This window comes from Anaerococcus rubeinfantis (assembly GCF_001487145.1).
Classification (GTDB): domain Bacteria; phylum Bacillota; class Clostridia; order Tissierellales; family Peptoniphilaceae; genus Anaerococcus; species Anaerococcus rubeinfantis.
Genome location: NZ_LN913016.1, coordinates 1,512,354 through 1,627,696, shown reverse-complemented (window position 1 = coordinate 1,627,696; position 115,343 = coordinate 1,512,354). Strand labels below are relative to the sequence as shown.

General features: G+C 28.8%; 98 protein-coding genes, 3 pseudogenes and 1 riboswitch (1 of these 102 only partly in view). Of the genes and pseudogenes, 87 read left to right on the top strand and 14 right to left on the bottom strand.

Annotated features, from left to right (window positions below; genetic code table 11):
- Both BN3265_RS08645 and BN3265_RS08640 read left to right on the top strand, forming a co-directional pair.
- Positions 1-910, top strand: partial view of an MSCRAMM family protein gene (locus BN3265_RS08645; protein ID WP_058991170.1) — the 3' portion only. It extends 344 nt beyond the left edge of the window; 910 of the gene's 1,254 nt are visible here — the last part of the coding sequence; the start codon falls outside the window, past its left edge; the stop codon is at positions 908-910.
- A 154-nt stretch (positions 911-1,064) separates the two neighbouring features.
- Positions 1,065-1,955, top strand: a complete 891-nt coding sequence (locus BN3265_RS08640) for a hypothetical protein (protein WP_058991169.1) — start codon at positions 1,065-1,067, stop codon at positions 1,953-1,955.
- A gap of 111 nt (positions 1,956-2,066) precedes the next feature.
- Here BN3265_RS08640 and BN3265_RS08635 read toward each other — a convergent pair whose 3' ends face one another.
- Positions 2,067-2,447, bottom strand: a complete 381-nt coding sequence (locus BN3265_RS08635) for a type II toxin-antitoxin system PemK/MazF family toxin (RefSeq protein ID WP_058991168.1) — start codon at positions 2,445-2,447, stop codon at positions 2,067-2,069.
- A gap of 103 nt (positions 2,448-2,550) precedes the next feature.
- Between BN3265_RS08635 and BN3265_RS09505 the strand changes: the two genes are divergently transcribed.
- The 8 genes and pseudogenes from BN3265_RS09505 (at position 2,551) to BN3265_RS08610 (ending at position 7,693) form a co-directional block, all read left to right on the top strand.
- On the top strand, positions 2,551-2,706 hold the full coding sequence (locus tag BN3265_RS09505; RefSeq protein ID WP_148363014.1) for an AAA family ATPase: 156 nt from the start codon (positions 2,551-2,553) through the stop codon (positions 2,704-2,706).
- Between the two features lie 90 nt (positions 2,707-2,796).
- Positions 2,797-3,072 (top strand): annotated as a pseudogene (locus BN3265_RS08630) (transposase); the annotation flags it as partial.
- 2 nt (positions 3,073-3,074) lie between these two features.
- A pseudogene (locus tag BN3265_RS09700) lies at positions 3,075-3,210 on the top strand (transposase); the annotation flags it as partial.
- A 202-nt stretch (positions 3,211-3,412) separates the two neighbouring features.
- On the top strand, positions 3,413-4,054 hold the full coding sequence (locus BN3265_RS08625) for a hypothetical protein (RefSeq protein ID WP_058991166.1): 642 nt from the start codon (positions 3,413-3,415) through the stop codon (positions 4,052-4,054).
- Positions 4,055-4,473: 419 nt separating this feature from the next.
- The gene (locus BN3265_RS08620) at positions 4,474-5,304 is read left to right on the top strand and encodes a hypothetical protein (RefSeq protein WP_148363013.1); all 831 of its coding nucleotides are present in this window, start codon (positions 4,474-4,476) and stop codon (positions 5,302-5,304) included.
- Positions 5,305-5,381: 77 nt separating this feature from the next.
- On the top strand, positions 5,382-5,540 hold the full coding sequence (locus BN3265_RS09495) for a hypothetical protein (RefSeq protein ID WP_157667249.1): 159 nt from the start codon (positions 5,382-5,384) through the stop codon (positions 5,538-5,540).
- Between the two features lie 234 nt (positions 5,541-5,774).
- Entirely contained in the window at positions 5,775-7,058 is a 1,284-nt protein-coding gene (locus BN3265_RS08615) for an AAA family ATPase (protein ID WP_058991164.1), read from the top strand.
- Entirely contained in the window at positions 7,055-7,693 is a 639-nt protein-coding gene (locus BN3265_RS08610; protein WP_058991163.1) for a hypothetical protein, read from the top strand. The genes BN3265_RS08615 and BN3265_RS08610 overlap by 4 nt, the downstream gene beginning before the upstream one ends.
- 95 nt (positions 7,694-7,788) lie before the next feature.
- Here BN3265_RS08610 and BN3265_RS08605 read toward each other — a convergent pair whose 3' ends face one another.
- Complete coding sequence (locus BN3265_RS08605; protein ID WP_058991162.1) at positions 7,789-8,505, bottom strand: TraX family protein; 717 nt, start codon at positions 8,503-8,505, stop codon at positions 7,789-7,791.
- Positions 8,506-8,848: 343 nt separating this feature from the next.
- Between BN3265_RS08605 and BN3265_RS08600 the strand changes: the two genes are divergently transcribed.
- Positions 8,849-9,139, top strand: a complete 291-nt coding sequence (locus tag BN3265_RS08600) for a GIY-YIG nuclease family protein (RefSeq protein ID WP_058991161.1) — start codon at positions 8,849-8,851, stop codon at positions 9,137-9,139.
- A 603-nt stretch (positions 9,140-9,742) separates the two neighbouring features.
- On the opposite strand, the gene BN3265_RS08595 is transcribed toward BN3265_RS08600, so the two are convergent.
- Complete coding sequence (locus BN3265_RS08595; RefSeq protein ID WP_058991160.1) at positions 9,743-11,704, bottom strand: sodium-translocating pyrophosphatase; 1,962 nt, start codon at positions 11,702-11,704, stop codon at positions 9,743-9,745.
- Positions 11,705-12,631: 927 nt separating this feature from the next.
- Positions 12,632-13,291, bottom strand: a complete 660-nt coding sequence (locus BN3265_RS08590; RefSeq protein ID WP_058991159.1) for a DUF6198 family protein — start codon at positions 13,289-13,291, stop codon at positions 12,632-12,634.
- Between the two features lie 1,954 nt (positions 13,292-15,245).
- Here BN3265_RS08590 and BN3265_RS08585 point away from each other — a divergent pair.
- Entirely contained in the window at positions 15,246-15,593 is a 348-nt protein-coding gene (locus BN3265_RS08585) for a DUF3784 domain-containing protein (RefSeq protein WP_058991158.1), read from the top strand.
- A 265-nt stretch (positions 15,594-15,858) separates the two neighbouring features.
- Here the strand turns inward: BN3265_RS08585 and BN3265_RS08580 are convergent, their stop codons facing one another.
- The gene (locus BN3265_RS08580) at positions 15,859-17,097 is read right to left on the bottom strand and encodes an aminopeptidase (RefSeq protein ID WP_058991157.1); all 1,239 of its coding nucleotides are present in this window, start codon (positions 17,095-17,097) and stop codon (positions 15,859-15,861) included.
- Positions 17,098-17,166: 69 nt separating this feature from the next.
- Here BN3265_RS08580 and pepF point away from each other — a divergent pair, with 69 nt between their 5' ends.
- Positions 17,167-18,966 (top strand): oligoendopeptidase F, encoded by a 1,800-nt coding sequence (pepF, locus tag BN3265_RS08575; RefSeq protein WP_058991156.1) that lies wholly within the window; start codon positions 17,167-17,169, stop codon positions 18,964-18,966.
- A gap of 514 nt (positions 18,967-19,480) precedes the next feature.
- On the top strand, positions 19,481-20,158 hold the full coding sequence (locus BN3265_RS08570) for a CPBP family intramembrane glutamic endopeptidase (RefSeq protein ID WP_058991155.1): 678 nt from the start codon (positions 19,481-19,483) through the stop codon (positions 20,156-20,158).
- A gap of 57 nt (positions 20,159-20,215) precedes the next feature.
- Here the strand turns inward: BN3265_RS08570 and BN3265_RS08565 are convergent, their stop codons facing one another.
- On the bottom strand, positions 20,216-22,198 hold the full coding sequence (locus BN3265_RS08565) for a hypothetical protein (RefSeq protein ID WP_058991154.1): 1,983 nt from the start codon (positions 22,196-22,198) through the stop codon (positions 20,216-20,218).
- Between the two features lie 315 nt (positions 22,199-22,513).
- Here BN3265_RS08565 and BN3265_RS08560 point away from each other — a divergent pair, with 315 nt between their 5' ends.
- From BN3265_RS08560 to hemL, 18 genes are all read left to right on the top strand, one after another.
- The gene (locus BN3265_RS08560) at positions 22,514-23,179 is read left to right on the top strand and encodes a winged helix-turn-helix domain-containing protein (protein WP_058991153.1); all 666 of its coding nucleotides are present in this window, start codon (positions 22,514-22,516) and stop codon (positions 23,177-23,179) included.
- A gap of 58 nt (positions 23,180-23,237) precedes the next feature.
- Positions 23,238-23,352: riboswitch (FMN riboswitch) on the top strand.
- Positions 23,353-23,644: 292 nt separating this feature from the next.
- Complete coding sequence (locus tag BN3265_RS08555; RefSeq protein ID WP_058991152.1) at positions 23,645-24,241, top strand: ECF transporter S component; 597 nt, start codon at positions 23,645-23,647, stop codon at positions 24,239-24,241.
- A gap of 1,071 nt (positions 24,242-25,312) precedes the next feature.
- The gene (gene tsaE, locus BN3265_RS08550; RefSeq protein ID WP_058991151.1) at positions 25,313-25,738 is read left to right on the top strand and encodes a tRNA (adenosine(37)-N6)-threonylcarbamoyltransferase complex ATPase subunit type 1 TsaE; all 426 of its coding nucleotides are present in this window, start codon (positions 25,313-25,315) and stop codon (positions 25,736-25,738) included.
- Positions 25,739-25,746: 8 nt separating this feature from the next.
- The gene (gene tsaB / locus BN3265_RS08545; RefSeq protein ID WP_058991150.1) at positions 25,747-26,415 is read left to right on the top strand and encodes a tRNA (adenosine(37)-N6)-threonylcarbamoyltransferase complex dimerization subunit type 1 TsaB; all 669 of its coding nucleotides are present in this window, start codon (positions 25,747-25,749) and stop codon (positions 26,413-26,415) included.
- Complete coding sequence (gene rimI / locus BN3265_RS09695; protein WP_058991149.1) at positions 26,408-26,845, top strand: ribosomal protein S18-alanine N-acetyltransferase; 438 nt, start codon at positions 26,408-26,410, stop codon at positions 26,843-26,845. Before tsaB ends, rimI begins: the two co-directional genes overlap by 8 nt.
- Positions 26,846-27,856 (top strand): tRNA (adenosine(37)-N6)-threonylcarbamoyltransferase complex transferase subunit TsaD, encoded by a 1,011-nt coding sequence (tsaD, locus tag BN3265_RS08535; RefSeq protein WP_058991148.1) that lies wholly within the window; start codon positions 26,846-26,848, stop codon positions 27,854-27,856.
- 17 nt (positions 27,857-27,873) lie between these two features.
- Entirely contained in the window at positions 27,874-28,221 is a 348-nt protein-coding gene (locus tag BN3265_RS08530; RefSeq protein ID WP_058991147.1) for a hypothetical protein, read from the top strand.
- Entirely contained in the window at positions 28,205-29,599 is a 1,395-nt protein-coding gene (locus tag BN3265_RS08525) for a S41 family peptidase (protein ID WP_058991146.1), read from the top strand. Before BN3265_RS08530 ends, BN3265_RS08525 begins: the two co-directional genes overlap by 17 nt.
- A gap of 1 nt (position 29,600) precedes the next feature.
- Positions 29,601-30,452, top strand: a complete 852-nt coding sequence (locus tag BN3265_RS08520; protein ID WP_058991145.1) for an ROK family protein — start codon at positions 29,601-29,603, stop codon at positions 30,450-30,452.
- Positions 30,453-30,501: 49 nt separating this feature from the next.
- On the top strand, positions 30,502-31,257 hold the full coding sequence (locus tag BN3265_RS08515; protein WP_058991144.1) for a MurR/RpiR family transcriptional regulator: 756 nt from the start codon (positions 30,502-30,504) through the stop codon (positions 31,255-31,257).
- Positions 31,258-31,422: 165 nt separating this feature from the next.
- Positions 31,423-32,991, top strand: coding sequence for an alpha-glucoside-specific PTS transporter subunit IIBC (locus tag BN3265_RS08510; protein ID WP_058991143.1), 1,569 nt, complete (start codon positions 31,423-31,425; stop codon positions 32,989-32,991).
- Positions 32,992-32,995: 4 nt separating this feature from the next.
- On the top strand, positions 32,996-34,324 hold the full coding sequence (locus tag BN3265_RS08505) for a 6-phospho-alpha-glucosidase (RefSeq protein ID WP_058991142.1): 1,329 nt from the start codon (positions 32,996-32,998) through the stop codon (positions 34,322-34,324).
- A gap of 68 nt (positions 34,325-34,392) precedes the next feature.
- Entirely contained in the window at positions 34,393-35,544 is a 1,152-nt protein-coding gene (locus BN3265_RS08500) for an MFS transporter (protein ID WP_058991141.1), read from the top strand.
- Between the two features lie 301 nt (positions 35,545-35,845).
- A complete protein-coding gene (gene hemA, locus BN3265_RS08495; RefSeq protein ID WP_058991140.1) occupies positions 35,846-37,072 on the top strand; it encodes a glutamyl-tRNA reductase in 1,227 nt (408 codons plus the stop codon).
- Positions 37,069-37,662 (top strand): precorrin-2 dehydrogenase/sirohydrochlorin ferrochelatase family protein, encoded by a 594-nt coding sequence (locus tag BN3265_RS08490; RefSeq protein WP_058991139.1) that lies wholly within the window; start codon positions 37,069-37,071, stop codon positions 37,660-37,662. Before hemA ends, BN3265_RS08490 begins: the two co-directional genes overlap by 4 nt.
- The gene (gene hemC / locus BN3265_RS08485) at positions 37,662-40,001 is read left to right on the top strand and encodes a hydroxymethylbilane synthase (RefSeq protein ID WP_058991138.1); all 2,340 of its coding nucleotides are present in this window, start codon (positions 37,662-37,664) and stop codon (positions 39,999-40,001) included. The genes BN3265_RS08490 and hemC overlap by 1 nt, the downstream gene beginning before the upstream one ends.
- Positions 39,988-40,947: a porphobilinogen synthase gene (gene hemB, locus BN3265_RS08480; RefSeq protein ID WP_245191107.1), complete on the top strand. Its 960-nt coding sequence runs from the start codon at positions 39,988-39,990 to the stop codon at positions 40,945-40,947. Before hemC ends, hemB begins: the two co-directional genes overlap by 14 nt.
- Positions 40,947-42,227, top strand: a complete 1,281-nt coding sequence (gene hemL, locus BN3265_RS08475) for a glutamate-1-semialdehyde 2,1-aminomutase (RefSeq protein ID WP_058991137.1) — start codon at positions 40,947-40,949, stop codon at positions 42,225-42,227. Before hemB ends, hemL begins: the two co-directional genes overlap by 1 nt.
- 937 nt (positions 42,228-43,164) lie before the next feature.
- Here the strand turns inward: hemL and BN3265_RS08470 are convergent.
- Positions 43,165-44,484, bottom strand: coding sequence for a C1 family peptidase (locus BN3265_RS08470; protein WP_058991136.1), 1,320 nt, complete (start codon positions 44,482-44,484; stop codon positions 43,165-43,167).
- 215 nt (positions 44,485-44,699) lie between these two features.
- On the opposite strand from BN3265_RS08470, the gene BN3265_RS08465 reads away from it, so the two are divergent.
- The 12 genes and pseudogenes from BN3265_RS08465 to BN3265_RS08415 all read left to right on the top strand — a co-directional run bounded on the left by BN3265_RS08465 (position 44,700) and on the right by BN3265_RS08415 (position 57,931).
- The gene (locus BN3265_RS08465) at positions 44,700-46,130 is read left to right on the top strand and encodes an LCP family protein (RefSeq protein ID WP_058991135.1); all 1,431 of its coding nucleotides are present in this window, start codon (positions 44,700-44,702) and stop codon (positions 46,128-46,130) included.
- A gap of 125 nt (positions 46,131-46,255) precedes the next feature.
- Positions 46,256-47,707: a sugar transferase gene (locus BN3265_RS08460; RefSeq protein ID WP_058991134.1), complete on the top strand. Its 1,452-nt coding sequence runs from the start codon at positions 46,256-46,258 to the stop codon at positions 47,705-47,707.
- A 106-nt stretch (positions 47,708-47,813) separates the two neighbouring features.
- On the top strand, positions 47,814-48,599 hold the full coding sequence (locus tag BN3265_RS08455) for a WecB/TagA/CpsF family glycosyltransferase (protein WP_209436025.1): 786 nt from the start codon (positions 47,814-47,816) through the stop codon (positions 48,597-48,599).
- Complete coding sequence (locus tag BN3265_RS08450; protein WP_058991133.1) at positions 48,596-49,654, top strand: glycosyltransferase; 1,059 nt, start codon at positions 48,596-48,598, stop codon at positions 49,652-49,654. Before BN3265_RS08455 ends, BN3265_RS08450 begins: the two co-directional genes overlap by 4 nt.
- Complete coding sequence (gene wecB / locus BN3265_RS08445) at positions 49,654-50,754, top strand: non-hydrolyzing UDP-N-acetylglucosamine 2-epimerase (protein WP_058991132.1); 1,101 nt, start codon at positions 49,654-49,656, stop codon at positions 50,752-50,754. Before BN3265_RS08450 ends, wecB begins: the two co-directional genes overlap by 1 nt.
- Positions 50,755-50,874: 120 nt before the next feature.
- Positions 50,875-51,063, top strand: a pseudogene (locus BN3265_RS09800) (glycosyltransferase family 2 protein); the annotation flags it as partial.
- Positions 51,064-51,311: 248 nt separating this feature from the next.
- On the top strand, positions 51,312-51,605 hold the full coding sequence (locus BN3265_RS08440) for a hypothetical protein (protein ID WP_058991131.1): 294 nt from the start codon (positions 51,312-51,314) through the stop codon (positions 51,603-51,605).
- Between the two features lie 261 nt (positions 51,606-51,866).
- The gene (locus BN3265_RS08435; protein WP_058991130.1) at positions 51,867-52,964 is read left to right on the top strand and encodes a glycosyltransferase; all 1,098 of its coding nucleotides are present in this window, start codon (positions 51,867-51,869) and stop codon (positions 52,962-52,964) included.
- Between the two features lie 11 nt (positions 52,965-52,975).
- Positions 52,976-54,193 carry a hypothetical protein gene (locus tag BN3265_RS08430; RefSeq protein WP_058991129.1) on the top strand — a complete coding sequence of 406 codons (1,218 nt, stop codon included), beginning with the start codon at positions 52,976-52,978 and terminating at the stop codon, positions 54,191-54,193.
- Positions 54,194-54,278: 85 nt separating this feature from the next.
- Entirely contained in the window at positions 54,279-55,190 is a 912-nt protein-coding gene (locus BN3265_RS08425) for an ATP-grasp fold amidoligase family protein (RefSeq protein WP_058991128.1), read from the top strand.
- 20 nt (positions 55,191-55,210) lie between these two features.
- Positions 55,211-56,290: an NAD/NADP octopine/nopaline dehydrogenase family protein gene (locus tag BN3265_RS08420; RefSeq protein WP_058991127.1), complete on the top strand. Its 1,080-nt coding sequence runs from the start codon at positions 55,211-55,213 to the stop codon at positions 56,288-56,290.
- 150 nt (positions 56,291-56,440) lie between these two features.
- A complete protein-coding gene (locus tag BN3265_RS08415; RefSeq protein ID WP_058991126.1) occupies positions 56,441-57,931 on the top strand; it encodes an MATE family efflux transporter in 1,491 nt (496 codons plus the stop codon).
- 67 nt (positions 57,932-57,998) lie between these two features.
- On the opposite strand, the gene BN3265_RS08410 is transcribed toward BN3265_RS08415, so the two are convergent.
- Entirely contained in the window at positions 57,999-59,084 is a 1,086-nt protein-coding gene (locus tag BN3265_RS08410; protein WP_058991125.1) for an NAD-dependent epimerase/dehydratase family protein, read from the bottom strand.
- Positions 59,085-59,093: 9 nt separating this feature from the next.
- The gene (locus BN3265_RS08405) at positions 59,094-60,566 is read right to left on the bottom strand and encodes a nucleotide sugar dehydrogenase (RefSeq protein WP_058991124.1); all 1,473 of its coding nucleotides are present in this window, start codon (positions 60,564-60,566) and stop codon (positions 59,094-59,096) included.
- Between the two features lie 284 nt (positions 60,567-60,850).
- Here BN3265_RS08405 and BN3265_RS08400 point away from each other — a divergent pair, with 284 nt between their 5' ends.
- The 17 genes from BN3265_RS08400 to BN3265_RS08320 all read left to right on the top strand — a co-directional run bounded on the left by BN3265_RS08400 (position 60,851) and on the right by BN3265_RS08320 (position 79,770).
- Complete coding sequence (locus BN3265_RS08400; protein WP_058991123.1) at positions 60,851-61,543, top strand: YveK family protein; 693 nt, start codon at positions 60,851-60,853, stop codon at positions 61,541-61,543.
- Between the two features lies 1 nt (position 61,544).
- Positions 61,545-62,201, top strand: a complete 657-nt coding sequence (locus BN3265_RS08395) for a CpsD/CapB family tyrosine-protein kinase (protein WP_058991122.1) — start codon at positions 61,545-61,547, stop codon at positions 62,199-62,201.
- Positions 62,201-62,989, top strand: a complete 789-nt coding sequence (locus BN3265_RS09570) for a tyrosine-protein phosphatase (RefSeq protein WP_058991121.1) — start codon at positions 62,201-62,203, stop codon at positions 62,987-62,989. Before BN3265_RS08395 ends, BN3265_RS09570 begins: the two co-directional genes overlap by 1 nt.
- On the top strand, positions 62,986-63,405 hold the full coding sequence (locus BN3265_RS08385) for an SH3 domain-containing protein (RefSeq protein WP_058991120.1): 420 nt from the start codon (positions 62,986-62,988) through the stop codon (positions 63,403-63,405). The genes BN3265_RS09570 and BN3265_RS08385 overlap by 4 nt, the downstream gene beginning before the upstream one ends.
- A gap of 410 nt (positions 63,406-63,815) precedes the next feature.
- Positions 63,816-65,129: an LCP family protein gene (locus tag BN3265_RS08380; protein ID WP_245191106.1), complete on the top strand. Its 1,314-nt coding sequence runs from the start codon at positions 63,816-63,818 to the stop codon at positions 65,127-65,129.
- A 204-nt stretch (positions 65,130-65,333) separates the two neighbouring features.
- Entirely contained in the window at positions 65,334-67,295 is a 1,962-nt protein-coding gene (locus BN3265_RS08375; protein ID WP_058991118.1) for a polysaccharide biosynthesis protein, read from the top strand.
- Positions 67,296-67,306: 11 nt separating this feature from the next.
- Positions 67,307-68,509, top strand: coding sequence for a DegT/DnrJ/EryC1/StrS family aminotransferase (locus tag BN3265_RS08370; RefSeq protein WP_058991314.1), 1,203 nt, complete (start codon positions 67,307-67,309; stop codon positions 68,507-68,509).
- A gap of 15 nt (positions 68,510-68,524) precedes the next feature.
- Positions 68,525-69,724: an ATP-grasp domain-containing protein gene (locus BN3265_RS08365; RefSeq protein ID WP_058991117.1), complete on the top strand. Its 1,200-nt coding sequence runs from the start codon at positions 68,525-68,527 to the stop codon at positions 69,722-69,724.
- A gap of 8 nt (positions 69,725-69,732) precedes the next feature.
- On the top strand, positions 69,733-70,326 hold the full coding sequence (locus BN3265_RS08360) for a sugar transferase (RefSeq protein ID WP_082664122.1): 594 nt from the start codon (positions 69,733-69,735) through the stop codon (positions 70,324-70,326).
- A 19-nt stretch (positions 70,327-70,345) separates the two neighbouring features.
- Positions 70,346-71,620 carry an ATP-grasp domain-containing protein gene (locus BN3265_RS08355; protein ID WP_058991116.1) on the top strand — a complete coding sequence of 425 codons (1,275 nt, stop codon included), beginning with the start codon at positions 70,346-70,348 and terminating at the stop codon, positions 71,618-71,620.
- A 21-nt stretch (positions 71,621-71,641) separates the two neighbouring features.
- On the top strand, positions 71,642-72,631 hold the full coding sequence (locus BN3265_RS08350; RefSeq protein ID WP_058991115.1) for an ornithine cyclodeaminase family protein: 990 nt from the start codon (positions 71,642-71,644) through the stop codon (positions 72,629-72,631).
- A 14-nt stretch (positions 72,632-72,645) separates the two neighbouring features.
- Positions 72,646-73,677 (top strand): sugar-transfer associated ATP-grasp domain-containing protein, encoded by a 1,032-nt coding sequence (locus BN3265_RS08345; protein WP_058991114.1) that lies wholly within the window; start codon positions 72,646-72,648, stop codon positions 73,675-73,677.
- 10 nt (positions 73,678-73,687) lie between these two features.
- A complete protein-coding gene (locus tag BN3265_RS08340) occupies positions 73,688-74,854 on the top strand; it encodes a CapA family protein (RefSeq protein ID WP_058991113.1) in 1,167 nt (388 codons plus the stop codon).
- A complete protein-coding gene (locus BN3265_RS08335; protein WP_058991112.1) occupies positions 74,854-75,921 on the top strand; it encodes a glycosyltransferase in 1,068 nt (355 codons plus the stop codon). Before BN3265_RS08340 ends, BN3265_RS08335 begins: the two co-directional genes overlap by 1 nt.
- 51 nt (positions 75,922-75,972) lie before the next feature.
- Complete coding sequence (locus tag BN3265_RS08330; protein WP_209436024.1) at positions 75,973-77,220, top strand: O-antigen ligase family protein; 1,248 nt, start codon at positions 75,973-75,975, stop codon at positions 77,218-77,220.
- On the top strand, positions 77,210-78,721 hold the full coding sequence (locus tag BN3265_RS08325) for a polysaccharide biosynthesis C-terminal domain-containing protein (protein ID WP_058991111.1): 1,512 nt from the start codon (positions 77,210-77,212) through the stop codon (positions 78,719-78,721). Before BN3265_RS08330 ends, BN3265_RS08325 begins: the two co-directional genes overlap by 11 nt.
- 32 nt (positions 78,722-78,753) lie before the next feature.
- Positions 78,754-79,770, top strand: coding sequence for an ATP-grasp fold amidoligase family protein (locus BN3265_RS08320; RefSeq protein WP_058991110.1), 1,017 nt, complete (start codon positions 78,754-78,756; stop codon positions 79,768-79,770).
- Between the two features lie 52 nt (positions 79,771-79,822).
- Here BN3265_RS08320 and BN3265_RS08315 read toward each other — a convergent pair whose 3' ends face one another.
- Positions 79,823-81,301, bottom strand: a complete 1,479-nt coding sequence (locus BN3265_RS08315) for a nucleotide sugar dehydrogenase (RefSeq protein WP_058991109.1) — start codon at positions 81,299-81,301, stop codon at positions 79,823-79,825.
- Positions 81,302-81,569: 268 nt separating this feature from the next.
- Here BN3265_RS08315 and BN3265_RS08310 point away from each other — a divergent pair, with 268 nt between their 5' ends.
- The 12 genes from BN3265_RS08310 to BN3265_RS08255 all read left to right on the top strand — a co-directional run bounded on the left by BN3265_RS08310 (position 81,570) and on the right by BN3265_RS08255 (position 92,839).
- Positions 81,570-82,208, top strand: coding sequence for a YveK family protein (locus tag BN3265_RS08310; protein ID WP_058991108.1), 639 nt, complete (start codon positions 81,570-81,572; stop codon positions 82,206-82,208).
- A 1-nt stretch (position 82,209) separates the two neighbouring features.
- Positions 82,210-82,872: a CpsD/CapB family tyrosine-protein kinase gene (locus BN3265_RS08305; RefSeq protein ID WP_058991107.1), complete on the top strand. Its 663-nt coding sequence runs from the start codon at positions 82,210-82,212 to the stop codon at positions 82,870-82,872.
- Positions 82,873-82,901: 29 nt separating this feature from the next.
- Complete coding sequence (locus BN3265_RS08300) at positions 82,902-83,345, top strand: SH3 domain-containing protein (RefSeq protein WP_058991106.1); 444 nt, start codon at positions 82,902-82,904, stop codon at positions 83,343-83,345.
- 240 nt (positions 83,346-83,585) lie between these two features.
- On the top strand, positions 83,586-84,740 hold the full coding sequence (locus BN3265_RS08295) for an iron-containing alcohol dehydrogenase (RefSeq protein ID WP_058991105.1): 1,155 nt from the start codon (positions 83,586-83,588) through the stop codon (positions 84,738-84,740).
- Positions 84,741-85,818: 1,078 nt separating this feature from the next.
- The gene (locus tag BN3265_RS08290) at positions 85,819-86,022 is read left to right on the top strand and encodes a helix-turn-helix transcriptional regulator (protein ID WP_058991104.1); all 204 of its coding nucleotides are present in this window, start codon (positions 85,819-85,821) and stop codon (positions 86,020-86,022) included.
- A 9-nt stretch (positions 86,023-86,031) separates the two neighbouring features.
- Positions 86,032-86,448 carry a hypothetical protein gene (locus BN3265_RS08285; RefSeq protein WP_058991103.1) on the top strand — a complete coding sequence of 139 codons (417 nt, stop codon included), beginning with the start codon at positions 86,032-86,034 and terminating at the stop codon, positions 86,446-86,448.
- A 258-nt stretch (positions 86,449-86,706) separates the two neighbouring features.
- Complete coding sequence (gene tyrS, locus BN3265_RS08280; RefSeq protein WP_058991102.1) at positions 86,707-87,972, top strand: tyrosine--tRNA ligase; 1,266 nt, start codon at positions 86,707-86,709, stop codon at positions 87,970-87,972.
- A gap of 476 nt (positions 87,973-88,448) precedes the next feature.
- Positions 88,449-90,386 carry a methionine--tRNA ligase gene (gene metG, locus BN3265_RS08275; protein ID WP_058991101.1) on the top strand — a complete coding sequence of 646 codons (1,938 nt, stop codon included), beginning with the start codon at positions 88,449-88,451 and terminating at the stop codon, positions 90,384-90,386.
- Complete coding sequence (locus BN3265_RS08270; protein ID WP_058991100.1) at positions 90,386-91,150, top strand: TatD family hydrolase; 765 nt, start codon at positions 90,386-90,388, stop codon at positions 91,148-91,150. The genes metG and BN3265_RS08270 overlap by 1 nt, the downstream gene beginning before the upstream one ends.
- A 5-nt stretch (positions 91,151-91,155) precedes the next feature.
- Positions 91,156-91,686, top strand: a complete 531-nt coding sequence (gene rnmV, locus BN3265_RS08265; RefSeq protein ID WP_058991099.1) for a ribonuclease M5 — start codon at positions 91,156-91,158, stop codon at positions 91,684-91,686.
- Entirely contained in the window at positions 91,683-92,531 is an 849-nt protein-coding gene (gene rsmA / locus BN3265_RS08260) for a 16S rRNA (adenine(1518)-N(6)/adenine(1519)-N(6))-dimethyltransferase RsmA (RefSeq protein ID WP_058991098.1), read from the top strand. Before rnmV ends, rsmA begins: the two co-directional genes overlap by 4 nt.
- A 77-nt stretch (positions 92,532-92,608) precedes the next feature.
- The gene (locus BN3265_RS08255; RefSeq protein ID WP_049690234.1) at positions 92,609-92,839 is read left to right on the top strand and encodes a glutaredoxin family protein; all 231 of its coding nucleotides are present in this window, start codon (positions 92,609-92,611) and stop codon (positions 92,837-92,839) included.
- Between the two features lie 886 nt (positions 92,840-93,725).
- Here BN3265_RS08255 and BN3265_RS08250 read toward each other — a convergent pair.
- Complete coding sequence (locus BN3265_RS08250) at positions 93,726-95,231, bottom strand: PTS transporter subunit EIIC (RefSeq protein WP_058991097.1); 1,506 nt, start codon at positions 95,229-95,231, stop codon at positions 93,726-93,728.
- A gap of 364 nt (positions 95,232-95,595) precedes the next feature.
- On the opposite strand from BN3265_RS08250, the gene ilvA reads away from it, so the two are divergent.
- From ilvA to BN3265_RS08220, 6 genes are all read left to right on the top strand, one after another.
- Entirely contained in the window at positions 95,596-96,780 is a 1,185-nt protein-coding gene (ilvA, locus tag BN3265_RS08245) for a threonine ammonia-lyase (protein WP_058991096.1), read from the top strand.
- Complete coding sequence (locus BN3265_RS08240) at positions 96,781-98,211, top strand: UDP-N-acetylmuramoyl-L-alanyl-D-glutamate--2,6-diaminopimelate ligase (protein WP_058991095.1); 1,431 nt, start codon at positions 96,781-96,783, stop codon at positions 98,209-98,211.
- On the top strand, positions 98,208-99,410 hold the full coding sequence (locus BN3265_RS08235) for an aminoacetone oxidase family FAD-binding enzyme (protein ID WP_058991094.1): 1,203 nt from the start codon (positions 98,208-98,210) through the stop codon (positions 99,408-99,410). The genes BN3265_RS08240 and BN3265_RS08235 overlap by 4 nt, the downstream gene beginning before the upstream one ends.
- Positions 99,403-100,695: an NAD(P)H-dependent oxidoreductase gene (locus BN3265_RS08230; RefSeq protein WP_058991093.1), complete on the top strand. Its 1,293-nt coding sequence runs from the start codon at positions 99,403-99,405 to the stop codon at positions 100,693-100,695. Before BN3265_RS08235 ends, BN3265_RS08230 begins: the two co-directional genes overlap by 8 nt.
- Before the next feature lie 465 nt (positions 100,696-101,160).
- The gene (locus BN3265_RS08225; protein ID WP_058991092.1) at positions 101,161-102,237 is read left to right on the top strand and encodes an NAD(P)-dependent alcohol dehydrogenase; all 1,077 of its coding nucleotides are present in this window, start codon (positions 101,161-101,163) and stop codon (positions 102,235-102,237) included.
- On the top strand, positions 102,238-103,119 hold the full coding sequence (locus BN3265_RS08220) for a GTP-binding protein (RefSeq protein WP_058991091.1): 882 nt from the start codon (positions 102,238-102,240) through the stop codon (positions 103,117-103,119).
- A gap of 162 nt (positions 103,120-103,281) precedes the next feature.
- Here the strand turns inward: BN3265_RS08220 and BN3265_RS08215 are convergent, their stop codons facing one another.
- The gene (locus BN3265_RS08215; RefSeq protein ID WP_082664121.1) at positions 103,282-103,722 is read right to left on the bottom strand and encodes a GNAT family N-acetyltransferase; all 441 of its coding nucleotides are present in this window, start codon (positions 103,720-103,722) and stop codon (positions 103,282-103,284) included.
- A gap of 362 nt (positions 103,723-104,084) precedes the next feature.
- Between BN3265_RS08215 and BN3265_RS08210 the strand changes: the two genes are divergently transcribed.
- The 5 genes from BN3265_RS08210 to BN3265_RS08190 all read left to right on the top strand — a co-directional run bounded on the left by BN3265_RS08210 (position 104,085) and on the right by BN3265_RS08190 (position 110,095).
- Positions 104,085-104,753 carry a response regulator transcription factor gene (locus BN3265_RS08210; RefSeq protein WP_058991089.1) on the top strand — a complete coding sequence of 223 codons (669 nt, stop codon included), beginning with the start codon at positions 104,085-104,087 and terminating at the stop codon, positions 104,751-104,753.
- A gap of 239 nt (positions 104,754-104,992) precedes the next feature.
- Complete coding sequence (locus BN3265_RS08205; RefSeq protein WP_245191105.1) at positions 104,993-105,694, top strand: sensor histidine kinase; 702 nt, start codon at positions 104,993-104,995, stop codon at positions 105,692-105,694.
- A gap of 414 nt (positions 105,695-106,108) precedes the next feature.
- On the top strand, positions 106,109-106,882 hold the full coding sequence (locus BN3265_RS08200; protein WP_058991087.1) for an ABC transporter ATP-binding protein: 774 nt from the start codon (positions 106,109-106,111) through the stop codon (positions 106,880-106,882).
- Positions 106,869-108,872 (top strand): ABC transporter permease, encoded by a 2,004-nt coding sequence (locus BN3265_RS08195; protein WP_058991086.1) that lies wholly within the window; start codon positions 106,869-106,871, stop codon positions 108,870-108,872. The genes BN3265_RS08200 and BN3265_RS08195 overlap by 14 nt, the downstream gene beginning before the upstream one ends.
- 2 nt (positions 108,873-108,874) lie before the next feature.
- Positions 108,875-110,095: an erythromycin esterase family protein gene (locus tag BN3265_RS08190; RefSeq protein ID WP_058991085.1), complete on the top strand. Its 1,221-nt coding sequence runs from the start codon at positions 108,875-108,877 to the stop codon at positions 110,093-110,095.
- A gap of 52 nt (positions 110,096-110,147) precedes the next feature.
- Here the strand turns inward: BN3265_RS08190 and BN3265_RS08185 are convergent, their stop codons facing one another.
- Complete coding sequence (locus BN3265_RS08185; protein ID WP_058991084.1) at positions 110,148-111,167, bottom strand: DmpA family aminopeptidase; 1,020 nt, start codon at positions 111,165-111,167, stop codon at positions 110,148-110,150.
- A complete protein-coding gene (locus BN3265_RS08180; RefSeq protein ID WP_058991083.1) occupies positions 111,157-111,975 on the bottom strand; it encodes a MurR/RpiR family transcriptional regulator in 819 nt (272 codons plus the stop codon). Before BN3265_RS08180 ends, BN3265_RS08185 begins: the two co-directional genes overlap by 11 nt.
- Positions 111,976-112,159: 184 nt before the next feature.
- Between BN3265_RS08180 and nhaC the strand changes: the two genes are divergently transcribed.
- From nhaC to BN3265_RS08165, 3 genes are all read left to right on the top strand, one after another.
- Complete coding sequence (nhaC, locus tag BN3265_RS08175; RefSeq protein WP_058991082.1) at positions 112,160-113,608, top strand: Na+/H+ antiporter NhaC; 1,449 nt, start codon at positions 112,160-112,162, stop codon at positions 113,606-113,608.
- Positions 113,609-113,610: 2 nt separating this feature from the next.
- Positions 113,611-114,612 (top strand): asparaginase, encoded by a 1,002-nt coding sequence (locus BN3265_RS08170; RefSeq protein ID WP_245191104.1) that lies wholly within the window; start codon positions 113,611-113,613, stop codon positions 114,610-114,612.
- A gap of 83 nt (positions 114,613-114,695) precedes the next feature.
- A complete protein-coding gene (locus BN3265_RS08165; protein ID WP_058991081.1) occupies positions 114,696-115,289 on the top strand; it encodes a helix-turn-helix domain-containing protein in 594 nt (197 codons plus the stop codon).
- Positions 115,290-115,343 lie beyond the last annotated feature (54 nt).

Below are 115,343 nucleotides of genomic sequence, written 5' to 3'. Positions count from 1 at the left end.
TGAAGGCCTAGAAAAAGGGGCGTATTTGTTAAGATACAGATCAAATGATCAATCAAAACTATACATCCCTTTCCTAGCAATAATTGATGAAAATACAGAAAACCCTCTTACAATTTATCCCAAAAAAGCCCCAGATGAATTGACCCTAACCAAAAGGGACAAAAATTCTAATGAAGTTTTAAAAAACGTAGGCTTTGAAGTGGTAAATGAAAAAGGTGAAATTCTTACTTTTGAAAAAATAAAAGATGATAAGGGAGAAGAAAAATTAACCTACAAAAAAGACGGGAAAATCAAAGAAATTTTGACTGACGAAAAGGGACAAATTAAAATCTATGGTCTTGAAGAAAAGGTAAAGTTCAAAGAAACTAAACCTTTAAAAGGATACGAGTCACAAGTTGGAAAAGAAAGTGAACTAGCTCAAACTGGAAGCATAGAAATGCTAAATGAAAAAGATAATCCAGAAAATCACTTCTCTTTCCAAAAAATAGACGGAACCAACAACAATCCTCTAGAAAAAGCAGTCTTCAAAGTTCAAGAAAAAACCAAAGACGGCTACAAAGACATGGAAGAAAACGGCAAAGTCTACACATTGACAAGTGCAAAAAACGGAGAATTTAAAACAAAAAATCTCCCATACGGTGACTACAGACTAATAGAAACCAAAGCCCCACAAGGCTACGTCCCAGAATTAGAATCAATAAATTTCACTATTTCAGAAAATTCCCACACCAAAAAAATAAAAGTAAAAAACTACAAACCAACAATTCCAGGCCCAAAAGAAGGCGGAAGTAGACCAAGCAAAAGATTAGAAGCCATGGTAAAAACAGGCGACGTAACAATCTACCTAATCCTACTACTAGGCCTAATAATGATTGGATGTGGTGTGAAATTTGTAAGGGCTAAAGAATAAAATAAAATAAGAAAAAACAAACTACCTTGCTTTGCAGGGTAGTTTTTTTGAATTAAATATTTTAATTAATAGTTTGAATATATAAGTAATGATGTATAATATTGTTAAGTAAAAAGTTTATATTTTTTTAAAATATTATATATTGGAGAGAAAAATGGATGGATTAGAAAATTTTATAAAAATTTTAAACTTTATTTTCCTCATTGGTGGTGGAGCTGTTTCTGCTTATAAAAAAGTAAGATCAACGAAAACTGCTAAGTTCTATGGAATAAGTGAGAAGTATTTTACTAAAATTATTTTAAATAATAAAGAAGATTTTTATTATATTATATTTGGAATTATTATAAATATTATTTTAAATATATTTATTAATATTAAAATTTATAAATCAACAGAAGATTCTTGTATTAGATTTGTTTTATATGTACTTTTTATATTAATTAACATTTTATTCATTTGTATAACAGCTAAAAATTTAAAATATAACATTGCTTTAGTTATTTTACTAATAGAATGTATTACTATAACTATTTGGTTAGTCTTAAATAGAAAAATAATAAATTTTGATATAGTTATGTACGTATTTACAATATTATTTTTAACTTATTATATTATTTTATTTTTCTGTCCAAAATTTTATTATGCAGAATATATTTTAGATTATGAAATTATAACGAAAAAAAATAATTGCAGTGAGAGGTTAGTAATCATTCAAGGTGATAGTAAAAAATATATTGCTTGTAGATTTTTAATTAAAGAAATAAATACTACTGACAAAAATACAAAAAATAAGTGTATTAAAAAGTTAAAGAAGAAATTTAAAAATAATTTTATCAAAAAGTTAAAGGAGAAATCTAAAAATATATTTATAAAGAAGCAAAAGAAGAAATCTAAAAATAATGAAAATTTCAAAGAAGATATATTAATCATTGAAAAAAGTAAATTTGTTTTTATTGATCCTAAAGATTATTACTTTGAAAATATACATTTTGATAATGTTGTAGTTCTAGAAAGAAAGGATTTTGAAAAAGAATACTACAGTTGAAAAAAAGAAAATCTAAGCAATATGAAAGAGCTTTATATATTGAAGATGGAGAGCCTAAACAGATAAAATAAGAAAAGACGAACTCAAAATAAAAGTTCGTCTTTTCTTATATTACAAAATATCATCAAAATATTTCTTAACCTTATTCTCTATCTCTTTATACAAATCAGGATATGTTTCTTTAAAATTATCGCATACTTTTGATATTAAAGCTTTTTCGTTAATAGTTTGAACTTTATTTGTTCTTATATAGGATATTTCCTTATTTAAGTTTAAATTAGGGTAGGTATTTTTATTTATTTCTATATCATAGTACAAATTTAGCCTGTTTCTATTTGTAACGCTTGATACTGGAAGGGCTGTAAGATCTATTGGATAGGTTGAATTTTCTTCTTTTATAATTAAAAATGGTCGTTTTTTGGTTTTTGTTCTATTTTCCCTGACGTCATAGTATCTAAACCTAACTGTAAAAAAACAACCGACCTTATTCATCACAATCCTCAAATTGATTTTAAAGAAATAGCTTCTATTGTATTTTTGTAATTATTAGAATTTGTAATGATAATTTATGATATAATAATCCAAAGGAGTTATTATGAAGTTATATTTGGAGAATATTGGAAAATTATCAAATACTAATATCGATATTGATGGCATTACAGTTATAGCTGGAAAAAATTGTACTGGTAAGTCTACTATTGGAAAAGTTTTGTACAGTGTTTTTTCTAGTTTTTACGCTTATAAAGGATAGAGTCCGTATAATTGTGTAAAAAGAAAAGGTCATTTGAAACTTAAACTAGTACAATGTTTTCAGCAACAAAAACCAAACTAGGAGTAACAAATGACCCAATTACACTTTACAATTAATCAAGAAGAAATACAAAATTTAATTAATGAATCTGTAGATAATAAAATTGCCAAGTCAATCTTAACAAAAGTTTTTAATGAACTTATGGAAAAAAAGAGAGATGAATATTTAAATAACAAAGCCTATCAAAGGGATTCTAATAGGACTAGCTATCGTAATGGATACTAAGAACGTGATTAGACAACTAAAATAGGAACGTTAACTCTTAGGGGACCTAGAAAAAGAGATGCTAAATTCTCAATAGAAGTAGCAGACTTAGATCAACTAATTGCTTAGATAGACTAAACGAAGAAGTTAGAAGACGTGAAAAAGTAATCAATATTTCCTAATGAAGATCCAGCTTTGCATTTGATAGGAGCGATCCTCATTGATATCAATGAGGATTGGATCACATCTTCTAAAATATATATTAGAATGAAATAGTAAATATTGTACTAGTTTAATTTACACAATATTATGGACTTGGCTTAAAATCTAGATATGATAAAATATAACTAATTTGAATGTGAATAAATAAGTGATTTAGAATTCGAATTAATATACTTTTATGTAAATATCTAATTTGAAAATATTTTTAGGAGGAGATTATATGAAGGATTGGATATGTAAAAATTTAGATACTGTTTTCAATAGGCTACTTACTATTATTCTTGGGATTTTAACTATTATAGTTGGAATAAATGCTAATAATATTTCAAATAACTCGAATTTGATTGCATCTAATGCTAATAAAATAATGGAAAGTAGTAATATAAATTATGAAGTATCGTTTGATGGGCAAAAAAATTATTTGCTTAATAAATTAAGTGAATTAGGAGAGTTATTACTAGATGCTTCAAGTATTGATGATTTAGACGTACAAACTGAATATGTTCAGAAGTATGTTAACGGAGTGATGGATGAAGATTTCAGAAAAAGAATAATAGCAGTAGGAAATAATGAAACAATAGTTGCACATAATAAGATTAAATATTATACCGAAGACAGATCTTACAAGGTTGACCCTGATTTTATTTTAAGAAAAAAGGAGAATGGGGTATTAAATTTTTTAGTGTTGCATTTTAATTTAGTTAATAGTGTTAAAAATAGTTATCAGGGTGTTGATGTTGTTAATACGAACAGTAGGGATGAAGTTAGGGAAATATTTAATTTTTATTTGTCGGAAAAAGTTAGAAATGATGAAGATAATATGGATACCTTAGAGTATTCGCTCAAAAGATTCGAAATATAAATTTTATTTTGTAGTTTTTATTCTTTGAATTTCATTCAGGATGTTTGTAAATACGAAAATATAATATGATTTATTTTGTTGAGTTTTGTATGGCATGTAATTGTTAATGCCTGAATAGTTTATAGTTATTATCGAAATGAGGTCAACATATAATTGAATTTGATAGTGTAAAAGATTTCTATTTTTAATAATGTTTAAACATTGACATACAAAATATTTTAGCGAATTCAATACAGAGGTTACAGAACATGAAAAAAATTTTTAGAATTATCGTGGATAAACTTTATTATATAAGTCTTATTATACTAATACTAACATTAGTTCCGATAGGAGTTATTTTATATAAAATATTTCTTGAGTTGGGTCATGTCGAGTGTTTGAAATATTTACTTATTTTCTTTATTTCTTGGATAAGTTTAATGTACTGTTTTAATTCGACATCAAGAAAACCTATTGATTATTGGAGTATTTTTGATATTTTAGTTTTCGGTCTTTGTTTTCTATCTGTAATTTTATCAGTTCAATTATTACCCGACATATCAGGCGTTCATTTATGGTTAATTATTCTAAGCGTCTTATTACTTTTGTTAATCGCATCTTTAGTGATTAATTTGTTTATATATAATAAATTCCTATTTATAGTTTTTTGTGCTAGTTTAATTTATGGAATCATAAATGATGATATGTACAATGTGCTCTTAGCCCTTATTACTTATATTATGGGTAGTCTAGATATTGATGATATTAAAAAGCATTTTAAGCTAGATATTTTTAATGAGGAAAAGTTCATTAAAGATAAGTATTTAACTATGTTGGCAATATCAAGCACAGCCCTTGCCAATGTTATTGGTGAACCTATATTAAAGTTTATTTTTAAAAATATTAACTTGTGTTTTTATGGCTATCACTTCAATGAGATTATTTATAGGGGTGGATTTAGGGTTATTTTTTCAAGCATTACCTTTATGGTATTGCTGTCCATATATAAAATGAATATAAATAAAATAGTAAAAAGATATACTGATTCTGACAACAGCGGTGATATTGAAGAGAATTTATCTGAAAATGAAGATTTAGATAAACACAATGATAAACTTGATCAAATGCCTGAAAGAAAAGACTTAAATATAAAAGATGATTTCGTGAAAAAGGATCGTAAGAAGACAACTGTATTTATTATAGCTTTTGCCATGGTTTTAGGAATTGTAGGGAAGCTATTTTCTGAGAGAGAGAAGAAAGAAAATGACTAGAAAAATATTTAATTACAGAGATTGGGACATAGAAACTGAGGCCATTACGGGATTAAGTGATTAAAAAGGTGCTTATTTTGTCATCTTTAATAATAACAGAAAACATGCATAAGAGTGTGATAGTTGAAAAATTACCAGGAGAAATATTTATATCAGATTTTAGTAGAGAAATTTTTGAGAAAGAAATAGATAGAAAATTGAGAGGAAGTTTAGATAGTAAAGAAAAGCTATTTTAAAAACTATACAATGTAAAAAGTCTATTGGGATTTAGTAAAAAAAGTATAAAGGTTAAAAATAATTTTAATAGAAGAGATATTTAAAGAATTAATCAAAAAAATATTTTGAAAACCATAACCAATTAGGAGAAGAATTCACTAAAATAAATGTGATTTTTAATTGAATTGATATTATGTTCCTCTCAAATTGTGAGTTTCATCAGCTAAATAGTATAATCATATTGAGGTGTAATTATGAAATTATATATGGAGAATATAGGTAAGCTTGCTAATACTGAAATTGATATTGATGGTATTACAGTTATAGCTGGAAAAAATGGTACTGGTAAGTCTACTATTGGAAAAGCTTTGTATAGTGTTTTTTCTAGTTTTTACGCTTATAAAGACAATATTAATCAATTAAGAAATTATTTATTATTAAAAGAGCTAAGAAAACAATTAAGTTTATATTTTTTTAGAAGTATTAATGAGGAAAAATTAGATTCATTTCTTATGGATTTATATAAAAATAGGTATATTTATAAAGATGATAAGGATAAACTGAAAATAGATATTTTAAATTTTATGAATCAAATGAATCTAGAATTGGAAAAACATGGTTTTGCTGATAGTTCGGTGGATAATTATGATATAAATATAGATATAATTGATAATATTATGGATACTTTATTTATTGATGATGAAACTATGCTTAATTATATTGTAAGTCAAACTTTTAATAATGAATTTAATAATCAAGTAAAAAATTTATCCAATCTTGATAATATTGGCAGGGTTAATCTTAGAATCAAAGATAAGAATTTAAATATTACTTTTGCTAAAAATGGCAAACTAAAGATAAAAAATCCAATTTTAATTTCTAAAAAAGTTGTTTATATAGATGACCCTTATATAATTGATAAAATAGACAACTATAGATTTCATGATATTAGTCCAATAGAGTTTCTTGACCATAGAGATGATTTATTTGATTTAATAAAGGAAGAAAAGAGCCCAGAAAGTATTTTGATTGATGAAAGTTTATCTAAAATTAGTAAACATATATCCAAGGCTAGTAATATAGACGTTTATAATAACCATGGTAGATACTATTATATATCTTCCAACAAAGAAGAAAAAATTGATATTAAAAATGCTTCTACTGGTCTTAAAACTTTTATTATTATAAAGATGCTATTAGAAAATGGGTCTTTGCAAAAAAATGGAACTATAGTTTTAGATGAGCCAGAAACACATTTGCACCCAGATTGGCAAATTATCTTTGCTGAGTTAATTGTTTTATTAAATAAATATTTGGGTATGCATATTCTTATTAATAGCCACAGTCCTTATTTTGTTAGGGCTATTGAGGTTTATTCTTCAAAACATGAGGTCGCTGATAAGTGTAAATATTATTTAGCTTATGATAATGAGAAATCTGGATTAGCAGAAGTTAAAGATGTAAGCGATTCGGTTAATGAAATTTATTCTACCTTATCTTCTGCTTTTGATATTCTTGAACAAGAGAGTTTATTATGAGAAAATATTTAAAAGATCTTGTTTATGATTTTTTTGGTGATGAATTTTGTCAAAATATTGATGTTTCAAGTGTATTTAGTGACTTTTCTCATACTTCTTATGATGATAATGATGGAGAAATTTTTATAGATTCTAATGATAAATGTATAGACTTTGATAAAGTAAAGGAATATTATTTCAAAAAACATAATACTAAACATCAGAAGATTCATGAAAGAAAAAATCATGGAGAGAAGTATATTTACATGAGAGAATATTCGTCTAATGATGCTGTTAAAATTTTTAATGATATGGATTATTTTATTGAGTTTAAAAATCAAAATAAACCTAAAATAAATAAAATATATAGTAAGATAAAGGATTCTTTATTAATTTATATGGATATATTTGATGAAAATTTATCTTATACTAGAGAAAATGTAGGGTATATTTTAGTTTATAATCCTAAAAAAGATATAAATGACAAAAGTGGTCTTGGTCAATATGAGGAATATGATAAACTTCAGAATAAGATTAAATCTTTAGCTAAAAGAAAAGTTGATAAATTTGGCTTGAAATCCAATTTAGAAGAATTTTATTTTAAAGATGTTATTGTTTTATCTAAAAATGAATTTGAAAGAAAAATTAACTTATAAAAAATTTAATAGAATGTAATAAAGTAGCCCCAAAATCAATATTATTAATTATGGGGCTATTAATATAGTAAATTTTAATATATTTGATTATTAATCTACAAGCCAAACAAAAACCTACAAATCCCAAGTATCAATAAATGCACTGGATAGAACAAATAATTGAACCATTTATTTTGCTTTCCTTTTTCTCCATTATAAAAATTAATGACAGCAAATCCTAGTATTGAGTAGAATTCTTTAATTATCACGAGGTATGACAATAAACTTCCAACAAGTCTTTTATCGTAAAAAAGGTAGAGGATAAAAATTATTATTATGGAATAATAATCGTAGTCGAAGGATAAAAGTGTTGCTATTCCTGCATTTATTGCAACTATTAATATGGAAAGAGCAAGCCATGCGTATTTGTTTTTGATTTTTTCTTTTAATTTGTCGACAATTATAAGGGTCAAAAGTCCAAGGGCGAGGGCCCACATTATATTTTGCGACCTGTTATTTATAAAAACTTTTGATTGGAACATATCGTAGGGAATTTCTGAAATTATGGCGAAAATCAACAGATTTCGCAGATATTTTCCCCTTGATTTTGTTTTATAAAAGCCTTCTACAATCATAAAGGCAAAAATTGGAAAGGCGATTCGTCCGATTATATCAAAAATAGTTGATATGGTCACGAGTGGCTCTTGGTAATTTAAAAGCGGGGTTATGATTGCTTTATTAAAATGATCAATAAACATTGAAATAAAGGCAATATATTTTAATTCTGCTCCGTTTATTTGAAATTTTTTTTGTATTTGTTTAAATTTTTTCATGTTTTCCCTTTCGCTTTGGTATTTTAATAAAACTATTCTTTCTGTCTTATTTATAATAATACTTATTCTTTTATATCAAAGATATGGAAAATATGCAATATAATATTTTCATATTTAGAAATATTAAAAGTACGAAGGAAAAAGTAAATTATTATATAAAAATAATAAAGAGATCTCTCGACTACGCTCGAGATGGGTTTAGACTTCGTTTAGGTTTATATGAGCTATAATCTTTAATATATAAATTGAATATTTTAATATGAAAGAAAAGTAAAAGATAAGATTTAAAGTTAATGTATATGGGTAATTCTAAATTAAGAATCATGCAAAAATGGAGAAAGTTATGGCTGATTATTATGTATATATACTTGCAAATAAAAGCAACTCTACTATTTATATAGGCTATACTTATAATCTTGAAAAAAGATTATACGAACACAGAAATCATGTCGTAGAAGGCTTTACTGACAAATATAATTGTACAAAATTGGTATATTATGAATGTCTAGACGATAAATATGAGGCCTTATCAAGGGAAGAACAACTAAAAAGGTGGTCTAGGGAAAAGAAAAATAGATTAATAAATTCAATAAATCCAAAGTGGAGGGACTTATCTTTGGATTGGTATAGGTAAGTTGATTTTAATTTAGAAGAAAATTCAAGGAAAGAGCGAATTATAAGATGAATTTAATAAAGAGATCTCTTGATTCGCTTTGCTCACTCGAGATGGTAGGTCATAAAACCCATCTCGACCGACTGTAAGGAGTGGAGAGATCTCATGGATCAAATAAATCTAGAAATAAAGTATGCATATCAAAAAAGCCATAGAGAATCCAAGGTAAAAATGGAATTATCATCACTATACAATCCAGAGATCTCTCGGCAAGCTCGAGATGGGCTATACTTCGTTTTATTAATTTAAGTTTAAGCAAATAATTCATTATAAAAATTAATATAAGAATATAAAGTAGAATAAAAACTTTATTAATAAATTAAACAGAAAATCAATAAAATATAAGAGTAAAACAGTTACTTTAGTAATTAACAAAATCCAATAATAACCCATCTCGAGCGAAGTCGAGAGATCTCATGGGTTAAGTGAATTTAAAGATAATTAAGCAATAAAAAACATGAAGTCCAAGAAAAAAATTACAATCTAATATAATGAAATTTTTTTAAACTATAGTAAATAAAAAACAGCAAAAGTATTTCTACTTTGCTGTTTTTGTATTTTTTATTAGATAAATAATCCTGCACATACAACAGATACTACTGTTATAAGTTTTACTAGGATATTAAGTGATGGGCCGGATGTATCTTTGAATGGATCTCCTACTGTATCACCTACTACTGCAGCGTGGTGGGCTGGTGAATTCTTTCCACCTTCAGATCCTGATTCTATAAATTTCTTAGCATTATCCCAAGCTCCTCCTGCGTTTGACATGAAGATTGCCATTAATACGCCTGTAACTAGGGCTCCTGCTAATAGTCCTCCTAGGGTTTCTGGTCCAAATACTTTTCCTATAAATAATGGTACTACTATTGCTAGTGCTCCTGGTACTACCATTTCTTTTAGGGAAGCTTTTGTTGAGATATCTACACATGATGCGTAGTCTGGATCGTCTGTTCCTTCTAGGATTCCTGGTTTTTCTTTGAATTGTCTTCTTACTTCGTTGATCATTTCTGTTGCAGCTTTTCCAACTGAATTCATTGTTAAAGCTGAGAATAAAAATGGTAACATTCCTCCTACGAACATTCCTGCTACTACTTTTGAATCTAGTAGTGATAGGTTGTCAAGGTTTAGTGTGTCTGTGTAAGTTACAAATAGTGAAAGTGCTGTTAGAGCTGCAGATCCTATTGCAAATCCTTTACCGATTGCTGCTGTTGTGTTTCCTACTGAATCAAGGCTATCTGTGATTTCACGAACTGATTCGTCTAGTCCACTCATTTCTGCAATTCCACCGGCATTGTCTGAAATTGGTCCATAAGCGTCAACTGTTACTGTTGTTGCTGTGATTGATAACATTCCTACTGCTGCAAGGGCAATTCCGTACATTTGCATTGTGTGGAATGAAACCAAAATTCCAATAGCTATAAGAATGATTGGTCCAACTGTTGAAAGCATTCCGCTTGATAATCCTGCGATTATGTTTGTAGCTGCTCCTGTTTGACTTTCTTCAGCTATTCTTTTTACTTGCTTGTAATTTTCAGATGTAAATACTTCTGATAAAAATCCTATTGCAATTCCTACAAGTATTCCCACAACTATACAGATTGCTGCTTTCAAATTTCCAAAAAATATTGGTGAAAGGATAAATGATGCTACAAGAACAATTGCTCCTGATAGATAAATTGTCATCATTAGTGCTGATTGTGGTGATTTTTGTTTTTTTCTTAAGAACAAGAAAGCTGCAAGGATTGATGCGATTATACCAATTGATGAAAGTACAAGTGGGAATCTTATTCCTGCATCTCCAAAGATTGAAAAACCAAGAACCATTGATGAAAGGATTGCTCCTGAATATGATTCGAAAAGGTCAGCTCCCATTCCTGCAACGTCTCCTACGTTATCTCCAACGTTATCGGCGATAACTGCGGGGTTTCTTGGGTCATCTTCTGGGATTCCTTTTTCAACTTTTCCTACAAGGTCAGCTCCAACGTCTGCTGCTTTTGTGTAGATTCCTCCACCAACTCTTGCGAAAAGTGCAACTGAACTTGCTCCAAATGAATATCCCATAAGGATAGCTGGGTCTCTAAAGATTAAATAAACAATTCCAACTCCCAAAAGTCCAAATCCTGTTACTGCAAATCCCATTACGGATCCACCAGCAAAGGCAACTTTAAGGGCAGATGGAAGTCCACTTTCCATAGCTTCGTTTGTACATCTAGCATTTGAGGCTGTAGAAATTCTCATACCTACATAACCTGCTGCCATTGATAATAAGGAACCAAGGATATAACAAATCATGGTATTAATGTTAATAAAAATTGCTATAAGAATTGAAACAATAATTACAAAGATAATAACATATTTATACTCACGAGATATAAATGCCATAGCTCCTTCTTTAATATTTCCTGATATAGTTCTCATTCTATCGTTTCCTTCGCTAACTGGAAGTATATTTGTTTTAATTTGCAAAGCCATAAAACAAATTGCGATAATTGCTACTATTACAGGTAGTAAATCAGATAACATATATTCCTCCTATTTTTAATTTTTACTCTTACTATTATATAACATAATATAGATATAAACAATTGTTTTTGATAGAATCTTGGAAAAAAATGAGAAAATTAGAGGAATTATTGGAAAAAATTATTAAATTTTATAAAAATATGGGATTTAGTTGTTTTTTTAAAAATTTAATTAAAAGTTTACCCATCTCGAGTAGATAAATATGCCTTGATTTGGCATATTTATCCCTAAAACTAGTGAGAGAGCATGGAAGAATTTACGTAGTAATTGAGTTTTCATAAGCACGGAAAAATTTGCGAAGCAAATGGGGTTTAGTGTTGAGAGATCTCATGGATTAAATGTAGTTATAGGAAATGTAAATATTTAAAGAAATAGTCTGAGATAATCCAAGGGAAAATCAAATTGCACGCCGAATATAATGTAAGAGATCTCTAGACAAGCTCGAGATAGGTTGTACTTCGTTTGAGTTATTTATATTTAGTAAGTAACTCATTATAAAAGTTAATATTAGAATATAAAGTTTACTATGAACTTTAGAAATAAAATAATGATAACAATCACCCATCTCGAGCAGATAATTATGCCTTGATTTGGCATAATTATCCCTAAAACTAGTGCGAGAGCACGGAAAAATTTGCGAAGCAAATGGGGTTTAGTGTCGAGAGATCTCTTGGATTAAGTGAATATTAAAATATAATATGTACAAGAAATAAAAATACTTTTATTTAATAAATTTAAAGAAATTCGATAATTGACATTTTAAAGTCTAAGAATTAAAATATTATTAGGAATTGAAAACAAATGTTTTGCGAGTAGTGCATTTATGCGCTACTCGATTTTTTTATCTTTATTTAAATTTTACATAAATATGAAAAACAAAAAAGGATATTTCAAAATACTTGATACTTTGAAATATCCTTTTTAAATTTAAGATTTTACTTGACTTAAATTTCCTTGGCATACTTGCCAAGCTGGCATTTCCATTTTTAATTCAAATTGTCCAATCAAAAATGATGAGATAATTGTTGTCAAAAATGAATATATTAAGTGTCCAAATGGGATATAAATTAAGGATAGGCCTAGGACGATGTAATCTGTAAACAAGTAGGCTCTTGATATTGGCCATTTTGTTTTTTTGGAAATTGTCATTGCCAAGGCGTCGTCGCCTCCTGCACATCCTCCGGCTGTAACTGCTATTCCACAGCCACATCCTATAAATATTCCACCAAATATTGCTGCCATTAATGGCATATCATAAAGGCTTGGAATTACTGGTCCAATAAAGTCAAAAATCCAATAAAATACTGCAAACATTATTGTTGCTACAATGGATTTTTTTAAAAATATTCTTCCGAGCATTGAAAATCCTAAAAGATAGCATAAGCCATCCAAAATTGGTGTGGTGTAGGCAAGATTCATATTTAAGGCTTTTTTCAAAAATAAGCCAAGTCCCAAAACTCCACCCTCTGTTATTTGCGCTTGTTCATGGATATTTATTACTCCAAATGACATAATTGCACAACCAAGGGAAATAATCAAAAATTCTTTTTTCGTAACTTCTAAACTTCTCAGAAATTTTCTGAGCATAAATTTTCACTCCTAATCTGGCGATTAGCAAAACAAAAAAGACTGCTGTCTTAGTTAACAACTAATCGCGCAATCTTCGGCTGGTGTTGATGCTTTTTTTGTTTAGATTATTTTTTCTTGTAAAAACTCTGAGCTTATAGAAGAATTTAAGGCCAAATAAATCCCACATCAGGCACTTATAAGGCGGGTTCAACTCCCACGAATCAGATAAAAACTACCGATAAAAAATCGGCAACCACCGTTTTACAACAGTTCTTCGAATATTATAATACCTGCTTTTTTTGATTTGTAAAGTTTTAAGGTTTTTTTAGAGTTTAAACTGGAATAAGTCCAAAACCATATCCAGAGAAGAAGTTATTTGAGATTTCTGAATTAATTATGGATTTAATTTATTTTCCATTATTATTACTATGTTTAAAATTAATATTAGCCTTAAATAATCCATGAGATCTCTCCACACTAAAACTCATTTTCTTCGCAAATTCCTCCGTGCTTTGCACTAGTTTTAGGGATAAATATGCCAAATCAAGGCATATTTATCGGCTCGAGATGGATAAATATGGTATTTATTTAAATGCTGAAGTTTATATTTTAGATTAAAATATGGTTTATGAAAATTTTTGATTTAATTAAGAAATTCAAATCAAGTATACAAACAAAGTCATATAACCCATCTCGAGCTTCGTCGAGAGATCTCTTTATTAATTTTGGATTTTAATTTATTTTTAACCTGTGAAATTTCAATCTAATAGCTTATGATTTTTAAAATGATATAATAAATATGTTATCGTACCCAAACTGGTAACAGTGAGGGGGTGAAGTCATGAATGTTCTCGAATCTATAATAATATCTGTTGCAGCTAACATATTAGCTCATTATGTTATCAAATGGCTAGATAGATATTCAAAATACGATAATTAGCCTAAAAAAGACAGGAGCCGTCACTCCTGTCTTTTTGTGTGCCATGGTATAATTCTCGAATCCATGCTCAATATTATTATATAAGTTTTTATTTTATTTTCAATCTAATAGTTTATGATTTTTAAAATGATATAATAAATATGTTATCGTACCCAAACTGGTAACAGTTGGGAGGTGAGGTTATGGAAAAACTCGGTACCATTTTAATATCTGTTGCAGGTAATGTAATAGCTCATTATATTATCAAGTGGCTAGACAGATATTGTAAACACGATAATTAGCACAAAGAAAGACAGGAGTGGCTGCTCCTGTCTTTTTGTTTGGTCATGGATATAACTCGGTACCATGCTCAATATTATTATATAAGATTTTATTTTAATTTCAATTTAATAGTTTGAGATTTTTTAAAATGATATAATAAATATGTTATCGTACCCAAACTGGTAACAGTTGGGAGGTGAGGTTATGGAAAAACTCGGTACCATTTTAATATCTGTCGCAGGTAATGTAATAGCTCATTATATTATCAAGTGGCTAGACAGATATTATAAACACGGTAATTAGCACAAAAAAGACAGGAGTGGCTGCTCCTGTCTTTTTGTTTGGTCATGGATATAACTCGGTACCATGCTCAATATTATTATATAAGATTTTATTTTAATTTCAATATGGTCCTATTTTATAATTTTTGAAATTCTAGGTTTCATATAATTTTTTGCATACATTACAAATGAGATCTCTCGACAAGCTCGAGATGGGTAAATATGGTATTTATTTAAAGGCTAAAGTTTGTATTTTAGATTGAAATATTTGCTTAATGAATGTGTTAAGTTTAATAAAATAAAATTAAATTATACTAATAGACAATGAGCCGTTTCATATATTGATGAGAAAATATTCGATATATCAAAAAAATGATAGTATATGAAAATATTTAAAGACTTAAAACCTGATGGGTATAATGATTATAAGATGATATTTTCTATTTTAAATTGAGATAAAATTTTAATTTTTGGAGGAGGGTATTTACATATGAATTTAGCAGATCCTAAAGATATTGCTGTTAAAATATTTTTATTGATTCCAATTATTTTATGCTTATTTTCTTCATATATGATAGATAAGACTAATGGAAATATTATAGCAGGATTTAATACTATGGAAGAAGGTAAGAAAGAAGAGCTAATAAGAAAAGGATATCTATCAAAAGTCAAAAAAATGACTTTTATAATGAGCATACCTTTAGTTATTGCCTTTTTGTCTAGTTTTTTTGTTAAGAATGTTAATCTTTATAATGATATTCTTATGGGAGCATGGGGGTTATTTGGAATAATTACGATTTTAGGAATTGTAGTTGTTAATTATTCTATAAGAAAATAATGCCTAGAATTTTTGAAATATTTTGTGTAAAAAACCTCCTGATTTAGTAGATAAAAACTAATCAGGAGGAATTTTTACAACCTATATTTTAAAAATAGATTATTATTTTTTACTTATTTATAAAATTTTAATATAAAATTCAAAAGGAAGCGAAACCCATCTCGAGCCTGTCGAGAGATCTCTGGATTAATTTTAGAATATAATTTACTTTTATTTTGCCTAATAATCTAAAAATCTATTTATATTAAATCACTTATAAAATATTCTATGCCCAATTTCCATCAACAAATACGTCAAATTCTTCTCCGTCTTTGTAGGCTTTTATTGTCAAATCTTTTGCTCCTACCATAAAATCTTCGTGGATTAGGGAATCATTTAAGCCGATTTTGTGAAGGTCTTTGTCTTCTACTTCTGTTCCGCCTTTTACTGTTGTTGGGTAGGCTTTTCCAAGGGCGAAGTGGCAGGAGGCGTTTTCGTCAAATAGGGTGTTAAAAAATAAAATATTTGATTTTGATATTGGAGATTCGTATGGAACTAGGGCAATTTCTCCCAAATATTTTGCATTTTCGTCTGATTCTAACATTTCTTTTAAGGTATCGTAGCCTTCTTCTGCCTTAAAATCTACAACTTTTCCATTTTCAAAGGTGAATTCAAAATTATTTATTATAACCCCATTGTAAACGAGTGGTTTTACAGCAACGAGTCTTCCATCAACTCCGTCAAATTGTGGTGAAGTGAAAACTTCTTCTGTTGGAATATTTGGCAAAAATAAATCGCCTTTTTCATTTTTTGATGAAGCTGACATCCAAATGTGATTTTTTGGTAATTTTACACTTAAATCTGTTCCGTTTTTTGAAGTATAATGAACCTCATCAAATTGGTGAGAATTTAAAAATTCTGCCTTTTCATTTAATAAGTTTATATGGTCATTCCAATTTTTTTTGGTTTTTTCCCAATCTTCATCAACACGGCTCACGTCAAAAATTACTTCCCATAATTTGTCCACTGCTTTTTCTTCATCAAGGTCTGGGAAAATTTTCTTTGCCCATTTTTTTGTTGGATAGGCAATCACAAGCCATGAAACCATATCATTCATAGTATATTTTACAAAATCTTTTAATTTCAAAGAATTTTCTCTAACAGCTTCTGCTATCTTTTTTTGGTCCAAATCTTTTAATAAATCTGGGTCATCGCCGATTATTGAAATCCTATTTGACCTGTGTTTTTCAAGTTGGTAAATATTTTTTTCTATAATATAATCAGGAACTTCGTTTAAAGTTTCTTGGGTCTCATAGGTATATTTTAATTTTGTGATTTCTTCATCTTTCCAATTAATACTTACAAGTCTTGCTCCTTTTTCGTAGGCATATTTCGCAATAAGCCTTGCAAGGTTTGGATCTTCCAAGGAAGAATTAATTAAAACGTCTTCATTTTTTTGCACATTCACACCAAATTCAACTGCAAGTTTGGCATAATTTTCTAATTTATTTTTGTTTACTGTCATATTTCCCTCCGTTTTTTTCATTATACTATATTCCAGTGGTATAATAAAATTTAGAAATGGAGGGAAAAAATGCTAAAAAGAAATGAAGTTGATATAAAAGAAACATGGAAATTGGAAGATTTATTTGAAAATGATGAGAAATTTTATGAAGAACTTGATAGAACAATCAAAAAAAGTGAAAATTTCAAAAAAACTTACAAGGAAATAGACTCTTCTGAAAAATTATATAAGGGATTAAAAGATTTGTCTGAAATTTACGGTGCCATGCACAGGTTAGGATCTTTTGCAGGAATTTCTACAGAAGTTGACGCCAACGATCCACATCCACAAAAAAGATATGCAAATTTTGGGGCAAAGGCAAGTGGAATTTATGCAAATTTAGCTTTTTTTGATGGGCTTTTGACAAAAATTGATGAAAAAATTATAAATGAAGTGAGAGAAAATCACAAAGATTATGATTATTTTCTAAAAAGGGCCTTGGACAAAAAAGATCATATTTTGGATGAGGCGGCTGAAGAAGTTATTTCAAAATTATCTCCAACTTTTGATGCACCTTACGGAGAATATGCTTCTTTGCGTTATGGGGATATAAAAGTTGATGATATTAAAATTGATGGGAAAAATATTCCATTAAATCACAATACTTTTGAAGAATATTACGAAACTGATAAAAATACAGAAATTAGAAGGGAAGCTTTCAAAAATTATCATAAAGCACTTTCTCGCTATGAATCAGGAAACGGGGCAATTTATAATACACACATAAATAATGAAAAAATCCTTGCAAATTTAAGAGGATATGATTCAGTAATCGATATGCTTTTGGATTATCAAGATATTCCAAGAGAAATTTATGATAATCATATTGATACAATAATTGAAAAACTTCCAAAACACATGAGAAAATATGCAAATATTTTGAAAAAAGTTTACAAACTTGACGAGATGACCTATGCAGATTTAAAACTTTCAATTGATTCTGGTTTTTCAAAAGAAATTGAAATCGAAGAGGCAAGAGATTATATAGTAGATGGCCTAAAAGTTTTGGGAGATGATTATGTAGAAATGCTCAAAAAAGCCTTCAGCGATAGGTGGATTGATTATGCGCAAAACGAGGGGAAAAGAACCGGAGCATTTTGTGATACACCTTACGGCTGCCATTCTTATATAATGACAACCTACAACAAGGACATGAGCCAAGTAATGACTCTTGCTCACGAGCTGGGACACGCTGGACATTTTGAAAACACAAACAAAAATCAAGATGCACTAAACACAGACGTTTCAATGTATTTTGTAGAAAGTCCATCAACAGCAAATGAAATAACCATGGAAAGATATTTACTAAAAAATGCCAAGGACGATAGGGAAAAATTGTGGGTTTTGGATACAATGATTTCAAAAACCTACTACCACAATTTCGTAACCCATTTTCTAGAAGCAGCTTTCCAAAGAGAAGTTTACCAAAGAATTGACAAGGGAGAAAGCCTAACAGCAGGAGATTTCAAAGAAATTTTTGGTGAAAAATTAAAAGAATTTTGGGGTGAAGATGTGAAATTGGTTGAAGGATCCGATTTGACATGGATGCGCCAACCACATTATTACATGGGACTTTATCCATACACCTATTCAGCAGGACTTACAATAGGAACAAAAGTTTCAGATAAAATAATAAACGGAAACGAAGAAGACATAAAAAATTGGAGAGAAGTTTTAAACCTAGGCTCAACCCTAAGCCCAATGGATCTTTCTAAAAAAGCTGGAGTAGATATGACAAATACAAAAGCCTTAGAAGAAACCATTGAATTTATTGGAGAAATAATTGACCAAATAGATGAACTTTGCGAGAAGCTTGGTCTTTATAAATAAAAATAGAATAGATAATTTCCGAAAAGCAAAATTAAACTTTAGCAATTTAGAAAAGAAAATAAATACCCATCTCGACCTACCGTAGGGAATGGAGAGATCTCATGAGTTAAACAAATCTGGAGAATATAAAATAATTTCTAGTAAACTTCAATGGCGAAGTAAATTACTAGCAAAAATAAATTAAGAGATCTCTCGACTGCGCTCGAGATGGGTTAATTTTTTGATACACTTATATACTTCGAAATATTTTAAAAAATTCTACAAGAAACAATTATAAAAGCCATTATATTTTATTGATGAATAAAAATTATAAAATTCTAAAAATAGAATAGATAATTTCTTAAAATAAATCTAACTTTAGCAATTAAAAAACAAAACTCAAAACCCATCTCGAGCGAATGCAATGAGTCGAGAGATCTCATGAATTAGGTAAATCTAAAAATATAATTTATATTCCAAAAATTTCCTTTGCTTTTGGGTAAATATATTCATATACCAAATAGAAAGGAATTTTATGAAATATTTATCTAAACGATTTAATGGCAAATATGGATTTTTCAAATTTTTATTTTTGCTAATTTTAATTATTTTAGGCCCTGTGCCTGCAAGTTATAGTATTTTAATTAGGGGTGTGGACAAGTCGGTTTTATATATTATGACTGCGGCTTATGTCCTTATTGCTTTTTTATTTTTTCTGATTTTTTATAGGAGATTTAAATTTTCTGGGGGATTTTTTGAAAATTTGAGAGTGGTTATTCTTGCTCTTGCTGGAATTTATTTATTATCTTTTTTTCTTGAATTTGCCTTTGGTGAAAATATTACAAATCCTCAAAATCAAGAAACTATTGAATCAATGCTTAGGATGAATTTTTCTCCAGCTTTGATCGCCCATATTGTCCTTCTTGGACCTCTTGTTGAGGAATATACTTTTAGGGAATATCTTCCAGGTGTTTTTAGAAATATTTTCAAAAGACGTGACCAGGATATAAAGGATTTTCTTGCCCTTATTATGGCAAATATATTGTTTTCCCTTGCCCATATGCCAACTGATATTTATAGCTTTTTGGTGTATTTTTCAATTGGATTTGTACTTGTCTTGGTGAGATTTTTTACAAATAATTTGAAATTATCCGCCCTTGTCCACATTTTTTGGAATTTGTTGTCAAGTTTACTATTATATTTTGCTATTTAAAATATTTTAAATTAAAAGAGGCTTTTGCAAAAATTATTTTGCTAAAGCCTCTATTTTTTATTCTAAGTTTACTTCCTTGTATCCATCAAATTTTATCTTATTTACTGCATCCGCCTGATCAATATCTGAATATAATTGTTGGATATTATAATCTATTGCTCCATTTTGCTCGATAATATTTGAAACCTCATAAACTACAAAAGTTTCTTTTGCTTTTGTTTTTTCGACTTCATCTCCATCGTCGTTATAATCTTTATGAACCTCGTCATAATTTATTTTGTAAATATAAACAAGGGAGAACAATCCTCCTTGACCCTTTTCAAGATCTTCTTTTGGAACTTTCTTTTCATATAATCCCGCTAATTCTATTTCAAGATTTTTGGTTTTTGTTGAAAAATAACTTCCATCTGATAGGTATCGGTCAGATATTTCTTTTTGTATATCTCCCTCAAATTTTTCAACATTATCTTCATTTATATCATCGTAAGAATTTATAAATTTATCTAAACCCTTAACCTTAAATTTCTTTTGGATTTTGTCATCTGTAAAAGAAATTTTGTATGGAGGTAGGGCAGTATATTCAACAGTAGCAGTTATTTCGTCACCGTTTTTGATATTTTTTTCTTTGTCCAAGGTGATTTTTTGACTATAAGCTTCTTCGATTTCCTCTTTTAAAAATTTATTTTTATATTGGCTTAAAATTGGAGAGCCAACTGTTGAAGCTGATGCCTTTGCATATCCACTATAACCGTTAACATCAAATTTAATATCAACACCTGACGTGTTAAATTCTGCATCTGCTTGTAGGCTAAAATAAATAAATTTTCCCAAGAAAAACAAAATAACAAGGCCCAAAATTCCAAGACCTATAAAGATATATTTTTTTTGATTTTCTTTAGAAATGCTCAAGCTTCCTTCTTCATTGCTTGAAGAAAAAGAATTTTTTTCCTCACTATCATTGTTTGATTCATCAAGATAACTTAGTTTCTCGGTATAATTTTTTTCGTTTTTAGAAGACTCATCCTCGTTTTCATAAGAAATTTTCTCATCATTTTTATTATTTTCAAACGAATCCGAAAAATCTTTACCATCAGTTTTGTCATCATCAGGATAATTCTTCTTAAAACCAGAAGAAAAATCGTAAGCCCCGTGTCTAACTTCTCCACTAGCATAAGTTTTGTTTTGATTTTCTTTTTTATCAAAAGATTTATTAAGAATCTCATCCCTGTTTAATACACGAGTTTTACCAAAATCTTCATCGCTTTTTACTTCTTCATTTGAAAAATCTGACTTAATATTTTCATCAGAATTTTCATCTTCCCTTAATTTTTTGCTAAGACCTTCACTAGCATTGGCTAAATTTTTCTTTGCTTCTTTAAATGATCCCTTAAAAGATTCCTTTACAGCTTCGATGTCAACATCATTGACATTTTCATATTTTTTCTTAGAAACAGCCATAATTAAAAAATAAATAGAAGCTACAAAAGAAATCATAGCCAAAACAAGAAGAAATTCAGCAAATTTTGCCCTTCCTGGACTAAAAGTTAAAATTAAATTTTGGCCTTGCATAGCAAGATTTTCAAATTTCTCTTCAATTCCACTCAAAGCACTAAAATCAGGATTCATAAAATTGACACCCTTGAGAGTATTTTTGGCTAAATTCAAAAAGCTAATCAAAGGATGAATCAAAATATATGAAATAAGCATGAGTCCACAAGATGCTGCAGAAAAAACATATTCATAAAGATTTGCCTTAAAAATAAAAATTTCAACAAGTAGCAAAATGAGATTTACAAAAAATAAAAATTTAATAAATCCCATGTAGGAAATCATATCTTTGAAATTATTAATATATTTAAAAAGACCAAACCCCAAATTTCCTAAAAATTTTTCGATATCATTGCCTGCAAGCTGGATAGATTGGTAGAGCTCAGACAAAGATTTGATTTTTGCTAAAAATAGACCTATAAGAATTAACAAAATAGCCTGAATTGCAATTTGACCAATATAAAGCGCAAGCTTTCCCTGTTTCTTAGTCATAATTTTCTCCTTTTAAAAAAAATATTTTTTTAAAAATTATTCACATAATTTATACATAATATTATAACATAATCTGATAAAAATTTCTGGTATTTTTCTATAAAAATAATTTAGCAAAGTAAAAGAAAAAACTGAAAAATACGGATAAAATTATAAGAAAAACAAATTAAATATAAAAATAAAATAATATTTAAAAGCTTAATAATCCTATAAAAAGTTTGAATAAAATATTGCTATTGGATGAATTTTTCTATATAATAGGAGTAAGTGTTTATCACAACTTAAAGTGATAATATTTAAAAGTTAGGAGAAGTTATGAAAATAGCATCTATGGAATATAAAAATGGAATTTCTAACTTGCTCAACTCTAAATTCGATGAAAATGAAGTTGTTGTCAAAAAATATGAAAATTTTGAGGACATAATTCTCGAGGACGACTTATCGGAATTTGATTTAATTCTAGTGGATATGACTCATACTAGGTGTATCGAGCTAATCCAGTACATAAAACAAACTACAAATATTCCGGTAATCTATCTTACCGATAGGTACAAAAAAAGTCCATACGAAGCAAAAATTGACGACAAGGATTTTGTAATTCATTCATATTCGAGGGACGAATTTGTAAAATATACCCTAAAAAAGGTCGATGAGATTAATAATTCCAAAATTATTTCTTTTGGTTTTTGCTCAATCGAAGTTGACAATGGGATTTTTAGAATTGGAAACGATATTCTAGATCTTACAAAATCTGAGATAAGTCTTTGTACAATTCTTATTAAAAATCTCAACAGGCCAGTTTCTAAAGAAATTATTGTAAAAGAAATGGCAAAAATGGGAATTGAAACAACAGATAGATCAGTTAGAGAACATGTTAGAAAAATCCGTAAAGAATTTAAAAAGGTTAAACTCGAACCAATAAAAACAGTAAGAGGCCAAGGCTACACTTGGGTTTTGGAATCTTGTGATGTGAGAAAATAAGTTTGAGCCAGCGAAAGCTGGCTTTTCTTGTACATGAAAATATTTTGTGATATTATATAAATATCTTCAGGGTGAGGTTAGATTCCTAACCGGCAGTTAAAGTCTGCGAGTTTTTTACTGAATGGGTGAAATTCCCATACCGACAGTTATAGTCTGGATGAGAGAAGATATTCTTTTTATGAGAAATTATTTAAGCCCTGAAAGGGCATTGAGCGTAGACAAAGTCAGTTTAGTAATTTATTATTAATTTAGAATAAAATTACGCAAAAACCCATCTCGACTAAGTGAGTGAAACGAACGCACGGAGAGATTTCATGAGATCTCTCGACTCACTACGTACGATGAATCGGGATAAATAACCGAAATCAACGGTTGTTTATCTGCTCGAAATGGGTGAAAATTTAGTTTGTCAACAATCTGAGCCCTGAAAGGGCATTTTTTTATGCCGAATTTTAGGAGGAAATTATGAGTCATGATCAAAAAAAATTAAGAAATTTAGTCAAAGTTGGAATTCTTGCAGCCATGAGTTTTATTCTCATGTTTTTTCAATTTCCAATTCCAGTTGCACCACCTTTTATGAAAGTTGACCTTGCAGATGTGCCAGCCCTTATTGGTGGATTTTCAATGGGACCTGTTTATGGAATTTTGATTCAACTTATTAAAAATATTTTAAATTTAAGCAAAACTAGCACTTATGGAGTTGGAGAAGTTTCAAATTTTGTTGTCGGCGGACTTTTTGTATTTGTTTCTGCAAGTATATATAAAAGAAATAAAACCAAAAAAAATGCAACCATAGCTATGATTTGTGGAGTTTTGGTTATGTCACTTGCAGCAACCCTATCAAACGCCTTCGTAATTTTCCCACTTTATGGAAAAGCAATGGGAGTTGACATGGGTGCTTTTGTAGCAATGGCAAACAAAACAAACGCCTTGGTAAAATCATATTTTACCATGATGATTTTTGCTATCGTTCCATTTAATTTGATAAAAGGATTTATTGAAATTTTGGTGACAAAATTATTGTACAAACACGTTTCAGGAATCTTGCACGATAGAAAATAAACATCTTAATTTTAAAACAGACTTAAAGGTCTGTTTTTTAATTTAAATAATTTCATTATTTTCCAAAAACACAAAACTTCAGCTATTAAATAAGTAGACCAATAACCCATCTCGAGCGACTGTAAGGAGTCGAGAGATCTCATTCATTAAGTGGATTTAAAAATTCAGTATGAATATAAATAAGAAAATATGGAGAATCTCAAAGAAAAAATAAATAACAAGCAAAGATAATAAAAGAGATCTCTCGACTACGCTCGAGATGAGTTTTAGTGGTATGTACTTTATTTCTAAAGGATTTTTTATATTTCAAATATTGGAGATTTTTTATTTTAAATAAATTTTAAAATTGAACTTTAGTTTTTAAATAAATCAACTAATCACCCATCTCGACCAGGTAAATATTCCTTGATTTGGAATATTTACTCCTAAAACAAAGTGAGATATCACTGGAGAGTTTGTAAAACAAACGTGTTTTAGTACGCAGGAAGTGGAGAGATCTCGTTCATTAAGTGAATTTAAAAATTCAGTATGAATATAAATAAGAAAATATGGAGAATCTCAAAGAAAAAATAAATAACAAGCAAAGATAATCTTGGAGATCTCTCGGCAGGCTCGAGATGGGTTTGAGTTTTATGTATTCTATTGCTAAAGGATTCTTTATACTTTAAATATTGTTAATTTATTTTTATTTCAAATAAATCTTTAAATCTGAAAAAAATAGAACTTTAGCAATTAAATAAGTCAAACAATAACCCATCTCGAGCGATCAAAGAGAGTTGAGAGATCTCTATTATTATTTTTGGCAAGAGATTGAATTTTATTTTTATCTAAATTTAATCCCGAAGATCTCTCGACTGCACTCGAGATGGGTTTTAGTTTTATGTACTTTACTTCTAAGAAATTTTTCGATTTTAATCCTTGTAAATATTTTTACATCTTTATATTTTCGAGTGGAATTTATAACTTATTTCCCTTAAAAATCATTGGATTTTTTTGATTTTAGATTATAATATATCTTACAAAAAACCTTAAAATTAACTTTTGTAGTATAATAGATGATAAGGAGTTTTTATGAGGATTAATTCTTTAAAGGAAATAGAAGATTTTGCTTTTGAATTTTCTAAAAAATTGAAAAAAGGCCAAGTTATTAATTTAATTGGTGAAATGGGTAGTGGGAAGACTACTTTTGTTTCTTTTGTTTGCAAATATTTTGGGATTTCTAATACTTCATCTCCGACTTTTGCTATTGTAAATATTTATGATGGCAAAAAGGGTGAAGAGGATTTTCCGATTTATCACCTTGATCTTTATAGGTTTGAAGATCCTGATGAAATTTTGGATATTGATTATGAAAATTATTTTTATCCTGAAGACGCCATTACATTTTTGGAATGGGCAGACAAGGCCAGTGGATATCTTCCAGATGATATGATTGAAGTTAATATAGAAAAAATTGATGAGAACGCTAGGGAAATTAGCGTGAAATTTTTAGATTAGGAGATTTTATGAGAGTTTTAGGAATTGATACTTCCACAATGATTTCTACTGTAACTGTTGTTGAAGATGAAAAAGTCATTGGGGATTTTAATGTAAATCAAGAAAAAACTCATTCTGAATCGCTTGTTCCAATGATTGAAACTTTGTTGAAACTTTTGGGACTCAAGCTTTCTGATATTGATATTTTTGCCATAAGCCAAGGACCGGGATCTTTTACGGGTTTAAGAATTGGGATGACAATTGCAAAGACTTTTGCCCAAGTTGGAAATAAAAAATTAATTCCGGTTTCAACTTTAAAGGCCCTTGCCCTAAATTCTTCTTCAAATAAAGCGAAAGCTTCTATGCTTGATGCTAGGGGAAAAAGAGTTTATGGGGTAATGTATGATGAAAATATGAATGAAATTGTAAAAGAAGACTTATATAATATTGATGATTTTTCAAAACTTTGTAATGAAAAAAATATAGATTTTGATTTGGTTTCAGAAGTCGGTGAAAAATATAGGGACAAATTTGATAGGGCAAGAATTTTGGATTTTTCTTATAATTCTTGTATTGGGAAAAATTTGTGTAAACTTGCTCTTTTGAAAAAAGATGAAGACTATGATCTTTATAAGCTTGTTCCAAATTATTTGAGAAAATCACAAGCGGAAAGGGATAGAGAAAAGAAAAATGATTAGAACTATGACTGTAGGAGATACGGACAAGGTTTATAAAATCGAAGCCAGGTCATTTTTTAGGCCCATGCCCAAAAAAGACCTAATAAATGATATTGAAAAAAATAAGCACAAGGATTTTTTTGTATACGAAAAAAACGGAGAAGCTGTTGGATTTTATATAATTTCAAAAATTTTGGATGAGATAGAAATTTATACTATTGCAGTTGATGAACTTTATCGTGGTCAAAATATAGGATCACTTATGCTTGAGCATATGATAAATTTCGCAAAAAATTTAAAAGTTTCCAAAATTTGGCTTGAGGTTTCTACCAAAAATATCCCGGCTATTAATCTTTACCAAAAATTTGGTTTTGAAAAAATTAGACTTAGGGAAAATTATTATGCAAGAACTCACGAAGATGCTTATATAATGTTAAAGGAATTGGATTAGATGAAAGATTTTTATACAATGGGAATTGAAACTTCCTGTGACGATTCTTCAGTTGCTATTTTGAAAAACGACAGGGAAGTTTTGATAAATTTAATATCATCACAAATTGATATACATAAAATATTTGGAGGAGTTGTGCCAGAAATCGCCTCAAGAAAACACCTTGAAGCTATAAATCCTTTGATTGAAAAGGCACTTTTAGATACAAATTTGACTTATAAAGACCTTGATTTAATTTCTGTTACAAAAGGTCCAGGTCTTATTGGTTCACTTTTGGTAGGAATTTCTGCTGCCAAGGCTCTTTCTTTGTCAGCAAATATTCCAATGATTGGAACAAATCACATGCAAGGCCATATTTGTGCAAATTATTTGTCAAATAAAGACCTAGAACCACCATTTATTTCTTTGGTTGTAAGTGGAGGCCATACTTATCTTGTAAAAGTAAATGGCTACACTGATTATGAAATTATTGGAACAACAAGGGATGATGCGGCTGGAGAATCTTACGATAAAATTGCAAGATCAATAGGACTTGGTTATCCAGGAGGACCAAAAATTGATAAACTTGCAAAAGAAGGAAACAAGGATGCGATAGATTTTCCAAGAATTATGCTTGAAAAAGATTCTTATGATTTTTCATTTTCAGGACTTAAAACTTCAGTTTTAAATTACATGAACCATCAAAATCAAAAAAATATAGAAATAAATAAGGCTGACTTGGCAGCAAGTTTCCAAGAAGCCGTTGTTGATGTTTTGGTAGAAAAATCTATGAGATTAATTGATGAGACCGGTCTAAAAACTTTGGCAGTTTCTGGCGGAGTTGCTGCAAATTCTAGATTAAAAGAAAGACTAAATGAAGAATGTGAAAAAAGAGGGGTCAAATTTTATTATCCAGATATAATTTTGTGCACAGACAATGCAGCCATGATTGCTATGGCAGGATATTTAAATTATAAGGCAGGAGCAAGGTCTGATAATTACTTAAAAGTTTATCCGAATTTAGGACTTTAATTTGATATAATAAAGCTATGACTAGAGAAAAAACAAAATTAAAAACATACAACACAAAAAATAAAATAACTTACTTTCTTTACTTTTTGTCTGCGATTTGTGTTTTTGCCTTTGGTCTTTATTATAAAGAAGGATTTGAGCTTGGTGGGGGAATATTTTTATTTTTAAGAGGGATATACTTGATAAAAACCAACAACAAGGAAAAGGGCTCAATAATTAGAAACGAAAAAAAGACTATAAATATAAAACTTATTTTGATTTTGGTCTTTTCTTTGATAAATCCCATAGGCACTCTTCCTTTTTTATATGAGATTAAAAAAAGAGATTGGGTTATAAACGGAGGGCTCGATGAAGAAAAAAAGTAAATTAAGCCTTCTTGTTTTGGCAATAATTATTTTATTTTCCTCTTGTGCCCAAAGAAGAATAAACTATCTTGAGCAAAGAAGAGATATTTTAATTGCAGAAAAAAAGCAAAAAGAAAAAAAGATTGTAAAAATAAATCCAGACAAAATAGATGAATTTAAGTCCATTGAAGATTATATGAAATGGTATGATAAACTCGATGGACCTTGCCAGTTAGTCTTTGAAGATAAAAAAGAAAAGGAAAATTTAAGCCAAGAAGAAATGGTTGAAGATTTCAATTATCTTTTTAATGAAATTCGAGATAATTATCCATTTTTTGGAGTATTAAAAAGAAAATATGGTATAGATTTTCTTTCAAACTATTCAAAATATTTGAATGAAGTAAAATTTTGCAAAAGCGACGAGGAATTTACAAAAACCATGGAAAAAATAATCGCCGATCTTCATAATGACCATGCAACAATAGCACAAAAGGCCTATGTAGAAGAAACCCTAGATTATTATTCACATTTTTGGAAAGATCCTTCCATGTATTACGAATTTTTGACCATGAACAAGGAAAGTGTCAGGGACAGATACGATATAAAAGGCGTACAATCAAAAGATTTAAAGAAAAAGAAATCTTTGAAAAAGTCAAAGGATACAGAAAATTCTGGTGAAAATTTACAAGTAAAATTGCTTGATAAAGAACTTGGACTTGTAAAAATAAATGAAATGCTTGCAGAATATGAATTAAATTCTGATATGGAAAAATTGGACAATTTTTTAGAAGAAAATGAAAATCTCAAGGCTCTCGTTATCGATATAAGAGGAAATTCCGGAGGAAATATAGAATATTGGCAAGAATACTTGCTCCCAAGACTTATAGAAAAAAAGGTTTCCGTAAATAACCATATGTTTTTTAAAGATGGAATGAGGACAAGGCTTTTACTCAAAAGTGAAGGAATTTCTTGTGAAAATATTTCAAACGTAGACTTAGGAAAAATGGACCTTGAGCACAAGGAAGATTTGAAAGATTTTTCATATTATAGCAAGGATAAAATAGAAATTGCCCCAATGAAAGATAATAAATTCAAGGGGAATTTATATTTGTTAGTTGATGAGGGAGTTTATTCAGCAGCCGAAGGCATGGCAAATTTTTGTAAAAATGCAAAAATTGCAAAATTACTAGGGCAAAAAACTGGAGGAGATGGAGTAACCCTTGGATTAATAAACGATGTTTGTCCAAATTCGGGCCTAGTTTTTACCTACACAAACACCCTTGGATATTCCCAAGACGGTTTGATAAATGAAGAAGAAAAAACTAGCCCAGATATATACACAGAAAGTTTTAATGAGTCGATTGATACAATAAAAAGATTAGAAAAAATAGGAGAATAAGATGTACGGATCAATAGAATTTGGTGGAACAAAAATAAAATGCGCGAGCTTTGATGAAAAGGGAAAAGCAATAGATGATTGCTGGATAGATACAGGCAAACCTGAAGAAAATTTAGAAAAAATTGGAGAATTTTATAAGAAAAATCCAGTAGAATCTCTGGGAGTGGGAGCCTTTGGCCCAATAGATTTAAACGAAAATTCAAAAACCTACGGCTTTATCCAAAATACACCAAAAAAACTTTGGGTAAACTATGACTTATTAGGAAATTTAAAAAAACAAGTTTGCCAAAAAATTAAAATCGTAACAGACGTTGGACTTTCATTAATAGGAGAAGCAAACAAAGGAGCAGGCGAAAATTTAAATTCAAGCCTATATCTTACGATAGGAACAGGAATCGGAGGAGCCTATATCCAAAACGGAAAATTATTGAATGGATTTTCCCATCCAGAAATGGGTCACATAAATATAAAAAGATTAAAAGATGATGATTTCAAATCAATCTGTACCTACCACGAAGATTGCCTAGAAGGACTTGCCTGTGGACCAAGCATTCACAAAAGACTCGGCAAAAATCCAAAAGAAGCCGACATAAATGAAAAAGCCTTCAAAATCGCAGCAAATTATATAGCCCAAGCAATTTATGTTTACACCTTGGTATTAAGACCAGAAATTGTAATAATAGGTGGAGGTCTAATAAATAAAGAAGGCTTTATCGAAATGATAAGAGAAGAATTTGATAAAATAAAGGGAGATTATATAGATGTAACTCCAAGCGAAAAATATATAGTAAAACCAAAACTAAAAAACGACTCAGCCCTAGTGGGAGGATACTTGTTGGCAAAATCTTTGTAAGAAATAGAAAGGGAGCTAGAAATAGCCCCCTTTTTTGTAAGGAGAATTTATGAATATAGAAGAAATGGTAATAAAAAATTACGAAAAATTAAATGATACAGACTTATATATTTGGCAATATATTTTAGAAAATAAAAATGAAATTTCAGGACTTACAATTTCAAAACTTTCCAAAAAAATCAGCGTATCTTCAACAACTATAGTAAGATTTGTAAATAAAATTGGCTTAAACGGATATAGTGAATTAAAATTTTTGGTAAAACAAGAATTAGAAAAAGATCAATTGCCTCAATCGAATGATTTTGAAAAAACTTGTAATTCAATTGTAAAATATGTAAATGAATTAAAAGAAAAAGACTACAGAAAAATTTGTAAAATAACCGATGATGCAAAAAAATTATTTGTTTGGGGATCAGGAGATATCCAAGAATCAGTAGCAGAACATTTGGTAAGGTTATTTTTATCAAGTGGAGAACTGATGTATATGATAAAAGGCAATAACGTAGACAAAGAAGCGTTTAATCTTATTGGAAAAGATGATGCCATATTTTTAATTTCTCTAAGTGGTGAAAGCAAACACGTGATAAATTTAGCAGAAAAATTAAAAATAAGAGGGGTAAAAATAATTTCTATAACAGAATTTAAGGACAATAAACTTTCTAGCATGAGCGAGGAATCACTTTATGTAAGATCTTCTCAAATAAATTTTTCAAAATCTCATCCAAATTATAAGACAACAAGTCTTTTTTATGTTTTGGCAGAACTTTTGGTAATAAAATATAGAGACTACAAAAATAAGGCGTGAAAAATTTTCACACCTTGTGGAAAATATTTCTCCCAAAGTTAGAAAAATTCATATTTATTCAAATTGTTGACAAAGGATTTCCCTTATTGTATTATGAAATCACAAGATAAGTGAATCACTTAAATAAATTCAAAATGAATATAATATCAAACGAGGTGAATAATTATGATGAAAAAAATTCAAAGATTTGGTGCAGCTATGTACACACCAGCAATTTTATTTGCCTTTGCAGGAATGATGGTTGGATTTTCTATTGTTTTTCAAAATGAAACTATAATGGGATCTCTTGCAGCAGAGGGAACCAACTGGTCAAAATTCTGGGGAATTATTGCCAGCGGTTCTTGGACAGTGTTTTTCCAATTACCAATTTTATTTGCTGTATCTCTTCCAATAACTTTAGCTAATAAAGAACAGGCTAGAGGATCTTTGGAAGCCATTGTTACATACCTAACATTTAATTATTTTATAAATGGAATGATTAATGCTTGGGGAGAAAACTTTGGCATCAATCCAAACGCAGAGGTAGGAACTGGAACAGGACTTGCAAGCATTGCAGGTATAACAACTCTTGATACAGGAATGCTGGGTGCTTTGTTAGTTGGAGGAATTGTAGTATTTTTACACAACAGATTTTATGACTACAGACTTCCAGAAATGCTTGGAACTTTTAGGGGAACTCCTTTTGTAGTAATGTTAGGATTTTTCCTTATGATTCCTTTGGCTCTTCTAACTTGTCTAGTGTGGCCAGTTTTTCAAAATGTTTTGTTGGGTATGCAAGGATTTTTCAAAGGATCTGGATCTATTGGAATTTGGATTTATGCTTTCTTGCAAAAAATTCTAATTCCTACTGGACTTCATCACTTTGTATATGCTCCATTTGTTTATGGAGATGCAGTTATCCAAGGTGGAACTTCAGTTTATTGGGCAACTCATATAAAAGATTTTGCAACAAGTGCAAAAACATTAAAAGAAATGTATACTATTGGATTTTCTCTTTCTGGTTTATCAAAAGTATTTGGTTCATTGGGAATAATGGCAGCATTTATAAAAACATCAAAGCCTGAAAGAAGAAAAAAAGTAATTGCTTTAATGATTCCAGCAACTCTTACAGCAGTTTTAACTGGAGTAACTGAACCATTAGAATTTACCTTCTTATTTATAGCGCCAATTTTATTTGTAGTCCATGCTGTTTTGGATGCGACTTTGCAAATGATTGCTTTTGCACTTGGAGTTGTAGGAGATTTTGGTGGTGGAATTATAAACTGGGTTGTTTTAAACTGGCTACCTCTTGGAATTTATCATTATAAAACCTATATTATTCAAGTTGTTCTTGGAGTGATATTCGCAGTACTTTACTTTTTAATATTTACTTTCTTAATAAAGAAAATGAATTTAAAAACACCTGGCAGGGAAGAAGGAAGCAAAGAAACAAAACTTTACTACAAAAAAGACTATCAAAACAAAAAAGCTGAAGGAAATAAATCAAAAGAATATTACGATGCAAGTGCTTATCTAGATCTTTTGGGTGGTAAGGAAAATGTTGAAGCTGTTACAAATTGTGCGACAAGATTAAGAGTTAGTGTAAAAGATAAATCTCTTGTTGCAGATGAAGAAAATTTTAAAGATGTGGGTGCCTATGGCCTTGTTAAACAAGGAAATAATATGCAAATTATAGTAGGAACTCAAGTATCTTTTGTTAGAGAAGAATTTGAAAATATTTTAAAAGGAGAATAATAAAATGAAAGAAAAACAAAGAGTAGTTATTGCTGGTGGTGGATCAACTTATACAGCAGGTATTGTGATGATGCTTTTGGAAAACACTGATGCTTTTCCAATAAAATCAATAAAACTTTATGATAACAACAAAGAAAGACAAGAAATAGTTGCTAAAGCGTGTGAAATTATTTCAAAAGAACACGATCCAGAAATTGAATTTTCTTATACAACAGATCCAAAAGAAGCTTTTACAGATGTTGATTTTGTTATGGCTCAACTTAGAGTTGGACAATTGCCAATGAGAGAAAAGGATGAAAAAATTCCTCTAAAACATGGAGTTGTTGGACAAGAAACTTGTGGACCAGGTGGACTTGCTTATGGACTTAGAACTATTGGACCATTGATTGATATGATTGATTATATGGAAAAATATTCTCCAGACGCTTGGCTATTAAACTATTCAAACCCAGCTGCAATAGCTGCTGAAGCTTGTAGAAGACTTAGACCAAATTCAAAAGTAATAAATATTTGCGATATGCCAGTTTGTCTTGAAGAAATTTTTGCAAGAATTTTAAAATTAAATTCAAGAAAAGATTTTGATGTAAGATATTACGGTTTAAACCACTTTGGTTGGTGGACAAATATTACAGATAAAGATGGTAATGATTTGATGCCTCAATTATTAGAATACACAGCAAAAAATGGTTATGAAGAATTTACTGATTTGGGTCAAGGAAAAGAAAGTTCATGGCTAGTTACAATGAGGGCTGCAAAACAACTTAATGCAATGGATCCAGAAACATTACCAAACACCTATTTGAAATATTATTTGATGGCAGATGAAACTGTTGAACACGAAGATCCAAACTACACAAGAGCAAATGAAGTAATGGATAGAAGAGAAAAAGATGTATTTGAAGAATGCCAAAGAATTATTGAAAATGGAACTGCAAAAGACACATTCTTTGCATCAAGTGAGCACTCAGAATTTATTGTAGATCTTGCTTGTGCTCTTGCCTTTAATACTGAAGAAAGATTCTTGTTGATTGTTGAAAACAATGGAGCAATTTCAAACTTTAGAGATGACGCTATGGTTGAAATTCCTTGTATAGTTGGAAAAAATAGGATTGAACCATTAAGCATTGGAGAAATTCCTGATTTCCAAAAAGGACTAATGGAACAACAAGTTGCAAGTGAAAAATTAGCAGTATCTGCTTGGATGGATAATTCTTACCAAAAAATGTGGCAAGCATTAACCTTAAATAAAACAGTACCAAGTGGAAAAGTTGCAAAAGAAATTTTAGATGATTTAATAGAAGCTAATAAAGATTATTGGCCAGAACTTAGATAGTAATTAAGGCTGTTGCAGGTTATGAATATCAATTCATTAGCAACAGCCTCTTAAATTGGAGATATTTTATGACTTATAAGTACATGACTTTGAAATATGCAATAATTCAGCTTTTTTTTGGCATACTTACATCAAGTCTTATAGGATTTACAACCCTATATTTAAATTCAAAGGGAATTGAAAGTATAAATATCGGTATTTTTATTTCACTTTGTAATATATCTGTGATTGGATTTTCCTACATAAATAAGATTTTGAAAAAAATTTTAAAAAACAAAAATATAATAGACTTGGCGGTTATTTTTTGCTTGATTGGAATAATTAGCTTAGTTTTTGACCTTTTTCAAAAAGTAAATATTTTTATTTTGGTATTTTTGTTTTTTCCCTACCTCTATTCAATTGCTATCCAAACAACAATAAATACCATAAGCGGATTTATGTATAACAAGGGAATTAGGATGAATTTTGGCCTTGCAAAAGTTTTTTGCTCAATAGCTTTTTCCCTAAATACAATTTTTTTGTCAAAACTTATAAGCTTTACAAGTGAAAATGCAGTAATTTATTTGAGTATTTTTTCATACTTATTCTTGATCCTTGTCTTAAAATCTATACCAAAAGAAATTTTAGAAAAAGATGAAAAATTTATTGATAAAAAAAATATAGAAAAAAAGTCTTTCAGAGGAGATTTCTATATATTTTTGCTTGCTTATGGACTTTTGTGTGCCTATCATTTTATGAAAACAACCTACATGATTGATATTATAGAATATAATAAAGGAAATGTAATGGATTTGGGCAAGGTTTTAAGTTTTGGTTCAATAAGCGAAATTCCGATTTTACTTTTGTTCAGTAAAATCGAGATAAAATTTGGAGCAAGAAAACTCCTTTTGATAAGCTCCTTGTTTTTCCTAATCCAATCCCTTACAATTGGTCTTTCTGAAAATATAATTTTCATATATTTATCAGCAAGTCTTCAAGGACTCGCTTTTGGGCTTTTGATTCCATCTGCCGTTTATTATGTAAATGAAAGTTTTGATATAAGTTTAAACGAAAAGGGGCAAGGCTTACTTGTGAGTGCAAGTTCAATTGGCACAATAATTTCAACAAGTTTTGCGAGTTTTGTCATGACCTACTTTAAATTTTCATCATTTTTGTGGGCGGGATTTGTATTTTGCTTGTTAGGATTTTTGATTTTCATCCTAGTATTAAAAAAGAGTTAAAGCAAAAGATTAAATTTTAAAATTAAAAAAGTATTTTAAAATTCAATTTTTATCATTAATTTATTTTATGCTAAGGATTAAGAAAAAAATCGTTTTGCCTTGCTTTTTTAAACTAATGGGGTAGAATCTTTTACAAGAAGAAATTATTTTTAATTATTTTAAAAAGTTAAACTTTGTTTAATCCCGGACTTATTATCTATACCCAATACTATTCTTCTTTATTTTCCCAGCCGAGGCTGGGTTTTTTTATTTTGTTTTTTTAAATAGTATAATGGTATTAGTAATTGTTAGGAGGATTTTTTTGTTTTTTTATTCATTTGGTTTAAATCATCACAAGGCAGATATAAATATTCGTGAGAAGGTTCATTTTAAGGATTCAAATATTATTGAAGCTAGCGAAATTTTGGAAAATTATGGCTTTGAGGAAGTTGTGATTTTATCAACTTGCAACAGGTCTGAAATTTTTGCTGTAGCTGATGAGGATATTTTTTCTGATGATTTTTTTGTGGAATTTTTTGAAAAATTTTTCTCCCTTAGTAATTTGTCTCCTTATATTTTTGTAAAAAAAGATTTGGATGCTATAGATCATCTTTTTTATTTGACTTCTGGTTTGGATTCCTTGATTGTTGGTGAAGACCAAATTTTAGGTCAGGTGAGTGATGCCTATCAAACCAGCCTTTCTCTAGGATTTTGTAAAAAAATTTTGTCGGAAGCTTTTAAAAGGGCAATAAATCTTTCAAAAAAAATAAAATCCGACTCAAATATCTCCCATATTCCCCTTTCTCTTCCCTATATTGCAGTGAAAAAGGCTCAAGAAATATCTTCTCTATCAAATAAGAACGCCCTTGTTATCGGCATTGGAAATATTGGCAAACTTTGCATAGAAAATCTTTTAGAAAGTGGTGCAAATATTTTTATTTCTAATTGGAAGATGGAAAATTCTATAAAAATTCAAAAAAATTATGGGGGTGTGAATATTATTCCTTTTGAAAAAGTAGGAGAAAGCCTCGAGTCTATGGATTTTATTTTTTCTGCCACAGCTTCTCCTCACTTGATTTTAAAAAAAGATCAATTTTTAAATATTAAAAAGGAAAAATATATTTTTGACCTTGCCCTTCCAAGGGACTGTGATCCTGAAATTTCAAAAATTTCAAATATAAAGCTTATGGATATTGATTCAATAAAGGATATTTCTAGGAAAAATCTTGAAAAAAGGTCAATGATTTTATCTTCTTATAAGGGTGAGATTGATGAAAAATCTAGGGACTTTTTCACTTGGATGAAGGAAGTAAAAATTGACTATATTTTAAAAGATTTAAATGATAGGTGTGATGATTTGGCTGATAAGACCATGGACTATATTTTTAGAAAGACTGATATGACTGCAAGTCAAAAAAAGAAAGTTGATAAGGCTGTAAGAAATGCCATAAAAAAAATCGCTCGTGATCCAGTTTTAAATTTTAAAGAAAATCACGGGAAAGATTTTGATAAGAGTTTGAAAATTTTGACGAAGGTTTACAAAAAATGAGATATTTTCCAATTTCTATAGATTCAAAAGATAAAATTTGTCTTTTTCTTGGCGGAGGAAGGATTTGTAAGAGAAAAATAGAGTCCCTTTTGAAGGGGGATTTTTCTTTTCTTATCTATGGCAAGGAAATTGACAAGGAAGTAATAAAACTTTATAAGGAAAATCCCCAAAGAATAAAAATTGTGGAGAAAAATATTGACCAAAATTTTATTTTTCCACCATGTGATTTTTTGTTTTTGGCAACGGGGGATAGGGATTTAAATAAAATTTTAAGAGAAAAAGCGAAAGACCAAGGGCTTAGAACTTTGGATTTGTCGGATTCTTTGGGAAGCGATTTTTATTTGAGAAAAAATATTTCAAATGAATTTATCGATATTTCCATATCAAGTAACGGCCAGGTTCCAATTTTTTCTTCTCTTATAGGAGATGATTTGGAAAAATATTTGGAAAGCCTTGATATGGAAAAAATAAAATTAATGGTAAAAATCCGCGATAAATTAAGGGAAAATGGAATTTATAATAAGGCGCTTTTGCTAGATTTGTACAAAGAAGACAAGGAATTTTTGAAAAAATATTTGGAGAAGATTTGATGATAAAAATTGGAAGCAGGGGAAGTAAACTCGCCCTAATTCAGGCTGGATTGGTAAAAGAAATTTTGGAAAAAGAAGGACTTGATTTAAAAATTATAAAAATTTCTACAAAGGGCGACAGGATTAGGGATAGGAAAATTGATCAAATAAATTCAAAGGGAGTTTTCGTAAAGGAAATTGAAGAGGCACTTTTGGAGAAAAAAATTGATATAGCCGTTCATTCCTTAAAAGATATGCCATCAAATATTGATGAAAAACTAATTTTTGCGCCGCCTTTAAAGGCCGAAGACCCAAGGGATGTTTTTGTTGGAAAAGAAATTTTCAAAAAAATGGATGATTTGAATAATGCTCTCGTTGGAACAGGATCAAACAGGAGAATTTGTCAGGGGGAAAATTATTTTTCAAATATAAAATTTAGACCAATCAGGGGAAATGTTGAAACAAGGATTGGAAAAATTGAAAAAGAAAATCTTGATGGGGTTATTCTTGCAAAAGCTGGACTTATAAGGGCAGGGCTTGATGAAAAAATTAATTTTGACCTAGACCCTCATATTTTTACTCCTTCACCATGTCAGGGGATTTTGGGCATAGAAATTAGAAAAGAAGACGAGAATTTATTTGAAATTTTTAAGAAATATTCTGATAAAAATAGCCAGATAAGAATGGAAGCTGAAAGGGCCTTTCAAAAAGAACTTGGTGCTGATTGTTCAACTCCTATGGGAATTTTTACAGAAATTTCTAATGAAAAAATCACTCTTACAGGTGCCTTTGCCTTTAATAAAAATGACAAAATGAGCTATGAAAAAGTGAGTGGAAAAATTTCTGATAGGATAAATCTTGGAAAAAATCTTGCAAAAAAATTAAAAAGAAAATCCTACAAAAAAATTATTTTGGCAGGGGCAGGAATAGGACCGGCCGATAATATTACTCTTGCTGTAAAAAAAGCCTTGGATCAAGCTGATGTAATAATTTATGATAGACTTTTAAATCAAGAAATTTTACAGCTTTATAGAAATAAAGACCTATATTATGTGGGAAAATCCATGGGTGACCATGTTTTAAGTCAAGATGAGATAAACAAATTGATGGTGGACTTGGCAAAATCGGGGAAAAAAGTTGTGAGATTAAAAGGCGGTGATCCCTATGTTTTTGGAAGAGGATCAGAAGAGGCGCTTTTTATAAAAGAAAATGGTTTGGAATTTGAAACTCTTTCAGGACTTACATCGGGAATAGTTTGCCTAAATACAGCAGGAATTCCACCGACTCACAGGAATATAGCAACATCAGTTTCCTTTATTACAGGTCATAGGTCGAAAAATAAAAATGAAGATTTCAAAAAATATGCAAAACTTCCAGGAAGCCTAGTTTTTTATATGGGACTTAAAAATCTTCCAAATATAATAAAAGATTTAATAGACGGGGGGATGAAAAAAGATAAAAAAATCGCCATTATTTCAAATGGTTCAAGCCCAAAACAAAAAGTTTATACTTCGACTGTAGAAAAAGTTTTGGAAGAAATTGATATTGAAAAAATAAAAAGGCCAGCAATAATAGTTATTTCTGACACGATTGGTCTTAGAGAATATCTAAATTATTTTGAAAATAAAAATTTTTCAAGAAAAATCGCCCTTACTCGTGATTATGAATCGGGTATAAATGATAAGAAAAAACTAGAAGCTATGGGCTTTGATGTGAAAATTATTCCTACAATAAAAATTGTTGAGAAAAATTTGGATATTTTGGAAGAAAAATTCAAAAATTTTTCCTATGATTATTTGGTATTTACATCCAAAAATGCTGTAAAAATATTTTTTGAAAAATTAATAGAAAACCACGATATAAGAGATATTGGAAAAGTGAAAATTGCAGCAATAGGCGAGAGGACAAAAAAAGAAATAGAAAAATATAATTTAAAAGTCGACATAGTGCCAAGAAATTTTGTTGGCGAAAATCTACTGGATGAGATGGGAAAATATGTAAAAAAAGATGACAAAATATTTTTCCCTCACTCAAATTTGTCTAGGAAAAAAATCATAGATGGCCTTGATAAAATGGGAAATCTGGATGAAATTGAAATTTATGACAATATAAAAGAAGAAAAATTAGACCAAGATTTAGATTTTGACGAAATTATTTTCACCTCATCATCTTGCGTGAATAATTTTCTAGAAATTTATGGAAAAGAAGCACTTTTAAATAAAAAAATTTATTCCATTGGACAAATTACTACAAAAACTATAAAAAATCATGGCCTAGAAGTTTACAAAGAATCAAAAAAGCAAAGCATGGATTCATTGATTGAAAAGATTGGAGAAAATTATGAGGATGAGAAGAATTAGAGAAAATAAAATTTTAAGAGAAATGACAAAAGAAACAAGTCTTGAAATTTCTGATTTTATTTACCCACTTTTTGTGGTTGAAGGTGAAAATATAAAAAAAGAAATTCCTTCAATGCCAGATTGCTATCATTTTTCAATAGATAAATTAGAAGATGAGATAAATGAAATTGTAGACCTTGGAATAAGAGCGGTGATTTTATTTGGAATTCCAAATAAAAAAGACGACCACGGGTCAGAAGCTTATGCAGAAGATGGAATTATCCAAAAAGCTGTAAGAAAAATAAAAGAAATAAATAAAGATTTGCTTGTTATAACAGATGTTTGTATGTGCGAATACACAGACCATGGTCATTGTGGAATTTTGGACCACGAAGGACATGTTTTAAATGACGAAACCGTTTCATATATTGCAAAAATTGCCCTATCTCACGCAAAGGCAGGAGCGGATATTATCGCCCCATCAGATATGATGGATTTTAGGATAAAGGCAATTAGAAAAATTCTCGATGAAAATAATTTTAAAAATATTCCTATAATGGCATATTCAGCAAAATATGCATCAAATTTTTACGGACCATTTAGGGATGCAGCAGATTCTGCTCCATCATTTGGCGATAGAAAATCATATCAAATGGATTATCACAATTCAAACGAGGCAATGAGAGAAATTGCCCTAGACCTTGAAGAAGATGCAGATTTTATAATTGTAAAGCCAGCCCTATCATTTTTGGATATAATTCAAAGAACAAAAGATAATTTCAACACAAATATTGTTGCCTACAATGTAAGCGGGGAATATTCTATGGTAAAAAATGCCATAAAAATGGGCCTTGTAAAAGAAGAAATAATTTATGAAATTTTAATTTCAATAAAAAGAGCCGGGGCAAAAATGATAATTACCTACCACGCAAAAGAAATGGCAAAAAAATTGAGGGGAGAGGAATAATGAATCTTTTTGACCAAGCGAAAAAATATATACCAGGCGGAGTAAATTCTCCAGTAAGAGCCTTTGGAGCTGTCGGTGGCAATCCACTTTTTGCAAAATATGGAAAAGGATCAACAATAGTTGACGAAAATAATGAAGCTTATATAGATTTTATTTCATCATGGGGACCAATGATTTTGGGCCATGGGAAAAAAGAATTGATAGAAAAAGCAAAAGGATATTTGGAAGAAGGCTTAACCTTTGGGCTTCCTACAAAAGTAGAAGTCGATATGGCAAAATTTTTGGCAGAAGCTTTCGATACTGACATGATAAGAATGGTAAATTCTGGAACAGAAGCAACCATGTCAGCCATAAGATGTGCAAGAGGATTTAGCAAAAAAGATAAAATAATAAAATTTGAAGGCTGCTATCATGGCCACTCTGATGGACTTTTGGTAAAATCCGGATCGGGAGCTTTGACCTTTAATGTAGCCACATCAGCAGGAGTTCCAAAAGAAGTAATAAAAGATACCCTAGTTTGCAAATATAACGACATAGAATCTGTCAAAAAAACAATTGAGGAAAACAAAAATCAAATTGCAGCCGTAATCCTAGAACCAATTGCTGGAAATATGGGAGTTGTTCCGATAGATTTAGAATTTGTAAAAGAGCTTAGAAAAATTACAGAAGAAAATAAAATAATTTTGATATTTGACGAAGTAATCACAGCCTTTAGATTAAAATTCGGATCAATTTCTACAGAATTTGGAGTAAAACCAGATATGTTTTGCTTTGGAAAAATTGTAGGAGGGGGAATGCCAGTTGGAGGCTTTGGAGGAAGACGAGAAATAATGGAAGTTTTATCGCCAATTGGCCCAGTCTACCAAGCAGGAACCCTATCAGGCTCCCCATTTATAATGAAAATGGGACTAGATGTTTTAACAATTTTAAAAGAAAATCCAGATATTTATAAAAGACTTGAAAAATATGCAAAAATGCTAGAAGAAGGATTCAAAGATAATTTAAAACAAACAGGAGTAGACGGATTTGTAACAAGGTATAAATCAATGATGTCAATATTTTTTGGAGAATTTGACCAAATAAAATCCTACGACGACGTTCAAAAAGCAGACCTTGAAACCTATTCAAAATATTTTAACTACATGAAAGATAAAAAAATTCTCCTACCCCCAGCCCAATTTGAAGCAATGTTCATGTCAGATGCTTTGGATGAGGATATAATAAATTACACAATAGAACAAAACAAAAAAGCCCTAGAATATATTAAAAAAACAAAATAAAAAAATCTTTAAAAACAAAGCAAATAGAAATGACACCCATCTCGAGCGAAGTCGAGAGATCTTGTGATTAAGTTTATCAAAAAATAAAATTTATTCTTTAGCAAAATAAAAAAAAGAGATCTCTCGACTCATTGCATTCGCTCGAGATGGGTTAATTTTTTATTCACCTAAATTCTTCGGATTATTTTAGAATTAAGCAAAGATAATATATAGATTTATATAAATAAAATATTGTATCAAGAAAAAATGAAAAATAAATAACTCATAATAAAAACTTTAGTAATTAAAAAATGAGTATAAGTACCCATCTCGACCTTGTAGAGAGATCTCATGATTAAGTTTATCAAAAAATAAAATTTATTCTTTAGCAAAATAAAAAGAGAGATCTCTCCATGCACTCCACTACGTTACGTTTAGTCGAGATGGGTGTTTGGGATATTCATTTAATAGCTAAAGTCTATAGTATTAAATATTAGAGAATTTTAAAAACTAGATTATATAATTAAAATCAAAAAAACTTTTTGTAAATCCTTAAGCAATAAAAAAAGCTCCAAGCAAACCCATCTCGAGCAGATAAATATGCCTTGATTTGGCATATTTATCCCTAAAACTAGTGCAGATTTATAACCGTTGATTTCGGTTATAAATCCTGAAAACTAGTGCGAGAGCACGGAAGAATTTACGAAGCAAATGAGTTTTAGTAGTCGAGAGATCTCTTATTAAATTCAAATATAAAAAAAAATCTATCCTTCAGAAATAAACCAAATAAAACCAACGCCCATCTCGACCTTGTGGAGAGATCTCGTGATTAAGTTTATCAAGAAATAAAATTTATCCTTTAGCAAAATAAAAAAAGAGATCTATCCGTGAACTTCACTACCTTATCTTTAGTCGAGAAGGGCTATAGATATGTCTTTATTAATTGAGTAAAAAAATCCTACCTAACATTTTTGAGCATCTTATACATAGGATCAAATTCATCATAATAAATTTTCTCCTTATCAAAGGCTTCCATTACTTTTTTGGTCAAAAATTTCTTATCAATTATTAATTCAAAAGTATTTTCCTTAAACCACTCATCAGTCATAGAAAAATATCCATCTTTTCCGTCGTCTTCGCCCCAAGAATTTTCGATTTTCCAAAACTTAACTTCCTTGTCGACCTTATCAAAACCGGTCAAATTCATGGCGTGACAGGCTGTTGAAAATCTTGAATTAATTCTTTCTTCCTTGGTCATTTTTGGAAAATCTGTAAAAGTTTGGTCGAAATTAAATAAATTTTCATCCAAAACGCCGCTTTCCCTGTCCTCATTTATATCAATATCACAGGCAAACCACATTGTCTCATTATTTTTAATAGATTTTTGAGCAAATTTACTCATTGTATCCATATCCACATTAATTCCATAAAGATCTGGAAGATCAACAGCGTTTTTTGCCACCTTATCGACCAAAATTCTATTGTAAGGATGTCTTGGATCATTTAATAATTTAACTTTTCCATCAAAAAAATCGCCCACATACTTATCAAAAAAAGATTTTGGAGTCATATTTTTTTCAATGTGATATTTGTCGTCCTTGTCATAATATTTAAAATCAAAATTTTTCACAGGCTTGCCAATAGATTTTGCAAAAATATTATAGGCATAAGAAAGTCCCTTTTCCCTCAAAATTTCAATTTCTTTTTCATCATCAGTAGCCCTAATTTCCATGGCGATTTTTTTTAAGGCATTTTCCAAAACATAAAACATGAATTGAGATACTTCAGTATGAAAAACTTCGCCCATATTAGTTTTTGGAAGAATTCCATATTTTTTGATCAAATAATAGAAAAATTCAAAATATCCCCCGTCTTCAGGAGTAGAATAAAAAACATCCTCAACTTTTCTATCTTTAATGTCCAAATTTTTTGTATCAATAACCCTTTGCAAAAACAAATTTGTTTTTTCCATATTGTCATAAAAGTACAAAAAAGATTCAGAAAGCTCAAATTTTTCCATGTTAAGTTTTTTTGCAATATGCATCCTAACCATATTAAGACCCGCAAACATCCAACACCTGCCAGTCTTTTTTTGATTGGTCACATCCTTGGTTTCAACTTGGTTAGAAAAAATAAAATCATGCTTGTTAATAATATTTTTATTAAGCGAAGCCTCCCTTATCCCCATATTTGAAATAGCATTTTCAATAACCTTGTTTTTAGGCTCAAGCTCATAAGTTTTTTCTAATTTATCAAAAATTTTGTCATCTAATATCATAAGTCACCTCTTTATCATAGCTAACTATACTGTATCTGTTTTTTTAGAAAAATAAAATTAGATTAAAGAAAAAAATGATTTTAATATACTTTTTTAAAATATTACAAAAGTGTAAAATTTCAAGGGATAAACATTATAATTCATTGACAAAAGTTACAAATTGGTATATCCTATTTAAGAATAAGTACAAATTATGTACACAAGGAGAAAAAAATATGTCTAAAAACATAATATCCAAAATCCTAATTATCTTATCTTCTATTGTTTATATAGGATTTTTTTATTTTTTGAATAAATATAACATCTTACCACAAACAATGAGATTTATAATTCTGGCAATAATATTGATTTTAATATTAGGATTTGCGTATTTGGTTTTTAAAAAGAAAAATATAAACAAACCATTAAAAATCCTATTTATTTTATTATTATTAATAATTAGTCTAGCAGAAACAATTTTTATATCCTATGCAAACACTTCAATAAAGACGGTTGAAAAAATAAATCAGAAAAAGGATTTAAATAAAACACAAATGTCTTTAGTTGTCTTAAAAAAGTCATCTATAAATTCAATTGAAGAAATAGGTGAAAATCAAGTTGCTATATCAAGAAAAATGGATAAGGAAAATATAAAACAAGCAACAGAAGAATTTAAAAAAGAAAACCAAGAATTAAATTTCGAAGATTTTGGTGATTATGTAAAAGCTGGAGAAGGACTAATATATGGCAAAGTTCAAGTCATGTTATTAAACGAAAGTTTTAGGCAAATGCTTGATGAATCTATCGAAGATTTTTCAGATAAAACAAAAGTTTTAAAATCATATTCTGTAAAAGGAAATGAAAAATTAAATGAAAATAAAAGTATTGAAAAAGATCAAAGTTTTAATATTTACATTTCAGGAATTGATACATATGGTGCTTTGACTAATGTTTCAAGATCAGATGTCAATATGATTGTAAGCGTAAACCAAAAAAAGAAAAAAATTTTAATAACAACAATACCAAGAGATACCTATGTAAATCTTGCAGGTTTTGGAAATACAGCTTATGACAAATTGACTCATGCAGGATTATTTGGTGTAGATACATCAATAAAAACTTTGGAAAATTTCCTTGATATTAAAATAGATTATTATGGAAAAGTAAACTTTACAACCCTAGTTGATTTAATAAATGAGCTAGGCGGGATAAGCGTTGATAATCCCGTAGCTTTTCAAGCTACACACGGTGGCTATAATTTCCCACAAGGAAAAATTGAAATGGATGGGGATATGGCACTTTCATTTTGTAGAGAAAGATACAATTTGAAAGAAGGAGATTTCGATAGAGGAAGAAATCACACCAGAGTTCTAACAGGAATAATTAGAAAAATGCTAAGCAAAGAAATGCTTATAAATTTCAATAAAATATCAGATATTGTATTAGACTCAGTAAATACAAATGTTTCATACGATAAAATGATAGATTTAGTAAACAAACAGTTAGAAAATGGTGGAGATTGGAAGATAGAAACACAATCCCTAAAAGGTGATGGAAGCATGGAACTAAGCTCATATTTGATGCCAGATGCACAATTATATATGACAGTTCCAAGAAAAGATTCTATAAAAAAAGTTCACGATAAAATAGAAGAAAACAATCGTTAAAAGAATATGAAAATATAAGGGAGATCTAGAAGATTAAAAAAAATTAGACTCCTTATTGTTTTCTTAAAAAAATTTCCAAAAAAATGGGATAAATTGAACTAAACATATACAAGGAGGAGGGGTATATGTATAGAAAAGACTCAGAAAGTTGGATACAATATGTAAACTTTATATTCCTAGATATGTTTTGTTTACAATTGGCTTATATTCTAGCATATGGATTCAGCGGATATGGTTTTAACCCATATAACCAAATTATTTATAGAAATATAGGATTTATTATAGAATTAATAGACTTTTTAGTAATACTAGTATATGGAACAATGAATAGCGTCTTTAAAAGAGGATACTACGTAGAATTTGCAGTAACTTTCAAACATGCAATGTTTGTTGGAGCACTTCAAATTTTATACCTATTTTTATTACAAGAAGGACAATATTTTTCAAGACTAACCCTATTGCTAACAATAATTATATACACACTAATAACATACTTTGCAAGGCTCTTATTGAAAAAATATATAAGAAAAAATTCAAATGAAAATAAAAAATCAAGATTGTTATTAGTAACAACAGAGAAAATGGCAGAAAAACTTGTTAAAAAGATACAAAAAAATAAATATAGCAAGTATAAAATAGCTGGTCTAGTAATAATCGAAAAAGATTTAAAAGGAGAAGAAATTGAAAAAATACCAGTCGTTGCTAACAAAAACTCCATAGCAAATTTTGTTTGCAAAGATTGGATTGACGAAGTATTAATAGTACAAGATGAAAACTTCGAATATCCAAAAGAAATAGTTGATAATTTAAATGAAACAGGTGTAACTGTTCACTATAGCATTAGAAATGTAGTTCAAGAAACAGGAAAAAAACAATTTGTAGAAAAACTTGGAGATTTTGTAGTAATAACAACAAGCGTAAATTATGTATCATCAAGACAAGTAATGATAAAAAGAGCTATGGATATAATTGTAGGACTTGTTGGTTGTATATTTACCTTGATTTTATGCATCATCCTTGGTCCAATAATTTATTTCACATCACCAGGACCAATATTTTTCAAACAAGATCGAGTAGGAAGAAACGGAAAAATTTTCAAAATGTATAAGTTCAGAAGCATGTATATGGATGCAGAAGAAAGAAAAGCAGAACTTATGAAAAATAATCAGTACGGTGATGCGAGAATGTTCAAACTGGATTTTGACCCAAGAGTTTTGGGAAATAAAGTTCTTCCAGATGGAAGCACAAAAACAGGAATAGGAGATTTCATAAGAAGAACAAGCCTTGACGAATTTCCACAATTTTTCAATGTATTAAAAGGAGATATGTCAATAGTAGGAACAAGACCACCCCTACTTTCAGAAACAGCCCTATACGAACCACATCACAGAGTAAGGCTTGCAATAAAACCAGGAATAACAGGAATGTGGCAAGTGAGCGGACGAAGTAATATTACAGATTTTGAAGAAGTGGTAAAACTTGATCGAGAATATATAGAAAATTGGAATATAGGATTAGATTTCAAAATCCTATTAAAAACATTTTTGGTTGTATTTAAAAAAGAAGGGTCAATGTAATTTAAATTTATGCACATTTAGAAATATGTTATCTTATTTAATTGTAGATATTTTTTAAAAATGTATCTATAATTTAAACGAACGAATAATTATAAGGATTTGAGAATTGTCTAATATTAATATTGAAGATATAAAAGATGAGAAAAGGTTAGGAAAAAATAATCGAATAAAAATTTTAAACACTGAAGTTGATGTTTTAAATATGAAAGAAACTGTGGAATTGGTAGATGAATATGTTAAAACCAAGACTCCTCTACATCTTATGGGAGTTAATGCAGATAAAATTAATGACTTAAATAAAAATAAGCTTATGAAACGAATTGTAAATAGCTGTGGCATAATAAATGCAGACGGTGCTTCAGTTGTTTTAGCTAGTAAGTTTTTAAATATCCCGTTACCTGAAAGGGTGGCAGGAATAGATTTAATGCAATACCTAATAGGTTTGTCAGAGAAAAAAGAATACAAAATATATTTATTAGGCGCAAAACAAGTAGTTGTTGAAAAAACTGCTGAAGTTTTAAAAACTAAGCACCCAAAATTAAATGTAGTAGGCATACATAATGGATACTTTAAAGAAGAAGATTGGTATAAAATATCTTGTGAAATAAAAGAGAAAGATCCAGACTTTGTTTTTGTAGGCATTACATCCCCATTAAAGGAGTATCTTATTGAATATTTACAAAATCAAGGTAATTGTTGTGTTTTTATGGGAGTAGGTGGAAGTTTTGATGTCATATCAGGAAACATACCTAGGGCTCCCAAATGGATGCAAAACAATAACTTAGAATGGCTTTTTAGAGTAATCCAAGAGCCTAAAAGACTTTTTAAAAGATATTTATTTGGTAATTTTAAATTTATAAAAAATGTTTTTAAGGAGAAAATTGGATTATGAATATATTACATATTTCAAGGACTATGGGACAAGGTGGTGCTGAAAAAATTGTATATCAATTATGCAAGGATGACTGTGCAGACCTCAATATAGTTGCCTCTTGTGGAGGAGAATATGTCGATTTACTTTCGAAAATCGGAGTGAAAAACATTGATATAGAAGATTTTCAAAACAAAAATCCGTTTAATATTTTTAAAACATTATTAAAACTAAATAAAATAATTAGTGAATATAAAATTAATATAATTCATTCACACCATAGAATGGCAGCTTTCTATGCAAGATTACTTCAAATTATGAATAAGGATGTTATCCACATATATACTGCACATAATGTTTTTCATGGGAAAAAGAATTTACTAAGATTTGCTTTAAAGAATTCTCAAATAGTTGCATGTGGATCAACAGTTAAGGATAATCTTACAGATTATTATAAAATAGATGAAAATAAAATTAAAATAATTTATAATGCTGTTGAAAAACCTTCTAATTGTGAAAAAAAAGTTGTACCTGAAATAGATCAAAATAATATTAATATAGGTTTAATTGGTCGAATATCAGAACAAAAAGGTGTAGATTTATTTATAAAATCTATTCAAAAAATTACAAAAAAATTTCCTAAAGTCAAATGTTTCGTAATAGGAGATGGAGAAGATCGAGCAAGTATGGAAGATCTTGTTAAGAGATTAAATTTAGAAGAACATATAAAGTTTTTGGGATTTAGAAGAGATGTTTTTAATTTGATAGATCAAATTGATTTTATAGTAATGCCATCAAGATGGGAAGGATTCCCTTTAACACCTATAGAAGTGTTCTCAATGCATAAAACAATAATAGTTTCAGATATAAAAAATAATTTGGAGATAGTAACCAATAACTACAACGGATTAACCTTTGAAACAGAAAAGATTAGTGAATTGACTAAGAAAATAGAAGAAATGATTCTAATTAATAGAAAAAAATTAGAAGATAATGCATTTGAAACTTATAATAAAAGATTTAGCTATAATCAATTTATTAATAATTATAATGTTATCTATAAGGAGTTGTTATAATGAAAAAAGTAATGATTGTATTCGGAACAAGACCAGAAGCTATTAAGATGTGCCCTTTAGTAAATGAATTACAAACTAGAAAAAATGAATTTGAAACAGTAGTATGTGTTACAGGTCAACATAAAGAAATGTTAGATCAAGTTTTAGATGTATTTAATGTAGTTCCAGATTATAATCTTCATATAATGAAGCAAAAGCAAAGTTTGTTTGATGTAACAATAAATATTTTAGCTAGAATAAAAGAAGTTTTAGAAAAAGAAAAACCAGATGTAGTATTAGTACACGGAGATACTTCAACTACTTTTGTAACTGCACTTGCTTGTTTTTATCTTCAGATACCAGTAGGTCATGTAGAAGCTGGACTTAGAACTTACAACAAATATTCTCCTTACCCAGAAGAATTTAACAGACAGGCAGTAGGAATAATATCAGACTACAATTTTGCACCTACACAAAGAGCTAAAGATAATTTACTTAATGAAGGGAAAAATCCAGAATCAATATTCGTTACTGGAAATACAGTTATAGACGCATTAAAAACTACAGTAAAAGATAGTTATAAAAATAAATATTTAGATTGGGCTTCTGATAGCAAACTTATATTAATAACTGCTCATAGAAGAGAAAATCTTGGGGAACCAATGAGAAACATGTTTAAAGCTATAAAAAGAGTCATGGATGAGCACGAGGATGTTAAAGCTATCTATCCAATTCATAAAAATCCAGTGGTTAGAGAAGCAGCAAGAGAGATATTTGGTGACTTTGACAGACTTAAAATTATTGAACCTTTAGATGTGGTAGATTTTCATAATTTCTGTGCTAATTCACATTTAATTTTGACAGATAGTGGCGGAATACAAGAAGAAGCACCAAGTTTGGGGGTCCCAGTTTTGGTAATGAGAGATACAACTGAAAGACCTGAAGGCATAGATGCTGGAACATTGAAACTTGTGGGGACAGAAGAAGAAAACATTTATAATAATTTTAAATTATTGTTAGAAAATAAAGAAGAATATAAAAAAATGTCAAAGGCTATAAACCCCTATGGTGATGGAAATTCATCAAAATTTATAGCAGATATATTATCTGAGAAATTATAAATATATATAAGGAGTATTTATGAAGAATATTTTAGTTCCCGTAGTAGTGCCTGCGTACAATACTAAAAAATATATTGAATAAATGATAAATTGTCTAATAATTAATCGTACAAAAATTTACAGATAATATTTTTAGATGATGGATCCACTGATAATACATCTAAAATTATAAAGAGATTTAAATATGATAGAGTAGAATATTATTAAGAAAACTCTGGTGTTTCATCTGCAATAAATTATGGAATAGCTAAAGTTAAAGGTGATAAAATATTCTTTTTGGATTCAGATGATGTATTTGAAAAAATCTAATAGAAAAATGCATAGAATATTCTAAAATTAATTATTTTGAAAGTGTACTTTATGGATATGCTGATATTATAAATGGTGAAGTAAAAAAATGAGCATATTTTTAAGGTAGATGGTATTTATTTAGATGAAGATATTATCGAAAAAGTTGTACCAGCGTTTATTGGTCGTTCATTTAACGATATAAATCAGTGTATACTAGAAAAAAAGGATTAAGAGAAGGAAAAAAGCATACAGATTTGTGGAGAATAATGCTAGATTCTAATATTGTTAAAAATAATAAGTTATTATTTGATACTAATTTAAGTTTAGGTGAAGATACAAATCTTATTAATACATGCCTTTTGTTTTCAACATCTGTAGGAATTTTAAAAGAAACTTTATATTATCTAAGAATTCGAGAAGAAAGTGCTAATGTAACTAATAGTCAAAATTCTTTTTTTATGGTTAAGAATAAAGAAAAATTAATTGTAGCAAGAAAAGAAACTGATGTTCACGAATATTGGCAAAGAACACTAATTTTTATGCTATACAACTTTCAATGATATTGTCTAGTAAGGGAAAAAGAGGAAAAAAAGTCTTTAATATATATAAACAATAAGAATATTAAAAGATCAATTAGTGAATTTAAACCAATAAAGTTCAAATTGAAGTCAATTCCTTTTTATTTATTTTTATTTATTGAAAATAAAACTAGGGAATTTACTTTTTGGCACAATTAAAATATTACCAGATAAGTTTATTAGAAAATTCATCTAATATAGATTAATATGCTGGCTAATAATGTTAGGGGGCTCTAATATATAATGAATAAAAAGAAAAAAATAATTATGTTAATATCCGACTTATCGATTGGAGGGGCTCAGAGAGTATTTATAAGCCTTGCTAATTATCTATATGAAAAAAATTATGAAGTAAAAATATTAGTTCAAAATTTAGAAAATCCGATTTATAAAAAAGAAATAAATAAAAATATTGAAGTAATTAGTTTATCTGCAAATTCAGCAAAAAAAATGTTACCTAAAATGTATAATTTTTACAAAAATGAATCATGTGATGCATGTTTACCATTTAGCCCTGAACTTGCTGTAAATCTTTTTATTATAAGAAAATTCTTAAAGAGTAATTTTCTTATAATAGGTAGGTGTATAAATACACTATCTTTTGATTATAAATATGCAAAATCATTTTTTAGGAAATATATTAGCAAATTTTTAGTTAAAATATTCTATCATCGAATTGATTATGTTATTGCGCAATCCTTTGGAATGAAAGGGGATTTGATTGAAAATTTTAGTTTTAAAGACTCAAAAGTATTTGTAATAAATAATCCTTTATCAAAACAGTTTGAGTATGAGATTTCAAATAATGTTGATTTATTAGAGAAAAATTATGATTTTTTATTTGTAGGTAGGTTTGAACATCAAAAAGGCTTAAAAATGTTAATTGATGCATTTAGTAAGTTAGATAGAGATCATAACTTGGCATTAGTAGGAGATGGAAGTGAAAAGAATTATTTGCAAGATTATATTTTATCAAAAAAATTAAGTGATAATATTATTATTGAGGAATATTCTGAAGATATAATTTCTATCTATAATAGATCTAGAGTACTGGTCTTATCATCTTATTATGAAGGATTTCCAAATGTATTGATAGAATCAATTGCTTGTGGTACTCCGGTTGTCTCTTATGATATGCCAAGTGGAGCAGATGAAATTGTGGAAGAGAATATCAATGGATATTTAGTTAAATATTTAGATGTAGATTCTTTGGCTTTATCCATGAATAAGGCTATTAATAAAAAATGGAATTATTTAGATATAAAGAAAACAGCGTTAAAGTATAGTTCTGATATTATATTAGATCAATACATAGAACTTATTGAAAAACTAGTATTTTAAAGAGGTGTATTATGATTATTATAATGTATATATTTATATTATTTTCTGCTGTTTTTGAATATAATATACCATATATAAATTATTGGGATGAAATTATATTTATAATTTCAATTTTATATTTAACTTCAATAGTATTAAAAAAGGGCGAAATAAAGAGAATAACTTTTAATATACTACTTTTATCATTTTTAGTTATCGTTATTGGAATTATAGGTAATTTTAATAATTCCACTTATCAAACTAATAAAATAGCTATGCTCAAAGATGTGGTTGCTTATTTAAAGTTTCCTATTACTTTTATAGCTTTACCAAAAATATTAAAAATAATGAATATAAAAAGAAAATTTAAAGAGATTACAATCATAACTAAAATAATAACTATTATTATGTTTATATCTATGATACTAGGATACTTTATAGATATAGGATTATACAAAAGCGAAGAAGACAGAATATTAAAGACATTTTTATTTATATTCCCCCACCCAACATTCTTAGTTTTTACTTGCTTAATAATGTTGATTATATTTATGATAGGCGAAGTTAAATTAAATAAAACTTATCTTTTTATGTGTTTATCTATTATGTTTATGACTCAAAGAAGTAAAGCTTATTTTATAGTCGCATTTATATTAGCTATACTTTTAATCCCAAAGAGATATTTGGAAAATTTATTTACTTTTAGGAATAATAGAATGTTACTTAAAAAAAGGTACATTTTTTTAAGTATAATATTAGTTTCTTCCTTTATGTATTTATTTGCTAAGGATAAATTTATTTTATATTTTCAGTACGGATTAACAGCTGCGAGACCAGCCTTATATTTAGTTGGACTTAGATTAGCTTACGAACATTTTCCATTAGGTACAGGATTTGGAACATTTGCTTCATCTTTATCAGGAAGATATTATTCATCGATTTACTATAATTATGGAATTTCTAATGTTCTCGGGATTAGTGAAGATAATATATCATATATAGGAGATGTTTATTGGCCTTATATATATGGACAATTTGGTATTCTAGGATTTTTATTACAAATTAGAATTTTCATAAAACTTTTTTTCTATTACTTTAAGAAAATTGTCAATAATATTAATAGAAAAAGTTATATAATAATTTGGGCTTATTCTATATTCGCCTCTTTTGCAGAAGCTTTTTTTACTAATTCAACATCAGTTCAGATGTCGTTCATTATTTCTCTGTGTTTATTAGTTAATAACGAGTAACACATATGGGAAATAATGTATCTATGAGTATTTAAGAAAATAATTTAATGAATAATTATGTTTTATAACTAGATAAGGAGTTGAAATGATGAAATTATTAAAATTCATTCGTGACAAGGATTATAGATTTATAGTCTTGTCTAATAGAAGCTTCTACAATGATATGGATGATAAAATTTATATAGAAAAATTATTCAAATCATATATGGGCTATTCTTTAAATTTAAATAATCCAAAAACATTTAATGAAAAATTACAATGGCTAAAATTGTATGATAGAAAGCCAAGATATACAATGATGGTAGATAAGTATAAGGTTAGAGAATATATAGCAGACAAAATTGGAGAAGAATACTTAATCTCATTATTGGGAGTTTGGGATGATCCTGATGATATTGACTTTGATTCGTTACCAAATAAGTTTGTCTTGAAATGTAATCATGATTCAGGTGGTCTTTCTATTTGTAGGGATAAAAAAAATTTTGATGCAAATATAGCAAAGAAAAAATTAAAAAAATCATTGAAGACGAATTATTATTATTCTGGAAGGGAATGGCCTTATAAAAATGTTCCAAGAAAAATAATAGCAGAAAAATATATGGTTGATGATTCAAATTCTGATGAATTTACAGATTATAAATTTTTTTGTTTTAATGGATATGTTGATTGTGTGATGGTATGTTTAGATAGAAATTCTGGAGATCCTAAGTTTTATTTCTTTGATAAAGATTGGAAGCTAAAAAGGCTTAATAAAAGAGGGAAAGAGGCACCAAAAGATTTTACAATTCCAAAACCTGAGTGTATAGCTGAAATGTTTGAAATTGCATCTAAGCTTTCAGAAGGATTTCCTTTTGTTAGGGTGGATTTATACCAAAGCTATGGAAAAATATATTTTGGAGAAATGACTTTTTATCCAGATAGTGGTTTTGATAGTAATATACTTCCAGAAGCTGATTTATATTTGGGTAGCTTAATAGATATAAATAATATAAATTAAAAATGATGAACGGAGAAAATATGAAAATTTCAATTTTAGGCGCGGGTAATGCAGGATGCGCAGTAGCTGCAGATTTAAGTATAAAAGGTCATGATGTCACTTTAATAAAAACATCACATTCATTGCATGATGATAACTTTGAGTATTTATTAAAAAATAAAGGTGAAATGATTTTAGATGAATTTGGAACCATAAAAAAGTCTAAGATAAAAAAATTAAGTCGTGATATTAGTGATATAAAAGGTAGCAAAGTAGTAATTATTTTTGTACAAACAAATTATCATTTAGAATTAATAAAGAAGATATCACGACATATTGTAGATGATCAATTAATTTTATTTAATCCCGGTTATTTATCTAGTGCATATCTTTTGAAATATTGTAGTAAAAATATAATGATAGCGGAGGCTGAGAGTTCCTTTATTGATGGAAGAATCCATAAACCTGGGTATTTTAAGGTTAGTTTTAGGAATGTAAGAAATCCGATAGGAATTTATCCAAAAAAAAGAAAAATTGAAGCAATGAACACGCTAGATAAACTTGATGAAAAAATTACATATCTAAATTGTGTTCTTGAAGCATCTCTTCACAATCCTAATCTTATTGTTCATACAGTTGGTTCAATTATGAGTATACCTAGAATTGAGAGCAGTAAGGGTAATTTTAATATGTATCATGAAGTTTATAAAGAAGATAGCTTGTATACTTGGAATATTGTAGAAAAACTTGATCAAGAAAAGAAAAATATTTTAGCAGAATTAAACCTAAGAGAAATATCCTATTTAGATGCATGTAAATACAGAAATTCAGAAAATTTAGATATAAATAGCAAAGATGTCTTTATAGATTATGCTCAATCTGAGGAAGCGGTTAGCGGACCAAACGATGTCAGATCAAGGTTTATTACCGAAGATGTACCTCAAGGTTTAGTTTTGCTAGAATCGTTGGGTAATCATCTAAACTTAGAAACTCCAATAACAAGTTCATTAATAGAAATTGCCAGTGCTGCATTAGGAGAAAACCTTAGAGCTAATGGACGAACATTAGAGAAGTTAGGCAAGGATAATATTAATAAGTTAATTAATGACGCCTTGTTATAATATATAAATCGACAATATAATAAATTGTAATGATATTAATAGTATATTGTTTTACACAATATTACAACAACTTTAAAGAAATTTTCAGTTTAACTGACTGATTTTAACTAATTTTATAAAAATAATTTAAATATATGGAGATAATTACATTTGAACAGAAAAAAACTTTTAGCCCTTAATACAAGTTCATCATTTATATTTCAACTGACTACAATTATTTGTGGATTTATAGTTCCAAGACTAATTTTACAAACTTATGGATCTGAAGTTAACGGATTAATAAATTCCATTATGCAATTTTTAGCTATAATAGCCTTTCTTGAACTAGGTGTAGGTGCAGTAATTCAATCTTCATTATATAAGCCCTTGGCAGAAAAAAATAATGAAGAAATTAGCAAGATTGTTGTATCAGGTCAGAAGTTTTTTTCAAGACTTGCTACCATACTTTTAGTTTATGTTGTAATTTTGATGGGAATATATCCGTTAATAGCAAAAACAAATTTTGGATTTTTGTATACGGCTACAATGATTCTAGTCATAAGTATAAGCTCTTTTGCCCAATACTATTTTGGAATTGTAAATAGTTTACTTATAACAGCAAATCAAAGGGGATATTTTTCTTACAATATTCAAACAATAACATTAATACTAAATACTATAGCATGTTTTATTCTAATAAAATTAGGAGCATCAATTCACATAGTAAAACTAACTACATCATTAATATATTTAGCCAGACCACTAATTCTTTCTCTTTATGTAAAGAAAAACTATAAAATAAATTGGAATATAACATATGATGAAGAGCCAATAAAACAAAAATGGAATGGAATAGCCCAACATGTATCATCAGTTGTGCTAGATGGAACAGATAATATTGTTCTTACTATTTTTATGGGCCTTGAAGTTGTCTCAGTTTATTCAGTATATAATATGGTTGTCATGGGAGTAAAAAAACTTCTTATGTCAATGACAAATGGAATCCAATCATTGATGGGTGAGCTATTAGCTAGAGAAGAAATTGATAAATTAAGAAAATTTTTTGGTTGGGTTGAATGGAGTATTCATACTGGAACAACTTTTATATTTGGAGTTACAGCTATTTTAATAATTCCATTTGTAGAAGTCTATACATCAGGAATACATGATGCAAATTATATTCAACCACTATTTGCAGTTTTGATAGTAGCAGCAAATGCAGGTCATTGTTTACGCCTACCATATAATATATTGATATTAGCAGGTGGTCATTACAAACAAACTCAAAATAATTATATAATTGCAGTTCTAATAAATATTGTAATCTCAATTTTATTTGTAAACATTTTAGGCTTAGCAGGTGTTGCAATAGGCACCCTCTTGGCTATGTTTTATCAAACAGTATGGATGGCAATATATGATTCAAAAAATTTAATACATTGGCCTATAAAATATTTCATTAAACAATTACTAGTTGATGGAGTTACAGTTTTGTTTTTTGCAATTATTTCTAAATTTTTTACTATTAATAATATTACATGGTTATCTTGGATTATATATTCAATAAAAATTAGCCTAATTTCTTTAGTATTTGTAGGTATAATTAATACAGTATTTTATAAGCAGTATATTAATAGGATGTTAAGAAGTTTTAAAAAATAATATTTAAATAAAATATCATAATAAAAAATCCTAAGAATTTTAAAATAAATTCTTAGGATTTTTCTATTTAAATCTTATAAAATTCCTTATACCATTCAGCAAACTTCCTTATACCTTCTCTTAGGCTAGTGTCTGGTTTAAAGCCAAAATCTTTTTCTAATGGCTTGGTATCAGCGTAGGTGATTGGGACGTCACCTGCTTGCATTGGAACCAATTTTTTATGAGATTCGAAATCGTAATCTTCTGGTAATACTTTTGCTCTTATTAGTTCTTCTTGAAGTATTGTTACAAAGTCTAGTAAATTTTCAGGATTGTTGTTTCCGATGTTATAAATTTTGTATGGTGGAATTGGTAGTCCATCTTCCCCGTTTTTTCTTTCTGGTGCTTTTTGCATAACTCTTTTTACACCTTCAACAATATCATCAATATAGGTGAAATCTCTTTTGCAATTTCCATAATTAAATATTTCTATTGTTTGGTCATTTAAAAGCTTGTTTGTAAATCCAAAATACGCCATATCTGGTCTTCCTGCTGGTCCATAAACTGTAAAAAATCTTAATCCAGTTGATGGAATATTGTAAAGTTTACTGTAGGCGTGAGTCATAAGTTCGTTGGATTTTTTTGTTGCAGCATATAGTGAAACAGGATTGTCTACCTTGTCATCAGTGCTGTATGGAACTTTTTTGTTAGAACCATAAACTGATGATGAAGAAGCATAGACAAGATGTTCAACTCCCTTTGCTCCATTGTCATAAGAGTGACGACAAGCTTCCAAAATATTATAAAATCCAATCATATTTGAAGAAATATAAGCATCTGGATTTGAAATTGAATATCTTACTCCTGCTTGGGCACCCAAATTTACAACTATATCTGGTTTGTGATCTTCAAATATTTTATCAATAATCTTTTTATTTGAAATATCTTCTTGATAAAATTTGTAAGTAGAATTTGGATTTTCTTTTAGACACTTTTCAATTTCTTCAAGTCTCCATTTTTTGATATTTACATCATAATAATCATTCATATTATCAATCCCAATAATATTTATTGGTGATTGGGTTTTTAATAATTCAAGTATTAGGTTTGATCCTATAAAACCTGCAGAACCTGTAACAAAAACTGTTTTATTTTTTAAATCTATATTATTCATTTTTTTACCTTAATCTCTTTTAAAAATATCTCTAGTATAAACTTTATCGATGACATCATCAAGACAAGAATCATATCTGTTTGCAATAATTGCTTGACTTATTTTTTTAAATTTCTTCAAGTTATTTACTACTTCTGAACCGTAAAAAGTCTCGCCATTTTTAAGAGTTGGTTCATATATAACGACCTTTGCTCCCTTAGCCTTAATTCTTTTCATAACGCCTTGGATTGATGATTGACGGAAGTTATCTGAATTAGATTTCATAGTAAGTCTATATACACCAATAATTTTTTCACTTTCTTTTTCTGGATCCCATTTGCTATTTGAAACATAGGCACCAGCTTTTCCTAAAACTTGATCAGCAATAAAATCTTTTCTAGTCCTATTAGAATCAACAATAGCAGAAATCATATTTTGAGGAACCTTATCAAAATTTGCAAGAAGTTGTTTTGTATCTTTTGGAAGACAATAGCCACCATAACCAAAAGAAGGATTGTTGTAATGAGAACCAATTCTTGGATCAAGACAAACACCATTAATAATCTCTTCAGTATTTAATCCCTTGCTTTCAGCATAAGTATCAAGCTCATTAAAATATGAAACTCTTAGGGCAAGATAAGTATTAGCAAAAAGTTTTACAGCCTCAGCCTCAGTAAAACCCATAAACAAAGTATCAATATCTTCCTTAATAGCACCATCCTGTAAAAGATGAGCAAAAATTTCAGCCTTATCACGACTCTCATCATCACAAGAAACAATAATTCTAGAAGGATAAAGATTATCATACAAAGCCTTAGATTCCCTCAAAAATTCCGGAGAAAAAATAATATTTTTAGTATCATATTTCTCCCTAACAGATTTAGTATAACCAACAGGAATAGTAGACTTAATAATCATAGTAGCAGAAGGATTAACCTTCAAAACCAATTCAATAACAGATTCAACAGCAGAACAATCAAAAAAGTTCTTCTTAGAATCATAATTAGTAGGAGCAGCAATAACAACAAAATCAGCATCCCTATAAGCAGACTCACCATCAAGAGTGGCAGTCAAATCAAGGTCTTTTTCCTTAAGATATTTTTCAATATATTCATCTTGGATAGGAGATTTTCTCTCATTAATCAAATCAACCTTTTCCTTAATAATATCAACAGCAGTAACATGGTTGTGTTGAGACAACAAAGTTGCAATAGAAAGACCAACATAGCCCGTACCAGCAACAGCAATATTATATTTCTTATCCAAAAAATCCCTCTTAATTTCCTTTTTCTCCTCAACAAACAAATCAACAATATCAAACTCCAAAACCTCACAAAGCCTTTGAAGTTGATCAATAGAAGGAGTATAGTCAAAAGATTCAAGACGACTAATCATAGTCCTGTTAATACCACTAAGATCAGCAAGCTTAGTTTGAGTAATATTTTTTTCTTTTCTTTTATCAGAAACAGTCTTAGCCATTTTTTCAATAGATAATTTTTTCATATATTCTCCATTTCAAATTTATAAATTGTATAATAATATTATCAAGTTAAGCTTGTGTTGTCAATTTAAATAACAAAGATTTATATAGGATTTTAAATTTACAAAAATATGTTACAATTAATAACAAACATTTTTTTGATATTCTGATAATTTAATTTTAAATTTTTTTATAAAATAATTGCTATAAAATATTGAAATTTGTATAATTTTGTTATAAACTAAAGGGTAGTGAGAATTTTTAAGTTCTTTTGATTTTTAAAAAATTTTATATAAAGGAGATATAAATGGATCAAGAAAATATTGATTTATTAGAATTGTTTAGGAAGTTAAAAAAACATCTGTTTTCGATTGTTTGTTTAGCTATTATATTTGCTGCTTTATCCTATGCGGCTTCTGTTTTTATTATTACGCCTAAATATGAGGCTGTTACTACTATGATTGTTAGTAATTCTAAAAATGAGCAGGAAAAGCAAAACGGGGATGTTGACCTTAATCAAATTAATGCTAACAGAGCTTTGGTTTCTACTTATTCTGAGATTGTTAAGAGTAAGGGTGTTGCTGATAAGGTAGTTAATAATTTGAAACTTGATATGGATTTTGAAGAATTTTCTAAAAAAGTTTCTATTGAACCTGTTAAGGATACTCAAATTATTTCTGTTAAGGTTGTTGATACTGTTCCTGAAAGATGCATGGATATTGCTAATGCTACTTCTATGGTTTTTAAGGATTCTGTAACAAAGATTATGAAGGTTGATAATGTTCAAATTCTTGATAAGGCAAATTTGCCTGAGGAGCCTTCTTCACCTAATGTTAAAAAGAATACTGTTATTGGTTTGATTTTAGGTTTTATTATTGGTGTAGGAATTTCTTTGTTTAAGGAATTGATTGATACGACTTTCAAGACAACTGATGATATTGCTGAGGCTTTTGATATTCCTGTTCTTGGCATGGTTCCTGATAAGAGTAAAGGAGAATAAGATGGCAAAAAAACACGGTTATTATAGTACTTCTTCTGTTTTTGATGAGGCTATTCGTTCTGTTAGAACTAATATTCAATTTTCTGATATTGATGATAAGAAAAGGGTCATTGCTATGACTTCTTCTAAACCTAGTGAGGGCAAGACTACTGTTTTGTATTCTATTGCTAAATCTTTTGCTGAAAATGGAAATTCTGTTGTGCTTTTGGATTTTGACCTTAGAATGCCAAAGGTTGGCAAGGTTGCTGGTATTGAAACTAATATGGGTATTACTAATGTTATTACTGGTAAGGTTGAACTTAATAGGGCTTTGATTAAAGATCAAAATGAGGATAATCTTTTTGTTTTGCTTTCTGGTCCGGTTCCTCCAAATCCTGCTGAAATTTTGGCTTCTAATCATGTGAAGGAATTGATTAAGGAGCTTTCTCAAAGATTTGATTATGTATTTTTGGATACTCCTCCTGTTGGTTTGTTTACTGATGCTTCTATCGTCTCAACTTATTGTGATGGGGTTATTTTTGCTATTAAATCAAAGGATACTAAAAAGGAAGAAGTAAGCCATGCTCTTGAGAATTTGAAAAAGGTTAATGGTAAAGTTTTGGGCGCTGTTCTTACTTTTGCTGATTTGAATGAATCTACTTACAAGGGTTATTATTAATGATTGACATTCACAATCATATAATTTATGGGGTGGATGATGGATCTAGGTCTTTGGATGAATCTTTGAAAATGGTTGAGCTTTTTATGGCAAATGGTTTTAATGAAATTGTTGCTACAAGTCACTATGATCCATCAAGATATATGGTAAAAAAGGAAGATATTTTGGAAAAATCTTCTATTTTAAATGATGAGATTAAAAAAAGATCCCTAGATTTTAAAATTTATCCAGGTCATGAAATCCAAGTTGAACCAAAAATTTTGAATAAAATTCGTGATGGCAAGCTTTTGACTTTGAATAATTCTAGATATGTTTTGTGTGAGCTTTCTTTTGTAAATAAGCCTTTATTTTTGAGGGATTTGATTTATAATCTTTCTCTTGAAGGCTTTGTCCCTATCATTGCTCATGCTGAAAGATATCCATATGTTGAAGCTCATACTTCATTTTTATATGAATTTATCAAAATGGGGGCTCTTGTTCAGATTAATTTTTCTTCTATGAATTCTCATAGAAAAACTACCCAAAGGCTATTGGAAAAAAATATGGTTCATTTTATTGGAACTGATTCCCACCAATCTGAGTGGAGAAGTCCAAATATTGAAAATGAAAAAAGAGAAATTATTGAAATAATTGGTCAGGATAAATTTGATGAACTCACTTTGACAAATCCTAAAAAAGTTATAAATGATGAATTTATAGCAAGTAGCTATGATGATATTGTAAGAGATGAGGATAAGAAAAAGAAAAGTAAGAAGAAAAGCTTATTTAATTTTTGGAGAAAAAAATGAAGATAAAATATATTGTTTGCTCTTTTGCTCTTATTCTTGCCCTAAGCTCATGTGAAAAAAAGCAAGAAAAATACGAGCAAAGAGATGTGAAGATTGATACTGTATTTGACAATTCAAATTCTAATGTGGAAATTATTGATCAAAACAACAATCCTGAAGTAAATACAAGTGAAGAAAATACTGATTTAAATAACAATCAGGGCGGGGAAACTTATAGGGTTACAACAAGTGTAAACTTGAGACAAACACCTACAGTTGACGAAGATAATTATATTGATTCAATCCCTGCAAATACCGAAGTTGTTTTTATTGAGGAAGTAGAAAATAATGACGGTGAAACTTGGTCTAAAATCACTTATAAAGGAAAGACTGGTTTTGTCGCAAGTGATTTCTTGGAAAAAATCGTTGAAAATTAGGTCTAAAATGATTTTTAAAAGAGCTTTTGTGAAATTTTGATTTTATAAATCATTATTTTACAAAAGCTTTTTTGTGTGTAGTAAATAAATTGAAAAAATGTAATGTAAAAAATACTTGAAATTTAAATTTTTAAAATTTCAAAAACTACATAAAAAAACCAAGAATAAAGCTTATAAATATGAAGATAGGTACTCATAAAAAATTGACAAATATTGCAAATTAGTATATTCTAATGTGAGAATAAATAAGATAAGTATAAGGGAGATTACGTTTTAAAATGTTTAAAAGCTTGATATCAAAAATTACTATTTTTTTAGCAGCTATTGTCTACATAGTGTTTTTTTATTTTTTGAATAAATACAATATTCTACCAATAAGGTACAGGTTTATATTATTAGGATTGATTTTGTTGATTCTTATAATTTTTACTTTATTAATTTTTAAAAGAAAAAGAACAGGCAAGCCGGTCAAGGCCTTTTTTATAATAATACTTTTCTTGATAAGTGTATTTGAAGGTTTATTTATGTCCTATGCCAACACATCAATTCAAACTGTAGAAAAAATCAACCAAAAAAAGGACGTAGCCAAAACAAAGATGTCTTTTGTTGTTTTGAAAGATTCACCACTTGAAACTGTGGCTGATTTGGAAGAAACTCAAGTAGCTATTGCCAAAAAAATGGATGATGAAAATATAAAAGAAACCTTGAAAAAATACAAGGAAAAAACAGACGAAGATTTAAATGTTGAAGATTTCGGTGATTATTTGACTTTGGGACAAAGCTTAATAAATGGTAATGTTCAAGCGATTTTGTTAAATGAAAACTTTAGACAAATGCTCGATGATACAATCGGTGGTTTTAGTGACCAAACTAGGGTTTTAAAATCATTTTCTGTTAAAGGAAATGACAAATTAAATCAAAACAAAGAAGTAGAAAAAGACCAAAGTTTCAATGTATATATTTCGGGAATAGATACATACGGAGACCTTTCAACCGTATCAAGATCAGATGTAAACTTAATCGTGAGTGTAAATCCTAAAAAAGGAAAAATTCTGATTACAACAATTCCAAGAGATACCTATGTAAATATAGCAGGCCTTGGAGATTACGCAAATGATAAACTAACCCATGCAGGCTTATTTGGAGTTGATACTTCAATAAAAACATTAGAAAATTTCCTTGATATAAATATAGATTATTATGCAAAAGTAAATTTCTCAACCCTAACCCAACTTATTGACTTGTTAAATGGAGTTGACGTAGAAAATCCAGTGGCTTTTGAAACAAACGATGGGAAATATTTCCCACAAGGAACAGTCCACATGGACGGAGAAATGGCATTAAGTTATTCAAGAGAAAGATATCACTTGGCAGAAGGCGATTTTGATAGAGGAAAAAATCAAGTGAGAGTAATGACAGGAATAATAAGAAAATTATTGTCAACAGAAACTCTTTTGAATTTCAATTCAATAGCAGAAGTAGCGCTTGATTCAGTAAATACAAATATGCCATATGACAAAATGATAGAAATGGTAAATGGACAAATAGATGAGCCAAAAAATTGGAAAATAAAAAGCCAAGCCCTACGAGGCCAAGGTGAACCAGGCCTACCATCATACCTAATGCCAGGAAGTGAATTATACATGATGAGGGCTGATGATGAATCAATTGATCAAATTCATGATGGGATTTTGAAAAATAATAAAAATAAAATAGAAAATTAATATTATATAAGGGTAAGATATGTATAAATTTTTGTAATTCTTTCAAAAAATAAATCAAAATTTATAGCTTACCCTATGTATATTTTTGGGTCTATTAATGATAAAATATAAAAGTGGGCATTTTATCCATTTAAATTTACTTTATGTAATTATATCTTGATATAATGCCTATAAAAAATAAAGATTTAATAAAAAGGAATAAAAATGGAAACTAAAAAAATATTAAATAAAAAAACATATATACTTTTAGTTTTTGATATTATAATCATAAACATAGCATATTTTTTGGCCTTGTATTTAAGATTTGATGGAAGTTTTATCCAAATACCAAAGCTATATTTACAAGCGTTTAAAAATTATGCCATAATAAATACAATAGTAACTTTGCTAATATATTCAGCATTCAAACTATACAAAATAATATTAGAATATGCATCATACAATGAATTAATAAAAATAACACAAGCAGTAGTTCTCTCCTTATTAATTCATATCTTTGGTATATCAATACTATTTCAAAGAATGCCAATTTCATATTTTGTTTATGGATTTTTAATCCAATATACTCTAACTGTTGGGTTAAGATTTGCCAACAAAATGATTATCCAAAGCAAATACAACATTATTGACAGAAATCCAGAATTTAAAAGAGCCTTAATAATTGGAGCAGGTTCAGCTGGACAAACTATAAAAGAAGACATAAATAAATCTAATAAAAAAGAAAATATAGGAATAAAAGTAGTAGGATTTATTGACGATAATCCAGAAAAAAAAGGTCAATATATAGACGGAACCAAAATATATGGTGACAGAAATTTAATAAAAGAACTTGTAAAAAAAGAAGATATAGATCTTATCTTGGTAGCCCTACCATCAGCCCAAGAAAATCAAAAAAGAGAAATCCTACAAATATGCAATGAAACAAATTGTGAAGTAAAAGTCCTACCAGGAATTTACCAATTAGTATCAGGAAGCATATCAATGTCAGGAATGAAAGATGTCCAAATAGAAGATTTATTAGGACGAGATCCAGTAAAAATATTTTCAAACGAAACCTTTGATTACCTAAACGACAAAGTAGTACTCGTAACAGGCGGAGGCGGATCAATAGGATCAGAATTATGTAGGCAAATCGCCCAATACGGACCAAAACTTTTGATAATATTTGATATATACGAAAATAACGCCTACGAAATCGAACAAGAGCTAAAAAGAAATAATAAAGATTTAAAATTCATAACCCTAATAGGATCAGTAAGAGACTATGCAAGAGTAAAAAAAGTATTCGAAACCTACAAACCAGAAATAATATTTCACGCAGCAGCCCACAAACACGTTCCATTAATGGAGGTAAGTCCAGTAGAAGCAATAAAAAATAACGTAAGAGGAACCTACATAGTAGCCCTACTATCATTAATTTATAATGCAAAAAGATTTGTCCTAATTTCAACAGACAAGGCAGTAAACCCAACATCAGTAATGGGAGCAACAAAAAGAGTTTGTGAGAAAATAATCCAAGGAATAAACGATATAAGAGAAAATCAAGAGTACGAAAAACTTGCAAAAGTAACAATAAACGATGGTGACAGAATAATCACCATAAATCCAAAAGATTACTTACAAGGAAAAAATCCACAAACAGAATTCGTAGCAGTAAGATTTGGAAACGTCCTAGGTTCAAACGGATCAGTAATTCCATTATTCAAAGAACAAATAGCATCCGGAGGGCCAGTAACAGTAACCCACCCAGAAATAATCCGTTACTTTATGACCATAAAAGAAGCAGTAAAATTAGTATTACAAGCAGGCTCAATGGCAAAAGGCGGAGAAATCTTCGTACTAGACATGGGAGAGCCAGTAAAAATAGACTATTTGGCAAGACAATTAATAAAACTATCAGGCTACAAAGCAGACATAGACATGCCAATAGTATACACAGGCCTAAGACCAGGAGAAAAACTATATGAAGAAAGACTAATGGACGAAGAACTCCTATCAGATACAAAAGTAGAAGGCATATCCGTAGGAAGACCATTAGAATTTTCAAGAGAAGAATTTTTCCAAAAATTAGACAAAGTAATAAATCAAGAAAACATAGACGAATTAGACATAGTTGTCACAATAAATACTTTGATAAGTACATTTATAGGAAAGGGTAATAAATAATGACAAAAAAAATGAACATACCATTCTCACCACCAGATATTAGCGATGAAGAAATCAACGAAGTAGTAGATGCTTTAAAATCAGGTTGGATAACAACAGGACCAAAAACAAAAAAATTAGAAAAAGATTTGCTAGAATTTACAGGAACAAGCAAAGGAGTTTGCTTAAATTCCCAAACAGCAGCAGCAGAAATGACCCTTAGAGTCTTAGGAATAGGACAAGGCGATGAAGTTATAACAAGTGCCTACACCTACACAGCAACAGCCTCAGTAGTAGAACACGTTGGAGCAAAATTAGTTTTAGTAGATACCCAAGAAGAAAATTTAGAAATGGACTACGAAAAATTAAAAGAAGCCATAAACGAAAAAACAAAAGCAATAATACCTATAGATTTGGGTGGAGTTCCTTGTGATTACGATAAAATTTTCCAAATAGTAGAAGAAAAGAAAAATTTATTCAAAGCAAATAACGATATTCAAAAAGCCTACAACAGAATAATAGTAATGGCAGATACAGCTCACGCTTTGGGAGCAGAATATAAAGGGGAAAAAGTAGGATCAATAGCAGATTTTTCAAACTTTTCCTTCCATGCAGTAAAAAATTTCACAACAGCAGAAGGTGGATACGCAACATGGAAAGACAAAGAAGGAATAGACAACGAAAAACTCTACAAAAAATATCAATTATTATCCCTTCATGGTCAATCAAAAGATGCTCTAAGCAAAACAAAACTTGGATCATGGGAATATGATGTAGTAGGAGCTTGGTACAAGTGCAATATGACAGATGTATTAGCAGGAATAGGACTTGCCCAAATAAAAAGATATCCAACACTTTTAAAAAGAAGAAAAGAAATAATAGAAAAATACGACAAGGCCTTTAGACCATTAGGAATAAAAAGTCTAAACCACTTTGACCAAAATCACAAATCATCAGGTCATCTTTATATAACACAAGTTCCTGGAATAGATACAGAACAAAGAAATAAAATAATAGAAGAAATGGCAGAAAAAGGAATAGCATGCAACGTTCATTACAAGCCACTTCCCCTATTAACAGCTTACAAAAATCTAGGATTTGAAATTAAAGACTATCCAAACGCCTACAACCACTACAAAAACGAAATAACCTTACCTCTTCATACAAAATTAACTGATGAGGAAGTTGATTATATAATTGAAAGTTTTTGTGAGATTGTGAAAAAGTATCAATAAAGTAAAGAAGGTTTTATGAAAAAATTAATGATTTTAGGAGCGAGTGTCCTACAAATTCCTGCAATAGTTCAAGCAAAGAAAATGGGAATATATGTTATAGCAGTTGACATGAATCCTAATGCAGAAGGTTTTTCATATGCAGATAAAAAAATAGTAGTAAGTACGACAGATACAAAAAAAGTCTTAGAAGCTGCAAAAGAAAATAATATTGATGGAATACTAACCATAGCAAGTGATAGGCCAATGATAACTGTAGCAAAAGTTGCAGAAGAATTAAATTTAATAGCAATTGATGAAAAAACTGCAATGAATGCTACAAATAAATCAAAAATGAGAGATGCCTTAAAAAAATCATCTGTACCAATACCAATGTATTTTTCAGTTGATGATTATGACCAATATAGAAAAGCTATAGAAAAAATTAAAAATAAAAACTACAAATGTATAGTAAAACCTGCTGACAATTCTGGAAGCAGGGGAATAAGGCTTATAGAAAATTATCAAGATCAAGAACTTGAAAAAATATATAAATATTGCAAAGGAAATTCAAACTCAGGTCGCCTAGTAGTTGAAGAATTTATGCAAGGACCAGAAGTTAGTGTTGAAACAATATCATATAAGGGAAATTGTCATGTAATACAAGTTACCGACAAAATTACTACTGGCCCACCATATTTTGTAGAAATGGGTCATAATCAACCATCATCATTAGATAAAGATACATTAGAAAAAATAAAAAAAGTAGCCATAGATGCAAACAAAGCAATAGGAATAGAAAATGGGCCATCACATACAGAAATAAAAGTGACAAAGGATGGACCAAAAGTTGTGGAATTAGGAGCAAGACTAGGAGGAGATAATATAACAACTCACCTAGTACCATACTCAACAGGAGTAAACATGGTAAAAGCTTCAATAAATATTGCACTTGGACAAGAAATAGACGTTAGTAAAAAATTTGAAAAAGCATCAGCAACAAGATATAAAAAATGTGATATTGGGAAAATAACGAAAATCACAGGAGTCGAAGAAGCAAAAAAAATCCAAGGAATAAAAAATGTGAAAATAGTTCATGGACTTGGAGAAGAGTCAAGACAGATAAAAAATTCAAACGATAGAGTTGCCTATGTTATTTCTCAAGGTGAAAATACTTCAAAAGCAACAGCTTCTTGCGAGAAAGCTCTGGAAATGATAAAAATAGAAGTAGAAAAGTAAGGAAAATAATGATATACAAAAATATTGTAAAAAGAATATTAGATTTAATACTAGCAATAATCGCTTTGCCATTTGTATTAATAATATGTTTAATATTTGGGATTTTGATATACGTTGAAGATAGAGGTGATATTTTTTATATAGCAAAAAGAAGGGGCTTAAACGGCTCCATTTTTGGAATGTATAAACTTCGCTCAATGAAAATGAATGCACCAGACATTAGAAACAAAGACAATTCTACTTTTAATAGTGCAAATGATCCAAGAGTTACAAAAATCGGAAAAATTTTGAGAAAAACTTCAATAGATGAGTTACCACAAGTATTTAATATTTTAAAAGGCGATATGAGTTGGATTGGACCTAGGCCAAATAATCCAAGCAAAATATATAAAGATATGTCGGATATTGAAAAGAAGAGATTGAGTATAAGACCAGGAGTAACAGGATATAGTCAAGCTTATTATAGAAACTCTATAAGTCAAGCAGAAAAACTTGAAAAAGATGTTTATTATGCTGAAAATTTAAACTTTATTTTTGATGTTAAAATTGTAATACAAACAGTTAAATCCGTCTTACTTCAAAAAAATATAAATACTAATTAATTATGAGGAATTGATACCAATGAAAAATTTAGATGGGAAAAAAATTCTATTTTTGGGAGCCTCAACTTATTTTTATGAGGCTGCAAAATATGCGAAAGATCAAGGGGCTTATATAATAGCTATAGATAGAAGACCGAAAGAAGAATGCATTGTTAAGCAAATTGCAGACGAAGAATATCTTATGGATACTACTGATATTGAAAGCATAAAAGAATTAATTTTAAAAGAAAAAATTGATGGAATATATCCAGGGGCAAGTGAAGTTAACATTCCTATTTCTATAAAATTAGCAGAAGATACAGGAATTCCAAAATATTGCGAAGAAAATCAATGGCAAATGGCAACGAATAAAGATATCTTTAAAGATGTATGTAGAAAATTTGGTGTACCTGTTACACCTGTATTTGATATTTCTGAGCCAATAGATAAAAAACAAACTTCAAAACTAAGTTTTCCTTTGGTTACTAAGCCGGTAGATAACAATGGTTCTACAGGAATCACTATATGTGAAAAAGAAGATGACTTTCTAAAAGCGTATGATAAGGCGAAAAAAGCTTCAAAAACAGGAAAAGTTTTAGTTGAAAAGAAAATGAACTTTGAACATAGTTTAATAGCTCACTATACAGCACAAAATGGAGATGTCATATTTTGTGGTCTTACAGATAAAGAATCAAAAAAGATTAATAAAGATAGTGCTCCTGTTATGTCAATACAATTTATGCCTTCTAAATTAACAGAAAAATTTAAAAATAAGGTAAATGATAAAATAATTAAAATGCTTGAGGGGATTGGCATTAATTATGGCCCAATATGGATAGAAGTATTTTATGATAAAGACAACTTTTATTTAAATGAAATAGGTTATAGGTATGGTGGATCATTGACATATTACCCAGTAGAATATTTGTTTGGTATTAATCAGATGCACTTATTGATCAATTATTTATCAACAGGTAAGCCGCTATATAAAGATTTTAAAGATATAAAAGAAATAAAAAATAGAAAAAATCATAAATATTGTATTTTACCAATGCAATTAAAACATGGAACTATTAAAGCTATAAAAGGATTAGAAGAATTAATAAACAAAGAATTCGTCTATGCATTTATTCAATCCCATATTGTAAACGATGTGATTGAAGAAACAGGAACAACACATCAGGTTTTTGGATATATTCACTTGGTTGCTGATAGTCAAGAACAACTTATTGAATATATCAATTATGTAAATGAGTCACTAAAAATATTAGATGAAAATGGCGAAAATATGTTAGATATTCTATATTGTAGATAAAATAAATTCAGAGGTGAAAAGGTGACGAAAATTAAAGTTATTTCAGAAAAACAAGTTATAGATATAATGAAAGATCACTGGATTGATGGAATTGATGTGATAAAAAAATCTTTTATACATAGAGGTAAAGATAGAGTTATTTTGCCAGAAAAATCCTCTCAGATATTTGATCCTATATCTCAAAATAGAATTAATTGTATGCCATCTACTTTATTAGATGAAAATGTAAGTGGTTTAAAATGGGTTTCTGTATTTCCAACAAACGCTAGTAAGAATATTGAAAATGTAAATGGTATTACAATAATATCTGAAATAAAAACTGGAAAACCAATTGCAATAGTATCAAGTTCTTGGCTTACAAAATTTAGAACAGCTGGAGTTGCTGCTTTAGCATCAAAATATTTGGCAAAAAAAGATAGTAAAACTATTGGTTTTATAGGTGCTGGAGAAGAAGCAAAAATGCATTTGGAAGTCTTTAAGCTCATCCATCCAAGTTTAAAAGAATGTAGAGTGTCATCAAGAACTCACAAATCATGCTTAAAATTTGTAGAAAATCTTTCAAAAAAATATAAAGATATAAACTTTGAAATATGCGACAATAATTTTGAAAAAGCCATTAGAGGATCAGATATTGTTGTAACTGCAATATCAGGTCAAGAGGCTGTTTTAAAGGCTGAATGGCTTGACAAAGCTAATTTTTATGTTCATGTTGGTGGATTTGAAGATGAGTATGATGTTGCCTTTAAGTCAGATAAAATAGTTTGTGATGAGTGGAATGCTGTTAAACATAGAGGAAGTCAAACTATAAGTAAAATGTATAGAGACGGCTTACTTACAGATGAAAATATTCATGCTGAATTAGCTGAAATTATTTTAGGTAAAAAAGAAGGAAGAAACGATAAAGATAATTTAATATATTTTAACTCTGTAGGAATGGCATATGAAGATGTGTTATTAGCTAAATTTGTTTATGATAAATCAGAAGATGTTGGCGAGATTTTAGAAATTTAATTTGGAGATATATTTTGGATAATAATGAAAAAATAAGATTAACAGGCTATAACAATGAAAAAGGCGTTAAAGCTTATGTAAAAAATCACATAAATAAGTATTCTTTGTTAAAAAATATGTTTATCGGAGAAACGTCTAAGCTAGAAAGCGTTAAAATATTTTTTGATTTTTGGATAAGTGTAATTGTTTTGGGTGCTGGAATTAATGATTATTTTCAATACAATTTTTATAAGAAAAACTATTCAGAAAGAAACAAATTTATAGTTGGAAGAAAATGGAAAAAAATATTGATTAAATGTAATGGCTCAACAAAAATCGATTTGTTTGATGATAAATTGAAGTTTAACAATAAGTTCAATGATTTTTTAAAAAGAGATTGGCTTGATGTTGATAATACTAGATTCGAAGATTTTTCAGACTTTATTTTAAAACATGATATTTTCTTTCTAAAACAAAATATAGGTAGTGGTGGTAATGGAATCACTAAACATAAATCTAATGAAATTAAAAATTTTGAAGAATTTTATAAAAAAATAAATGGAAAATCATTTATTTTAGAAGGAGCTTTAGTACAAAATAAAGAACTTGCAGAGTTTAATCCATCATCAGTTAATACAATTAGAGTTGTAACTATAAGGGATAATGAGAAAGTTCATGTAATGGATGCAATTCTTAGGATGGGAAATGGAGAAAAATCTACAGATAATTTCCATCAACATGGCTTAGCTATGAAAATGGATGTAAAGACAGGTGAAGTAATAAGCTGTGCTATAGATAAAAGTAATAATAAATACTATGAACATCCTATAAGTCACAAAAAATTATTGGGATTTAAAGTTCCTTATTGGAATGAAGTAATAGATACAGTTATAAGAGCTAGCAAAGTTTCAAATGAAGTTAGATATGTAGGATGGGATATAGCAATTTTAGATAATGGTGAAGTTTCAATAATAGAAGGAAATTGCTCAGCAGATCCCGATATAACTCAAATGCCTGAGCAAATAGGTAGATGGGAAGAATATAAAAAAGTTATAGATAATTTGTAGGGGTTATTTAATGAGGATAAGTTTTACTGGCGATATTATGTGTGAATTGCCAACTTTAAGAAAATCAAAAATAAAAAATAAATATAATTTTGATGGTATTTTATCAAATTCTAATATTTTTGAGAAAACAGATTATTTGGTAGGAAACTTAGAAACAGTATTGGCTGGTAAAGACGCAAAATATTCTTATGATATCTACTCTTATAATACGCCAGATTCATTTGCTGATGAGCTTTCCAGAGCTAAATTTAATCTTCTATCAACAGCAAACAATCATTGTTTAGATAGAGGCAAAGAAGGTCTTTTAAGAACAATGAATATCTTAAATAAGAAAAAGATTGATTATATTGGTACGAATATAGATAAAAATGGTAAAAGGTTTAAAATTATAGAAATAAATAATATAAAAATTGGTTTTTTAGCTTACACTTATGGATCAAATTACAGTATTAATAAAAATATGTTGAGTGCTGAAGATGAGTATATGGTAAATTTTTTTGAAAAACAAGATTGGCTAGATAATAGTAGGAAAGATATTTATTCTAAGTTAAAGGAAAAATTTATTTCTGCTGAAAATAGAGTTAGGTTAATGAAAATTTTAAAAAAAGAATATAATAGGCCTAGAATAGATGACAAAAACATTACTGAAATAAATAAAAATTTAATTGAAGATATATCTATTTTGAAAAGCAAGGTCGATTATATTGTTTTATTAATGCATTCAGGTGGACAATTCAATATTAAGCCAGGTATTTATACTCGTGAATTAGTAGAAGAATTAAAGGAACTTGGTATTGATATTGTTATTGGACACCATCCTCATATTGTTCAAGAGTGTAAGTTTGATGAAGATTTTTTTGTAGCTTACTCACTCGGGAATTTTTTTATGTCGCCTGATACTATATATTTAATAAATGAAGATTTACCTATGTATTCAATTGTTCTACACTTGGATATTCTAACTAATAAAGATTACGAATTATCATTTTCAATTGCTAAAATTATAAATGATAATGGGTCTGAAAAAGTAATCAATACTTATGATTTATTTAATTTAGAAGAAATAAATAGTAATAAGCTAATAAAAGATTGCGAGAAGATATATAAAACTTTTACTGGTAAAAATCCTATAGATTTTGATTTAAAAAAAGAATATAAATTAACGATGGAGATATAATGACTAAACTTAGTGTGGTTGTTGCAATATATAATGTTGAAAAATACGTGAAAAATTGTGTAGAATCTTTAATTGATCAATCTGATGATGATTATGAGATTATTTTGGTTGATGATGGAAGTACAGATTCTTCGGGAAAAATAATCGATTCTTATTTTAATTATGATAACATAAAAATAGTTCATCAAAAAAATAAAGGAGTTTCTGTAGCAAGGAACACGGGGATAGAAAACTCTAAAGGCGAATGGCTAACTTTTGTTGATGGTGATGACTATGTAGAGAGAAACTTTATTAGCAATATATGTAAATATATTGATGAAGTTGATACTGACATGATTGTATTTAATTATAACGCGTTTTATGATGAAAGCAATAAGTTTAAATGTAGAGTTTTGCCATTTGACAACAATCAATACATTACAGATAAAAAAGATTTGTTTCAAAAAAGAATGATATCACAATATTATAATGGTGGAGATCAAAAAACTGTAGTTTCATCAGGAACAACATGGTGTAAGGTTATTAAAAATAATATAATTAAAAATAATAAAATCAGATTCAAACCTGGGTTAATAAAAGCTCAAGATACTGTATTTTGGTTGAATGCAACAGAATATGCTAGTGAAATATACTATCTAAATGAATGTTTATATAATTATAGGCTATCAATGAACTCGATTAGTTCTGGTAAGAAGTATATGGAAAATAGTAGAGAAGAATTTGAAAATTTAATAAATGAATATAAAAAATTTATAGATAAGTTTAATAAAGATGATTCATACGTAGATGCTTTTAACCTAAGGTGTGTTCAAGTTTTAATGTGGAATATTGATCATAATTTTTTTAATAAAAAAAATAATAAAGGATTTAATAAAAAAATAAAACTATTTAGAGATTTAATTCAAGTTAAAACATATGAAGAGGCAATAGATAGTGTTTCTATGAATTTTTTACCTACGAGATTAAAAGTTATGATATTCTTTGTTAAGAGAAAAAGATTGAAATTATATTATTTTGTTTATTTATTGTATAATTTCTTATCAGGTATTAAAAATTCGAGAAAATAATTTTAATGAGTTTTAAATTTATTAAAAGGAAACACTAGATGGGAGAAGATGATGCTTAATGCAAAAATAAGAATTGATAAGAAAATATTAAAATATTATATATTTTATTTTTCAATGTTTTTAATGCTATTATTACCACCTGCAATTTCAGAAAATTCCTCGTCCTATTTAATCAATTTAATTAAAATTATATCTTACTCTATGTTAGTAATAAATTTTTTTGTTACAAGAAAAGCATTCAATTACTCGTTTTTATTAATAATAGCTTATAATTTGGTTTTGGTTCTATCCACAATTGTAAATAATGGCCAAATTAGTGAATCGATAAAACATGCGTTAGTAGTTCTGTTAGTTTGCTATACAATTATAACAATTTTAAAAGATTCATTAAAAACAGAGGTATTTGTTTTTGTAATAAGAGATATTAGTTTAATTTTTTTTATAATAAATATAGTTTTTTTTATTATTTTTCCAAAAGGAATACCAGCTATTACAAATGATCCCAAATTCCCTAATTTTTTATATATGAATGTAAATTCTACAATAAAATACTTACTTCCAGGAATGTGTTGTTCTTCAATAATTGATATGAAAAGAAATAAAAAAGTTTCTTTATATACTGGAATTTTTTTATTTGGTATTTTCTATCAGGCTTTGATGATTTATTTTACTGCCACAGCAGTTATAGCTTGCGTATTTATTTTGTTATGGATATTTTTTATTGTAAATAGTGGATTATTTAATTCAAAACAAATATATGGAGTAATAATTATTGTTATATTATTAATGGAAATACTTATTTCATTTAACTCAAAAATAATTATAATGATATCAAAAGTTTTGGGAAAGGGTGCAACATTAAGCGGAAGAACTATATTATGGTCAAATATTGTTAAACTTGTATCTGAGAGGATATTATTGGGATATGGAGCATTAAGTGATGTAGATTTAGTCAAAATTATAGGCAATTTTTATGGAGCTCATAATTATTTTTTGGACATATTATTCCAAAGAGGGATATTAGGATTAATAATTTTAGTTCTTATAATTTCTTATCCAATTTATAATTATAATTATAAAAACAAAAATAAAGTTGTTGATATTTTGATGGGATATAGTTTAGCTTGCTTGCTGATATCACTGTCAGAGCCTATATATACAAAAGAACATCTGATTATAGCAGTATTCTACTCTTTGATTTATGTAATAGATCAAAGTAATAAAAACAATTGTAAATTTTTTGATAAAAAATCATATTTACTTGAAAATAATAAGAAGGAAAGTGTAAATGAGAAGTAAAAAAGCATTTTTAAATGTATTAACAAATTTAATATTACAAGTTTTTATATTTGTTTATGGCTTTGTTTTACCAAAAATAATAATCAGCAAGTATGGGTCTAATGTAAATGGTTTAATATCATCTGTAACTCAATTTTTGGCGTATATAAGCTTACTTGAATCTGGAGTTGGGCCAGTTGTTAAATCTATATTGTATGAGCCTATCTCTCAAAAAGATGATAAAAAAATTACTGATATTTTGTATGCAACAGAGAAATTCTTTAGAACTATTGCTATTATTTTTATAATTTATATAGTAGTACTAACTTTTGCATATCCATATTTTATAAAAACGTCAAAAAGTACACTATATGTATCTTCTTTAATTATAATAATTTCAATAAGTATTTTTTCTGAGTATTTTTTTGGTATGGTTTATAGAATTTATTTACAGGCTAACCAAGAAACTTATGTCATTTCAATTATACAAATTGGTACATATATTCTAGCTATTATTGCAGCTATAATAATGGCAAGAGCTGATGTTTCCGTTCACATCTTAAAACTTAGTGTAAGTTTAATTTTTGTATTAAGACCGATTGCTCAAAATTTATATGTTAAAAGAAAATTTAATCTAGATTTAAAAAATGCTAATAAGAATTTTATTATAAAAAATAAGTGGGATGGACTTGCTCAACATATTGCTTATGTTGTTCACACTAATACTGATATTACAGTATTAACTATTTTTAGCACACTATCAGAAGTTTCAGTTTATTCTGTATATATGTTAATTGTAAAGGGTGTAAAAGCATTAATTACAGCTTTCTCATCAGGCCTTGATGCTTCTTTTGGTGATATGATAAGTAAAAAAGAAACGGAAAATTTAAGAAATAAATTTGAACTTTATGAAATTATTTATTTTATGATATGCACTGTTTTGTTTGCTTGCTCGGTAGTTTTAATTATACCTTTTGTGAAAATTTATACTTCAAATATTCATGATGCCGATTATATTAGACCTACTTTTGGTATTTTATTGGTTATTAGTGAGTGTTTGTGGGCAATTAGATTACCATATTTAACTTTGGTTTATGCTGCTGGTCACTTTAAAGAAACTAGAAAAGGAGCCTGGGTTGAGTGTATAACTAATATTGTTATTTCTGTAATTTTAGTTAGAAGATATGGTATTGTAGGTGTAGCAATTGGAACAATTATGGCTATGATAATAAGAACATCAGAATTTATTTATTATGCCAATAAAAAAATATTAAAAGTTAATGTTGTTAAAAGTTTAAAGAAAATTATAGAGTTAGCGGTTATAATATTTTTGACAGCCATCTGTGCAGGTAAAATATTCATTTTTCCAAATACATCTTATATATATTGGCTTATAAATGCAATAATTGTATTTGTTTTTGCATCTTTGTTAACATTTATTTTCAATATGATTTTTTATCGTGATAAATTAATGGATGTATTTGAAATATCTAAAGCAATATTAAAAAGAAAATCTATATAATTAGTTTATTTTTTATGAATTATGGAGGATATATGAATAAATTTAAATATTATATAAAAAGGTTTGGTTTAATTGGGATAATTAAACAGGTTCTAAAAAAATTTGGAGTAATTGATTATAATGTCTATGATTTTTTATATAAAAGATATTATTCAAAACTTAAAAAAGAAGATTTTGAGAATGAACTTATAGATTGGTATAAATATAGAAGCTTAAGTGATAAAAATCCTTTGGAAAATCCACAAACATTTAATGAGAAGGTTCAATGGCTTAAAATTAATGATTCTACAAAATTAAAGACTATATGTGCTGATAAATATTCTGTACGTGAATATATTGAAGAAAAAATTGGAAAAGAATATTTAATTCCTTTACTGGGATGCTGGGATAATTTTGAAGAGATTGATTTTTCAAAGTTACCAGATAAAATGATTTTTAAATCAACTACAGGCTCTGCAAGATATAAAATAATTGAAGATAAAAGAAATATAGATTATGAAGATTTGAAAAAGTCAATGGAACTATGGCAAAGACTCCCTTATGGTTATGCGGGTATGGAGATTCACTATTTGGATATAGAAAGAAAAATAATATGCGAAAAGCTTCTTGATATGGATGGTCCAAGTGTAGCTGATTATAAAATCCATTGCTTTAACGGAAACCCTCTAATAGTTGAATATATTTCTGATAGAAAAAATCATTCCTACCGTGAATCATGGTTTGATACTAATTGGAATAAGTTAAATATTGTTATGGATTCTGACTCAGCTTTGAATCATGAAATAATCCCTAATCCACCTGAAAAATTAGAAAAAATGATTGAAATTTCTAAGATTTTGTCTGAAGATTTTATATATGTAAGAGTAGATTTATATGAAATTGATGGAAAAATTTATTTTGGTGAATTAACATTTACACCAGCAAATGGCTTTGATGAATGGAAAGGTAGAAAATCTCAACTTTTAGTGGGAAAATTACTAAGATTACCTTATGAAAAAAGATTAGATATTAATGATATAAATAAAATAATGAGTGACTTAAAAGAATAGGAAAAATATTGAAAAAGCTATTATTGAATTAACAATGATAGCTTTTTTGATTTTAATCTCTTTTAAAAATATCTCTAGTATAAACTTTATCGATGACATCATCCAGGCAGTTGTTATATCTATTTGCAATTATAGCCTGGCTTAATTTTTTGAATTTTTTTAAGTTATTAACGACCTCTGATCCAAAAAATGTTTCTCCGTCTTTTAGAGTTGGCTCATAGATTATTACTGTTGCACCTTTTGCTTTTATTCTTTTCATAACTCCTTGGATAGAAGACTGACGGAAGTTATCAGAATTTGACTTCATTGTAAGTCTGTAAACTCCAATCACGCATTCTTTTTCCTTTTCTGGTTGATATTGATCGACACTATTATAATCATAATATCCAGCTATATTTAAAACTTGATCAGCAATAAAATCTTTTCTGGTTCTATTAGAATCAACAATAGCAGAAATCATATTTTGAGGAACCTTATCAAAATTTGCTAATAATTGTTTGGTATCTTTTGGAAGACAATATCCACCATAACCAAAAGAAGGGTTGTTGTAATGAGAACCAATTCTTGGATCAAGACAAACACCATTAATAATCTCTTCAGTATTTAATCCCTTGCTTTCAGCATAAGTATCAAGCTCATTAAAATAAGAAACCCTAAGAGCAAGATAAGTATTAGCAAAAAGTTTTACAGCCTCAGCCTCAGTAAAACCCATAAACAAAGTATCAATATCTTCCTTAATAGCACCATCTTGTAAAAGATGGGCAAAAATTTCAGCCTTATCACGACTCTCATCATCACAAGAAACAATAATTCTAGAAGGATAAAGATTATCATACAAAGCCTTAGATTCCCTCAAAAATTCCGGAGAAAAAATAATATTTTTAGTATTATATTTCTCCCTAACAGATTTAGTGTAGCCTACAGGAATAGTAGACTTAATAATCATAGTAGCAGAAGGATTAACCTTCAAAACCAATTCAATAACAGATTCAACAGCAGAACAATCAAAAAAGTTCTTCTTAGAATCATAATTAGTAGGAGCAGCAATAACAACAAAATCAGCATCCCTATAAGCAGACTCACCATCAAGAGTGGCAGTCAAATCAAGGTCTTTTTCCTTAAGATATTTTTCAATATATTCATCTTGGATAGGAGATTTTCTCTCATTAATCAAATCAACCTTTTCCTTAATAATATCAACAGCAGTAACATGATTGTGTTGAGATAACAAAGTAGCAATAGAAAGACCAACATAGCCCGTACCAGCAACAGCGATATTATATTTTTTATTAGAAAAATTCTTAGAAGTTTCCTTTTTCTCCTCAACAAACAAATCAACAACATCAAAATCCAAAACCTCACCAAGACTTTGGAGTTGATCAATAGAAGGAGTATAGTCGAGGGATTCAAGACGACTAATCATTGTTCTATTTATACCAGTAATTTCAGCAAGTTTTGATTGAGTGATATTTTTTTCTTTTCTTTTATCAGAAACAGTCTTAGCCATTTTTTCAATAGATAATTTTTTCATATATTCTCCATTTCAAATTATAAATTGTATAATAATAGTATCAAGTTAAGCTTGTGTTGTCAATTTAAACAACAAAACAATTTGAAATCGACCTGAAATAAAAATATATACAATTTTAAATAACTATATTTAAGTTTTCATTTTTATTTATTTAACAAATAGTTCTCTAAAAGTATTGATATTAAGTTGAAATTATTATAAACTATAGAGTAGCGATAATTAGTAGTAATAATTATAAAACTTTTACATAGATTTAAAGGAGAATTTAATGTACGAAAATGAAATAGATATATTAAAAGTATTAAAAAATGTTATAAAAAACATAGGAAAAATAATTACAGTTTCTCTTATTTTTGGAATTGTATTTTTTATTTTGAGTAAATTTATAATCAGCCCAAGTTATGAAGCTGATACGACTATTATGGTATCAAAGAATACTGATAGTAGTACTATTTCTACTTATGCAAAATTAACAAAATCTAATGAGTTTTCAAAAGAAATTATAAAGAAATTAGATTTAGATATGACCAGTGAAGAACTTGCAAATAAAATATTAGTTGAGCCAGATTCGGGTTCTAGTTTAATTAATATAAAAGTGACTGATTCTATACCTAAAAGAGCTGCAGATATTGCAAATCAAACAGCTGTTGAATTGACAAATTCAATTGGTAAATTAAGCAATAAGAAAGTTTTGATATCAGATAAAGCTAAATCCCCAAAAAAACCAATATCACCAAATGTAAAAAAATATACAGCATTAGGTTTATTTCTTGGTTTTTTTGTTGGAATTATTTATGTATTAGTTAATGACTTTAGAGATACTAGAATTAAGAGTGCTGAAGAAATAGAAAATTATTATGAGATTCCAATAATTGGAGTTATTCCAAAAGAAGAAAAAGGAGAATAGAATGAAAGAAAAAAATGGATATTTAAGTAATTCATCTTTTTATGATGAGTCAATTTATTCTATAAAAACCAATTTAAAGTATAACAATGAATATAAAAATTATAAAATTATAGGAATGACTTCATCAAAACCAAATGAAAAAAATACTAAGGCTTTATATGATATTGCAAAATCTTTTGCTAGTGATGGTTTAAAAGTTGCATTATTAGATTTTGATTTAAGAATGCCAAAGTTAGATAAGCTTTTAAAACTTGATAAAAATATTGGCCTAACAAATTTTTTCTATGAAGATAATAATATAAATGAAATTTTAATAAAAGATAAAAACCAAGAAAATCTTTCTATTTTGCTTTCAGGTCAAAAGCCTAATAATCCAACCGAAATTTTGGACTCAAGCAAAGTAAAAGATTTAATTAAGGATTTATCAAAAGAATTTGATTATATATTTATAAATATTCCCCCAGTTGATTTATTAGCCGATGGTTCAATTATCTCAACTTATTGTGATGGCATGATTTTATCTTTTAAATATAATGATACAAGAAAGGAAGAGCTTGAAAAGGCGATTATAAATTTAAAAAAGGTAAACGCAAATATAATTGGATTAATTATGACTCATGCTGATATAAATAAGAATATTTATAAAGGATATTTTAATAAATAATTCAAAAATTTTTGAATTTTGGAGGAAAAATGAAATTTAAAAAGATTATTTGCTTTCTTGTTATCCTTATTAGTTTAAGTTCATGTAAGGCAAAAGAAGAAAAATATCAAAGTAAAAATGTTGAAGTAGATACAATTTTTGATAGTGATTTTTCTTATGATGATACTGAGGAGGAGCAAATTGAAAATTTGAGCAAAATGCTAAAACAAGGTATTGATGAGATTCCTAATGTTGATGAGAAAGAAAAAAAAGATTCTAACTTAGAAGTTTCAAAAAAATTCACTACAAAAAAAGATATTGAATTTAGAAAAAATCCATTTGAAGATGAAGATAATATTATAGAAAAAATACCAGAAAACACAAAGGTTGAAGTTATTAAAAATGTTAATGTGGATGGGAAAAAATGGTCTAAAATTTCTTTTAATGGTAATAAAGGTTATGTAAAAAGAAGTTTTTTAAAAGAAATTGAATAAATTATTAGTTAAGTCAAATTCTTGGTGAATTTGGCTTTTTTATTACTTAGAATTTTATTTTTAAAATAAATTATTTTTTGGAAAATTCAAATTAAGTATCTAATTATTGTAATAAATGCAAAAATGTTATTTATATAACAATAAAAACCGGCAGGATAAAAATTATGTTGACAAACATGAACAAACTCATATAATAATAGTGATAAAAGATTAACAAAGAAAATTTATAAGGAGAAAAATATGACTATTACAACATTCCAAGTTCCTAGAACTATTGTTCACGGTGTGGGCAGTCTTGAATATCTTAAAAATCTTGAAGGTAAAAAAGCTGTTCTTGTAACTGGTGGACATTCTATGAAAAAATTTGGCTTTTTGGACCAAGCTAAAAAATATTTGGAAGAAGCTGGTATGGAAGTTATGATTCTTGATGGGGTTGAACCTGATCCTTCTGTAAAAACTTGTCTTGAAGGTGGCAAGAAAATGGAAGAGTTTGGTCCTGATTGGATTATTCCAATTGGTGGAGGTTCTGCAATGGATGCTGCAAAGGCTATGTGGATTTTCTATGAACATCCTGGCTATAGTTTTGAAAAATTGGCAGCTTTTGACAATCCACCATTAAGAACAAAGGCAAAAATGGCTTGTATTCCATCAACATCAGGAACTGCTTCAGAAATCACAGCATTTTCAGTAATTACTGATACAGAAAAAGAAATTAAATATCCATTAGTTCACGCAGATTTTGTTCCAGATGTAGCAATTTGTGATCCGGTTATCGCAAGTAAAATGCCTCCAAGAATTACAGCTCAAACAGGTATGGATGTTATGACTCACGCAGTTGAGGCTTTCGTTTCAACAGCAGCAGATGATTACACATCACCACTTGCAATTAGAGCAATCGAGCTTGTTTTTGGAAATCTTAAAAAAGCTTATGACAATGGGGAAGATATAGATGCAAGAGAAAAAATGCACGATGCATCAACACTTGCAGGAATGGCATTTTCAAATGCTTCACTAGGAATAGTTCACTCAATGGCTCACAAAATCGGGGGAATTTTCCACTTAACTCACGGTGAGGCAAATGCAATTATGCTTCCATACATCATTGATTACAATAGAAAATCAACAGATAGGTATGATAAGCTAGAAAAAATTCTTGGAATTGATGATATAGCAGAAGAAATCAGAAAATTAAATGCTTCTGTAGGACTTACAGCTAATATTAAAGACGGTAAAAATACTGTAATTGAAGAAGATAAATTCTTAGAAGTTTTGGATAAAATGAGTGAAAATGCATTCAAAGATGCTTGTACCCTTACAAATCCAAGAGAAACTTCACCAGAAGATATAAAGAAAATTTATGAAGCTGCATATTACGGCAAAAAAATAGATTTTTAAGAAAATAAATCCTTAAAAATAATTACTAAAAAATATAAATCGATTAGCAAAAAACAGGAGCGAGAGTTCCTGTTTTTATTTTCTTTAGTTTTGAGCTGGGAATTTTTTCTAACGGATTTGGTGAATAGTTGGATAAAATTAATAAAAGAGATCTCTCGACTAGGCTCGAGATGGGTGATTGTGGGTTGTTATTAGCATCTTCGAATTGGTTTTAATTATTATTTATGTACTATTATTTTTTATATTACAAAATTAAAAAACATCATCTCGACCAAACGAAATAAAGTGGGGATGTGGGGAGAGTTAATTAATTTAGTAAATGTCTGGATAAAAATAATAAAGGAGATCTCTCCACAAGGTCGAGATGGGTGATGATTAGCTAGTTTTAATTACTGAAGTCTCAACAAAACTGTAATTTATTAATGATAATTTGTTTATTTTTGTAGAACTTTTATTAATTTAAGTCATTATAATTATTTATTTTTGCTGAATTTTTCCGAATGAAGTTTTAATTACACTATAATTTCATTTATAAAAATTTGATTTAAATTTATTCAAAGTATAAAACTATAGCAATATTAAACCCATCTCGACCAAACGTAACGAAGTGAAGTGCGTGGAGAGATCTCTATTGTTAGTTTAGGCTTATATTATTCTTTCTAATTTTCATAGATTTACTAGAGAATGCATACAATTTCTTTTGCCTTAGTTTTTGCAAGAGATCTCTCGACAGGCTCGAGATGGGTGTATATTTGTTTTTTAATTGCTAAAGTTTGTATTTTGTTATTTTTTATTAATTTTTATTTTTGATTTTAATTGATGAAGTATAAATAGGAATTTGATTTTATTTATTAAAAATTTGATTTAAATTTATTCGGAGCAAAAAATATAGAGTATAAACCCATCTTGAGCAGATAATTATGCCAAATCAAGGCATATTTATCGGCTCTATATGGGATTTTTATTTATTTTTAAAATTGACAAAGGATTTTTACTTATCAAATTTTACAAAAATTTATTTTTGTGGTACTATAAATGTAACAAAAAATGTACTATAAATGTAACCAAAGGTTTTTGTATGGAAGTGGAAATTGAAAATAAAATTAGGGAATTTAGAAAAGAGAAGGGGCTTTCTCAGCATAAACTTGCCAAAATGGTTGGGCTTAAGAGAAGGTCGATTATGGCTTATGAAAATAACACCATAAGTCCAAGTCTTGAAACTGCCTATAAAATTTGCAAGGTTTTGGACAAGGATATTAAAGAAGTTTTTATTTTTAAATAAGGAGGGAAAATGGGAATTTTATTTAATGATGTGAATGAATTTAGGGAAAAAATAAATGAAAAATTCAAAAAAACTGACTCGTATTTGCTTGCTATTAAACATAATTCAACTGGAAAGGGATTTTTAAAATTATTGGCAAGTAATCTTTATAATACTTTGGATTCTTCAAGAACTTTTCTTTTAAATTTTACTGAAAAGGGAATTTTTGAAAAGGAAATTTCAAATTCTACCAAGGGCGATTTTCTTCTTATGCCTTGGGATGAAATTAATTCTTTTGAAATTGATGAGAAATCTAATAGGGCTTTTATAAATTTTTCTCACTTGGGCAAAAAAATATCCTATGAAATTTCTTTTAAGGGGAAGATGTGCGAGGATAATTTCGATAATTTTAAAAATTTGAAGGAAAATAATTGGCACAGGCTATAAATTTTTATTTATAGTCTATATATTTGAAAAAAACCTTAAAACTTGTATAATCTATGATAAGTAAATAGGACTTATAGGATTTATAGTAGGAAAAATTTGGGATAATTTTTTTGAAATTACAGGATTCTTTGTCCAAAGTTGGCTTTCTACTTAGTGAAAGCGTGGAGTATAAAAAGAAGTGGTACCGCATTAAGATGCCTTCTTATGCTCTTTTTTTGTGCTTAAAAATAAAAAAATTAAAGATTAAAGGAGAAATATATGAAATTTAAATACCCAAAAGAATATGATTCAGTTTTTGATGAGCTAAAAGATCGTGGATATTTTGAGGCTTCTACTGATGAGGAAGAATTAGCTGAAAAATTAAAAAATGAAAAATTAACTTTTTATTGTGGATTTGATGCAACTGCAGATTCTTTGACAGTTGGTCACCTTATCCAAATTATGGTTATGATGAGAATGCAAAATTATGGTCACAGACCAATCGCCCTTCTTGGTGGAGGAACTACAATGATTGGAGATCCTTCTGGAAGAAGTGACATGAGAATGGTTATGACCAAGGAGAGAATTGACCACAATGCAAATTGTTTTTATAAACAATTTCAAAGATTTTTGGAATTTGAAAATGATGGAGAAGATTCCGGCGACAAGGCTATAATGGTGAACAATGGAGATTGGTTGTTAAATCTTCCTTTTGTAGATTTTTTAAGGGATGTTGGATCAAATTTCCTTGTAAATGAAATGCTAAAAAAAGATGCCTACAAAAATAGGATGGACAAGGGTCTTACATTTTTTGAATTTTCCTACATGCTTTTACAATCTTACGATTTTCTAGAATTATACAGAAGACACAACTGTACTCTTCAAATCGGTGGATCTGACCAATGGTCAAATATTATCGGTGGCTATGATTTAATTAGGAAAAAAGAAGATGCCAAAGTTTATGGAATGACTTTTAAACTTTTGACAACAGCTGATGGAATAAAAATGGGAAAAAGTCAAAAGGGAGCTGTTTGGCTTGATGAAGAAAAAACTTCAGCCTACGAACTTTTCCAATATATGAGAAATGTTGACGACAGGGACGTAGAAAAATTCCTCTTGATGTTAACTTTCCTACCAACAGAAGAATGTAGAAAATTAGGAAATGGGAAAGATGCAAAAGAAATTAACCATGCAAAAGAAGTTTTGGCTTATGAAATCACAAAATTAATTCACGGGGAAGAAAAAGCAAAAGAAGCCCTAGAAGCTTCTAAAGCCTTATTCTCTGGAGCTGGAGACGAATCAGCAATGCCAACAACAGAAATTGAAAAAGAAGAATTACCAATGGGAATTTTGACACTTTTGACAAAACTAGGACTTACAAAATCAAATTCTCAAGCAAGAGACTCAGTAAAGGGCGGTGGAGTAAGTGTAAACGATGAAAAAATAACCGACCCAAGATTTGAAATAAATGAAGAATTATTTGAAGAAGGAAAAATAATAGTTAAAAAAGGCAAAAAAACCTTCCACAAAGTTACAATTAAATAGAATATTTCAAATTTATTAATAAGAAACCCATCCAAATGAAAGATGGGTTTTGTTTTTAATTAAGAGATAAAATTAATAAAGAGATCTCTCGACTCACTTTGTTCGCTCAAGATGGATTTAAACTTTTTGTATTCAATATCTTCGAATTTATATAATCGATTAAATATTTAAAGTATTTACTTTGGTAAATTTTTTAAATTAAAATTATTTATATTTAATATTTGAAAATCCGTGAATAAATAGTTTAAAATCGAAATCCATAATAAAAATATAACTTTAGTAATTAAATAAGAATAATAATTACCCATCTCGACCGCAGTGGAGGGATCTCATTGATTGAGTAAATTTATATAAAGTCAATTTCTGTGGATTTTTTATTTTATCTTATATATTTTAAATTGGAAAAAATGAACAAAAACGCTATAATAAAGGTATATATAAAAAGAAAATAGTTTAATATTTATAAAGGAGAATTTATGGACAAAAATACTTACTATATCACCACACCGATTTATTATCCTAACAGTAATCTTCACATTGGTAATGTTTATACTTCAGTTATTGCTGATGTTTTAAAAAGATATAAAACTTTAAGAGGATTTGATACTTATCTTACAACTGGAACTGATGAGCATGGTCAAAAAATAATGAATGCTGCTCTTTCTCATGGATCTAAGCCTCAAGAATTTGTTGATAGAATTGCTGGGGAAACAAAAGTTTTGCTTAAAAAACTTGATATTGATTATGATACTTTTGTAAGATCAACTGATCCAAAGCACGAAGAAAATGTAAAAAATATTTTTCAATATCTTTATGACAAGGGAGATATTTATAAGGGAAAGTATGACGGATATTATTGTGAATCTTGCGAATCTTATTTTACTGAAAGCCAACTTGATGATGGAAATTGTCCTGATTGTGGCAGGGCAGTTGACCACCATTTGGAAGAATCTTATTTTTTCAGACTTTCAAAATATACTGACAAATTAAAGGAACTTTTTAAAGACCATCCTGAATTTCTTGAGCCTAAATTTAGGCAAAATGAAATGTTGAATAACTTTATCAACAAAGGACTTGATGATCTTTCTGTTTCTAGAAATACTTTTGATTGGGGCGTTGATGTTCCTTTTGACAACGAGCATGTTGTTTATGTTTGGATTGATGCCCTATCTTGTTATTTGACAGCTATTGGTTATGGCTATGATATGGAAAAATTCAACAAATATTGGCCAGCTGGTGTTCATTTAATTGGAAAAGATATTGTAAGATTTCATACAATAATTTGGCCAGCACTTTTGATGGCTTTAGATATTCCACTTCCTAGAAAAGTTTTTGCCCATGGTTGGATTTTGTTTGACAATGACAAGATGAGTAAATCTAAGGGAAATATTATGTATCCAGAACCACTTGTGGAATTATATGGAACAGATCCTTTAAAATATTTCCTTCTTCGTGAATTTAACTTTGGAGCTGATGGAAACTTCCTTTCAAAGAAATTTATGGATAGGTACAATTCTGATTTGGTAAATGATTTGGGAAATTTACTTTCAAGAACTGTTTCTATGATTTCAAAATATAATGATGGAATTATCAAAAAAGGTACTGAAACTGATCAGTACGATGAAGATTTAATAAATCTTTGCCACAAAACTTATGATGATTTTACAAAATTAATGGATGAATTTAAATTTAATGAGGCATTGGAAGCTTTGTGGAATCTTGTAAGAAGATCAAACAAGTATGTTGACCAAACTGAGCCATGGATTTTGGGTCGTGAAGAAAAATATGACAGATTAAACACAGTTTTATATAATCTTGCAGAATCTTTAAGAATTATTTCCCAAATGCTTGAGCCTGTTATGAGAAATACAACAGAAGAAATTTTAAAACAATTGGGTGTAGAAAACCAAGGTTTTGAATCTGCAAAAGAATTTGGCCTAATTAAAGAAGGAACAAAAGTAAGTAAGGGCGAAAATTTATTTAATAGACTTGATACAGAAAAAGAACTTGAAAAACTTCATGCTTTAAATAATAAACTAATTGAAGAAAGACTTGGAGTTAAAAAGGAAGAAAAAGAAGAGGAAGCCCAAGGCAAAGCACAAATTAAAATTGATGATTTTGACAAACTTGACCTTGTTGTTGGTAAAATTTTGGAAGTAAAGGACCATCCAGATGCCGACAGACTTCTTGTTTTTAAAGTTGATATTGGAAGTGAAACTAGGACAATTGTTTCAAGTATAAAAGAATTTTACAGCAAGGAAGACCTAGTTGGGGAAAATATTGTAATAATTAAAAACTTAAAACCTGTAAAAATGAGAGGAATTTTATCAGAAGGAATGCTTCTTGCTGCGGGAGACGATGCAGTTTTACTTACAACAATCAAAGACTGCAAACCGGGTACGGTGATTTCTTAATGAAATTAATAGATTCACACGCCCATTTAACGAGTGATGATTTTAATGAGGACAGATCTTTTCTTATAAAGGATCTGTCTAATTTTGCCGTAAATTATGTTATAATGCCAGCTTGCGATTTGGAAGATTCGATAGATGTTTTAAATCTTTCAAAAAAACATGATAATTTATTTGCCCAAGTTGGTTTTCATCCTGAAAATATAGATTCTTTTAAAGATGGAGATATAGAAAAATTAGAAAATTTGGCAAAAGATCCAAAAGTTCTTGCGATTGGAGAGATTGGTCTTGATTATTATTGGCAAGATGACAATAAGGATGAGCAAAAAGAAATTTTTATCAAACAATTAGACCTTGCTAGAAAATTAAAGCTTCCGGTTGTAATTCATTCCAGAGATTCGATTGACGATTGTTTGGAAATTTTAAAAAATTATCCGGATTTAAAAGTCCAAATTCACTGTTTTGCCTATTCATATATCCACCTTATGGAATGTATGAAAAGAGGATATTATATTTCAATCGGGGGAGTTGTAACTTTTAAAAACGCAGAAAATGAGAAAAATGCAGCCATAAATGTGGATTTGGATAAGCTCATGCTTGAAACAGATTCCCCATACCTTTCCCCAGAGCCTTACAGGGGAAGGAGAAATGATCCGAGAAAAATTGTGGAAGTTGCAAGAGAAATTGCAAATCTTCGCGGGATGAAATTATCAAAACTTGCAAAAAGAACAAGCAAAAATGCTATGGAATTTTTTAATATAAAGTAGGTAACATGATAAAAGAAACAATAGTAGTTGAAGGAAAAGATGATATAACAAATATAAAATCAGCAGTCGATTGCGAGCTTGTAGCTACAAATGGCCTTGCTTTTGGAAAAGATTTGATTGAAAAATTAAAAGAAATTGACAAAAGATGTGGAATAATAATTTTTACCGACCCAGATTTTGCAGGGAAAAAAATCAGGGCAAAAATTTCCAAAGAAATTCCAAACGCCAAGCACGCCTATCTTGATAGGAAAAAAGCAATCAAAAAGGGAGATTTGGGAGTAGAAAATGCTTCAAAAGAAGATATAATCGAGGCACTTAAAAACGCCCACGCCTCAACTTGTAAGAAAAGAGAAGAATTTACCATGAAAGACCTCTTGGACAATAATCTTACCCTTACAGATGATAGCAGAAACAGGAGAGAAAAGCTCGGCGATATACTTTCTATAGGATATTTTAATTCCAAGCAACTTTTATCAAAACTAAATTCCTTTGGCATAAGCCGAGAAGAATTTGAAAGTGCGGTTGAAAAATTATGAAAAAATTATATTCACCAAAAACAATAAAATTAATCCAAGACCTTTACGGTTTTAAGTTTACAAAATCTCTGGGTCAAAATTTTCTGGTAGACAAAAATTTTGTAGATAAAATTATAGATTTATCAGAAGTTTCTGGCGAAAATATTTTGGAAATTGGACCAGGAATCGGAACAATCAGCCAAGAAATGGCAAAAACTTGCAAAAAACTTGTTGTAATAGAAATAGATAAGGCGCTTATTCCTATTTTAAATGACAATTTGGGCGAGTTTTCAAATGTTGACATAATAAATGCAGATATTTTAAAAACTGACCTTAAAAAAATTGTAAAAGAAAATTTTTCTGGAGAAGATTTTAAGGTTGTTTCAAATTTGCCATACTATATAACAACTCCAATAATTGAAAAATTATTCGAAGAGGACCTTCCTTGTAAGGATATGACAATTATGGTTCAAAAAGAAGTGGCAGATAGAATGAAGGCGGATGAAAAAAGCAAGGATTATTCATCACTTTCAGTTTTTATAAAATATTATGCAGAAATTACTGGTCAATTCAAGGTTCCAAAATCAGTTTTTATGCCCCAACCAAAAATAGACTCCCAAGTTTTAAAATTAAATTTGACCTTGTATGATGAAAAAGTTGATAGGGATATTTTATTTAAAATAGTTAGGGCAGGTTTTAATAAAAGAAGAAAAACCATACTAAATTCCCTATCAAGCGTGGTTGAAAAAGAAGAATTAAAAGAAATTTTGGAAAAACTATCTCTAAAAGAAAATCTAAGAGCAGAAAATCTTTCCCTTGACGACTTCATAAAAATAACAAATGAATATGAAAAAATAAAGGCATAAAATTGAAAGAGATTATCAATTGAGTATAATAATCTTGTTAGAAAAATAGATTTATAAGAAAAAAGATTGGAGAAAAAATGAAAAAAGTAACAGTTTACACATCAAATACATGCCCACACTGCAAGGCAGCAAAAAATTATTTGAAAGAAAATAATATAGATTTTGAAGAAAAAAACGTAGACGAAGATAGAAGTGCAATCGACTACCTAGTAGAAAAAGGCCACAGAGGAGTTCCAGTAATAAACATAGACGGAGAAGACATTGTAGGCTTTAATAAAGAAGTTGTAGACGAAAAATTAGGATTATAAAATAAAAAAGTAAAAACCCATCCGAGCAAGGAGAAATCTCAATATTAGTTAAATTATTAGAAATATTTAACCAAAGAGATCTCTCGACTAACGCTCGAGATGGGTTATTTTTTTATTTATTTGGTTGCTTCGAATTTAATTAGCCTTTATTCTATTTTTTTATATAAATCAAATATTAGCAAAATAAAATTATAAGAAATTTAAAGATTAAATAAATAAGCAAAACGGCACAAGATAGTACAAGAATTCAACATACTAGAAACTTTAGCATTAAAAGAAATAAACTAAACACCCACCTCGAGCGAAGCCGAGAGGTCTCATGGAAAAAATTAATCTAAAATTAAATATAAACTTTAGCATAAAAATAAAGCACAGAAAAACCCATCCGGAAAAAAGAGAAATCTCAAGTTAAGTTAAATAAATAGAAATATTTAACAAAATAGATCTCTCGACTAAGGCTCGAGATGGGTTGTTTTTTCCTTATGTAATTACTTCGAATTTAATTAGTATTTATTTAAAAAACTTTTAAAAATTAAGCATTAGAAAGATAAAAAAAGAACTTTAGAATTAAAAAAAAGAAGATACCCATCTCGAGCAGATAATTATGCCTTGATTTGGCATAATTATCACTAAAAATTAGTGGTAAAGCACGGAAAAGTTTTCGAAGAAAACTGGTTTTAGTAGTCGAGAGGTCTCATGGATTAAATTAGTCCAAAAAAAATAAAAACTTTAGCTATAAAATAAAGAAAATAAAACCCATCTCGACCTTGTGGAGAGATCTCATGAATTAAATTAATCTAAGATTAAATAAAATCAAGAGATTATAATAGTTTATACCTATTCGAGATGGGTTATTTTTAAATTTTTATTTAAATTTATCAAAAAATTAATCAACTACTCCAAGTATTTCATTAATTTCGTTTTTGTATAGCACTGCCTTTGCTCCATAGATTACTTGAACTCCTCCTGGAACATCAAGAACTCCGGTTGCTCCTGTTTGTTTTAAAATATTTTTATCAACAATTTTTGGGTCTTTTAAATTTACCCTAAGTCTTGTTATACAAGCGTCAACATCAATTATATTTTCACTTCCACCAAGGGCATCCAAAATTACAAGTGCTTCTTCGTGTATGTTTGAATCAGAATCTTTTTTAACTTCTTTTTCTTCCAAAGCTTCATCGTCGCCTCTTCCTGGTGTCATTATATTAAATTTCTTTATTAAGAAAGAGAATGAGAAATAGTAAAGGGCTGCCCAAATTAATCCAAATGGAATTTGTAACAACCAGTGAGTTTTTTCGTTTCCTTGTAAAACACCAAACAAAATAAAGTCAATTATACCACCTGAGAAGGTATTTCCTATATTTATATTTAATAAATCAGCAATCATGAATGATAAACCATCTAAAAATGCGTGGAAAACATATAAAAGTGGTTGAACGAAAAGGAACATATATTCAAGAGGTTCAGTAATTCCAGTTATAAATGAAGTTAAAGCTACTCCCAAAAATAATCCTTTTAATTTTTTCTTGTTTTCTTCTTTTGCATTTTTGTACATAGCAAGGGCTGCTGCAGGCAGACCAAACATCATTGTTGAAAATCTTCCTGCAAAAAATCTTGTTCCTTCTGTGAATAGTCCAACGTGATTTGGATCAGCTAATTGAGCAAAAAATATTTTTTGAGCTCCAGCGATTTGTTGTCCTGCAACCATTTCTACTCCACCAAGTTCTGTATACCAAAACATTGGATAAATCATGTGGTGAAGTCCAACAGCTCCAGACAATCTCATAAGCATTCCATATAAAAATGTTCCAAAAACGCCAAGTTTTGCAATGGATTGTCCAGCAGAAATCAAAAGGCGTTGGAAAGGTGGCCAAACAATAAAGAAAAATATACCAACAAGAATTGCAACAAAAGATGTAATTATTGGAACAAATCTTGATCCACCAAAAAATCCTAAAACTTGTGGCAATTGAATATTGTAATAATTATTGTGAAGATAAACTGCAATAAGTCCAATAACCAAAGCACCAACAACTCCAGTATCAATTGGATCTCCATCAGGATTAAAAATTGAAAGAAGAGTTGATATAGTTGCATTCATTACCAAAAATCCAACTGCGCCAGCAAGAGCTGCAACTCCCTTTTCCCTGTTTGCAAGACCAACCATAATACCAATACACAAAAGCATGGCAAGATTTGCAAAAACTACATTTCCAGCTCCAGCCATAACCTTAAAAATGGTTTGTAAAACACTGTTTCCTAAAAAAGGATAGGCATCAATTGTGGCTTGTGATGAAAAAGCACCACCAATACCCAAAAGTAAACCTGCGGCAGGCAACAAAGCTATAGGAAGCATAAAGGCCTTGCCGACTTTTTGTAAATATTTAAACATAAGTCCTCCTTAACTAATTACTTTATTCAATTATATAAGAAGAAAAAAATGTTTTCAATATGAGCAAAAAAATGAACTTTGTTTCAAAAAAATCTAATAAAGATCACAAAATGATGAAAGTAATTTCAAAGATTTTAAATTTTCAAAATATTAGAAAATAAATTTTGATTTGAAAATAAAAAAACGAATAAAAACGTTTTTCAATGTTTTTTCTATAAAAATATTAGAAATAAATAAAAAATAAGTAAAATTAAGATTGAAAATTCAATATTAATTTTATTTATCAAAATTTTGATTTATTTTATAGAAAAACATTCTTATTTTATTTTGCTTGTGATATAATTTAAGAAAAAGGAGGCATTTTATGTTTGATTTTAAAAGTGCAAAAAAAAGAGTAGACGAAGCTATTAACCCAACACATTTATTTTATTCTGAAATTTTCTCAGACTTATCAAAAAACAATGTGTACATAAAACCAGAAAATTTACAAAGAACTGGTTCTTTTAAATTGAGGGGAGCTTATAACAAGATTTCAAAAATGGATGACGAATCAAAATCCGTTGGAATCGTAACCGCATCTGCAGGAAACCACGCCCAAGGTGTAGCATTTTCTGCAAACCACCAAGGCATCAAGGCAATTGTTTGCATGCCAGAAACAACTCCAATGATTAAAATTGATGGAACTTTAAAATATGGAGCTGAAGTTGACCTTCACGGACAAATTTTTGATGAAACAAATAAATACGCTCAAGAGCTTGCAAAAGAAAAAGGCTATACTTTTATTCCACCATACGATGACGAAGATGTAATTGAAGGACAAGGAACAATTGCTCTTGAAATTTTGGAAAAATTAGAAGATGCTGATTATATTTTAGTTCCAATCGGAGGCGGTGGATTAATTTCTGGTATTGCAAAATGTGCAAAAGAAATTAAACCAGATATTAAAATCGTTGGAGTAGAACCAGCAAATGCTGCTTCAATGCAAGCTGCTATGGAAAACGGCGGCCCAATAACTTTAGATTCTGCTGATACAATTGCAGATGGTACTGCTGTTGCAAGAGTTGGAGATATTACTTACGAAATTTGCAAGGAAAATGTTGATGAATATATTTCTGTAACAGAAGAAGAAATCATGGTAGCCTTGACTACTTTGATGGAAAAACATAAACTAGTAGCAGAGCCTTCAGGAGCATTGAGTCTTGCTGCAAGTAAAAAACTTGGTTGCAAAAATAAAAATGTTGTTTGTGTAATCAGTGGTGGAAATATTGATATGTCATTTATTTCTCAACTAATCCACAAGGGACTTTACGAAGACGGAAGAATTGCAAGATTTACAGTAGAACTTCAAAATGCACCTGGAAAGCTTAGAGATCTTCTTGATGTTATAGCTTACACAAAAGCAAATATTGTTGAAGTACTTCATGATAGCCTTGCTGCAACTAGCAGATATAAAAATATCCAAGTTGAAATAACCCTTGAAACAAACGGAAAAGACCATATCAGGAAGATTAAAGAATTACTTACTGAGAAAGGATACAATGTTCATTAAATGAAAATAGAAAAGATACTAAAAGAAATCACCTACATTTCAAAAAAAATTCAAAATGATAGAGAAATTGTAGGGGTTTCTTCAGATTCAAGACAAATTAAAAAAGATTATATATTTTTAGCAATCAAAGGCTATGAATTTGATGGTCACAAATATATGAATTCGGCAATCAAAAACGGAGCAAATACAATTGTATATACAAAAGATGATATAGAATTTGTAGATGAAATCAACTATATAAAAGTAGAAGATGAAAGATTAACACTTGCTCAAATTTCAAATTTGATTTCAAATTATCCATCAAAATCAATGACTATGATTGGAGTTACTGGAACAAATGGGAAAACAACAACAGCAAATATGATTGCCTTTGTCTTGAATAAATTGGGATCATCATGTGCAAATATCGGAACTGATGGAGCGATTTTAATAAATAAAACCATGCCTACAGAGCATACAACTCCAGAAATTACAGATTTAAATGATATTTTGCTTGAAGCGAAAAAAGATAATATCAAAAATGTCGTTATGGAAACCTCATCACATGGTTTGTGCTTGAAAAGAAATTATGGAATAGATTATAAATACGGTGTATTTACTAATCTTTCTATGGAGCACATGGATTTTCATAAGACTATGGATAATTATTTTGCTGCTAAGATGATCCTACTTAAAAATTCCCAAAAACAAGTTGTAAACATTGACGATGATTATGGGAAAAAAGCCAAAGAAATTTTCAAAGATGCCCTTACAATTTCTATAAACGAAGATTCAGCTTATAGGGCAGAAAATATAAAAAGAGTAGATATGGGTCTTGAATTTTTTGTAAATTGTGTAAAATTTCATCTAAAAAGATTTGGACTATATGATATTTATAACTCTCTTTGTGCAATAGCAATTGCAAATAACCTTGGCTTTGAATTGGAAGAAATTTCCAAAGCCTTGGAAGGATTTAAGGGAGTAAAATCAAGATTTGAATTTATAGAAAATAATCGTGGTATAAACATAGTAGTAGATTTTGCCCACACACCAAAGGCCTTTGAAAATATTTATAAAGACCTACCAAAGGATAAAAAAATATACTCTGTCTATGGAATTACTGGAGATAGGACTTATGATATTAGAAAAGCAGTAGGAAAAATTTCTGCCAAATATAATATTTTTTCAGTAATAACAACAGACGATCCAAAATTTGATACCTTTGAAAATATTTCAAACCAAATAAAAGAAGGTGTCGAAGAAAATAATGGAGAGTGCATTATCATAAGAAATCGAAAAGAAGCCATAAAATATGCAATTACCCATGCCAAAAAAGGAGATTTTGTCTTAATGCTAGGCAAGGGTGAGGAAGATTTCTTAAAATTAAAAAATAATATCAAAACCTACTACAGCGAAAAAGAAACCATAAGGGAAGTTCTAGAAGAGCTATGAAAATTTTTGTAATAGGAGCAGGGGTAAGTTCGCTTGCCTTCTGCTCTTTTTTAGATAAGAAAAATATAACAGTCTTAGATTCAAACAAGGATAGCGGAAGAAAACTCCTTGCAACAGGAAATGGCAGGTGTAATTTTACAAACTTAAAGCTTTCCTATGAAAATTTTTATTCAAATAAAAAAGATTTTGTAAATTATTCCTTGGATAATTTTTCCAACAAGGACTTATTAGAATATTTTGAATATTTGGGAATAGAATGGACAAATTTGCCATCAGGAAGATGCTATCCAAAAACAATGAGCTCACAAAGTGTAAAAGACTCTCTCATGATGAAAGCCGAAGAAAATGCAAAATTTATTTTTGACCAAAAAGTTTTGGACATTGATTTTAATAAAAAATTAATCATAACAGAAAAAAATAAATACAAGTACGACATCCTAGTTATTGCATCAGGTGGGATGACTTTAAAAAATTCTGGTTCAGATGGGTCAATTTTTAAAATTTTAGAAAAATATACAAAAATTGAAGATATGACTTTTGGGATTACAAATTTTAAGGCAAAAAATCCCCTATCAAAAAAAGCCAAGGGTGTTAAGGTTAATGCAAAAGCAAGTTTAAAAGTAGATGGAAAATTTATAAAATCATCAAGTGATGATGTGATTTTTCAAACTTATGGCCTTACAGGAACTGCGATTTTGGATCTTTCAAATTTAATTTCTCTTGCCCTAAAAAATGAAAGAAAAGTTAGTCTTGACATTGACTTTTATCCAGAGTATAAAAAAGATGGACTTTTAATGAAATTAGAAGAAAAATCAAAAAGATTTCCTCAAAGAAGTATTGAAGAATTATTGATTGGAAATTTAGATAAAAAACTCATAATTGATATACTTAAAAGGGTTAAAATAAATCCAGGTCAAAAAAATATAAAGAGAAAGGATTTGGAAAAACTTGCAAATATTTTAAAAAATCTTTCTTTTGATATTATAGACATAAACGACAAGAACAATGCCCAAGTGACTTTGGGAGGAGTATCTTGCGAGGAAATTGATAAAAAAACCATGAAATCTTTAAAAATTAAAGATTGTTATTTTATAGGTGAGGTCATGGATGTAGCTGGAGATTGTGGAGGATATAATATCCAATGGGCTTTCTCATCAGCAAAAACCGCCTCAGAGGATATAAGGAGATTAAATGTTTAAGATAAATAGAAAGCTAAAAGAATTAAAACACAATGGAGAAAGAATTTCTTTGGCAATAATTGGTTGTGGAAAAATGGGAGCAAGCTTAATTAACCAATTGGGAGATATAGATGCAATCGAAGTTGGATTAGTAGTTGAGCATACAATGAGTAAAGCAAAAACAGCTCTAATAGAATCAGGAATTTCCGAAGATAAAATTATTAATACAGATTCCTATGACGAGGCCTATGAAGCTTTGAACAAGGGATTTGTTGTAATAAGCTCAAATTATAGACTTGCATATAAACTTTTACAAATCACAGCTGTAGTTGATGCAACAGGAAATCCACCATTTGGAGCGGAAATTGCATCAAAATCAATTCAATATCATAAACATTTTATTACCTTAAATGTAGAATGTGACGCAGCAGTTGGACCAATTCTTTACGATATGGCAAAAAAAGCTGGAGTAGTTTATACAGGAATTGCAGGAGATGAGCCAGGTTCAATAATTGAACTTTGCGATTTTGCTTACGGCATTGGTCTTGATATTTTGGTTGCAGCAAAAGGAAAAAATAATCCACTAGATAATTATGCGACTCCAGAAATTTTAAAAGATCAAGCAAAAGAAAAAAAACTATCACCAAGAATGCTTACAAGTTTTGTTGATGGAACAAACACCATGATAGAATTAAATTCAGTTTGTAACTGTCTTGGATTTTTGCCAGATATTTTTGGTTGTCACGGAATTCCTACAAGCCCAGAAACAGCCGTAGAAGATTTTAAATTAAAAGAAGACGGTGGAGTTTTATCATCATATAAAACAGTAGAATTTTCACCAGGCATGGCACCAGGAGTATTTTTAATAGTAACAAGTGATAAAAAAGAAGTAAGAGATTTGATGAAATTTTTAGGATTTGGAGATGGACCAAATTATTTATTAAATAGACCATACCACCTAACAAGTCTTGAAACACCAATTACAATCTACAATGCAGTTTTAGAAAACGAACCAACCATAGCTCCACTTCACGGTCAAGTTGCAGATACAGTAACAATAGCAAAAAGAGATATTAAAAAGGGAGAATATTTAGAGGGAATAGGTTCAGATAAGGTATTTGGAAAATTAACTGACCACACAAGATCAATAATAGAAGACCTACTTCCAATAGCCCTAATCACAGAAAAAACAAAGGCGATAGTAGATATTCCAAAAGATACCGTAATAGATTTATCAATGATTGAACTTGACGAAGAAGCAACAATAACAAAATTAAGAAGAAGACAAAATTCAATGAAATTGTAAATAAGGCTGCAAATGCAGCCTTTAGAGCGTAGATAAAGTCAGTTTAGTAATTTATTATTAATTTAAAAATTAAATTACGCCACTGTCCATCTCGACTAAGTGAGTGAAACGAACGCATGGAGAGATCTCAAGAGATTTCTCCACTCACTACGTTCGGTCGAAATGGTTATTTTTTTTAGTTTGTCAACAGACTGGACTGCAAATGCAGTCTTATTTTTTTGCCTTTTTTTATTTGTAAATTTTTTAAAATTTCAAAAATAATTAAAAATTTTCAAATTAAAGTTTATTTTGTGAACTTAAAATTATTTTATTTTACCAATCTACATTAGTTTTAAATTATGGTTTTCATCAAATTTTAAAATAGGAAAATAAAATGATAAATGATTGACAAGTATTGGGATATAAATTAAAATTAATATGTAATGACATACAAAATAAAAAAAATCAAAAAATAAGGAGGACTCTATGAAAGGGTTTGCAATGTTGGGAATTGGTGAGACAGGTTGGATTGAAAAACCGGAACCAGAAATGGGACCATTAGATGCTCTTGTTAAACCAATAGCTTTGGCTCCATGTAGCTCAGATATTCACACAGTTTGGGAAGGAGCTATCGGAGATAGACACAATATGATTTTGGGTCACGAAGCTGCAGGAGAAATTGTTAAAGTTGGTGAATTGGTTAAGGATTTTAAACCTGGTGATAGGGTTTTGGTTCCAGCTATTACTCCAGATTGGTCATCTCTTGAAAGTCAAGCAGGATTTCCTATGCACTCAGGCGGAATGCTTGCTGGATGGAAATTTTCAAACTTTAAAGACGGTGTTTTTGGTGAAGTTTTCCATGTAAATGATGCTGATGCTAACCTTGCTTTAATTCCTGAGGGAGTAGATCCAGTTTTAGCTCCAATGTTATCAGACATGGTTACAACAGGATTCCACGGAGTTGAACAAGCAGACGTTCAATTTGGTGATGAAGTTTTGGTAATTGGAATTGGACCAGTTGGTTTGATGTCAGTTGCAGGTGCTAACCTAAGAGGAGCAAGTAGAATTTATGCAGTAGGAACTCGTCCAAATTGTGTAGAAGCTGCTAAATTTTATGGAGCAACAGATATAATTTCTTACAAAGACGGATCAATATCAGAGCAAGTTCTAGAACTTACAAATGGTAAGGGAGTTGATAGAGTTATAATTGCTGGTGGAACAGTTGATACTTTTGAAGAAGCAATCAAGGCTATGAAACCAGGTGCAAAAATTGGTAATGTAAACTATCTTGATGGTGGAGATTATATTAAAATTCCTAGAGTTGAATGGGGAGTTGGAATGGGCCACAAGGCAATTAACGGAGGTCTAACACCAGGTGGAAGACTCAGAATGGAAAAACTTGCTAAACTTGTTTCTTGTGGGAAATTAGATCTTTCAAAACTTGTTACCCATAAATTCAACGGATTTGAAAAAGTTGAAGAAGCTTTATACTTGATGAAAGATAAACCAAAAGATTTAATTAAACCAGTAGTAATAGTAGCAGAAGATTTAATGGAAGATTAGATGAAAATAATAATAGTATCAGGATTTTTGGGAAGTGGAAAAACAACCTTTATAGAAAAATTATCAAAAAAATTGGATGATGCAGTAATTTTAGAAAATGATTATGCCAAGGCAAATGTAGACAAAGATTTATTAAAAAATACAGGAAAAGAAATTTTATCCTTGGAAGAAGGCTGCATTTGTTGTTCAAAACAAAAAGATTTTGCAACAACAGTTATGAGCATAGAAAATACAATAAATCCAGAATATTTGATAATAGAGCCAACAGGTTTGGGCTATCTTTCTAAAATAATTGACAATATAAGTCCAATTGAATATGAAAAAATTAAAATTTTAAAACCAATAGCCATAGTTGACTATTACAGTATCGATAAGATTATGGGAGAATATAAAGAACTTTTCCTTGATCAAATCCAAAATTCATCCTATATACTATTATCAAAAACTGAAAATATAAGCACAGAAAAAATCGAAAAAGAAGTAAAAAAACTTGAAAACTTAACAAAAGCAAAAGTTTTTACCACTCACTACAATGATTTTGATAAAAAAGAATGGGACTCTCTTATTGGGGAATATGACAAAGAATCTCTAATAAGAGGGGACTATAAACATTTGCACCTTGACAATTTGGCATATGAAAATGTAGTTTTCAAAGACTTTAATGAACTTGGAACAAATTTCAATGCAGTTTGCCAAAATAGGTTTGGAAAATTAATAAGAGCTAAGGGCCTTGTAAATGTAGAAGATAAAAAAGTCAAGGTAGATGTTGTCGATAATAAATTTTCAGTAGAAAAATACGAAGGAGAATCTTTTACAAATTCTTTGATATTTATTGGAGAAAATCTAGAAGAAAATTCCTTTGATATACTTTTTAAAAAATAATTAAAAGAATCCAAAAAACTCATTGAATTAAGGATTTTATAAAAGTAAGTTCAAAGATCTTTGGGTGATAAGTAAAAAGGCTATGAGTTTAAATGCTCATAGCCTTTTTTATACAATACATTTTTTTATTAAGAGAAGTAAGTATAGATTTCATAGAAATGGCTAAGCAAACCATTTTACTTTATTTACAAAGCTATCAGAATTCAGATAACCAGCTTTACAATAAAAATATGAATGCATTTTGTCATTAACTGCTTGTAATTCAATACAGGAAGCTCCCTTTTCAACTACTCTTTTCTCGATTTCATTTAGTAACTCTCTTCCAAAACCCTTATTTTGTTCATTATATTTAATAATAATTTCTTCTAAACAATATCCTAAAATATCATCATATTGTTTAAAATATCCCATAACAAAACCAACAACTTTATTTTCATCATCTTCCATTATTAATGAATATGAATCCTCAATTGTTAATACTTGGTGTATTCTTTTATATGCTGTTTTTTCTGTCCAACAAGACTTTTCAATTTCATTATAATAATTAATATATAAATCTATTACTCTTTTAATATCATCAATATTCATGTCTCTAATATTCATTACTTTCTCATCCTCCTTAATTAGTGTGAGTATCATCCCAAGACTTCATCAAGCAATTCTGATATTTTATGCAGTTTTTATATAATATTATACCGTATTTCATAACTTAATCTTTATAAATTTTTAAAATGAATTGATTCTCGTTTTTTTCTATCAAAATTACTGTTTTTACTTTAGGATTAGTAAACAAGTATTAAGAAGTCAGAAAAATGAATAGAGAGATGCAAAAGATAGGGTAAAAAACTTTATTCCAAATAGATATTAGGTAAATAAATTTCTGATTAAGAGCTATTGGAGGTTTCTTTTTTTTGAGAATTTTTAAAAAATATAAAAATCTATTATAATAATTTTAAGGAGTTATTATGGATATATTTATTGTTGAGGATGATAAAAAAATTTGTGAGGAGCTTTCTTTTCAGCTTGGGCTTTTGGGTTATTCTTGTTTTGTGCCGGATGATTTTTCTAATATTTTGGATGAATTTCAAAAAAGAGATTATAAGCTTGTTTTGATGGATTTGAAACTTCCTTTTGAAAATGGTTTTTATTGGTGTGAGAAAATTAGAGGAATTTCTAATCTTCCTATAATTTTTCTAACCAGTGCGGCTGATGATATAAATTTAATTAATGCTATAAATTATGGGGCAGATGATTTTATTTCAAAGCCTTTTTCTATGCAGGTTTTAAATATGAAAATCAAGGCTCTTCTTAGAAGGTCTTATGATTTTTCTGGGAAAAATTTGGATCTTTCTTATAAAAATATTTCTTTGATTAAAGATAAGATGATTTTAAAAGTTGATGACAAAGAAATAAACCTTTCTAAAAATGAATTTTTGATTTTGGAAATTCTTATGGAAAATCCACAAAAAATTGTTTCAAGAGAGCTTATTATGGATAAGCTTTGGGCGACCGATTCTTTTATTGATGATAATACTTTGACTGTAAATATCAATAGACTTAGGAAAAAATTGAAAAATCTTGGATTAGATGATTTTATTCAAACAAAAAAGGGAGTGGGATATTTTATAAAATGAAAAATTTGAAATTGTTTTTTAGTATTAATAGGCCTTATATTTTTTCATTTTTTATTTTTCTTATCTCATCCTTAATATTTTCATTGGCCTTTTCGATAGATTTTAGGATTTTTTCCTATTGTCTTATAATTTTATTTTTTATATTTTTATTTATAGGAATTTTTAGATTTTTTAAGGCCAAAAAGTGTTTGGAAAAAAATTCTTTTTCTTTTTTTGAGAAAAATCTTTATGAATGGCATTTGAAAGAAATTTTTGAAAGAAAGGAAAAAGAGGTAGAAAATCTTAGAATTTCTAGCAAACTAAGGCAAAATGATTTGGAAAATCTTTTGACTATTTGGACCCATCAAATAAAAACGCCACTTTCAAGTATTTCTCTAATTAGCGAGAGGGAAGAAAATTATGATATAAAAAGAGAGTTAATTAGGATTTATGATTATATTTCATCGATTTTATCTTTTATAAAATTGGGTCAGGACAGTCTAGATTATTCTTTCAAATCTTTTTCTATTGAAAAGCTTATTAAAGATATTGTAAAAAGATATAGGATTTTTTTTATCCATAAAAATTTAAAATTAATTCTTGATATAGAAGATGAAAATATAATTTCAGATCCAAAATGGCTGGGACTTGTCCTTGAGCAGGTTTTGTTTAATGCTATAAAATATACAGACAAGGGATATATAAAAATTTCCTACCATGATTTTATTTTAAAAATTGAAGATTCTGGAATTGGCATTAAAAAAGAGGATTTGAAAAATATTAATAAATTTGGTTTTAGTGGAGATAGTGATAAAAGAAATGCAAATTCAACTGGCATAGGACTTTTTTTGGTAAATGATATTTTAAAAAAGCTTGGATATGAATATAAGATTGATTCGAAGGAGAAAGAGGGAAGTGTTTTTTCTCTTAATCTTAAAAAATCTGGTATTATTGAAAATTAATTGGGATTTCTTTATTTATGATAAGCAAAGTCAAGTTTTTAATTTACAATTATTTTTAAAATGAAATTACGCTAAAACCCATCTCGAGCGCAGTCGAGAGATCTCATGAGATTTCTCCATGCGCTCGTTTCACTCACACTAAAACACGTTTGTTTTACAAACTTTTTCGTGTTATCACACTAGTTTTAGGGATGATTGTGCCAAATCAAGGCACAATCATCTAGTCGAAATGATACTTAGCTTGATTTTTTTAAAAAAAATAAAATTTTATATAAATTCTTACTATGTCTAAGCTATGAATCGGCATTTGCCGATTTTTTTAATCTTACAAAATGTAAGTTTAGGGGAAAAATTGTAAGTTTAGATTAGGGATTTTTTCTTTTATTTTTTGTAATATAGACTTAGGAGGATCATATGAATATATTAGAAGTTAAAAATTTAAGAAAAGTTTATAATAGTGAAGATAAAAATACAGAGGTTGTTGCCTTAAAAGATATTAATTTTGAGGTTGAAGAGGGCGAATTTGTTGCCATAATGGGCGAGAGTGGGTCTGGAAAATCTACTCTTTTAAATTTAATTGCAACTTTGGATAAAGAAACTTCTGGAGATGTGATTTTGTCTGGTGAAAATACAAAAAATAAAAGTGATGAGGAAAGGGCGAAATTTAGGAGGGAAAAATTGGGCTTTGTCTACCAAGATTTTTCACTTTTATCATCTTTAAACAATAGGGACAATATATTTTTGCCTTTGGTTTTGGCAAATGAAAAATATAAAATTATGGAAGAAAAATTAGCTCCTATTGCAAGTGCCTTAAAAATTGAAAATCTTTTGGATAAATTTCCCTATCAAATTTCCGGAGGACAAAAACAAAGAGTTGCCGTTGCAAGATCACTTATTACAAATCCAAAAATATTACTGGCAGATGAGCCGACAGGGGCTTTGGATTCAAATTCTTCAATGGAGCTTTTAAATATTTTTGAAAAAATAAACAAAAGTGGTCAAACAATTTTGATGGTAACCCATTCGACCATGGCTGCTGCAAGAGCTTCTAGGGTTTTATTTATAAAAGATGGGAAAATTTTCTATGACCTTTATAAGGGAGATAGGACAAATGATCAAATGTATGAAAAATTGGTCAAATCTCAAATGATGATTTTATCTGGAGGTGAGAGATTTGAACAAGCTTAATTTTAAAATGGCCACAAGGGGAATAAAAAATAATAAATTTTTGTATTTTCCCTACATTTTGGCATCAAGTTTTATGCTTTTTATTTTTAATCTTTTAATAGATTTTAAAAGTGAAAAATTCATTCTTGAAACAAGGGGAAGCGAAATTATAAAAACTCTTTTGGGAATGGGTTCATGGATTGTGGCTATTTTTTCTCTAATTTTTCTTGTCTACATGGCAAAAACCATTGTCAAAAATCGCTACAAGGAATTGGGACTTTTGTATGGACTTGGCATGGATAAAAAATCTTTGAGAAAAATTTTGATTATAGAAAATCTCATTATAGGAATTTCTACTTTGATAATTGGAAGTTTTCTTACTATTATTTTGGGACCTCTTTTTATAAATTTGCTTGCAAAAATTTTAAAAATTCAAACGGAGATAAAACTTTCTGTAAATTTTTCTAAGTTAGTTTTGGGACTTATTATTTTTGCCATAATTTTTATTTTAATAACATTGATAAGTTTAAATTCAATTAGAAAAACAAATCCAATTGAGCTTTCAAATCTTTCCCAAAAAGGAGAAAAAGATCCAAAGGCAAATGTTATTTCTATGATTTTAGCCATAATTTTGATTGGCTATGGCTATTACACAGCCCTTTCAATTGATGGAGGAATATTTCAAGCTCTCCCAAGATTTTTGCCAGCAAGTATAGCTGTAATAATTGGAACATATTTTTTCTTTAGGTCTCTTGTGATTTGGATTTTAAAACTTTTTAGAAAAAATAAAAAAATTTATTATAAGGGCACAAATATGACCTTTATCGGAGAGCTTATCAAAAGAAGCAAGGAATCTGCCATGGCCCTTTCATCAATTACCATTATTTCTTCCCTTTTTCTTTTAAGTTTTGTAGTTATGAGTGCTATGTTTGTTGGGAAAAATGACTTATTGGATAGGATTGCCCCAAGTGATTTTTTGATCCAATACCAAGAAAATGATAGAAATAGCGAAAAATATACAAAAAATTTCCTTGAAAAAAATATAGACAAGGAAAAAATAAAAAATATTGGAGAATTTAAAAGGAAGGGGCTTGTAGTTAGTGAAAAATCATCTGGTAATTTTTCTATCATAGAAGATCAGGATTTAAGAAAAACAATAATGGATGGAAAAACCAAAGTTATCTCCATAACAGATATAAAATCATTTAATATGGCAAACAAGACAAACATTTCTCTAAATAAAAACGAGGCTATTATTTTTGATTCCAAAGCAAAAAAATACGAAAAAGTTTCTATAGAAAATCAAAATTTGAAAGTAAAAGAAAATATAAAAAACACTTCCTATGTCCTAATGGATTCTACAACAAGTCTTTTTCACAATATCCTAGTTGTAGTAGATGATTTGGATGAATTTTCCGAAAAAATATTTACAGGCAAATCTAGTGAAACTTTATCAGGAGGATCTGGAATTTATTTTGACCTAAAAGAAAAAAATCAAAAAAATATTGATGAAATAGGAAATATTTTAAATAAAAATCTAGCAAATAAAAAAGAATTCAAGGATAAAATCTTTGTCAAAAATTCAATAGAAAATAGGATGGAATTTGACAAAATCCACACAGGAGCCTACATCGTTGTTGTTATTTTATCCATAGTATTTTTAATTTCAACCATTGTAGTAATTTATTACAAGCAAGCTGCAGAAGGCCTTGAAGATGGTAGGAATATAAAGATTTTACAAAAAGTTGGAATGAGCAAAAAAGAAATAAAAAAATCAGTCAAAAAACAAAACTATTTTACATTTTTTGGTCCCTTAATAATTTCAATAATCCATATTTTAATAGCTTCAAAACTTGCCTTTGGCATGATTCAAATGTTTGCCATGCTTGAGCTTAGAAAATTTATAGAAATAGAAGCTATCTGTATAATAATTTTCTCATTAATTTATATAATGATATTTAGAATAACCCTACCAATATATTTTGAAATGGGAAAATTAAATAAGGAGTAAAAATGAAAAAAATATTTAAAATTCTACTATATATAATAATTTCGATTTCAATATTAGGATTTTTGTTTATATTTTTGTGGACAAAAATTCCAGAAATTAAAGCCAAAAAAGAAATTTCTGATTTAGGAAAATATGCTCAAAAAATAGAAGATATAAAAATTGACGACCAAGTAGAAATCATTGGTCTTGGCGAAGCTACACATGGAAACAAAGAATTTCAAGAATTAAAATTAGACCTATTAAAAAAATTAGTAAAAGATGCAAATGTTAGAGCCTTTGCCTTGGAATGTGATTTTTCAGAAGGGATGGAAATAGATTCTTATGTAAAATCGGGAAAATTTCAAAAAAATCCATCAAAAATTTTCTCCTTTCCAATTTACCATACAAATCAGATGAATGATCTAATAAATTGGATAAAAAAATACAACCAAAATCACGACGAAAAAATTTCATTTTACGGTTTTGATATGCAAAATCCAGAAAAATCTGTAAAACTTGTAAAAGATTTTGTGAAAAAAGAAAATATTGATTTTGATATAAAAAGTCTGGAAATCCTAGAAGAAGATAAAATTTCAATAAAAGATCCAAAAATGAAAGTCTTGGAAGAAAATCTGAAAAAATTAAATGAAAAACTTGATACAAATACAAAAGAAAAAAGACTTATAGAAAATATTCTATCAAGTTTTCCATATTATAAAATGGTTGATGATTATGTAAAATCAAGTGAATATAGAGATAAAAAAATGGCAGAAAATGTTTCTTGGATAAAAGATTATGAAAAAAATTCAAGAATAATGATAGCAGGCCACAATGGTCATATTGGAAAAAAAGAATCAATGTATAAAAATATGGGAGAAAATTTACTGGAAAAATATAAAAAATCATATTTTCCAATAGGAACAGATTTTTATAAAACAAAGGTAAACATAAAAACTATGCAAAAAAATCAAAGGACAATACAAAAATTTATATCAGCAGATCCATTTGCCTATGAGGCGAAAAATTATAACAATTCTTATTATTTAGATTTTTCAAAATTAAAAGATGGAGATAGTAAAAATCTCTTAGATTCAAAAATAAAAATGGGCTCATTAGGCGAAGGCTACACTCCGATAATGAAATTTATCCCATATTCATATAGAATAGAAAAATCTCCAAAAGAAATTTTTGATTCAATGATTTTTGTATATGAAACAAGTCCGATTGATATTATAGAAAATTAAATATAAAAATTGCCTAGAAATAAATTTTTCTAGGCGATTTTTTATTTTTATCTTATGAATTTTTTTTAATTACATCGTTTATAGAATAAACAGTAAAGCCATTTTTACCAACTACAGTCTCTGCGTGATACAAAGAGGACAAAACTGATTCACATACGCTATCTCCAACTGCTGTAAATAAAAGGTCAATTGCATCATCACTTATTGATTTTAAATTTAAAATTTCCTTTGAGTCGTGTTTAATTATGTTTGCAGTTGAGAAGGCTATTACAATTTCACCACTTCCATTTGAAATATAGGAACCATTTCTACAAAGGCCTGCAACAGCTCTTTTGGCAAGTCTTTTAAGTTGTCTTGAACTTAAAGGAGCGTCAGTTGCAAGAACGGTTATTACAGATCCCTTGTCTTTTTCATTTAAAACCTTGTGAGGATATTTATCGGAAAAATATTTACCATCAATTACTAATTCATTAAATTTTCCATGGTTAGTCATTACCAAAGATCCAAGTGTATATTCTTTTCCATCAAGTTCAAAAACTCTAGATGAAGAACCAATTCCACCCTTTAATTCATAACATTTCATTCCTCTTCCAGCCCCAACAGCTCCTTCTTCAAAGATTGAATCGGCATCTTTTATTGCATCAAAAATATCTTCTTCTTTAACATTTAAGGCTCTTATATCATTTAATCTCATGTCATTGCATTCCAAAACTAGAGGATTTACAGTTCCTGTGCTTTCTCCAATTTCGGGATTATTTTTTAGCATATATTTTACAAGCCCTGTAAGAGCGGTTCCAACACTTAGGGTATTAGTTAATATTATTGGAGTTTCTAAAGTTCCAAGCTCATCAACTTGAACCAAGCCAACGCTTTTTCCAAAGCCATTTATTACATAAGATGCACAAAGAAATTTTTCCTTAAAAATATTATTTTCTGTGGGAACAATAGCTGTAACACCAGTTTGAATATTACCATTTGCTAAAGTTTTATGACCGATTTTTATACCTTTAACATCTGTAATTAAATTTAATTTTCCTTTTTTAAGACGCCCAATTTTTTTGTCAATTCCCATTATTTTTCTCCTTTTTAGATTTTAATATTACTGCAATCATATTGCTTATTATATTTACAAAGGATAGAGGGCTTACCCAAGAATTGTTAAATATATCGCTGTGAGTTTCACAAATTATTTTATTATTTGTATATTTTGAAGCTGGACTATTTTTTGAATCTGTAATAAGCAAAAAATCATCAGTTTTTTTGGATAAGCCTTCCCCAATTTCTTGGCTTCCACAAAAATATTTAGGAAAACTAAAAAATATAGGATAATCATTTTTATCGATTGACTTAATAATATAATCAGTATGAATAAGGTCATTAAGATTTACCAAAATAGAAGATAAATTTAAAGATCTCAACCTTTCATTTAAAAATTTTCCCATATTGTAGGACCAATCGTGGCCAAAAATAATTATATACCTACTTGATATTATTTTTTTTGAAATAGAAATAATCTCATCAACTTCAATTGAATTGTACAAATTATTTAAGTGACTTGCCTCCGATTCTAATATATTTTTATAAAATTCTTCTTCCAAAACAGAATTATTATAATCTTTAGTTTTATAAGATATCTTTTTGGAATTTTCTTCAATGTATTTAATAAAAGTATTTTTAAAATCAGTAAAGCCATCAAAGCCAATTTTTTTACAAAAATTTAAAAAAGTGACCTCAGTACAACCACATTCCTCGCAAATTGTAGCTAAACTAAGAAAGCAAATTCTAACGTGGTTATCGATTATATATTTGGCAAGAGATTTTTGTTTTTGCGTATAATTGTCATCATCTTTAATTTTATTTAACAAATTCAACAGTTCCAAAATCACACCTCCCTAAACTAAATTCATTATAGCACAAATAAAATATAGTAAAAACTTTAAAATTTTTAAAAAAATTTAAAAAAATCAAATAAATAAAATAAATGCTAGATTTATTTTTTAAAAAGTGCTATATTTTAATTAATAATGATAAGCTTATCATTAAATACAAATTGGGAGGCGAATTATGGAAGATTTAGTTTTAATGAAAAAAAGACCGACTTTTGGATATTCGGTACTTTTATTAGTATCTTTGGCGGCTATGCTAATTGTAGGATTAACAATTTTGAAAGCACCGCTTGCTGTAGTAATGTTTTTAGCGTGGTTAGTTGTAAATTTATTTGCAATTAAATTAGGTTATACATACAATGAGCTAGAAAAAATAGGAATAAAACAAGTTGGAAAATCTTTACAATCAGTTGTAATAATGCTTGCTGTTGGAGTTTTGATTTCATCATGGATAGCATCTGGAACTGTACCGACAATTATTTATTATGGACTTAAAATTATTAATCCAAAATATTATTTAGCAACAACTTTGATTATTTGTGCTATAGTATCAATGTTTACAGGAACTTCATGGGGAACAATTGGTACTGTCGGAGTAGCTCTTTTAGGAATTGGAATTAGTATGGGAATTAATCCAGGAATGGTTGCTGGAGCATTAATTTCTGGATCATGGTTTGGTGATAAACTTTCACCTTTATCAGATACAACAAATTTTCAATCTGGTGTAATGGGCGTTCCATTAATGACCCACGTTAAGCACATGTTGTATACAACAGTTCCTGCTTTTATAATTTCTTTAATTTTATTTTTGATTTTAGGTAGCGGCCAAACTGCTGATGCAGATATGCAAGCGGTTGAACTTGTTGGTGAAAGTTTAAAAGAATTTTTTACAATAAGTCCAATAACCCTAATTCCCTTAATTGTAGTTGTAATTTTATTGGTAAAACAACGTCCAGCATCTCAATCAATTCTTATTGGTGGAGTTTTAGGAATGATTTTAGCTGTTTTTTATCAAAAATTTGACGCAACTTTAGTTTTAAATTCTGCTCTTAAAGGTTTTGAATATGATTTTAAAGATGAATTTTTAAATACCCTATTAAACCGTGGTGGAATGGATAGTATGACAAGAACTATACAAGCTCTTATTTTCACGACTGCTTTAGGTGGAATGATTAGAGATATGGATATATTAAATGTAATAATTGAACCAATAGGAAAAAAATTAAAATCAACTTTCTCTTTAATTTTTTCAGCTATGTTTGTAGACTACTTATCAATTGCTTTGACAGGTTCTCATATGTTTGCAGCAATTATGGTTCAATCAACTATGCTTGATTTATTTAAAAAGAATAAATTAAAACCAGAAAATGCTTCACGTATTAGTGAGGATTGTGGAACTTTGGGAGTAACATTAATTCCTTACGGAGTAACAGCTATGTTTATTGTTGATACCTTGGGTATTGATTTTGCAACTTTTATACCTTTTGTATTTTTCTGTTATATAAGTCCACTTTTTAATTTAGTTTGTGCGGCAACCGGAATAGGAATAGCTAGATATACTGATGAAGAATTGGAAGAATTAGAAAGATTAGAAGAATTAGAAAAATTAGAAATGAAAGAAGAATAATTATGGAAGATAAAATGGATTTATTATTAAAAATTTATAGGGGCAAACTAGAAGATTTATATACATTTGGATCATTAGTAGTTGTAGATAAAGATGGAAAAATTATTTTTTCAAAAGGAAATCCTGATGAAATATGTTTTCCTCGTTCAAGTGCTAAACTTATGCAAGCTATGGTTCCGCTTTCACTTGGAGCTGTTGAAAAATTTAATCTTAGTCCAAAAGAAGTTGCACAAATCTGCGCATCACATTCTGGGGAAGATTTTCATATAAAAACAGTCTCAGGCATACTTGAAAAAATTGGCCTTGATGAATCTTATCTAAAGTGTGGTCCTCATTATCCATTTAAAAAAGATGTTACAGAAAATATGATTAAAAATAATGAGAAGCCAAGAGATATTCACAATAATTGCAGCGGAAAACATTCAGGCATGTTAATGTCAGCAATAATTTTAAAGGAAAGTTTGGATGATTATTACAAAATTGACCATCCTGTTCAAAAACTAATTACTGAGATGATTTCAAATCTTTGTGAGTTTGATATTACTAGAGATTACATTTCTGTAGACGGTTGTGGAGTTCCGGTTCATGCTCTTCCATTATATAATTTTGCACATGGAATGGCTAAGTTATCTGATTATGAAAATTTGCCAGAAAATCTTTCAAACTCTGCTAAAGAAATAATTGAAGATATCAGCGAAAATTCAATTTATACTTCTGGTTCAGATAGGATTGACCACTTATTAATAGAAAAACATAAGGGAGAATTAATTGTAAAATCTGGAGCAAATGGATATTTTGGTGGCTTGTTACCTGATAAAAAATATGGATTTGCCATAAAAACCTACGATGGAAATTCTGAAACAAGAAATGTTATATTGATTCATTTACTAAAAAAATTGGGAGTAATAAAAAAGGATGAATATGAGTACTATGATAAAATAGCTGACAAAACTATTAGAAATCATAGGGGAGAAAAAGTTGGAGAAATTGTTCCTCAATTTTAAAAATAAAAACTGATCTTAAATTGATTTGAACTGACCCCCCAAAAGTTAGACCTAAAAACTAACTAAAGGAGGTCAGTTTTTTAATGGCAAAATATAGCACAGAATTTAAAATGAAAGTAGTAAAGGAATATTTAGAAACAAATATCTCATATAAATCTTTATCAGAAAAATATAAACTTTCTCATCAGGAAATAGTAAAAAGATGGGTAAATGCATACAAATCACAAGGTTATGAAGGGCTAAAAGTAAAGAGAGAAAATACAAAATACACTTTGGAATTTAAGTTAAATGTAGTAAACTTGTACTTAACAGGAGAAATGTCCTATCAAAGCCTAGCAAATCAATTAAAGATAAACAATCCATCAATGATAACAAGATGGGTAAACGACTTTAGAGAAAAAGGAATTGAAGGACTAAAACCAAAAAAGAGAAGAAGAATTTCAAAAATGCCAAATTCCCAAAATAAATCGAAAGACACTAAAATAGAATCAACAACAAACATAAGCAATTCAGAAAACCAATCATTAACAGAAGCACAATTAAAAGAAAAAATAAAGAAATTAGAAGAAAAAAACTATTGGCTTCAACTAGAAAATGATGCAATAAAAAAAAAGATAGAATTGTCTCAAATGACAGATGCAGAAATAAGACAATTGCTGAAACAATTGAAGTCTTAAGAAACAAATACAAACTAAAAGACTTGTTAAAATACTTTAATATTGCCAAATCAA

Excerpts from the sequence above, each read along its gene's own strand:
- BN3265_RS08450 (WP_058991133.1), top strand. The coding sequence starts at position 48,596 with ATGAATATATTACATATTTCAAGGACTATGGGACAAGGTGGTGCTGAA.
- BN3265_RS08330 (WP_209436024.1), top strand. The coding sequence starts at position 75,973 with ATGCTTAATGCAAAAATAAGAATTGATAAGAAAATATTAAAATATTAT.
- BN3265_RS08425 (WP_058991128.1), top strand. The coding sequence starts at position 54,279 with ATGATGAAATTATTAAAATTCATTCGTGACAAGGATTATAGATTTATA.
- hemC (WP_058991138.1), top strand. The coding sequence starts at position 37,662 with ATGATAAAAATTGGAAGCAGGGGAAGTAAACTCGCCCTAATTCAGGCT.
- BN3265_RS08410 (WP_058991125.1), bottom strand. The coding sequence starts at position 59,084 with ATGAATAATATAGATTTAAAAAATAAAACAGTTTTTGTTACAGGTTCT.
- BN3265_RS08620 (WP_148363013.1), top strand. The coding sequence starts at position 4,474 with ATGTACTGTTTTAATTCGACATCAAGAAAACCTATTGATTATTGGAGT.
- BN3265_RS08375 (WP_058991118.1), top strand. The coding sequence starts at position 65,334 with ATGGAAACTAAAAAAATATTAAATAAAAAAACATATATACTTTTAGTT.
- BN3265_RS08625 (WP_058991166.1), top strand. The coding sequence starts at position 3,413 with ATGAAGGATTGGATATGTAAAAATTTAGATACTGTTTTCAATAGGCTA.
- BN3265_RS08255 (WP_049690234.1), top strand. The coding sequence starts at position 92,609 with ATGAAAAAAGTAACAGTTTACACATCAAATACATGCCCACACTGCAAG.
- BN3265_RS08355 (WP_058991116.1), top strand. The coding sequence starts at position 70,346 with ATGAAAAATTTAGATGGGAAAAAAATTCTATTTTTGGGAGCCTCAACT.
- BN3265_RS08470 (WP_058991136.1), bottom strand. The coding sequence starts at position 44,484 with ATGATATTAGATGACAAAATTTTTGATAAATTAGAAAAAACTTATGAG.
- ilvA (WP_058991096.1), top strand. The coding sequence starts at position 95,596 with ATGTTTGATTTTAAAAGTGCAAAAAAAAGAGTAGACGAAGCTATTAAC.
- BN3265_RS08560 (WP_058991153.1), top strand. The coding sequence starts at position 22,514 with ATGAAAATAGCATCTATGGAATATAAAAATGGAATTTCTAACTTGCTC.
- BN3265_RS08315 (WP_058991109.1), bottom strand. The coding sequence starts at position 81,301 with ATGAAAAAATTATCTATTGAAAAAATGGCTAAGACTGTTTCTGATAAA.
- BN3265_RS09505 (WP_148363014.1), top strand. The coding sequence starts at position 2,551 with ATGAAGTTATATTTGGAGAATATTGGAAAATTATCAAATACTAATATC.
- BN3265_RS08400 (WP_058991123.1), top strand. The coding sequence starts at position 60,851 with ATGGATCAAGAAAATATTGATTTATTAGAATTGTTTAGGAAGTTAAAA.
- BN3265_RS08570 (WP_058991155.1), top strand. The coding sequence starts at position 19,481 with ATGAAATATTTATCTAAACGATTTAATGGCAAATATGGATTTTTCAAA.
- BN3265_RS08555 (WP_058991152.1), top strand. The coding sequence starts at position 23,645 with ATGAGTCATGATCAAAAAAAATTAAGAAATTTAGTCAAAGTTGGAATT.
- BN3265_RS08185 (WP_058991084.1), bottom strand. The coding sequence starts at position 111,167 with ATGGGAATTGACAAAAAAATTGGGCGTCTTAAAAAAGGAAAATTAAAT.
- BN3265_RS08360 (WP_082664122.1), top strand. The coding sequence starts at position 69,733 with ATGATATACAAAAATATTGTAAAAAGAATATTAGATTTAATACTAGCA.
- BN3265_RS08295 (WP_058991105.1), top strand. The coding sequence starts at position 83,586 with ATGACTATTACAACATTCCAAGTTCCTAGAACTATTGTTCACGGTGTG.
- rimI (WP_058991149.1), top strand. The coding sequence starts at position 26,408 with ATGATTAGAACTATGACTGTAGGAGATACGGACAAGGTTTATAAAATC.
- rnmV (WP_058991099.1), top strand. The coding sequence starts at position 91,156 with ATGATAAAAGAAACAATAGTAGTTGAAGGAAAAGATGATATAACAAAT.
- BN3265_RS08430 (WP_058991129.1), top strand. The coding sequence starts at position 52,976 with ATGATTATTATAATGTATATATTTATATTATTTTCTGCTGTTTTTGAA.
- BN3265_RS08585 (WP_058991158.1), top strand. The coding sequence starts at position 15,246 with ATGAATTTAGCAGATCCTAAAGATATTGCTGTTAAAATATTTTTATTG.
- BN3265_RS08405 (WP_058991124.1), bottom strand. The coding sequence starts at position 60,566 with ATGAAAAAATTATCTATTGAAAAAATGGCTAAGACTGTTTCTGATAAA.
- pepF (WP_058991156.1), top strand. The coding sequence starts at position 17,167 with ATGCTAAAAAGAAATGAAGTTGATATAAAAGAAACATGGAAATTGGAA.
- BN3265_RS08225 (WP_058991092.1), top strand. The coding sequence starts at position 101,161 with ATGAAAGGGTTTGCAATGTTGGGAATTGGTGAGACAGGTTGGATTGAA.
- BN3265_RS09570 (WP_058991121.1), top strand. The coding sequence starts at position 62,201 with ATGATTGACATTCACAATCATATAATTTATGGGGTGGATGATGGATCT.
- BN3265_RS08465 (WP_058991135.1), top strand. The coding sequence starts at position 44,700 with ATGTCTAAAAACATAATATCCAAAATCCTAATTATCTTATCTTCTATT.
- BN3265_RS08210 (WP_058991089.1), top strand. The coding sequence starts at position 104,085 with ATGGATATATTTATTGTTGAGGATGATAAAAAAATTTGTGAGGAGCTT.
- BN3265_RS08600 (WP_058991161.1), top strand. The coding sequence starts at position 8,849 with ATGGCTGATTATTATGTATATATACTTGCAAATAAAAGCAACTCTACT.
- BN3265_RS08310 (WP_058991108.1), top strand. The coding sequence starts at position 81,570 with ATGTACGAAAATGAAATAGATATATTAAAAGTATTAAAAAATGTTATA.
- BN3265_RS08305 (WP_058991107.1), top strand. The coding sequence starts at position 82,210 with ATGAAAGAAAAAAATGGATATTTAAGTAATTCATCTTTTTATGATGAG.
- rsmA (WP_058991098.1), top strand. The coding sequence starts at position 91,683 with ATGAAAAAATTATATTCACCAAAAACAATAAAATTAATCCAAGACCTT.
- BN3265_RS08385 (WP_058991120.1), top strand. The coding sequence starts at position 62,986 with ATGAAGATAAAATATATTGTTTGCTCTTTTGCTCTTATTCTTGCCCTA.
- BN3265_RS08500 (WP_058991141.1), top strand. The coding sequence starts at position 34,393 with ATGACTTATAAGTACATGACTTTGAAATATGCAATAATTCAGCTTTTT.
- tsaD (WP_058991148.1), top strand. The coding sequence starts at position 26,846 with ATGAAAGATTTTTATACAATGGGAATTGAAACTTCCTGTGACGATTCT.
- BN3265_RS08190 (WP_058991085.1), top strand. The coding sequence starts at position 108,875 with ATGAAAAAAATATTTAAAATTCTACTATATATAATAATTTCGATTTCA.
- BN3265_RS08565 (WP_058991154.1), bottom strand. The coding sequence starts at position 22,198 with ATGACTAAGAAACAGGGAAAGCTTGCGCTTTATATTGGTCAAATTGCA.
- BN3265_RS08285 (WP_058991103.1), top strand. The coding sequence starts at position 86,032 with ATGGGAATTTTATTTAATGATGTGAATGAATTTAGGGAAAAAATAAAT.
- BN3265_RS08200 (WP_058991087.1), top strand. The coding sequence starts at position 106,109 with ATGAATATATTAGAAGTTAAAAATTTAAGAAAAGTTTATAATAGTGAA.
- BN3265_RS08510 (WP_058991143.1), top strand. The coding sequence starts at position 31,423 with ATGATGAAAAAAATTCAAAGATTTGGTGCAGCTATGTACACACCAGCA.
- BN3265_RS08365 (WP_058991117.1), top strand. The coding sequence starts at position 68,525 with ATGAAAAAATTAATGATTTTAGGAGCGAGTGTCCTACAAATTCCTGCA.
- BN3265_RS08325 (WP_058991111.1), top strand. The coding sequence starts at position 77,210 with ATGAGAAGTAAAAAAGCATTTTTAAATGTATTAACAAATTTAATATTA.
- BN3265_RS08170 (WP_245191104.1), top strand. The coding sequence starts at position 113,611 with ATGGAAGATAAAATGGATTTATTATTAAAAATTTATAGGGGCAAACTA.
- wecB (WP_058991132.1), top strand. The coding sequence starts at position 49,654 with ATGAAAAAAGTAATGATTGTATTCGGAACAAGACCAGAAGCTATTAAG.
- BN3265_RS08320 (WP_058991110.1), top strand. The coding sequence starts at position 78,754 with ATGAATAAATTTAAATATTATATAAAAAGGTTTGGTTTAATTGGGATA.
- BN3265_RS08395 (WP_058991122.1), top strand. The coding sequence starts at position 61,545 with ATGGCAAAAAAACACGGTTATTATAGTACTTCTTCTGTTTTTGATGAG.
- nhaC (WP_058991082.1), top strand. The coding sequence starts at position 112,160 with ATGGAAGATTTAGTTTTAATGAAAAAAAGACCGACTTTTGGATATTCG.
- BN3265_RS08635 (WP_058991168.1), bottom strand. The coding sequence starts at position 2,447 with ATGAATAAGGTCGGTTGTTTTTTTACAGTTAGGTTTAGATACTATGAC.
- BN3265_RS08605 (WP_058991162.1), bottom strand. The coding sequence starts at position 8,505 with ATGAAAAAATTTAAACAAATACAAAAAAAATTTCAAATAAACGGAGCA.
- hemB (WP_245191107.1), top strand. The coding sequence starts at position 39,988 with ATGAGAAGAATTAGAGAAAATAAAATTTTAAGAGAAATGACAAAAGAA.
- BN3265_RS08215 (WP_082664121.1), bottom strand. The coding sequence starts at position 103,722 with ATGAATATTAGAGACATGAATATTGATGATATTAAAAGAGTAATAGAT.
- BN3265_RS08615 (WP_058991164.1), top strand. The coding sequence starts at position 5,775 with ATGAAATTATATATGGAGAATATAGGTAAGCTTGCTAATACTGAAATT.
- hemL (WP_058991137.1), top strand. The coding sequence starts at position 40,947 with ATGAATCTTTTTGACCAAGCGAAAAAATATATACCAGGCGGAGTAAAT.
- BN3265_RS08300 (WP_058991106.1), top strand. The coding sequence starts at position 82,902 with ATGAAATTTAAAAAGATTATTTGCTTTCTTGTTATCCTTATTAGTTTA.
- BN3265_RS08335 (WP_058991112.1), top strand. The coding sequence starts at position 74,854 with ATGACTAAACTTAGTGTGGTTGTTGCAATATATAATGTTGAAAAATAC.
- BN3265_RS08420 (WP_058991127.1), top strand. The coding sequence starts at position 55,211 with ATGAAAATTTCAATTTTAGGCGCGGGTAATGCAGGATGCGCAGTAGCT.
- BN3265_RS08460 (WP_058991134.1), top strand. The coding sequence starts at position 46,256 with ATGTATAGAAAAGACTCAGAAAGTTGGATACAATATGTAAACTTTATA.
- BN3265_RS08640 (WP_058991169.1), top strand. The coding sequence starts at position 1,065 with ATGGATGGATTAGAAAATTTTATAAAAATTTTAAACTTTATTTTCCTC.
- BN3265_RS08520 (WP_058991145.1), top strand. The coding sequence starts at position 29,601 with ATGTACGGATCAATAGAATTTGGTGGAACAAAAATAAAATGCGCGAGC.
- BN3265_RS08270 (WP_058991100.1), top strand. The coding sequence starts at position 90,386 with ATGAAATTAATAGATTCACACGCCCATTTAACGAGTGATGATTTTAAT.
- BN3265_RS08580 (WP_058991157.1), bottom strand. The coding sequence starts at position 17,097 with ATGACAGTAAACAAAAATAAATTAGAAAATTATGCCAAACTTGCAGTT.
- BN3265_RS08370 (WP_058991314.1), top strand. The coding sequence starts at position 67,307 with ATGAACATACCATTCTCACCACCAGATATTAGCGATGAAGAAATCAAC.
- BN3265_RS08435 (WP_058991130.1), top strand. The coding sequence starts at position 51,867 with ATGAATAAAAAGAAAAAAATAATTATGTTAATATCCGACTTATCGATT.
- BN3265_RS08340 (WP_058991113.1), top strand. The coding sequence starts at position 73,688 with ATGAGGATAAGTTTTACTGGCGATATTATGTGTGAATTGCCAACTTTA.
- BN3265_RS08240 (WP_058991095.1), top strand. The coding sequence starts at position 96,781 with ATGAAAATAGAAAAGATACTAAAAGAAATCACCTACATTTCAAAAAAA.
- tsaE (WP_058991151.1), top strand. The coding sequence starts at position 25,313 with ATGAGGATTAATTCTTTAAAGGAAATAGAAGATTTTGCTTTTGAATTT.
- BN3265_RS08590 (WP_058991159.1), bottom strand. The coding sequence starts at position 13,291 with ATGCTCAGAAAATTTCTGAGAAGTTTAGAAGTTACGAAAAAAGAATTT.
- BN3265_RS08530 (WP_058991147.1), top strand. The coding sequence starts at position 27,874 with ATGACTAGAGAAAAAACAAAATTAAAAACATACAACACAAAAAATAAA.
- tyrS (WP_058991102.1), top strand. The coding sequence starts at position 86,707 with ATGAAATTTAAATACCCAAAAGAATATGATTCAGTTTTTGATGAGCTA.
- BN3265_RS08505 (WP_058991142.1), top strand. The coding sequence starts at position 32,996 with ATGAAAGAAAAACAAAGAGTAGTTATTGCTGGTGGTGGATCAACTTAT.
- BN3265_RS08490 (WP_058991139.1), top strand. The coding sequence starts at position 37,069 with ATGAGATATTTTCCAATTTCTATAGATTCAAAAGATAAAATTTGTCTT.
- BN3265_RS08610 (WP_058991163.1), top strand. The coding sequence starts at position 7,055 with ATGAGAAAATATTTAAAAGATCTTGTTTATGATTTTTTTGGTGATGAA.
- BN3265_RS08250 (WP_058991097.1), bottom strand. The coding sequence starts at position 95,231 with ATGTTTAAATATTTACAAAAAGTCGGCAAGGCCTTTATGCTTCCTATA.
- metG (WP_058991101.1), top strand. The coding sequence starts at position 88,449 with ATGGACAAAAATACTTACTATATCACCACACCGATTTATTATCCTAAC.
- tsaB (WP_058991150.1), top strand. The coding sequence starts at position 25,747 with ATGAGAGTTTTAGGAATTGATACTTCCACAATGATTTCTACTGTAACT.
- BN3265_RS08515 (WP_058991144.1), top strand. The coding sequence starts at position 30,502 with ATGAATATAGAAGAAATGGTAATAAAAAATTACGAAAAATTAAATGAT.
- BN3265_RS08165 (WP_058991081.1), top strand. The coding sequence starts at position 114,696 with ATGGCAAAATATAGCACAGAATTTAAAATGAAAGTAGTAAAGGAATAT.
- BN3265_RS08525 (WP_058991146.1), top strand. The coding sequence starts at position 28,205 with ATGAAGAAAAAAAGTAAATTAAGCCTTCTTGTTTTGGCAATAATTATT.
- BN3265_RS08440 (WP_058991131.1), top strand. The coding sequence starts at position 51,312 with ATGCTAGATTCTAATATTGTTAAAAATAATAAGTTATTATTTGATACT.
- BN3265_RS08595 (WP_058991160.1), bottom strand. The coding sequence starts at position 11,704 with ATGTTATCTGATTTACTACCTGTAATAGTAGCAATTATCGCAATTTGT.
- BN3265_RS08220 (WP_058991091.1), top strand. The coding sequence starts at position 102,238 with ATGAAAATAATAATAGTATCAGGATTTTTGGGAAGTGGAAAAACAACC.
- BN3265_RS08290 (WP_058991104.1), top strand. The coding sequence starts at position 85,819 with ATGGAAGTGGAAATTGAAAATAAAATTAGGGAATTTAGAAAAGAGAAG.
- BN3265_RS08235 (WP_058991094.1), top strand. The coding sequence starts at position 98,208 with ATGAAAATTTTTGTAATAGGAGCAGGGGTAAGTTCGCTTGCCTTCTGC.
- BN3265_RS08230 (WP_058991093.1), top strand. The coding sequence starts at position 99,403 with ATGTTTAAGATAAATAGAAAGCTAAAAGAATTAAAACACAATGGAGAA.